95 protein-coding genes are annotated in these 102,301 nt (G+C 72.6%); 44 read left to right on the top strand and 51 right to left on the bottom strand.

Features of this window, described 5'->3' with window-relative positions; all coding sequences use genetic code 11:
* Positions 1–553: 553 nt before the first annotated feature.
* Positions 554–1,558: a stage II sporulation protein M gene (locus ACGFWJ_RS27975; protein WP_387644956.1), complete on the bottom strand. Its 1,005-nt coding sequence runs from the start codon at positions 1,556–1,558 to the stop codon at positions 554–556.
* Positions 1,559–1,797: 239 nt separating this feature from the next.
* Between ACGFWJ_RS27975 and ACGFWJ_RS27980 the strand changes: the two genes are divergently transcribed.
* Positions 1,798–2,898 (top strand): RDD family protein, encoded by a 1,101-nt coding sequence (locus ACGFWJ_RS27980; protein ID WP_392954580.1) that lies wholly within the window; start codon positions 1,798–1,800, stop codon positions 2,896–2,898.
* Between the two features lie 9 nt (positions 2,899–2,907).
* Here the strand turns inward: ACGFWJ_RS27980 and ACGFWJ_RS27985 are convergent, their stop codons facing one another.
* Positions 2,908–3,525, bottom strand: a complete 618-nt coding sequence (locus ACGFWJ_RS27985) for a hypothetical protein (RefSeq protein WP_392954582.1) — start codon at positions 3,523–3,525, stop codon at positions 2,908–2,910.
* 108 nt (positions 3,526–3,633) lie between these two features.
* Here ACGFWJ_RS27985 and ACGFWJ_RS27990 point away from each other — a divergent pair, with 108 nt between their 5' ends.
* Positions 3,634–4,146 carry a SigE family RNA polymerase sigma factor gene (locus ACGFWJ_RS27990; RefSeq protein WP_387867061.1) on the top strand — a complete coding sequence of 171 codons (513 nt, stop codon included), beginning with the start codon at positions 3,634–3,636 and terminating at the stop codon, positions 4,144–4,146.
* Positions 4,143–5,153, top strand: coding sequence for a hypothetical protein (locus ACGFWJ_RS27995; protein WP_392954584.1), 1,011 nt, complete (start codon positions 4,143–4,145; stop codon positions 5,151–5,153). Before ACGFWJ_RS27990 ends, ACGFWJ_RS27995 begins: the two co-directional genes overlap by 4 nt.
* Before the next feature lie 69 nt (positions 5,154–5,222).
* On the opposite strand, the gene ahcY is transcribed toward ACGFWJ_RS27995, so the two are convergent.
* The 6 genes from ahcY to ACGFWJ_RS28025 form a co-directional block, all read right to left on the bottom strand.
* Complete coding sequence (gene ahcY / locus ACGFWJ_RS28000) at positions 5,223–6,671, bottom strand: adenosylhomocysteinase (protein ID WP_387644945.1); 1,449 nt, start codon at positions 6,669–6,671, stop codon at positions 5,223–5,225.
* Positions 6,672–6,865: 194 nt separating this feature from the next.
* On the bottom strand, positions 6,866–7,840 hold the full coding sequence (locus tag ACGFWJ_RS28005) for a cation diffusion facilitator family transporter (protein WP_392954586.1): 975 nt from the start codon (positions 7,838–7,840) through the stop codon (positions 6,866–6,868).
* Between the two features lie 67 nt (positions 7,841–7,907).
* A complete protein-coding gene (locus ACGFWJ_RS28010) occupies positions 7,908–9,074 on the bottom strand; it encodes an SIS domain-containing protein (RefSeq protein ID WP_392954588.1) in 1,167 nt (388 codons plus the stop codon).
* Positions 9,075–9,107: 33 nt separating this feature from the next.
* Entirely contained in the window at positions 9,108–9,290 is a 183-nt protein-coding gene (locus tag ACGFWJ_RS28015; protein ID WP_100590227.1) for a Trm112 family protein, read from the bottom strand.
* Positions 9,291–9,414: 124 nt separating this feature from the next.
* Positions 9,415–10,803 carry a phosphomannomutase/phosphoglucomutase gene (locus tag ACGFWJ_RS28020; RefSeq protein ID WP_387645026.1) on the bottom strand — a complete coding sequence of 463 codons (1,389 nt, stop codon included), beginning with the start codon at positions 10,801–10,803 and terminating at the stop codon, positions 9,415–9,417.
* 119 nt (positions 10,804–10,922) lie between these two features.
* Positions 10,923–11,381: a DUF3499 domain-containing protein gene (locus ACGFWJ_RS28025; RefSeq protein WP_392954590.1), complete on the bottom strand. Its 459-nt coding sequence runs from the start codon at positions 11,379–11,381 to the stop codon at positions 10,923–10,925.
* A 34-nt stretch (positions 11,382–11,415) separates the two neighbouring features.
* On the opposite strand from ACGFWJ_RS28025, the gene ACGFWJ_RS28030 reads away from it, so the two are divergent.
* Positions 11,416–11,862: a metallopeptidase family protein gene (locus ACGFWJ_RS28030; protein WP_387644934.1), complete on the top strand. Its 447-nt coding sequence runs from the start codon at positions 11,416–11,418 to the stop codon at positions 11,860–11,862.
* Between the two features lie 35 nt (positions 11,863–11,897).
* Here the strand turns inward: ACGFWJ_RS28030 and ACGFWJ_RS28035 are convergent, their stop codons facing one another.
* The 3 genes from ACGFWJ_RS28035 to ACGFWJ_RS28045 form a co-directional block, all read right to left on the bottom strand.
* Entirely contained in the window at positions 11,898–13,553 is a 1,656-nt protein-coding gene (locus ACGFWJ_RS28035; protein WP_392954592.1) for a DUF5719 family protein, read from the bottom strand.
* A gap of 6 nt (positions 13,554–13,559) precedes the next feature.
* Complete coding sequence (locus ACGFWJ_RS28040; RefSeq protein ID WP_392954594.1) at positions 13,560–17,399, bottom strand: glycosyltransferase; 3,840 nt, start codon at positions 17,397–17,399, stop codon at positions 13,560–13,562.
* Between the two features lie 195 nt (positions 17,400–17,594).
* Positions 17,595–17,867 (bottom strand): WhiB family transcriptional regulator, encoded by a 273-nt coding sequence (locus ACGFWJ_RS28045; protein WP_014136066.1) that lies wholly within the window; start codon positions 17,865–17,867, stop codon positions 17,595–17,597.
* Positions 17,868–18,495: 628 nt separating this feature from the next.
* On the opposite strand from ACGFWJ_RS28045, the gene ACGFWJ_RS28050 reads away from it, so the two are divergent.
* From ACGFWJ_RS28050 to ACGFWJ_RS28060, 3 genes are read left to right on the top strand one after another with little or no spacing between them, the layout of a single operon-like run.
* Positions 18,496–19,074: a cysteine dioxygenase gene (locus ACGFWJ_RS28050; RefSeq protein ID WP_392954753.1), complete on the top strand. Its 579-nt coding sequence runs from the start codon at positions 18,496–18,498 to the stop codon at positions 19,072–19,074.
* Between the two features lie 20 nt (positions 19,075–19,094).
* Entirely contained in the window at positions 19,095–20,066 is a 972-nt protein-coding gene (gene cofD / locus ACGFWJ_RS28055; RefSeq protein ID WP_392954596.1) for a 2-phospho-L-lactate transferase, read from the top strand.
* Positions 20,063–21,364, top strand: coding sequence for a coenzyme F420-0:L-glutamate ligase (locus ACGFWJ_RS28060; protein WP_392954598.1), 1,302 nt, complete (start codon positions 20,063–20,065; stop codon positions 21,362–21,364). Before cofD ends, ACGFWJ_RS28060 begins: the two co-directional genes overlap by 4 nt.
* Positions 21,365–21,458: 94 nt before the next feature.
* On the opposite strand, the gene ACGFWJ_RS28065 is transcribed toward ACGFWJ_RS28060, so the two are convergent.
* Positions 21,459–22,373, bottom strand: coding sequence for a DNA-3-methyladenine glycosylase family protein (locus ACGFWJ_RS28065; protein WP_392954600.1), 915 nt, complete (start codon positions 22,371–22,373; stop codon positions 21,459–21,461).
* Positions 22,374–22,491: 118 nt separating this feature from the next.
* Here ACGFWJ_RS28065 and ACGFWJ_RS28070 point away from each other — a divergent pair, with 118 nt between their 5' ends.
* Together ACGFWJ_RS28070 and ACGFWJ_RS28075 are read left to right on the top strand one after the other, a co-directional pair.
* Entirely contained in the window at positions 22,492–23,280 is a 789-nt protein-coding gene (locus tag ACGFWJ_RS28070; RefSeq protein WP_387644920.1) for a TIGR03089 family protein, read from the top strand.
* A gap of 162 nt (positions 23,281–23,442) precedes the next feature.
* Positions 23,443–24,978, top strand: a complete 1,536-nt coding sequence (locus ACGFWJ_RS28075) for an LCP family protein (RefSeq protein ID WP_392954602.1) — start codon at positions 23,443–23,445, stop codon at positions 24,976–24,978.
* Positions 24,979–24,983: 5 nt separating this feature from the next.
* Here ACGFWJ_RS28075 and ACGFWJ_RS28080 read toward each other — a convergent pair whose 3' ends face one another.
* A complete protein-coding gene (locus tag ACGFWJ_RS28080; RefSeq protein ID WP_392954604.1) occupies positions 24,984–25,601 on the bottom strand; it encodes an acyltransferase in 618 nt (205 codons plus the stop codon).
* A gap of 65 nt (positions 25,602–25,666) precedes the next feature.
* Entirely contained in the window at positions 25,667–26,710 is a 1,044-nt protein-coding gene (locus ACGFWJ_RS28085) for a glycosyltransferase family 2 protein (RefSeq protein ID WP_392954606.1), read from the bottom strand.
* Between the two features lie 104 nt (positions 26,711–26,814).
* On the opposite strand from ACGFWJ_RS28085, the gene ACGFWJ_RS28090 reads away from it, so the two are divergent.
* A complete protein-coding gene (locus ACGFWJ_RS28090; protein ID WP_392954608.1) occupies positions 26,815–28,281 on the top strand; it encodes an LCP family protein in 1,467 nt (488 codons plus the stop codon).
* 7 nt (positions 28,282–28,288) lie between these two features.
* Here ACGFWJ_RS28090 and ACGFWJ_RS28095 read toward each other — a convergent pair whose 3' ends face one another.
* Entirely contained in the window at positions 28,289–30,208 is a 1,920-nt protein-coding gene (locus ACGFWJ_RS28095; RefSeq protein WP_392954609.1) for a hypothetical protein, read from the bottom strand.
* Between the two features lie 141 nt (positions 30,209–30,349).
* Between ACGFWJ_RS28095 and ACGFWJ_RS28100 the strand changes: the two genes are divergently transcribed.
* Complete coding sequence (locus ACGFWJ_RS28100; protein WP_392954611.1) at positions 30,350–30,643, top strand: hypothetical protein; 294 nt, start codon at positions 30,350–30,352, stop codon at positions 30,641–30,643.
* Positions 30,644–30,699: 56 nt separating this feature from the next.
* Here ACGFWJ_RS28100 and ACGFWJ_RS28105 read toward each other — a convergent pair whose 3' ends face one another.
* The 3 genes from ACGFWJ_RS28105 to ssuE form a co-directional block, all read right to left on the bottom strand.
* Positions 30,700–33,258, bottom strand: coding sequence for an ABC transporter permease (locus ACGFWJ_RS28105; RefSeq protein ID WP_392954613.1), 2,559 nt, complete (start codon positions 33,256–33,258; stop codon positions 30,700–30,702).
* A gap of 16 nt (positions 33,259–33,274) precedes the next feature.
* Positions 33,275–34,060, bottom strand: a complete 786-nt coding sequence (locus tag ACGFWJ_RS28110) for an ABC transporter ATP-binding protein (RefSeq protein WP_387867095.1) — start codon at positions 34,058–34,060, stop codon at positions 33,275–33,277.
* A gap of 184 nt (positions 34,061–34,244) precedes the next feature.
* A complete protein-coding gene (gene ssuE / locus ACGFWJ_RS28115; protein ID WP_392954615.1) occupies positions 34,245–34,799 on the bottom strand; it encodes an NADPH-dependent FMN reductase in 555 nt (184 codons plus the stop codon).
* 346 nt (positions 34,800–35,145) lie between these two features.
* On the opposite strand from ssuE, the gene ACGFWJ_RS28120 reads away from it, so the two are divergent.
* Positions 35,146–36,468 (top strand): LCP family protein, encoded by a 1,323-nt coding sequence (locus ACGFWJ_RS28120; RefSeq protein ID WP_392954617.1) that lies wholly within the window; start codon positions 35,146–35,148, stop codon positions 36,466–36,468.
* 89 nt (positions 36,469–36,557) lie between these two features.
* Positions 36,558–37,097, top strand: coding sequence for a serine O-acetyltransferase (locus tag ACGFWJ_RS28125; protein WP_392954619.1), 540 nt, complete (start codon positions 36,558–36,560; stop codon positions 37,095–37,097).
* Between the two features lie 130 nt (positions 37,098–37,227).
* On the opposite strand, the gene ACGFWJ_RS28130 is transcribed toward ACGFWJ_RS28125, so the two are convergent.
* Together ACGFWJ_RS28130 and ACGFWJ_RS28135 are read right to left on the bottom strand one after the other, a co-directional pair.
* Complete coding sequence (locus tag ACGFWJ_RS28130) at positions 37,228–38,391, bottom strand: acyl-CoA dehydrogenase family protein (protein WP_392954621.1); 1,164 nt, start codon at positions 38,389–38,391, stop codon at positions 37,228–37,230.
* 62 nt (positions 38,392–38,453) lie between these two features.
* Entirely contained in the window at positions 38,454–39,596 is a 1,143-nt protein-coding gene (locus ACGFWJ_RS28135; RefSeq protein WP_392954623.1) for an LCP family protein, read from the bottom strand.
* A 141-nt stretch (positions 39,597–39,737) separates the two neighbouring features.
* Here ACGFWJ_RS28135 and ACGFWJ_RS28140 point away from each other — a divergent pair, with 141 nt between their 5' ends.
* Together ACGFWJ_RS28140 and ACGFWJ_RS28145 are read left to right on the top strand one after the other, a co-directional pair.
* The gene (locus tag ACGFWJ_RS28140) at positions 39,738–41,081 is read left to right on the top strand and encodes a UDP-glucose dehydrogenase family protein (protein ID WP_392954625.1); all 1,344 of its coding nucleotides are present in this window, start codon (positions 39,738–39,740) and stop codon (positions 41,079–41,081) included.
* A gap of 28 nt (positions 41,082–41,109) precedes the next feature.
* Complete coding sequence (locus tag ACGFWJ_RS28145; protein WP_392954627.1) at positions 41,110–41,517, top strand: CoA-binding protein; 408 nt, start codon at positions 41,110–41,112, stop codon at positions 41,515–41,517.
* A gap of 7 nt (positions 41,518–41,524) precedes the next feature.
* Here the strand turns inward: ACGFWJ_RS28145 and ACGFWJ_RS28150 are convergent, their stop codons facing one another.
* Genes ACGFWJ_RS28150 through purE form a run of 3 tightly spaced genes read right to left on the bottom strand, consistent with a single transcriptional unit; the run spans position 41,525 to position 44,133 of the window.
* Positions 41,525–42,352, bottom strand: coding sequence for a MerR family transcriptional regulator (locus tag ACGFWJ_RS28150; RefSeq protein WP_392954629.1), 828 nt, complete (start codon positions 42,350–42,352; stop codon positions 41,525–41,527).
* A gap of 47 nt (positions 42,353–42,399) precedes the next feature.
* The gene (locus ACGFWJ_RS28155) at positions 42,400–43,593 is read right to left on the bottom strand and encodes a dipeptidase (RefSeq protein ID WP_387867110.1); all 1,194 of its coding nucleotides are present in this window, start codon (positions 43,591–43,593) and stop codon (positions 42,400–42,402) included.
* Positions 43,594–43,605: 12 nt separating this feature from the next.
* Entirely contained in the window at positions 43,606–44,133 is a 528-nt protein-coding gene (gene purE, locus ACGFWJ_RS28160; protein ID WP_392954631.1) for a 5-(carboxyamino)imidazole ribonucleotide mutase, read from the bottom strand.
* A gap of 88 nt (positions 44,134–44,221) precedes the next feature.
* Here purE and ACGFWJ_RS28165 point away from each other — a divergent pair, with 88 nt between their 5' ends.
* Positions 44,222–45,445, top strand: coding sequence for an RNA-guided endonuclease InsQ/TnpB family protein (locus tag ACGFWJ_RS28165; protein WP_392954633.1), 1,224 nt, complete (start codon positions 44,222–44,224; stop codon positions 45,443–45,445).
* 28 nt (positions 45,446–45,473) lie between these two features.
* Here ACGFWJ_RS28165 and ACGFWJ_RS28170 read toward each other — a convergent pair whose 3' ends face one another.
* The gene (locus ACGFWJ_RS28170; RefSeq protein ID WP_392954635.1) at positions 45,474–46,631 is read right to left on the bottom strand and encodes a 5-(carboxyamino)imidazole ribonucleotide synthase; all 1,158 of its coding nucleotides are present in this window, start codon (positions 46,629–46,631) and stop codon (positions 45,474–45,476) included.
* Between the two features lie 164 nt (positions 46,632–46,795).
* Between ACGFWJ_RS28170 and ACGFWJ_RS28175 the strand changes: the two genes are divergently transcribed.
* On the top strand, positions 46,796–47,320 hold the full coding sequence (locus ACGFWJ_RS28175; protein WP_392954637.1) for a GtrA family protein: 525 nt from the start codon (positions 46,796–46,798) through the stop codon (positions 47,318–47,320).
* Positions 47,321–47,327: 7 nt separating this feature from the next.
* Here the strand turns inward: ACGFWJ_RS28175 and ACGFWJ_RS28180 are convergent, their stop codons facing one another.
* Together ACGFWJ_RS28180 and ACGFWJ_RS28185 are read right to left on the bottom strand one after the other, a co-directional pair.
* Positions 47,328–48,566: an ATP-binding protein gene (locus ACGFWJ_RS28180; protein ID WP_392954639.1), complete on the bottom strand. Its 1,239-nt coding sequence runs from the start codon at positions 48,564–48,566 to the stop codon at positions 47,328–47,330.
* Positions 48,567–48,579: 13 nt separating this feature from the next.
* Positions 48,580–49,254 carry a response regulator transcription factor gene (locus ACGFWJ_RS28185; RefSeq protein WP_014136090.1) on the bottom strand — a complete coding sequence of 225 codons (675 nt, stop codon included), beginning with the start codon at positions 49,252–49,254 and terminating at the stop codon, positions 48,580–48,582.
* 317 nt (positions 49,255–49,571) lie between these two features.
* On the opposite strand from ACGFWJ_RS28185, the gene ACGFWJ_RS28190 reads away from it, so the two are divergent.
* Together ACGFWJ_RS28190 and ACGFWJ_RS28195 are read left to right on the top strand one after the other, a co-directional pair.
* Positions 49,572–51,080 carry a peptide MFS transporter gene (locus ACGFWJ_RS28190; protein WP_392954641.1) on the top strand — a complete coding sequence of 503 codons (1,509 nt, stop codon included), beginning with the start codon at positions 49,572–49,574 and terminating at the stop codon, positions 51,078–51,080.
* Positions 51,081–51,179: 99 nt separating this feature from the next.
* Positions 51,180–51,551 carry a hypothetical protein gene (locus ACGFWJ_RS28195; RefSeq protein WP_387644862.1) on the top strand — a complete coding sequence of 124 codons (372 nt, stop codon included), beginning with the start codon at positions 51,180–51,182 and terminating at the stop codon, positions 51,549–51,551.
* 48 nt (positions 51,552–51,599) lie between these two features.
* Here ACGFWJ_RS28195 and hutI read toward each other — a convergent pair whose 3' ends face one another.
* The 9 genes from hutI to hutH all read right to left on the bottom strand — a co-directional run bounded on the left by hutI (position 51,600) and on the right by hutH (position 61,403).
* Positions 51,600–52,766: an imidazolonepropionase gene (gene hutI, locus ACGFWJ_RS28200; RefSeq protein ID WP_392954644.1), complete on the bottom strand. Its 1,167-nt coding sequence runs from the start codon at positions 52,764–52,766 to the stop codon at positions 51,600–51,602.
* A 121-nt stretch (positions 52,767–52,887) separates the two neighbouring features.
* Complete coding sequence (locus tag ACGFWJ_RS28205; protein WP_392954646.1) at positions 52,888–54,240, bottom strand: formimidoylglutamate deiminase; 1,353 nt, start codon at positions 54,238–54,240, stop codon at positions 52,888–52,890.
* Positions 54,225–55,412, bottom strand: coding sequence for an allantoate amidohydrolase (locus tag ACGFWJ_RS28210; RefSeq protein WP_392954755.1), 1,188 nt, complete (start codon positions 55,410–55,412; stop codon positions 54,225–54,227). Before ACGFWJ_RS28210 ends, ACGFWJ_RS28205 begins: the two co-directional genes overlap by 16 nt.
* 17 nt (positions 55,413–55,429) lie before the next feature.
* Entirely contained in the window at positions 55,430–57,097 is a 1,668-nt protein-coding gene (gene hutU / locus ACGFWJ_RS28215; protein ID WP_392954648.1) for a urocanate hydratase, read from the bottom strand.
* Positions 57,098–57,202: 105 nt separating this feature from the next.
* Positions 57,203–57,547, bottom strand: a complete 345-nt coding sequence (locus ACGFWJ_RS28220; RefSeq protein WP_392954650.1) for an SHOCT domain-containing protein — start codon at positions 57,545–57,547, stop codon at positions 57,203–57,205.
* Between the two features lie 131 nt (positions 57,548–57,678).
* A complete protein-coding gene (locus ACGFWJ_RS28225) occupies positions 57,679–58,260 on the bottom strand; it encodes a hypothetical protein (RefSeq protein ID WP_392954652.1) in 582 nt (193 codons plus the stop codon).
* Between the two features lie 55 nt (positions 58,261–58,315).
* The gene (locus tag ACGFWJ_RS28230) at positions 58,316–58,660 is read right to left on the bottom strand and encodes a hypothetical protein (protein ID WP_392954654.1); all 345 of its coding nucleotides are present in this window, start codon (positions 58,658–58,660) and stop codon (positions 58,316–58,318) included.
* Positions 58,661–58,796: 136 nt separating this feature from the next.
* Positions 58,797–59,669: a MurR/RpiR family transcriptional regulator gene (locus tag ACGFWJ_RS28235; RefSeq protein ID WP_387644843.1), complete on the bottom strand. Its 873-nt coding sequence runs from the start codon at positions 59,667–59,669 to the stop codon at positions 58,797–58,799.
* Between the two features lie 171 nt (positions 59,670–59,840).
* Positions 59,841–61,403 carry a histidine ammonia-lyase gene (gene hutH / locus ACGFWJ_RS28240; protein WP_387645017.1) on the bottom strand — a complete coding sequence of 521 codons (1,563 nt, stop codon included), beginning with the start codon at positions 61,401–61,403 and terminating at the stop codon, positions 59,841–59,843.
* Between the two features lie 96 nt (positions 61,404–61,499).
* On the opposite strand from hutH, the gene fdhD reads away from it, so the two are divergent.
* Entirely contained in the window at positions 61,500–62,318 is an 819-nt protein-coding gene (gene fdhD, locus ACGFWJ_RS28245) for a formate dehydrogenase accessory sulfurtransferase FdhD (protein ID WP_392954656.1), read from the top strand.
* A gap of 21 nt (positions 62,319–62,339) precedes the next feature.
* Here the strand turns inward: fdhD and ACGFWJ_RS28250 are convergent, their stop codons facing one another.
* Complete coding sequence (locus tag ACGFWJ_RS28250) at positions 62,340–62,540, bottom strand: acyl-CoA carboxylase subunit epsilon (RefSeq protein WP_392954658.1); 201 nt, start codon at positions 62,538–62,540, stop codon at positions 62,340–62,342.
* Positions 62,541–62,561: 21 nt separating this feature from the next.
* On the bottom strand, positions 62,562–64,151 hold the full coding sequence (locus tag ACGFWJ_RS28255) for an acyl-CoA carboxylase subunit beta (RefSeq protein ID WP_387644835.1): 1,590 nt from the start codon (positions 64,149–64,151) through the stop codon (positions 62,562–62,564).
* 202 nt (positions 64,152–64,353) lie between these two features.
* Between ACGFWJ_RS28255 and ACGFWJ_RS28260 the strand changes: the two genes are divergently transcribed.
* From ACGFWJ_RS28260 to ACGFWJ_RS28270, 3 genes are all read left to right on the top strand, one after another.
* The gene (locus ACGFWJ_RS28260; protein WP_392954660.1) at positions 64,354–65,250 is read left to right on the top strand and encodes a biotin--[acetyl-CoA-carboxylase] ligase; all 897 of its coding nucleotides are present in this window, start codon (positions 64,354–64,356) and stop codon (positions 65,248–65,250) included.
* Between the two features lie 195 nt (positions 65,251–65,445).
* Positions 65,446–66,537 carry an adenylate/guanylate cyclase domain-containing protein gene (locus ACGFWJ_RS28265; RefSeq protein WP_392954662.1) on the top strand — a complete coding sequence of 364 codons (1,092 nt, stop codon included), beginning with the start codon at positions 65,446–65,448 and terminating at the stop codon, positions 66,535–66,537.
* Between the two features lie 203 nt (positions 66,538–66,740).
* Positions 66,741–68,498 carry a diguanylate cyclase domain-containing protein gene (locus ACGFWJ_RS28270; protein ID WP_392954664.1) on the top strand — a complete coding sequence of 586 codons (1,758 nt, stop codon included), beginning with the start codon at positions 66,741–66,743 and terminating at the stop codon, positions 68,496–68,498.
* Between the two features lie 208 nt (positions 68,499–68,706).
* Here ACGFWJ_RS28270 and ACGFWJ_RS28275 read toward each other — a convergent pair whose 3' ends face one another.
* The gene (locus ACGFWJ_RS28275) at positions 68,707–69,126 is read right to left on the bottom strand and encodes a DoxX family protein (protein ID WP_392954666.1); all 420 of its coding nucleotides are present in this window, start codon (positions 69,124–69,126) and stop codon (positions 68,707–68,709) included.
* A 246-nt stretch (positions 69,127–69,372) separates the two neighbouring features.
* Here ACGFWJ_RS28275 and mmpB point away from each other — a divergent pair, with 246 nt between their 5' ends.
* Positions 69,373–69,507: a morphogenic membrane protein MmpB gene (mmpB, locus tag ACGFWJ_RS28280; protein WP_387644821.1), complete on the top strand. Its 135-nt coding sequence runs from the start codon at positions 69,373–69,375 to the stop codon at positions 69,505–69,507.
* A gap of 9 nt (positions 69,508–69,516) precedes the next feature.
* Positions 69,517–70,128, top strand: coding sequence for a Maf family protein (locus ACGFWJ_RS28285; protein WP_392954669.1), 612 nt, complete (start codon positions 69,517–69,519; stop codon positions 70,126–70,128).
* A 10-nt stretch (positions 70,129–70,138) separates the two neighbouring features.
* On the opposite strand, the gene ACGFWJ_RS28290 is transcribed toward ACGFWJ_RS28285, so the two are convergent.
* Positions 70,139–70,891 (bottom strand): alpha/beta hydrolase family protein, encoded by a 753-nt coding sequence (locus ACGFWJ_RS28290; RefSeq protein ID WP_392954671.1) that lies wholly within the window; start codon positions 70,889–70,891, stop codon positions 70,139–70,141.
* A 248-nt stretch (positions 70,892–71,139) separates the two neighbouring features.
* Between ACGFWJ_RS28290 and ACGFWJ_RS28295 the strand changes: the two genes are divergently transcribed.
* The gene (locus tag ACGFWJ_RS28295) at positions 71,140–71,892 is read left to right on the top strand and encodes a hypothetical protein (protein ID WP_392954673.1); all 753 of its coding nucleotides are present in this window, start codon (positions 71,140–71,142) and stop codon (positions 71,890–71,892) included.
* Positions 71,893–72,099: 207 nt separating this feature from the next.
* Positions 72,100–73,875, top strand: coding sequence for an acetyl/propionyl/methylcrotonyl-CoA carboxylase subunit alpha (locus ACGFWJ_RS28300; RefSeq protein WP_392954675.1), 1,776 nt, complete (start codon positions 72,100–72,102; stop codon positions 73,873–73,875).
* 50 nt (positions 73,876–73,925) lie between these two features.
* Here ACGFWJ_RS28300 and ACGFWJ_RS28305 read toward each other — a convergent pair whose 3' ends face one another.
* The 3 genes from ACGFWJ_RS28305 to ACGFWJ_RS28315 all read right to left on the bottom strand — a co-directional run bounded on the left by ACGFWJ_RS28305 (position 73,926) and on the right by ACGFWJ_RS28315 (position 77,893).
* Positions 73,926–75,278, bottom strand: a complete 1,353-nt coding sequence (locus tag ACGFWJ_RS28305; RefSeq protein ID WP_392954677.1) for a condensation domain-containing protein — start codon at positions 75,276–75,278, stop codon at positions 73,926–73,928.
* Positions 75,279–75,325: 47 nt separating this feature from the next.
* A complete protein-coding gene (locus tag ACGFWJ_RS28310) occupies positions 75,326–76,240 on the bottom strand; it encodes a DeoR/GlpR family DNA-binding transcription regulator (protein ID WP_392954757.1) in 915 nt (304 codons plus the stop codon).
* 198 nt (positions 76,241–76,438) lie between these two features.
* Positions 76,439–77,893, bottom strand: coding sequence for an NAD(P)H-quinone dehydrogenase (locus ACGFWJ_RS28315; RefSeq protein WP_392954679.1), 1,455 nt, complete (start codon positions 77,891–77,893; stop codon positions 76,439–76,441).
* A 121-nt stretch (positions 77,894–78,014) separates the two neighbouring features.
* Here ACGFWJ_RS28315 and ACGFWJ_RS28320 point away from each other — a divergent pair, with 121 nt between their 5' ends.
* The 3 genes from ACGFWJ_RS28320 to ACGFWJ_RS28330 all read left to right on the top strand — a co-directional run bounded on the left by ACGFWJ_RS28320 (position 78,015) and on the right by ACGFWJ_RS28330 (position 81,312).
* Complete coding sequence (locus ACGFWJ_RS28320; RefSeq protein WP_387644804.1) at positions 78,015–78,452, top strand: gamma-glutamylcyclotransferase; 438 nt, start codon at positions 78,015–78,017, stop codon at positions 78,450–78,452.
* Positions 78,453–78,629: 177 nt separating this feature from the next.
* Positions 78,630–79,460: a purine-nucleoside phosphorylase gene (locus ACGFWJ_RS28325; protein ID WP_387644801.1), complete on the top strand. Its 831-nt coding sequence runs from the start codon at positions 78,630–78,632 to the stop codon at positions 79,458–79,460.
* 154 nt (positions 79,461–79,614) lie between these two features.
* The gene (locus ACGFWJ_RS28330; RefSeq protein WP_392954681.1) at positions 79,615–81,312 is read left to right on the top strand and encodes a phospho-sugar mutase; all 1,698 of its coding nucleotides are present in this window, start codon (positions 79,615–79,617) and stop codon (positions 81,310–81,312) included.
* 73 nt (positions 81,313–81,385) lie between these two features.
* On the opposite strand, the gene ACGFWJ_RS28335 is transcribed toward ACGFWJ_RS28330, so the two are convergent.
* The 3 genes from ACGFWJ_RS28335 to ACGFWJ_RS28345 form a co-directional block, all read right to left on the bottom strand.
* The gene (locus ACGFWJ_RS28335; RefSeq protein ID WP_392954683.1) at positions 81,386–82,048 is read right to left on the bottom strand and encodes a PH domain-containing protein; all 663 of its coding nucleotides are present in this window, start codon (positions 82,046–82,048) and stop codon (positions 81,386–81,388) included.
* Positions 82,049–82,154: 106 nt separating this feature from the next.
* Positions 82,155–82,898 carry an ABC transporter permease gene (locus ACGFWJ_RS28340; RefSeq protein WP_387644793.1) on the bottom strand — a complete coding sequence of 248 codons (744 nt, stop codon included), beginning with the start codon at positions 82,896–82,898 and terminating at the stop codon, positions 82,155–82,157.
* Positions 82,895–83,644, bottom strand: coding sequence for an ABC transporter ATP-binding protein (locus ACGFWJ_RS28345; RefSeq protein ID WP_392954685.1), 750 nt, complete (start codon positions 83,642–83,644; stop codon positions 82,895–82,897). The genes ACGFWJ_RS28340 and ACGFWJ_RS28345 overlap by 4 nt, the downstream gene beginning before the upstream one ends.
* A 141-nt stretch (positions 83,645–83,785) precedes the next feature.
* Between ACGFWJ_RS28345 and ACGFWJ_RS28350 the strand changes: the two genes are divergently transcribed.
* The 4 genes from ACGFWJ_RS28350 to metG all read left to right on the top strand — a co-directional run bounded on the left by ACGFWJ_RS28350 (position 83,786) and on the right by metG (position 87,782).
* A complete protein-coding gene (locus ACGFWJ_RS28350) occupies positions 83,786–84,283 on the top strand; it encodes a SigE family RNA polymerase sigma factor (RefSeq protein WP_387644789.1) in 498 nt (165 codons plus the stop codon).
* Complete coding sequence (locus tag ACGFWJ_RS28355; protein ID WP_392954687.1) at positions 84,280–84,648, top strand: hypothetical protein; 369 nt, start codon at positions 84,280–84,282, stop codon at positions 84,646–84,648. The genes ACGFWJ_RS28350 and ACGFWJ_RS28355 overlap by 4 nt, the downstream gene beginning before the upstream one ends.
* Positions 84,649–84,671: 23 nt before the next feature.
* On the top strand, positions 84,672–85,877 hold the full coding sequence (locus ACGFWJ_RS28360; RefSeq protein ID WP_392954689.1) for a mannosyltransferase family protein: 1,206 nt from the start codon (positions 84,672–84,674) through the stop codon (positions 85,875–85,877).
* A 195-nt stretch (positions 85,878–86,072) separates the two neighbouring features.
* Complete coding sequence (gene metG, locus ACGFWJ_RS28365; protein ID WP_392954691.1) at positions 86,073–87,782, top strand: methionine--tRNA ligase; 1,710 nt, start codon at positions 86,073–86,075, stop codon at positions 87,780–87,782.
* Positions 87,783–87,789: 7 nt separating this feature from the next.
* On the opposite strand, the gene ACGFWJ_RS28370 is transcribed toward metG, so the two are convergent.
* Complete coding sequence (locus ACGFWJ_RS28370; RefSeq protein WP_392954693.1) at positions 87,790–88,395, bottom strand: TetR family transcriptional regulator; 606 nt, start codon at positions 88,393–88,395, stop codon at positions 87,790–87,792.
* 230 nt (positions 88,396–88,625) lie between these two features.
* Between ACGFWJ_RS28370 and deoC the strand changes: the two genes are divergently transcribed.
* The 5 genes from deoC to pth all read left to right on the top strand — a co-directional run bounded on the left by deoC (position 88,626) and on the right by pth (position 93,414).
* The gene (deoC, locus tag ACGFWJ_RS28375; RefSeq protein WP_387867212.1) at positions 88,626–89,612 is read left to right on the top strand and encodes a deoxyribose-phosphate aldolase; all 987 of its coding nucleotides are present in this window, start codon (positions 88,626–88,628) and stop codon (positions 89,610–89,612) included.
* Between the two features lie 2 nt (positions 89,613–89,614).
* The gene (locus tag ACGFWJ_RS28380) at positions 89,615–91,105 is read left to right on the top strand and encodes an aldehyde dehydrogenase family protein (protein ID WP_392954695.1); all 1,491 of its coding nucleotides are present in this window, start codon (positions 89,615–89,617) and stop codon (positions 91,103–91,105) included.
* Positions 91,098–92,000, top strand: a complete 903-nt coding sequence (locus ACGFWJ_RS28385) for an aldehyde dehydrogenase family protein (protein ID WP_387644776.1) — start codon at positions 91,098–91,100, stop codon at positions 91,998–92,000. The genes ACGFWJ_RS28380 and ACGFWJ_RS28385 overlap by 8 nt, the downstream gene beginning before the upstream one ends.
* Before the next feature lie 191 nt (positions 92,001–92,191).
* Positions 92,192–92,827 (top strand): ATP-binding protein, encoded by a 636-nt coding sequence (locus ACGFWJ_RS28390; RefSeq protein WP_387644774.1) that lies wholly within the window; start codon positions 92,192–92,194, stop codon positions 92,825–92,827.
* A gap of 11 nt (positions 92,828–92,838) precedes the next feature.
* Positions 92,839–93,414 carry an aminoacyl-tRNA hydrolase gene (pth, locus tag ACGFWJ_RS28395; RefSeq protein ID WP_392954697.1) on the top strand — a complete coding sequence of 192 codons (576 nt, stop codon included), beginning with the start codon at positions 92,839–92,841 and terminating at the stop codon, positions 93,412–93,414.
* A 7-nt stretch (positions 93,415–93,421) separates the two neighbouring features.
* On the opposite strand, the gene ACGFWJ_RS28400 is transcribed toward pth, so the two are convergent.
* Both ACGFWJ_RS28400 and ACGFWJ_RS28405 read right to left on the bottom strand, forming a co-directional pair.
* Positions 93,422–93,895, bottom strand: coding sequence for a DUF6328 family protein (locus tag ACGFWJ_RS28400; protein WP_392954699.1), 474 nt, complete (start codon positions 93,893–93,895; stop codon positions 93,422–93,424).
* Positions 93,896–94,079: 184 nt separating this feature from the next.
* The gene (locus ACGFWJ_RS28405) at positions 94,080–94,886 is read right to left on the bottom strand and encodes a SigE family RNA polymerase sigma factor (RefSeq protein ID WP_392954759.1); all 807 of its coding nucleotides are present in this window, start codon (positions 94,884–94,886) and stop codon (positions 94,080–94,082) included.
* 284 nt (positions 94,887–95,170) lie between these two features.
* Between ACGFWJ_RS28405 and ACGFWJ_RS28410 the strand changes: the two genes are divergently transcribed.
* The 4 genes from ACGFWJ_RS28410 to ACGFWJ_RS28425 all read left to right on the top strand — a co-directional run bounded on the left by ACGFWJ_RS28410 (position 95,171) and on the right by ACGFWJ_RS28425 (position 98,357).
* The gene (locus ACGFWJ_RS28410; RefSeq protein WP_380487084.1) at positions 95,171–95,848 is read left to right on the top strand and encodes a response regulator; all 678 of its coding nucleotides are present in this window, start codon (positions 95,171–95,173) and stop codon (positions 95,846–95,848) included.
* A gap of 28 nt (positions 95,849–95,876) precedes the next feature.
* Positions 95,877–97,400, top strand: coding sequence for an ATP-binding protein (locus ACGFWJ_RS28415; protein ID WP_392954701.1), 1,524 nt, complete (start codon positions 95,877–95,879; stop codon positions 97,398–97,400).
* A complete protein-coding gene (locus ACGFWJ_RS28420) occupies positions 97,397–97,729 on the top strand; it encodes a hypothetical protein (protein WP_387644763.1) in 333 nt (110 codons plus the stop codon). The genes ACGFWJ_RS28415 and ACGFWJ_RS28420 overlap by 4 nt, the downstream gene beginning before the upstream one ends.
* Positions 97,730–97,847: 118 nt before the next feature.
* Positions 97,848–98,357, top strand: coding sequence for a VanZ family protein (locus tag ACGFWJ_RS28425; protein ID WP_392954703.1), 510 nt, complete (start codon positions 97,848–97,850; stop codon positions 98,355–98,357).
* Between the two features lie 57 nt (positions 98,358–98,414).
* Here ACGFWJ_RS28425 and ACGFWJ_RS28430 read toward each other — a convergent pair whose 3' ends face one another.
* Entirely contained in the window at positions 98,415–99,203 is a 789-nt protein-coding gene (locus tag ACGFWJ_RS28430) for a hypothetical protein (protein WP_392954705.1), read from the bottom strand.
* A 282-nt stretch (positions 99,204–99,485) separates the two neighbouring features.
* Here ACGFWJ_RS28430 and ACGFWJ_RS28435 point away from each other — a divergent pair, with 282 nt between their 5' ends.
* Positions 99,486–99,668, top strand: a complete 183-nt coding sequence (locus tag ACGFWJ_RS28435; protein ID WP_392954707.1) for a PspC domain-containing protein — start codon at positions 99,486–99,488, stop codon at positions 99,666–99,668.
* A gap of 76 nt (positions 99,669–99,744) precedes the next feature.
* On the opposite strand, the gene ACGFWJ_RS28440 is transcribed toward ACGFWJ_RS28435, so the two are convergent.
* The gene (locus ACGFWJ_RS28440) at positions 99,745–100,230 is read right to left on the bottom strand and encodes a hypothetical protein (protein WP_392954709.1); all 486 of its coding nucleotides are present in this window, start codon (positions 100,228–100,230) and stop codon (positions 99,745–99,747) included.
* A gap of 184 nt (positions 100,231–100,414) precedes the next feature.
* Positions 100,415–101,560 carry an adenosine deaminase gene (locus ACGFWJ_RS28445; RefSeq protein WP_392954711.1) on the bottom strand — a complete coding sequence of 382 codons (1,146 nt, stop codon included), beginning with the start codon at positions 101,558–101,560 and terminating at the stop codon, positions 100,415–100,417.
* Between the last annotated feature and the right edge of the window lie 741 nt (positions 101,561–102,301).

The raw sequence follows: 102,301 nt of genomic DNA on the forward strand, positions 1-102,301 counted from the left end.
GCGGCACAGCAACCACCGGAATAGGGCGGTCCTGCGCACTGCGTCCTCGCTAGTGTTACTTCATAAAGGAATCTCCAACCGATCCAGTAGGACCGACCGGGGATGTCAACATATCTGGCGTTGACTTTTGGCACGCTGTTGAGTTCTCAAGGAACGGACACTTCCTTCGGTCTGCCTTCCGGCAGGCCCTCCGGGCGCTTCGTTCTTTCGTGTTCTCAGCTTATCAGATGTTTTCCGCTCCGTTTTCCGGAGTTTCATTCGATCCGATTTTCGATTCCCGCTGAAGTGGGAATTCCTTCGACTTCGCTACAGACCTTATCAAAGGTTCTGCGTTGCTCTGCTTCGGGGTTTTTCGCCGGAACCGGTTCTGCACCCTCTCGGGCGCCCACCTTGTTCCTGCGATGTCGTAGACCCTACGCCCGGGCGGACCGTAAGTCCAATCGCGCCCAACCGTTCAAACCTACTGACACGAAAAGATCAAGTCAATGATCCCTCGGGGTGATCAACAGGCTACCAGGTTTAAAACCGCGCCCCTGACCAGGCACGCCGTGGCTCAGGCGGCCATCGGCTGGTGGTCGGTGCGGTCGGCGGCCTCGACGTCGCCGAGCTCGCCGGCGGCGGCGGCGCGCTTGCCGAGGACGAGGGCGTAGACGAGGAAGAGGGCTTCGACGGTGAGGCCCATGCCGACCCGGAGCCAGGTGGGGAGGGCGGAGCCGCTGACAAAGCCTTCGATGATTCCGGTGACCAGGAGGACGGCGGTGAGGCCGATGACCGAGCCGATGACGGCGCGGCCTTCCTCGGCGAGGGCCACGGTGCGGGTGCGGGGGCCGGGGTCGATGACGGTCCAGCCGAGGCGGAGGCTGAGGCCGGCGGCGACGAAGACGGCGGTGAGTTCGAGCAGGCCGTGCGGGATGAGCAGGCCGAGGAAGAGCGGGAGGCGGCCGGCGGAGGCCATCAGTCCCAGGCCGGCGGCGAGGTTGATCATGTTGGTGAGCAGGATGAGGATGACCGGGATGCCGAGCACGACCGCGCAGATGAGGCAGTAGGCGGTGACCCAGGCGTTGTTGGTCCACACCTTGGCGGCGAAGTTCGCCGAGGGGTGGTCGGTGTAGTAGGCCTCGTACTCGCCGCCGGGCTTGGTGAGCTCGTTCAGCTGGTCCGGCGGGATCAGGGAGTTGCGGACCTCGGGGCTGGTACCGATCCACCAGGCGAGCAGGGCGCTGAGCAGGAAGAAGACCAGGCCGATGGTCAGCCACCAGCGGCGGGAGCGGTACAGCGCGGCGGGGAAGCTGACGGTGAAGTAGCGGGCCGCGTCGCGCCAGGAGGAGCTGCGGGCGCCGGCGACGGCGTTGCGGCCGCGGACGACGAGTGTGGTGAGACGGCCCTCCAGGCCGGGGTGCGGGGCGGCGGCCTGGACCTGGGCGAGGTGGCTGGTGGCGCGCTGGTACAGGGTGATCAGCTCGTCGGACTCCTCGCCGGTGAGTCGGCGGCGGCCGCTGAGTATCTCCAGCCGGTGCCATTCCGCCTGGTGGGCGGCGACGAAGACGTCCAGGTCCATTGCGGCTCTCTCCGGGTGCGCGGCGGGGCAGGACGGCGGGCACTGGTTGGTGTGCGGCCGGGGCGGTGCGGGGCTCAGCATGCCAGAGGCGGCGCGTGGCGCGTCGGGGGATATCGGATGCGGCTCCCGGGGTTACCGGGCAGGGGTGGGCAGCCGTATGTTTGCCGCTGTTGATCGAGGGGGGCGGGTCGCGCGACGTGGGTCGTCCGGCGCGCCCGGGAGCGGAACAGGTGGGTGGCGTGAGCGAGCTGGTGACCGGTGAGGCGGTCGTCCTGGGGCTGCGGGCGGCGAGGTTGCCGTCACGGGCCCTGGCCCGGCTGCTGGACGCAGTGGTCTACATGATGGGGTACTTCCTCTGCGGGATCGCGATGCTCTTCGGGCTGTCCGCGATGGAGGGGGCGGCGGGGGACGCCTTCGTGATCGCGCTGATGGTGTTCTTCACGGTGCTGCTGCCGGTGATGGTGGAGACGCTGTCACACGGACGGTCGGTGGGGAAGGCGGCGCTGGGGCTGCGGGTGGTGCGGACGGACGGTGGTCCGATCCGCTTCCGGCACGCGCTGGTGCGCGGGCTGGTGGGGGTCATCGACTTCGGTCTGATGGGGATGCCGGCCGTGGTGGTGTCGCTGTTCTCGGAGCAGGGGCGCCGGCTGGGCGACATCTTCGCGGGGACGCTGGTGATCCGGGAGCGGTTGCCGCAGAGCGCCAGCGGCCACGGGATGGTGCCGCCGGTGCCGCCGCAGGTGATGCACATGCTGGGGGCCGATCTGGTGGCGCTGGACCTGTCCGGCGTGCCGGACAGCCTGTGGCTTTCGATCCGCCAACTGCTCAGCCGGATGCGCGAGTTGGACCAGCCGGTGGCGACCGGCCTGGCGGACCGGCTGGCCGCCGATCTGGCCGGACGGATCGGCTGGTCGGTACCGCAGGGCCTGCCGCCGATGGCGTACCTGGGCGCGGTGACGATGGAACGCCAGCGCCGCGAGTGGGAGAAGGCGGCCCCGGCGGCGTACGGCGCACCGATGTACGGGGCACCGATGTACGGGGCGCCGGTTCCCATGCCGGTTCCGACGGCCATGCCGGTGCCGGCGCAGGCCGGTCCGGCCCCGGTGGGCCCGCCGCAGCAGCCGAACGGGAAGCCGGTGCGGATACTCGGCGTTCCGCAGCAGGCGCAGCCCGCGGAGGCCGCTCCCCCGGCCCCCGCGGCTCCCCCGGTCCCCACCGAGCAGCCCGTCCCCACCGAGCAGCCCGTCCCCCTCGCGAAGGCCGCAGCACCTGCGGCGCCCCCGCTGCCCTCCCAGCCGCCCGCCGGCGAAGGCGGCGGCGGGTTCGCGCCGCCGGCGTGAACGGAGCGGTCAGCGGCGGGGGTTGGGGGGGCTGTCGAGTTCTTCGAGGTCGATGCCGGGGGCGGCGAGCAGCACGTCCCCGGTGAGGTGGACGTCGCGGAGTTCGCCGGTTTCGAGGTCGGTGACCCGGTAGTGCTCGACGGGGAGCGGTCCGGTGTCGGTGGGGTGGTCCTCGACGGTGAGCAGCTGCCAGCTCTGGTCGAGGGTGCGGGGGGCGAGGGCCTGGCCGGTGAAGGAGACCAGGCGGATCCGGGCGCTGCTGCCGGGGTCGAGGTCGAGCAGCCGCGCGGTGGCGATCAGGAACGCGGGCGAGTCGCCGGTGAAGGCGTGGGCCCGGTCCTCGCCCTCGACGGCGTCGGAGGTGGCGGGGTCGGCGGCGGCCCGGACCCAGTGCACGCCGTCGAGTGCGCCGCCGCGCACCTGCCAGCCGCCGCTGCGGAGTTCGACGCGGATCGGGCGGTGGCGGGCGTCCAGGGTGAGGTCGGTGGTGCCGAGGACGGTGCCGTCGGGACGGTAGCTCTTGGAGACGTAGCGCCAGCCGGCCGGGCCGGGGGCGCACTGGAAGCGTTCCTCGCCGAGCGGGGTTCCGTCGTGCGGGTCGTGGAGGGTGTAGCGGCCGTTCGGCATGGGGGGAAGCCTACGTAATCCGGCGTGCAACCTTTGCGGGGGCGGGCCGCATCAGGGGGTCGGCGGCGCGGTTGTGCCGTCGGTCCACTGGGAGGAGGGGCTCCGGAGATGGCGGAGCTGGCGCGGGACGAGGAGTTCACCGCGTTCGTGACCTCCAGGGCGGTCTGGTTGCGGAGTGTCGCGTATCTGTTGTGCGCGGACTGGCATCGTGCGGACGACCTGGTGCAGGAGTCGATCACCAAGCTGTATCTGCACTGGGGGCGGGTGAGCCGGGCGGAGAATCCGGACGGCTATGCCCGGGCGGTGCTGGTGAACGCGTTCCTGGCGGAGCAGCGCACCGCGTGGTGGCGGCGGACCAGGCCGGCGGCGCGGCCGCCGGAGGGGCCGGCGCCGGTGGAGGCGGATCTGGCGGTGTCGCTGGACCTGCGGGAGGCGTTGGCGGCGTTGCCGCCGCGCCAGCGGGCCACCGTGGTGCTCCGCTACTACTGCGATCTGACGGTCGAGCAGACGGCGGAGGAGCTGGGGTGTTCGAGCGGCAATGTGAAGAGCCAGAGTTCGCGGGCGTTGCGGGCGCTGCGGCGTTCGGTGCGGCTTCGTCCGGCGGGGAGGTCGGAGGCATGACCGGGGACGGGGAAGAGCTGTCCGTGCGGATGGCGCGCTTCGTGGCCGCGGAGGAGGTGTCGGCCCCGCCGTCGCGGGTGGATCCGGCGCTGGCGGTGCGGCGGGGCCGGGCGGTGCTGCGGCGGCGGTCCTGGTCGGTGGTGGCGGCGGCTGCCGCTGCGGCGGTGCTGGCGGCGGGGTCGTTCACACTGCTGGGCGGGAACGGGGACGGGTGGGATCCGTCCGCCCGGCCGACGGATCGGGGTGCCGGGTGGCCGGCGCCGGTACCCGGCCACACGGTGTTGACGGTGCCGGCCCGGTTCGGCTGGCTGCCGGCCGAGGTGACGGAGGTGGAGTTCCGTTCGAGCTCGGCCGGGGTGGAGGTGGTGGCCACGGGCGCCGGTCCGCACTTCACGCTGACCGCGTTCCCGGCGGGGGTGACCCCGCTGGTGGACCCGCTGCTGGGCCCGGGCGACGGGGTGCGGGTGGACGCGCCGCCGGTGAACGGGCAGGAGGCGTACTGGATGACGTCGAGCGACCCGGGGTTCGCGAGGACGCTGAACCTGTTGCGGTTCCGCGGCCCGGACGGGCGCTGGTTCCAGCTGGACAGCACGGGTCTGGCGGAGGCGGACCGGCAGCAGCTGCCGCTGCGGGTCGCGACGGGGGTGGTGATGGGGAAGTACACGCCGCCGATGCCGGTCGCGTTCTCCTCGCTGCCGGCGGAGGCGGTGGTGACCCAGGCGTCGTTGCGGCGCACGGTGGGCGGTTCGGACCTGTGGACGGCCCGGGTGGGCCTGCAGGAGCGGGGCGGCCACGCCGTCACGGTGTCGGCGGTGCCGGAGGGCCCCGGGGAGGCCACGCTGCCGCTGCGGGACACCGGGCTCTGCACGTCCGGCAAGGGCATGCGCTGGTGCGTGGACGAGTTGCACCCGGCGTCGGACGAGCAGAGCAAGCTGCAGGTCTGGCTGACCCGGGTGGTGCCGCGCGGCGCGGACGACCGCGAGTGGTCGGTGGACGTGCTGCCCTAGTCCCGCGAACGCGCCGGTGCCCGGCACCCCCGCGGTGGGGGTGCCGGGCACCGGCGTGACGGCGGGACGTCAGTAGCGGTACTGCTCCGCCTTGTAGGGGCCCTCGACCGGGACGCCGATGTAGTCGGCCTGCTCCTGGGTGAGGGTGGTGAGCTTGACGCCGAGGGCGTCGAGGTGGAGGCGGGCGACCTTCTCGTCCAGGTGCTTCGGCAGGACGTAGACGCCGACCGGGTACTGCTCGGTCTTGGCGAACAGCTCGATCTGCGCGATGGTCTGGTTCGCGAAGGAGTTGGACATCACGAAGGACGGGTGACCGGTCGCGTTGCCGAGGTTCAGCAGGCGGCCCTCGGAGAGGACGATGATGGTCTTGCCGTCCTCCTTGCGCCACTCGTGGACCTGCGGCTTGATCTCGGTCTTCACCACGCCGGGGAGCTTGGCGAGGCCGGCCATGTCGATCTCGTTGTCGAAGTGGCCGATGTTGCCGACGATGGCCTGGTGCTTCATCCGGGCCATGTGCGAGGCCATGATGATGTCCTTGTTGCCGGTCGTGGTGACGAAGATGTCGGCGATCTCGACGACGTCCTCGAGCGTGGCGACCTGGTAGCCGTCCATCGCGGCCTGCAGGGCGCAGATCGGGTCGATCTCGGTGACGATGACGCGCGCGCCCTGGCCGCGGAGCGACTCGGCGCAGCCCTTGCCGACGTCGCCGTAGCCGCAGACGACCGCGACCTTGCCGCCGATCAGCACGTCGGTGGCGCGGTTGATGCCGTCGATGAGCGAGTGGCGGCAGCCGTACTTGTTGTCGAACTTCGACTTGGTGACCGAGTCGTTGACGTTGATGGCCGGGAACAGCAGCTTGCCGTCGCGGTGCATCTCGTACAGGCGGTGGACGCCGGTGGTGGTCTCCTCGGTGACGCCCTTGATGGTGGCGGCGACCTCGGTCCACTTCTGCGGGGTCTCGACCAGGGTGCGGTTGAGCAGCTCCAGGATGATCCGGAACTCGTCGTTGTCCGCGGTGTCGGGCGACGGCGCGGCGCCGGCCTTCTCGAACTCGACGCCCTTGTGGATCAGCAGGGTGGCGTCACCGCCGTCGTCCAGGATCATGTTCGGGGTCTGGCCGTTCGGCCAGGTCAGCGCCTGCTCGGTGCACCACCAGTACTCCTCCAGGGTCTCGCCCTTCCAGGCGAAGACCGGGACGCCCTGCGGGTCCTCGGGGGTGCCGTTCGGGCCGACCGCGATGGCGGCGGCGGCGTGGTCCTGGGTGGAGAAGATGTTGCAGGAGCACCAGCGGACCTCGGCGCCCAGGGCGGTGAGGGTCTCGATCAGCACGGCGGTCTGCACGGTCATGTGCAGCGAGCCGGTGATCCGGGCGCCGGCCAGCGGCTGGGACTCGGCGTACTCGGCGCGGATCGACATCAGGCCGGGCATCTCGTGCTCGGCGAGCTGGATCTCCTTGCGACCGAACGAAGCCAGGGAGAGATCGGCGACCTTGTAGTCGCCGGTGGGCTGGGTGGACATGCGAACTCCTCGCTGGATGAGCTGGATGGGCCTGGTTACGGGTGTGCTGAGCGGCAGAGGGGCGCGGTGGCATCCCTCTGCTGCGGCACAATCCGTCGGAGGACCTCTCTCCTTCGACCGGAGCGGAGCTCCGCTCGACCGCCATCAGCAGCGACGTTTGGCACTCCGACGAATCTACACCGATTGGACGCGGCTCAGTGGGCGTTCGGGCCGGGACCACCCGGCGTCGCCTCGGCGTCCGGTCCGGCCAGCGCCTTCTCCTCGGACCAGATGTCGGGCTCCAGGTAGATGGCGCGGGCGATCGGCACCGCCTTGCGGACCCGGACCTCGGCCCGGTCGATGGCCTCGGCGACCACGGCGGCGCTGTCCTCCGCGTTGACGGCGATCTTCGCGGCGACCAGCAGTTCCTCGGGGCCGACGTGCAGCGTGCGCATGTGGATCACGCCGGTGACGGTGTCGTGGTCGACCAGCGCCTCGCGGATCTGCGCCACCACCTCGGCCTCGGCGGACTCGCCGATCAGCAGCGACTTGGTCTCCAGCGCCAGCACCAGCGCGATGGCCACCAGCAGCAGGCCGATGCACAGGGTGCCGATGCCGTCCCACACCGCGTCCCCGGTGATGACGGTCAGGCCGACGCCGAGCAGCGCCAGCAGCAGGCCGACCAGCGCGCCGCTGTCCTCCAGCAGCACCACGGGCAGCTCGGGGGCCTTGGCGCGGCGGATGTAGGACGCCCAGCCGTGCTTGCCCTTGGCCTTGGACGCCTCGCGGAACGCGGTGAGGAAGGACCAGCCCTCCAGCAGGATGGCGAACACCAGCACGCCGACCGGCCAGTACCAGTTCTCCAGCTCGTGCGGGTGGGCGATCTTCTCGTAGCCCTCGTAGATGGCGAACATGCCGCCGAGGCTGAACAGCACGATGGAGACCAGGAACCCGTAGACGTACCGCTCGCGGCCGTACCCGAAGGGGTGTTCCTCGGTGGCGGCCCGCTTGGAGCGCTTGCCGCCGACCAGCAGCAGCACCTGGTTGCCGGAGTCGGCCAGCGAGTGCACGCCCTCGGCGAGCATCGAGGAGGAGCCGGAGAATGCGAACGCCACGAACTTGCTGACCGCGATTCCGATGTTCGCGGACAGTGCCGCGACCAGTGCCTTGGTGCCGCCTTCGGTACTCAACCCGGTACTTCCCTCCGCAAGGGCCCGAACTTTGCCGGGCCTTGGTTGACGAAGGGACGATACCGTGTCAGTTCCGGGTGGCCAGGCCCAGGTACACGGCTGCGAAATCGGTCAGGCCGATCAGCTCGGCCAGTGCCTGCAGCGGGTCCTCCAGGCTGGAGGTGTGCTCGGTGATCCGCACCTCGTGGGCGGCCGCCAGTCGGCGGGCGCGGGCCACCGGCCAGGCCGGCTCCTCGAGCTCGGCGACGCCCGGGGTGTGGCGGAGCATCAGCACCTGGAGCTGGAGCGGCACCGGCTCGTCGACCCGGTCGCGGAAGAAGTCGTCGGGGTCCGCGCCGGCTCCGAGGCGGCCGTTGAACATGCCGCGGTGCGCGGTCAGCGCCTGCGGGAGGCGGGCGGTCAGCGCGGGCAGGCCGGCCCGGTCGGCGAGGGCGGCGGCGAACCGCTCCCCCGCGGCGGCGGCCGGGGCCCCGTCGGACCACAGCAGCGGGACGGTCTCGGCGAGTTGACCGGCCAGCGTCTTGGCCGGGTTGTCGTACGCCTGGGCGTCGGGGCGGCAGCGCACCGCCACCTCGTCCAGCCGGTCGGCGGCGGCCTCCAGCGAGCCGGGGACGAGCGGGGCGACGCCGATCCGGTCGGCGAGGGTGAGCAGCGGGGCGAGCACCGCCCACAGCGCGGCCGGGTCCTCGGCGGGCAGGTCGGGTTCGGCGTCGGCGCCGTCGGGTTCCACCGCGCTCGGTTCGAACGGCAGCGGCAGGCCGCGCACCTGGAGGGCCGCCTCGGCGAGCTCCGAGCCGTCGGGGGCGATCACCGCGATCGCGCAGCCGCGGGTGTACGCCTGCTCGGCGAGGTTGATCATGCCGCCTTCGCGGCCGCCGGCGCTGGCCAGCACCACCAGATCCAACGGGCCTGCCCAGCCAGGCAGTTGCCAGGACTCGCCGTCGGTGAAGGCGGGCCCGGCGGGGCGGGCGTCGGCGGGCGGCAGCGGCCAGACCTGGCAGCTGGGCACCGCCAGCGCGGCCAGCACCGCGGCGGCGGTCAGCACCCCGCCGTGCCCGGCGACCAGCACCGCGCGCGGGCGGCCCTCGGGGTTCAGCCCGTTCACGCCGGCCGCGTCGGCGCGGCGCAGCGCGACCCGGATCCGGGCACCCGCCCCGGCCAGGGACAGCAGTTCACGTCGGCGGTCGGCACGCTGCAGGGCGGCCGGGTCGTCCAGCAGGGAGTCGTCGAACATGGCGGCTGGCCTCCAGCGACTGGCGGGGCAGGGTCAGGACGGGCGGCGGGCCTCGTCCACCAGCAGGACCGGGATGCCGTCGCGGACCGGGTACACCAGGCCGCAGGCCTCACCGGTGCAGCGCAGCTCGTGGGTCTCGCCCTCGGTCTCCTCGGCGAGCGGCGCGCGGCACTCCGGGCAGACCAGGATCTCCAGCAGGAAGGACGGCAGGCTCATGGTGGTCGGGCTCCGGATCTGTGGGTGTCGCGGTACGGATGGCCGGTGACACAGCAGTACCCCGGCCGGTGGCAACCCTACCGGCCGGGGCACCCGAAAAGTCAGCGGCTGGCTGACCGTGCGGTCAGGCCCGCACGATGGCCAGCACGCCGTCCCGCAGCTCTTCCATCTTCGCCGGGTCCTTGGCCTCGGCGTTCAGGCGCAGCAGCGGCTCGGTGTTGGAGGCGCGCAGGTTGAACCACCAGTCCGGGCCGGCCACGGTGAGGCCGTCCAGCTCGTCGACGGTGACGCCGTCCTGGCCGGCGTAGGCGGCGCGGACCTGCTCGGTGGCGGCCGCCTGGTCGGCGACGGTGGAGTTGATCTCGCCGGAGGCCGCGTACCGGTTGTACCGCGCGGTCAGCGCGGACAGCGGCGCCTGCTGCCCGCCGAGGGCGGCCAGCACGTGCAGCGCGGCCAGCATGCCGGTGTCGGCACGCCAGAAGTCGCGGAAGTAGTAGTGCGCGGAGTGCTCGCCGCCGAACACCGCGTCGGTGACGGCCATCTCCTGCTTGATGAAGGAGTGGCCGACCCGGGTGCGGACCGGGACGCCGCCGAGGTCGCGGACCACCTCGGGGACGGTCCAGGAGGTGATCAGGTTGTGGATGATCGTCGGGTTCGCCTCGCCGGCGGCCTGGGCGCGGGCGATCTCGCGCTCGGCGACCAGGGCGGTGATCGCGGACGGGGAGACCGGGTCGCCGTTCTCGTCGATCACGAAGCAGCGGTCGGCGTCGCCGTCGAAGGCCAGGCCGATGTCGGCGCCGACCTCGCGGACCTTGGCCTGCAGGTCGACCAGGTTGGCCGGGTCCAGCGGGTTGGCCTCGTGGTTGGGGAAGGTGCCGTCCAGCTCGAAGTACATCGGGACGACGTCCAGCGGCAGGCCGTCGAACACGGTGGGCACGGTGTGGCCGCCCATGCCGTTGCCGGCGTCGACGGCGACCTTCAGCGGGCGGATCGCGGTCAGGTCGACCAGCTTGAGCAGGTGCGCGGCGTAGCCGTCCAGGGTCTCCTTGGCCGACAGCGTGCCGGTGACGGCGTCGGAGGCCGGGACGTGCACCTTGCCGTCCTCGTCGAGCCAGGACTCGACCAGCTCGCGGATGTCGGCCAGGCCGGTGTCCTGGCCGACCGGGGCGGCGCCGGCCCGGCACAGCTTGATGCCGTTGTACTGGGCGGGGTTGTGCGAGGCGGTGAACATCGCGCCGGGCAGGTCCAGGCTGCCGCTGGCGTAGTACAGCTGGTCGGTCGAGCACAGGCCGATCTCGACCACGTCGGCGCCGCGCGAGGCAGCGCCCTCGGCGAACGCGCGGGACAGCGACGGCGAGGACGGGCGCATGTCGTGGCCGACCACGACGGCGTTGCCGCCGATCACCTCGACGAAGGCCGCACCGAACGCGTACGCCAGCGACTCGTCCCACTGGTCCGGCACGACGCCCCGGACGTCGTACGCCTTCACAAGCTGCTTGAGGTCCCGCACCAGAATGCTCCCGTGTGTGTGCTGCGATGTGCTGCGCGCATACCGGACGCGCCGTCCGAGCCGCAGATGGGCAGCGTACCCGGCTCCGGGGAACCTCAGGTGTCAGGCCGGTGCGGGGCCGGTCAGTTGTCCGGGGAACGCAGCACCCGCAGGTGGCCGCGGCGGCCGGACTCGCCGTCCGGCGGCGGGCTCTGACGGGACGTCCGCTCCTGCGGGCGGGCGGCCTCGCGCACCGCGTTGGCCAGCGCTTCCAGGTCGTCGCTGCTGCGCCGCAGCGGGTTGGTCTCGGCGGCCAGCCTCACGACCTCCCAGCCGCGCGGGGCGGTCAGGCGCTCGGCGTGTTCGGCGCACAGGTCGTAGCAGTGGGGTTCGGCGTACGTCGCGAGCGGGCCGAGCACCGCGGTGGAGTCCGCGTAGACGTACGTCAGCGTCGCCACGGCCGGACGGCCGCACGCGGTCCGCGAACAACGACGTACAGAGCTCACGAGGGTGGACGGTACCGCAAGTGGGACCGGGCCGCGAAGACCCGCCCCCGGCTCGCGTGTCCCGGTGCCGTCACGCGCCGTGCTCGAGTGGTCCACTTCCGGGCATCCAGGGACTACCCTCGACACTGCTATGGACAGCTCAACACCCCCGTCCCCGCCCGGTTCCGGTCGCCGCAGGCACCGCGACCGGCACGGCCGTGGCCTGCGCGGGCCACTGGCCCCGCCGCAGGTGCCCATTTCGCTGACCCGCTCCGAGCTCTTCGACGACTACGTCCGGGAGTCGATGGAGCGCCTGCTGCGGCGCTGGCCGCAGTTGGAGGACGTGGAGTTCGCCGTCCTGGAGGTGCCGCTGCCCGTCAAGGGCGAGCCGGAGCCGGACATGGTGCCGCTCGGCCGGGTGATTCCCGGGCGGGCGGGGCGGCGCAGCCGGATCCTGGTCTACCGGCGGCCGGTGGAGATCCGCGCCAAGTCGAAGGAGGACCGGGCCGCGCTGGTCCACGAGATCCTGATCGAGCAGGTCGCGGAGCTGCTGGGCCTGTCGCCGGACGCGATCGACCCGCGGTACGGCGAGGAGTAGCCGGCCGGGGGCCCGCTGCTCCTCGCCGCGGCGCGCTACTTGAGCACCACGCCGGGGTCGCCCGCGACCTGCGGCACCTGGACGGTGGCGTGGTCGTCGCGCAGCTGCTGGGTGGTGAAGGTGGGGATGTCCTTGACGTTGGTGGCCAGCTGACGGGCCGCCATCACCGGGCCGCCGCTCAGGGTCTCCACGGTGATCGCGAAGGGCCCGTTCAGGCCGGCCGGTTCGATGCCGTCCACGGCGACGGTGGTGCCCGCCGGAACCGACACCTCCTTGGTCACGGGGGTGCCGCCGCTGGCGCCGGCCGAGGAGGAGACCCGGACCTTCGCGTCGGAGTCGACGGCGGTCAGCATCAGGGTGGTCTGCCCGCCGCGGTTGTCGGCGATCGAGGCCCGGGGGCCGACGGGGGCGCCGCCGGCCAGCCAGGTGGCCTCGGTCTTGCCCTTGTTCTCCCGGTCGACCCGCAGTCCGGCCACCACGGGGGCGGTGGCGCGCTTGGGGTCGGACGGGGTGAGCCGGAGCGCGCTGACGCCGTCCCGGGTCTCCTGGGTGAACTGGAAGTCCAGGACGGCGGTCATACCGGCCTTGACGTGGATGCTCTCCTTGTTGACGGGCGTGTACCAGCCGTTCTTGCCGGACAGCTGGACCTTCAGGTCGGCGTCGTCCGAGGAGTCGGTGGCCACCACCAGGTGGGCGGTGGTGACGTCCGCGGGGATGCCGGGGATGGTGACGCTGGTCGCGGGGTCGGCGGACGGCTCCAGCCAGTCGGCGCCCTTGTTGCCGTCGCGGGCGTGCAGGCCCGCGCCGATCCGGCCGCTGCGGGCGACCACGTGCACGGCGAGGTCGGTGACCGCGCCCTTGGTGTACCCGTTGAGCGCGAGCGACTGCGAGGTGCCGGGGGCGACCGCGATGCCGGTGGCCAGCTCGTTGTCGATCAGGCCCTTGTCGCCGTACATGCGCAGGTCGACCACGGCGGGCAGGCTGTCGGCGTTGACCAGGGTGATGTAGTCGTACCGGTCCGAGACGGTGCTGGCGCCCGAGAACCAGAAGCTGGTGCCGGAGGGCGCGCAGCGGACGCCGGACAGCGCGGTGGCGCCCTGCTCGGAGGTGGTGGTCTGGCTGACGGTGAAGCCGGGGGCGAGGTTGCCGGTGGCGATCGCGAAAGCGCCGGGGGCGTTGTCGTTGTTGGCGGCCGGACCGCTGACCGGGACGCCGGGCTTGGCGAGCGTCACCCGGGCGTCGAACGCCGCCCCGGCCTGCTTGGCGGGGCCGCCGGACGGCGCGTCGGACGGCTGGCCCGAGGGCTGGCCGGACGGGTCGCCGGAGGGGCCGGCGGCGGGCCGGACGGGGTTCTGCGCGGCCAGCACGTTCTCGGGCCTGACATCGCCGAGCACGCCGGTGCCCGCGCTGCCGGTGCCGCCCTCGGGGCTGAACAGGGTCAGGCTGGTCGAGCCGACCGCGCCCTGCATCGGCATCGGGCACACCAGCGAGGTGCGTTCGACCTGCGCGGTGGTGCGCTGGCCGGCCGCGCCGGTGGACTGGGCGACGGGGGCGCGCAGTTCGGCGATGCCGAACACCAGGCCGAGCACGGCGACCCCGGCCAGCAGTGACTGGCCGGTGCGGCTGCCGCCCTTGACCGCGCTCAGGTCGGGCGCCTTCAGCTTGGGGGCCTTCAGGGTGGGCTTCTTCATCGCGGGTCAGCTCCCCGTCCCGGGCTGCTGCGGGTGGTGGCCGCCGCCGTAGGGGTCGTTGGGGTCGTAGTAGGTGGTGGGCTGCTGCTGTTCGGGCAGCCAGGTCTGCTGCTGCCCGTCCTCCTGTGGGTACCCGGCGGCGTACGGGTCGGTCCAGCCCTGGGCGGGCGGGGTGTCGTAACCGTAGCCGGGCTGCTGCTGGCCGAACTGGTCGTACGTCTCCGGCTGGTAGGGCGCGCCGACCGGCTGCTGCTGGGTGTAGTCGTAGCCGTAGCCGTCGGACTGGTAGCCCTGCTGCTGGTACGGGTCCGCCTGGTAGGGGTCGGCCTGGTACGGGTCGGCGAACGGCTCGGGCTCGGCCTGGTAGGCCGGGGCGGGCTCGGGTTCGCCGGCCTGCTGGGGCGGGATGCCGGGGGCGTAGACGCCGGGTTCGGCCTGCTGGTCCTCGCCCTCGCCGCGTTCGGCGAGCCGGCGGGCCCGGCGGCTGCCGGGGGCGGGGGCCTGGGCCTGGGCGGCGGCGGCCAGGGTCTGGGCGGCCACCACCTCCTCCGGCAGGTCGTCGTCGTTGTGGTTGCGGCGGCCGGGCAGTGCCAGCACCAGCACGACCACGCCGAGCGCGAGCTGCGCCCAGACCCAGCCGGTGCGGAGCAGGCTGCCGCTGCGGGTGACCTCCAGTCGGCCGCCCTGGGTGGGCAGCTCGAAGCCCTGCGCCCAGTCGTCCACGGTGACGGCCGTGAGCGGCTTGCCGTCCAGGGTGGCCTGCCAGGCGGGGTCGGCCTGTTCGGCGAGCCGCAGCTGACGGCCGGCCGGGCCGGCCGGGATGGTGGTCCAGATGTCGTGGGCGCCCGCCGGGACGACCACCGGGACGGTGCCCGGGCTGACGATCTGGGCCCGGGTGCCGGGGACGGCGGTGACCTGCCAGAGGCCGACGCCGTTGTCCAGGCTGAGCCGGATCACGCCCGGGGTGGTGTCGAGGACGTCCCGGACCTTGCCGATCACCGGGTCCTTGACCTGGATGTAGCTGACGCCGTACCCGGCCAGCGTGCGGGCCAGGTCGCCGCCGGAGCCGGCCAGCAGCTTGGCCGTGATCTTGCCGATCTGCTGGTCGGCGGCCTCGTCCACGGTGCCCTCGGCCTGACCGGTGGTCAGGCCGGCGCCGCGGACCAGCGCGTAACGGATCGCGGAGCCCTCGGCGTCGCCGCTGACCATCAGGGTGCGGGAGCGGTCGGAGGTGTCGCCGGCCTCCGCGATGAACGCCGGGACCTGCGCGGCGACGTCGCGCCGAAGCGGGCCGTCGGCGCCTACGATCGCCCACCAGGCGGCGGTGCCGACCGGGGCCAGCACGGCGAAGGCCAGCACCAGCGCGGCGACCGGCTGGCGCCAGCCGAACGCGATGCCGGAGACCCGGGCGTTGGCGCCGTCGGCGCCGATCGCGGCGGCGGCCAGCAGCGCGACGCCGGCCAGCAGGGTGGCGGGGCCGGCCCAGGCGGCGACGTCGGGACCGCCGGAGGCGGGGGTGACGGTGGTACCGGCCACCACCACCGAGAAGATCAGTCCGGCGGCGGCCGCACCCCAGGCGGCGAGCACCGCGCGGCGGCGGTCGGCGCGCAGCAGCGCGGCGAGCGCGGACAGCACCACGCCGGCCGACAGCCACACCGGAGGAACACCGGCGCCACCGGGGTTGACCAGCACCAGGCCGAGCGGGTCGGCGGCCGGGCCGCTGAAGCCGGGGACGCCGGCCTCCAGCAGCAGCCGGGACGGGTGCATGAGGACCTGGACCGACCAGGGGGCGAGCACCAGCACGGGCACGCCGAGGATCACCAGGACGCGCAGGCCGAGCAGCCGCACCGCCTGCACGCCGGAGCCGAACGCCCCGCCGCGGATCACCGCGTGGACCAGCGCGGCCACGCACAGCGGCACCGCTATGGCCCAGGTGAGCGGGACGAAGGCGGTGCTGACGGTGAGCAGCAGCACGGTCATCCAGGCGGAGCGCCAGCCGGGGCGGGCGCCCTTGGCGGCGGTCTCCTTGCGGATGCCGAGGCCGGCGGTGATCGCGGCGGCGCGGGCCAGCGGGGGCAGCAGCACGGCGAGCACCGCGGTGCCGATCCGGCCCTGCGCCAGCGCGCCGGTGGCGGCGGGCAGCAGCGCGTAGGTGGCGCTCGCCCAGGCGCGGACCAGCTTGGACCCGATCAGCGGCCGGGAGACCAGGTAGGCGCCGACCGCCGAGAGCGGCACGGACAGCACCACGATCAGGGTGATCGCCAGGTCGGCGTGGTCGAACAGCGCCCAGGAGAGGATGGACAGCACGCCGAGGTAGGGCGGGGTGGCGGCGGTGGAGCCGGTGCCGACGGGGTGCCAGGGGTCGGCGAACATGTTCCACAGCCCGGCCGCGCCGTCACTGGCGGGCAGCAGCGCGCCGCCCTGCAGGAAGCCGGAGCCGATCAGGTTGCGGCAGGCGACCAGGGAGAACAGCAGCAGCGCGGCGAACAGCACCGGGGCGGGCCGCCGCATCAGCTTCTTGATCAGCGCGAACTGTTCGACCACCAGGTCGTCGGTCTCGTCCTCGCCGGGCCCGGACTCGACGGAGCCGTGCCGGCCGGCGCCGGCGTCGTCGGCGCCGCCGATGCCCAGCGAGCCGACCACGTTCTCGACGGCGAGCCGGGCGGTGGCGCCGGGCGCGGGGAAGAGTGTGCGGTCGTCCAGCGAGTCGACCGAGCGGGTCTTGCGGCGGCGCGCGCGGGCGGCCATCAGCCGCGGCAGGCGCAGCAGTTCGTGGCCGAGACCGGCGATCTCGTCGTACGCCTTCCGCGGGTCCTTGCCGACCAGGTTGACGATCACCCCCAGCAGGGTGCCGATGATCAGCCGGAGCAGGACGTACGGGAACAGCGCGCCCTTGGAGTTGGCGAGCAGGGTGTAGACGGCGCCGGACTTGTCGACCCGGTGCGGGTGGGCGGGGCCGCAGTCGATGGCGCGGCGTTCGCGGCTGGCGGCCTCGGCGTGCCGGAGCACCGCGTCGGGGGCGACCACCACCCGGTGGCCGGCCGCGTTGACCCGCCAGCAGAAGTCGGTGTCGTCGCGCATCAGCGGCAACGCCTGGTCGAATCCGCCGAGTTCCTCGAACACGTCGCGGCGCACCAGCATGCCGGCGGTGGAGACGGCGAGCACCGGGCGGACCTGGTCGTGCTGGCCCTGGTCCTGCTCGCGGCGGTCGAGTCCGGTCCAACGGCGGCCGGAGCGGGCGATGGTGACGCCGACTTCGAGCAGCTGCCTGCGGTCGTACCAGGAGCGGAGCTTGGGGCCGACCACGGCGGCGGTCGGGGTGGAGTCGGCGACCTGGAGCAGGCGGCGCAGGGCGTCGGTCTGCGGTTCGCAGTCGTCGTGCAGCAGCCAGAGCCATTCGACCGGCTTGGTCTCGCGCGGTCCGCCGCGGCCGAGGTCGTCCTCGTGGGCGAGCGGGTCGCCGAAGTCGTCCCAGCCGCCGGTGACCGGGTCGTAGCCGGACGGGTCGAGGCTGTACGTGAGGTCTTCGGGGCGCAGCGGCGGGCTGTTGAAGACGGCTTCGCCGACGGCGCGGCCGAAGCCGACCCGGCGGCCGAGGACCTGCGGGCCGCTGTCGGGGAGCCAGTCGCCGAGGGTGTCGGCGAGCAGCTGTGGGGAGTTGTCGGTGGAGCCGGTGTCGACCGCGAGGATGCGCTGGACCTGCCGGTCCTGGCCGAGCAGCCCGGCGAGCGCCTGGGGCAGCCAGCGGGCGCCGTCGTGCGAGACGATCACCGCCGTGACCAGATGGCGCGGGTAGGCGGGAGGCCTGGCAGCGGAGAAGCCGCTCTGGTGGCTGTAGACAGTCATCGGGTGCGCGGACCACCGGTTCGGGTTTGACGGCAGATGACGCACCACACTAACGGCTCCGGGCGATCCGGTTGTCCCGGGTGGTGTGAAGAGACGGTGCAACGGGTATCGGCGCCGCCGGCCCGGATGTTGTGGGAATGCGAAAGCGCCCCACCTGGTGGTGAGGCGCCGACACGGGTGAGGTCTGCGGGGAGGTCAGACCGCACTCTTCTTCAGACGGCGGCGTTCGCGCTCGGAGAGACCGCCCCAGATGCCGAACCGCTCGTCGTTGGCGAGGGCGTACTCCAGGCACTCGGCGCGGACCTCGCACGCCAGGCAGACCTTCTTGGCCTCCCGGGTGGATCCGCCCTTCTCGGGGAAGAACGACTCGGGGTCGGTCTGGGCGCACAACGCGCGCTCCTGCCAGCCGAGTTCCTCTTCGTCTTCCTCGATGCCCTCACCGATCAACAGCTCAAAGAGCTCGCTCATTCTGGCGCGCCTCCTCTGCCCCTCTTGGCGTCCCCGTGGTGTTGCCGTTGCCGGTGCGGCGGAACGACACGAGAGAAATTACAGTTGCGTCACTCTGGCCCAGTCAAGCCGAGCTCTGGTATTGGGCCAAGGATTCACTCCCCGGAACCAAGCCACTACGAATAGTGTACATATCCGGACAACCTGGACATCCCACCTGGTTCCTGACCTGACGTCAGCCCGCCCGATCGTGCCCGACCTGCCGGTTCGAGGCGATCTCACGCCGTCCTTTCCCCGTGATCTTCCCATCCAAACCCGATTGGGCGTTTATCACCCCATCCGGCGGTTCCAGGACGATGTGACCCGAATGTCCGACCTGGCTCCTTGACACTGGAGGGTCGGTTGCGGTCTGCTTGGCGGCATGTCAGAGTTCCCGGCCCTTTCCGCCGACCGGCGCCGCCAGGCGCTCCTCGGTGCTGCCGCGAACTCCTCGTGTTGTTGCCGCTGTCTCCGCTGTATCTAGGCGCCCGCGTCCCACCGCGCGCCGCCCCGGAACAGAGGCCGACCGCGCGACAGTCCCCCCTGAACGCTCTCGCGGATCCGGCTGATCCATGCCCGCAGCCGAACCCGAGGACGTCACACCGTGCGAATGCCCCGCCTCCGCAAGCGCAACCGCGACCGCAAGCCCCTGCCCCTGCCCGTGGCCGCCCCTCGCTGGACGGACGGTCTGAGCGACGTGTCCATCGCGGGCGACCCGACGGCCTTCCCGCACCTGGCCCGCACCGACCTGCCCGCGCACCCCACCACCGTTGCCGGCTACGCCCGGCTGGTCCGGGAGATCGCCGCTGACCGCGCCCGCTGGGAGCCGCTGGTCCGCTACGACGCGCTGACCCGCTGGTACTCCCGGCTGGAGACCGGCCCCGGCTACGAGGTGTGGCTGCTCAGCTGGCTGCCCGGCCAGTCCAGCGGCTTCCACGACCACGGCCGCTCGGCCGGCGTGATGACGGTCCTTCAGGGTGAGCTCACCGAACGCTCGTTGACGGCGGGCGGCGAGGGCACGCGCGCCCTGACCCCCGGCGGCCTTCGGGTGCTCTCCACCGGCCACCTGCACGAGATGGTCAACGCCTCGCTGGAGCCCGCGGTCTCCGTCCACCTGTACACGCCCGGCCTGGTCGAGATGAACCAGTACCCCGCGGCGACCCAGCAGCTCCGTCACCGGGTGCACTGACCCGCTGGCAGGATGAAGTCATGCGAATCACTGCACTGGCGGGCGGCATCGGCGGGGCCAGGTTCCTGCGCGGACTCCGGGCGGCGGTCTCGCCCACCGACGAGATCACGGTCATCGGGAACACCGGCGACGACATCCACCTGTACGGGCTGAAGGTCTGCCCCGACCTGGACACCGTGATGTACACCCTCGGCGAGGGCATCCACGAGGAGCAGGGCTGGGGCCGCCGCGACGAGACCTGGTCGATCAAGGAGGAGATGAAGGCCTACGGCGTCGGCCCCGAATGGTTCGGGCTCGGCGACCGGGACTTCGCCACCCACATCGTCCGGACCCAGATGCTCGGCGCCGGCTACCCCCTGTCCGCCGTCACCGAGGCGCTGTGCGACCGCTGGCAGCCCGGCGTGCGACTGCTGCCGATGAGCGACGACCGGGTGGAGACGCACGTCCGGATCACCGACGCGGACGGGCCGCGGGTGGTGCACTTCCAGGAGTACTGGGTGCGGCTGCACGCCGCCGTCGAGGCCGAGGCGATCATTCCGGTCGGCGCGGACACCGCGAAGCCCGCGCCCGGCGTGCTCGAAGCCATCGCCGGGGCCGACCTGGTGGTGCTCCCGCCGTCGAACCCGGTGGTGTCGATCGGCACCATCCTCGCCGTCCCCGGCATCCGGCAGGCGGTGGCCGGTGCGAACGCCCCCGTGGTGGGCCTGTCCCCCATCATCGGCGGCGCGCCCGTGCGCGGCATGGCCGACAAGGTGCTCGCCGCTGTCGGCGTGGAGACCTCGGCCGCCGCTGTTGCCCGGCACTACGGCTCTCGTGGCAACGGCGGGCTGCTGGACGGCTGGCTGGTGGACAGCTCGGACGCCGCCGCCGTCGCCGAGGTGGAGGCCGCCGGCATCGCCTGCCGGGCCGTGCCGCTGCTGATGACCGACGTCGACGCCACCGCCGAGATGGCCCGCGCCGCACTGCAGTTGGCCGCCGAGGTCGCCAAGTGACCACCGACGGACTGCGGTTGCTGCCGGTCACCGGACTGCCGGAGATCGCCGAGGGCGACGACATCGCCGAACTGATCGCCAAGGCGGGCGAGTTCGAGGACGGCGACATCCTGGTGATAACGTCCAAGATCGTCTCCAAGGCCGAGGGCCGGCTGCTGCACGCGGACGACCGCGAAGCCGCGATCGACGCCGAGACCGTCCGGGTGGTCGCCCGGCGCGGCCCCGTCCGGATCGTCGAGAACCGCAACGGCCTGGTGATGGCCGCCGCGGGCGTCGACGCGTCCAACACCGCCCCCGGCACCGTCCTGCTGCTGCCGCTCGACCCGGACGAATCCGCGCGCCGACTGCGCGCCCGGCTCCAGCAGTTGACGGGCCGACGGCTCGCCGTGATCGTCACCGACACCTTCGGGCGGCCCTGGCGCAACGGGCTCACGGACGTGGCCATCGGGGCGGCGGGGCTCCGCGTGCTGGAGGACCACCGGGGGCGGACCGACAGCCACGGCAACGAGTTGCGGCTGACCGTCACCGCCACCGCCGACGAACTGGCCGCCGCCGCCGACCTGGTGAAGGGCAAGGCCACTGGCACGCCCGTCGCGATCGTGCGAGGCCTGGCCGGCCTGGTCACCGCGGAGGACGGGGACGGGGTCCGGGCGATCATCCGCTCCGCGAAGGACGACATGTTCCGGCTGGGGACGTCGGAGGCGATCCGGGAGGCCGTCACGCTGCGACGGACCGTGCGTTCCTTCACGGATGAGCCGGTGGACGGGGGCGCGGTGCGACGGGCGGTCGCCGCTGCCGTCACCGCGCCCGCGCCGCACCACACCACTCCGTGGCGGTTCGTGCTGCTCGAATCCGCGGAGAGCCGAACGCGGCTGCTGGACGCGATGCTGGGCGCTTGGCAGCGGGACCTGCGGGAGCTCGACGGGTGGTCCGAGGAGCGGATCGCGCAGCGTACTGCGCGTGGCGAAGTGCTGCGCGGGGCGCCGTACTTGGTGATTCCGTGCCTGGTGATGGAGGGGTCGCACGATTACCCCGACGGGCGGCGGGCCGGGGCCGAGCGGGAGATGTTCACGGTCGCGATCGGGGCTGCGGTGCAGAACCTGCTGGTCACCCTCACCGGCGAGGGGTACGGGTCCGCGTGGGTGTCGTCGACGATGTTCTGCCGGGAGACCGTGCGGGACGTTCTGGACCTGCCCGCCGGGTGGGATCCCATGGGGGCGATTGCTGTGGGGCGGCCGGCGGAGGGGCCGAGAGAGCGTCAACCACGTTCGGCGGACGACTTTCTGACGGTGAGGTAGCGGTACAGACGGGGACCGGAAACGGCGGGACGCACAGTGCCCTGTTGGTCATCCGCAGACTTGGCCCCGCCGTTCCCCGGGCCCCTGAAGGGACTCACCTGCCCCTGTGGTCGTTCGGGGTGAGGCGCGGCCCGTACTTGGGTGGGCGCGCGCCTGTGAGGGGGAGGATGCGGCAGAGGCGGTAGCGGTGGGGGCGGTAGGGCTCGAGGAGGGTGAGCATTTGGGCGTCGTCGCTGCGGGGGCGGCCGGCGAGGGCCCAGCCGACGATGTTGGGGAGGTGGAAGTCGCCGACCGAGACGGCGTCGGGGTCGCCGTTGCTGCGCTGGAGGGTTTCGGCAGCGGTCCAGATACCGATGCCGGGGACGGCGGTGAGGCGGGCGAAGGCGTCGGCGGAGGGCATGGTGGAGGCGGCTTCGAGCTTCGCGGCGAGGCGGACGGCGCGTTGGACGGTGGCGGAGCGTTTGGGGTCGACGCCGGCGCGGTGCCAGGCCCAGCTGGGGATCAGGGACCAGTCGCGGGCGGTGGGGGTGACGCGCAGGCCGAGGTCGGCGGCGGGGCCGGGGGCGGGGGTGCCGTAGTCGCGGAGCAGGGTGCGCCAGGCGCGGTAGGCCTCGCCGGTGGTGACTTTCTGTTCCAGGATGGCGGGGACGAGGGATTCCATCACCAGGCCGGTGCGGGTCAACCGGAGTCCGGGGCAGGTGCGTTGGGCCTCGCGGAGCGGGCCGGGGGGCAGGACGAGCCCGGCGGGGTCGTCCTCGGCGCCGAGCAGGGCGGGGAGTTGTTCGAGCAGCCAGCCTGCGCCGGGGCCCCAGGCGGTGGCGGATATCTCGTCGTGGTGGGGCCGGATGCGCAGGGTGCCGGGGCCGTCGGGGGTGCGGGAGGCGCGCCAGACGGTGCCGTCGGGGGTGCGGTGGAAGGCGGGGTCGCCGGTGCCGCGTTGCAGCGGGTAGAGGGTGCGGCCGAGGTCGAGGGGGTAGCCGGGCCGCCACTGTCGGGTCAGCTCTGGCATCGGGTTCCTCGGGGTGTGCGGGTTCGCGGGGGCGTCTGCGAGGGTAACGCGGAGAGGCGGGTGGACGGGCGGGCACCCTCCCGTCCGGGCGTGCGCAGGACGTAGGCTGGGGCGCACCATGACTGCGCCTTTCGCTGCCGACGCCCGCACCCCCGCCGAGCTGCTGCAGGCCTACCTGCGCGCCGGGGCCGGTGCCGATCCGTCCCGCCCTCTGGTGACCTTTTACGACGACTCGACCGGGGAACGGGTGGAGTTGTCGGCGAAAACCTTCGACAACTGGGTGGCGAAGACGGCCAACCTGTTGCAGGACGAGCTGAACGCCTCGCCGGACGACCGGGCGGCGCTGCTGCTGCCGGCGCACTGGCAGACCGCCGTGTGGCTGCTGGCGTGCTGGTCGGTGGGCGTGGTCGCGGTGCCGGGCGGTGAGCCGAAGGACGCGGACCTGGTGGTGTCGGGTCCGGAGGGTCTGGAGGCGGCGCAGGAGTGCCCCGGGGAGCGGGTGGCGCTGGCGCTGCGTCCGCTGGGCGGCCGGTTCCCGCAGCGGCCGGACGGGTTCCTGGACTACGCGGCGGAGGTGCCCGGGCAGGGCGACCGGTTCGCCCCGTACTCGCCGGTGGATCCGCAGGCGGCGGCGCTGGAGTCGTCGGTGGACGGCCTGGCGCTGAAGCTGACGGGCGAGCAGGCCGTGGCGCTGGCCCGGGAGGGCGCGGCCCGGCTGGGTCTGGACAGCGGCAGCCGGGTTCTGTCGACGCTGTCGTTCGACGACTGGACGGGGTTGGAGGCGGGCCTGCTGGCGCCGCTGGCGGCCGGGGCCTCGGTCGTTCTGTGCCGGAACTCCGAACAGTTGACGGATGGTCAGTGGCAGCAGCGGATCGAATCCGAACGGGTGACGCTGCGTCTCGGCTGACCGGCCCGGCCCGCGTGGCCGAACAGTTCTGCGGCAACGGCGCGCACTGCCCGGTGAGGTGATTCGGGCGGGGCGCGCCGTTGCCGTTTCCCGCCGCTCCGACGAGTGACGGCGGCCCGGAGCCGGGGAGTTCGCCGGGCGGGCTCCTCTAGGGTGGCCCGGATGAACAGCGGACACCCGAACCGGGGTGACTCGGACAACTCGGGCCGGCAGCACTCAAGTCGGCGGGCGCGGCCGTCCAGGCCCGCGGGTGCCAGTGCGGCGCCGGGCGGACGGGCGGCGCGGCGGCGCGGCCGGGTGGTGCGCGGGCGGCGGGTGCTGACCTGGGTGGCGGGCTCGCTGAGCCTGGTGCTGGCGGCGGGCTGCGGCGGGGCGTTCTACGTGTACCGGCACTTCAATCGGAACATCTCCTCGGTGAAGGTCCAGGTCGGCGACGAGTCGGAGCGCCCGCAGGCGACCAACGACGCGCTGAACCTGCTGGTGATCGGCACCGACAGCCGGGTTGGCCTGGGCCGCGAGTACGGCGACGAGGGATCCACCGGGCACGCGGACACCACGCTGCTGTTCCACATCTCCAAGGACCGCAGCAACGCCACGGTGCTGTCGATCCCGCGCGACCTGATGGTGGCCGTCCCGGAGTGCCGCAGTGGCGAGAAGCGGATCCCGGGCGAGGCGCGGGCGATGTTCAACAGCAGTCTGGGGCAGGACGGGCGGGACCCGGGCTGCACCTGGAAGACCGTGGAGAAGCTGACCGGCGTCCGGATCAACCACTTCATGATGGTCAACTTCGAGGCGGTGAAGTCACTCTCCACGGCGGTCGGCGGCGTCGAGGTGTGCGCGGCCACCGCCATCGACGACCCGTACTCGCACCTGAAGATGTCCGCCGGGCGGCACGTGGTGCAGGGCGAGGAGGCGCTGGCGTTCGTCCGGACCCGCCACGCGGTGGGACTGGGCGGTGATCTGACGCGCATTCCGCTCCAGCAGCAGTTCATCAGCTCGATGATCCGCAAGATGAAGAGCAGCGACACCCTGACCAGCCCGGCCAAGCTGTGGAGCCTGGCGGACGCCGCCACCAAGGCGCTGACCGTGGACAGCGCCATCAACGACGTCAACCGGCTGAAGGACCTGGCGCTGGACATCTCCCGGGTGAACACCGGGAACATCACCTTCACCACGGTGCCGGTGCTGGACGACCCGACGGACAGCAACCGGCTGGTCCTCAAGCCGGGTGACGCGCAGCAGCTGTTCGCGATGATCGCCGCCGACCGTTCGCTGACCGAGGTCGCGCGGCAGCAGGCGTCACCTTCCCCCGCTCCGACCCCGTCCCAGCTGGACGCCGACGACGTGAAGGTGACGGTCCGCAACGGCACCGGGACGCCCGGGCAGGCCGGGCGGGCGGTCTCGGTACTGAGGGCGAAGGGATTCGCGCTGGCCGCCTTCGCCAGCAACGCGGAGGTCCGGCAGGCCAGTTCGGTGTCCTACCCGGCGGGCCAGGAGGACCGGGCGCGGGCGGTGGCCGCCGCGCTCGGGCTGCCCGCGACGGCCGTGCGGGCGGGTGGCCGGGACGGCGTGACGGTGCTGCTGGGCGCCGATTTCGTCGGGGCGGGCTCGCCGTCGGCGGTGCCGACCGAGGCGCCGAAGGATCTCCAGCGGGTCCGGGCGGACGACACCAACGTCTGCGCGTCGAAGTTCAAGTAGGAAGGTCAGGAGGGGAGTTCGGCGTCCGGCACGAGCGTGTCGGGGGCGGTCTCGGTGTACTGCTCGCCGGTGCGCGGGCAGCGCCAGTGGCCTTCGCCGGCGGGCTCCAGCGGTTCGCCGGCCCGGCCGACCCACTTGATCCGGCGGGCGGGCACCCCGGCGACCAGCGCGAAGTCGGGGACGTCCCGGTGCACCACCGCGCCGGCCGCGATCAGCGCCCACCGGCCGACGGTGACACCGGCCACCAGCACGGCCCGGCCGCCGATCGAGCAGCCCTGCCGGAGCGTGACGCCGCGGGCGTGCCAGTCGTCACCGCGCTTGAGCCGGCCGTCCGGGTCGACGGAGCGCGGGTACAGGTCGTTGGTGAGGACGGCGGCGGGGCCGACGAAGACGCCGTCCTCCAGCACCGCGGGCTCGTACACCAGGGCGTGGTTCTGCAGCTTGACCCGGTCGCCGAGCTTCACGCCCGGGCCGACGTAGGCGCCGCGCCCGATGATGCACTCGGCGCCGATCTCGGCGTGCTCGCGGACCTGGGCGAGGTGCCAGACGGTGCTGCCCGGGCCGAGGGTGGCGCGCGGGTCGACGTCGGCGGTGGCCTCGATCCTGGGAGCGCTGCTCGTCATGGCGCGACCCTAGCGCGGGTGGACGGCCCCCGTCCGGGCTTCCGGGGACCGTCCTGGACCGTCGGTCAGGCTCCGGCGGTGGTGGCCGGGTCGATCGGTGCGGGCGGGGTGGAGGCGATCACCTTGCGGGCCAGCTTGCGCGGCGAGGTGAGGAAGCCGAAGCCCCAGCTCAGGTGCATGGTGGCGAGGGCCAGCGGGACCTGCACCCGGGCCTTGGCGGACAGGCCGCGGCCCTCCGCCAGGCCGCCGGCGATGATCGCCGCGAAGTAGCCGCCCGGCAGCACCAGGAACACCGGGTGCAGCGCGGCACCCAGCACCAGGCCGCCGACCACGCCGAGCAGGGCGAACGGCGGGGCCAGGTAGCGCAGGTTGACCGAGCCGCGGTGGTAGCGGGTGACGACGCGGCGCCAGCGGCCGTAGTCCTTGTACTGCTTGGCGAGCGCGCGCGGGGTCGGCCGGGGCCGGTAGGTGACCTTCAGCTGCGGGGTGAACCAGACCAGTCCGCCGGCCTGCCGGATCCGGTAGTTCAGCTCCCAGTCCTGGGCGCGGATGAACTCCTCGTTGTAGCCGCCCTGCTGCTCCAGCACCTCGCGGCGGAACACCCCGAGGTACACGGTGTCGGCCTTGCCGGCCAGGCCGCCGGTGTGGAAGGCGGCGTTGCCGACACCTATCTTCGAGGTCATCGCGGTGGCGACGGCCCGCTCCCACTCGGTCTCGCCCTCGGCGTGCATGATGCCGCCGACGTTGGCGGCGTCCATCTCGTCCAGCAGCCGGACGGCGGTGGCGATGTAACCGGGCGTCAGCAGCCCGTGGCCGTCCACCCTGACCACCACGGGGTGCCGGCTGGCCCGGATCGCGGCGTTCAGGCCGGCGGGGGTGCGGCCGGTCGGGTTGGGGACGGTGCGCACCCGCGGGTCCTCGGCGACCAGGGCGGCGGCGATCTCGTCGGTCCGGTCGGTGGACGGGCCGAGTGCGATCACCACCTCCAGTTCGCCGCCGTACTCCTGTTCCAGGATCCGGTGGACGGCAGTGCGCAGGTGACGTTCCTCGTCGAGCACCGGCATGATCACGGAGACCGCCGGCAGCTCCTCAGCAGCCTTGGTGTTCATCGTGCCCGAGCGTACCGGCGCGGACCGGCCGGTGTCGGCCCGGGTCGGTTCCGGTCCGGCGCGCCGTCGGGGCCGGGCGGGCCGCAGCGCTTAGCATCCGGAGAATGCCTGTTCAGCGCCAGCTCGTTCGCCTGTCCAAATCCAGTCGGACGCGCCGCAGGCGCTGGGGGCTGTGGACGGCGGGGGCGCTCTCCTTCTCGGTGCTGGCCGCCTCCTGCGGCGGCTGGGCGGTGCTGAACGGCGTCGGCTCCTCGCTGGGCCGGGTGGACGCGATCGGCGGCGGCCCTGACCGGCCCGCGGACGACGGGGCGTCGACGTTCCTGGTGGTCGGCACCGACGAGCGGGACGGCATCCCGGAAGCCACCCTGAAGAACGTCCTGCACGCGGGCGGCGAGTCCTGCCACTGCACCGACACCATGATGGTCGTCCAGCTGTCCGCGGACCGCGGCCGGGCCACCGTGGTGTCCGTGCCGCGCGACTCGTACGTGGACATCCCCGCGCACCAGGACCGGATCTCCGGCAAGCAGGTGGCCGCCTCCAAGGGCAAGATCAACGCCGCGTACGGGATGGGCGGGGCGCCGCTCGCGGTGCGCACCGTGGAGCAGAACACCGGGCTGCGGATCGACCACTACATCGAGGTGAACTTCCTCGGCTTCGTCTCCACCGTGGACGCCCTCGGCGGCGTCCAGGTGTGCTCGCCCAAGCCGCTGAAGGACGACTACTCGGGCCTCGACCTGCCGGCCGGCACCAGCAGGCTGGACGGCGCGGGCGCGCTACGCTACGTCCGGGCCCGGCACGTGGACGGCTCCTCGGACCTGGGGCGGATGCACCGCCAGCAGAAGTTCCTGGCGCAGCTGCTGCACCAGGCGTCCTCCGGCGGCACCCTGCTCAACCCGGCGAAGCTGACCGGGGTGATGGACACCGTGCTGCGTTCGGTGAAGGTGGACAAGGGCCTGGGCAACGCCGAACTGCTGGATTTCGCGACCCGATTGAAGGACGTGTCGGCGTCGAACGCGGACTTCGCGACGGTGCCGCTGTCCTCGGTGGACCACCCGGTGCAGGGCTGGGGCTCGACCGTGCTGTGGGACGAGAAGGGCGCGAAGGCGCTGTTCGAGGCGGTCCGCGCCGGGCGACCGCTGACCGGTCCGGCGCCGACGGCGACGGTCCCCACGACGGCGCCGGCTGCCGGAACGGTTCCTCCCGAGCAGATCCGGGTGCAGGTGCTGAACGGCGCGGGCGTGCAGGGCCTGGGCACCCGGGTGGACGAGGACCTGCGCAAGGCCGGGTTCGCCACCACCGGTACCCCGTCCAACGCCCCCGGCAACGGACCGGCCGCCACCCGCACCGTGATCCGCTACGACCCGCACTGGGACGAGTCGGTGAAGGCGCTGGCCGCCGCGCTGCCGGACGCCGAGCTGGTCAAGGTCCCGAACCTCGGCGCGACCCTCCAGGTGGTGGCGGGCAGCGAGTACAAGGGCCCGGCCGCCGCCACCGCGCCCGAACCGGCCGCCGCGGGCAGCGGCCCGGTGGCCGGGGCGGAGAGCGGCAGCGAGATCAGCTGCCCGGCCTGACGGGCGGTCAGCGCAGCAGGTACTGGGCCACCGCCCACGCCATGTACCCGGCGAGCACCAGGCGGTTCAGCCACAGCATCGAGCCGACCGTGCCCGCGGGCAGCGCCGTCAGCGGGCGGCGCTCCGGGCGCTGGGCGAGCGCGGTGACGATGCGGGCGACCTGCTGCGGATCGAACTCGCCGCCGAAGTGACGGTGCAGCAGGCGGGCCGGGCCTGCGCTGAAGCCGAACAGCGGCCGGCTGCGGTATCGCACCGTGACGCGGCCACTGTGCAGCGCCGCCGCCGTCACCTGCTGCCAGCTCGCCCGGCGCACCCGCAGCACGCCGCTGAGGACGACGCCGTCGCGGTCCACCGCGAGCTGCCAGCCGAACCCGCCCATCACGCCGAGCAGCAGCCCGCTTCCCATCACCAGCGGGCGGAGCAGGTTGTCCACCAGGCTGTCCTGATCGGCGAGGAAGTTCATCACCGCGCCGATCAGCACGGCGGCGACCGGGGCCGCCGCACAGCGCAGCGCGGTGGGCAGGCCGAACACCCGGGCCGGTTCCGGGCTGCCGCCGGGGTCTTCGGCGCGGTCGTCCGCCAGGCTGCGGGCGACCTGGGCCTTCAGCTGCGCCTCCTCGTCGCGCGCTTCGCCGTCGCGGTCCCGCTTGGACGGGGCCGCCAGGACGACGGCGCGGGCGGCCGTCCACTTGTGCGGCGTCTCCGAGGAGCGGAGCACCACCAGCCGGTTGCGGCCGCCGCCCCAGTGGTAGAGCAGCGCTTCGACGGGGGCGTCGGCCTTGCCGAGGGCGACCGGCGTGTCCTCGTCGCCCTCGCCCTCGCCCTCGTCGTCGTCCTCGTCGTCCTCGGGGTCGGGTATCCACGCGGCCGGGCCGTCGAGGTCGGCGGGCGCGTACTGGGCGGCTTCGTCGCCGAACGGCATCACTCGCCACAGGCCGGCCTCGCGGTCGCCGCCGTCCACCGGCAGTACTTCCAGGACGCCGCTCACCGTCCGCCGGGCCCGGACCCGCAGGGCGGGGGCGCTGTCGCCGATGGTTCGGCGCGCCACTGTGGTGCGGCGTGCGGAGAGGAGCAGCAGGACGGCGAAGGTGCCGGCCGCGCCGACGCCGAGCCACCACGCGGCGGAGTCCTGCCACTCGTCGGCGGCCCGGTACCAGCCGGTGCCGTCGACCAGCAGCGGGACCTGGTCGCCGACCGTGCGGTCGCCGTCCACCTCGGCGGTGAGCGTCCGGTACTCGTGCGGCAGCCGGTACTCGACGGTGGCGCTGTCGCCGCCGTCGTGGATGCTGCGGACGGTGCCCCACGTCCGGTCGGCGCGGGCGGCCCGGGCGAGGTCGTCCTCGGTCTGCCACACACCGACCGCCAACAGCACCACCGCGGCCGCCCCGAACAGGGCGGCCAGGATGTGCCGCACCCGGGGCCGGGACGGCGGGTCGATCGGGGAGTCGGCGCCCCGCAGCGTCCACGGGTAGGGCATCGGCGGGCCCATCAGCGTGGCCAGTTGGGCCTCGGCGCGGCGCAGGCCGGCGTCCTCCCGGTACAGCGCGGCGGCGGCCAGCAGGTGCGCGGCGCAGGCGGCGGTGGGCAGCCAGGGGCCGGGAAGCGCGTTCGGCAGGAACCAGAGCAGCAGGCCGGCCGCGGCGGGCACCACGAAGCTGGTGCGGCGGCGCAGCAGCAGCGCCAGGAATTCCACCAGCAGCACGGCGGGTGCGGCGCTCTCGGCGTACGGCACGGTGCAGGCCCGCAGCGAGTCGCACCGGTCCGGCGTCCGGTCGAACGCGATCGCCAGCACCACCGTCACCGCCGGCAGCAGCGCCAGCCAACGGCTGTTCAGCCGCTGCCACACCCGGGCGGCCCGCCACTGGTCGGCGGCGGCCAGCGTCAGCGCGGGCGCGGCGGGCAACGGGGGCGCGGGGTATTCCGACATGCGCGCGATTCTGGCAGGCGCCTTCCGGGGCGCTCGCACCGGAGGTAAAGGAAGCTTCAATTCCCGTTGTCCGAACCGCTGCTGACGCTCAGCCGTGGAGCTACGTTGAAGAGGAGAGCGATCCGACGGGGGGTGTCCGCGATGGCGGTGCTGGTGGTCGAGGTGCGTCCGCACTGGTTCACGGCCTGGTTCCACCGGATGGCGACGGAGCCGGTGGTGGACGTGGACGGGGTTCAGTCGCGGGCCCGCTGGGGCGTCAACCGGGTGCCGGTGACGGAAGGGCGGCACGTGGTGTCGGTGTGGTTCCGGTACCGGGGTCAGCGGGCGGCGCGGCTGGGCGCCGGTGGGTGCGAGCTGACGGTGGCGGACGGGGCGCAGGTGCCGGTCTCGGCGCGGCTCGGGGTGCGCAACGGCAGTCACTTCACCGTGGCCTGAGACGGCGGCAGGCCCGCCCGGGGATTCCGGGCGGGCCTGCTGGTCGGGACAGGCGGTCAGTCGGTGGCGATGGCGGCCAGGACGTTCATCCTCGCGGCGCGGAAGGCCGGAACGAGGGCGGCGACCAGGCCGACCACGATGGAGCCGATCAGCACGGTGACGACTGTGCCGGTGGGGATGGTCAGCACCGTCAGGCCCTGTTCGGCGAGGACGGCGCGGGCGGTGACGCCCCAGCTGAGGCCGAGCACGGTGCCGAGGACGGCGCCGAACAGGGCGATCACCACGGACTCCAGGCGGACGGTGCGGCGCAGCTGACGGCGGGACAGGCCGATGGCGCGCAGCAGGCCGATCTCCCGGGTGCGTTCGACCACGGACAGCGCCAGCGTGTTGACCACGCCGAGGACCGCGACCACGATCGTCAGGCCGAGCAGGCCGTAGACCATGGCGAGCAGCTGGTCGAACTGGGACTTGACCATCTCCTTGTAGCCGGCCTGGTCCTTGACCACCAGCTGCGGGTAGTCGGCCAGCGACTTCTGCAGGTCCGCGAGAACCGCGCCCTTGTCGGCGCCGGCCGACGCGGCGCCGAGCAGTAGGCCGACGGGCGGCAGTTGACCGTTCATCGCCTTGGCGACGGTGTCGGTGCCGGTGAAGAAGCGCTGGTCGAACAGCTGGTTGCCGGTCTTGATGACGGCGGCGACCTTGAGGGTCTGGCCGCGGCCCTCGCCGTAGTTGACGTTGAGCTGGTCGCCGACCTTGAGGTGGTGCTCGTCGGCGAAGTCCTGGCCGACCGAGATGCCGCCGTCGGCGAACACCGCCTCGGCGTTGCCGGAGGCGATCGGGAGCCGGAAGTCCTTCAGCAGGCTGGCGCCGGAGACGGCGAGCCGGGTGCGCAGGGTGCCGCCGTCGGGCAGCGTGATCTCGGCGGGGACGTTCCGCTGCTCGGTCAGGTGGTCGAGGCCGTTGGTGCGCCGGGCGGCGTCGACCATGGCGGGGGTGAGGGCGCCGTGGCCGCCGTCCACCACGTAGTCGGCGCCGACGGACTTGTCGATCTGCGAGGTCATCGAGCCGACCATCGAGGAGGTGACCACCGAGGCGCCGATCACCACGGCCAGTCCGATCATCAGCGCGGCGGCGGTGGAGCCGGTGCGCCGCGGGTTGCGGACCACGTTGCGCTGGGCGAGCCGCCCGGCCGGGCCGAACAGTGCGGGCAGCAGGCCGCCGAACAGCCGGACCAGCATGGAGACCAGCAGCGGGCCGAGCACCACCGAACCGGCCAGGGTGGCCAGCAGGCCGAGGCCGAGCAGCATCCCGCCGGTGGAGCCGGGCGAGCCCGCGGCGAGCACCAGCGCGGCGACGCCGGCACCGGTGATCAGCAGGCCGACCGCGGCCCGGATCCGGTTGGCGCGGGGTTCGGCCGGGGCGGAGTGGTCGAGCAGCGCGGCCATCGGGGTGATCCGGGCGGCGCGGCGGGCCGGGAAGAACGCGGCGAGCAGGGTGACCGGCAGGCCGACGGCGTAGCCGACCACCGGGACGGCCCAGGTGATCTGGAGCGAGGAGGCGTCCAGGTTCATCCCGGTCGCCTTCATCAGCTGGATCATGCCGGCGGCCAGGCCGAGGCCGGCGCCGATGCCGATGGTGGAACCGATCAGGCCGAGGATCAGGCCCTCGACCAGCACCGAGCGGTTGACCTGCGACCGGCTGCCGCCGATGGCGCGCAGCAGGCCGATCTCCCGGGTGCGCTGGGTGACCAGCATGGAGAAGGTGTTGACGATCAGGAAGATGCCGACGGCGGCCGACAGGAAGGCGAAGCCGAGCATCGCCCACTTCATGAACTTCAGGAACGAGCCGACGCCCGCCGAGTTCTCCTTCTGCTGCTCGGCGGCGGTCTTCGCCTCGAAGCCGTTGCCGAGGTCGGCCAGCGCGGCGGTCTTCAGCTCGTCGTTGCCGCGGCTGCCGTCGCCGAACAGCTCGACGGAGGTGTACGCCTCGGTGCCGAGCAGCACCCGCTGCGCGGTCGGGGTGTCCAGGAAGGCCAGCGCCGCACCGGGGTTGGTGGTCCGGAAGGTGACGATGCCGGAGATGGTGAAGTCGTAGTTACCGGTCTCGGTGATCACCCGGAGCTTGCCGCCCAGGCCGAGGCCGGACTTCTTGGCGGTGTCGGCGTCCAGCATCAACTGGTCGGCGCCCTGCGGCTGGTGACCGGAGGTGATGTCGACCGAGGTGCGCGGCGAGTCCGTCCAGTTGCCGGTCAGGGTGGGGGCGCCGGAGGTCGGGCCGACCAGCTTGTTGGTGGCCGGGTCGACCAGGGTCGCGGTGGAGGCGAAGACGTTGCCGACGGCGGCCTTGACGCCCGGTTCGGCGGCGAGCTTCTTCTGGACGTCGACCGGGACGGTCGGGGCCCGGCCGGGGCCGTCGGCGGTCAGTTCGTCCTGTGCCTTGCGCACCGACAGGTCGGAGGCGGTGGCGGCGAACAGCCGGTCGAAGGTGGTGGTGGCGGTGTTGTAGAAGACCAGGGTGCCGGCCACGAAGGCGACCGAGAGCACCACGGCCAGCAGGGAGAGCACCAGGCGCCACTTGTGCGCGAGGAAGCTCCGCAGCGAAGTCTTGAGCAGCATCGTTCCCGGTCCCGTCTCAGCTGGTGCGCTTGCCGTCGAAACGGCGCATGCGGGTCAGGACGGAGTCGGCGGTCGGGTTGTGCATCTCGTCGACGATCACGCCGTCGGCGAGGAACAGCACCCGGTCCGCGTGGCCGGCGGCCACCGGGTCGTGGGTCACCATGACGATGGTCTGGCCGAGTTCGTCGACCGAGCGGCGCAGGAAGCCGAGCACCTCCGCGCCGGAGCGGGAGTCCAGGTTGCCGGTGGGCTCGTCGCCGAAGATGATCTCGGGCCGGGCGGCCAGCGCCCGGGCCACCGCGACGCGCTGCTGCTGGCCGCCGGAGAGCTGCCCGGGCCGGTGCTTGAGCCGGCCGGACAGGCCGACGGTCTCGATCACCTGCTCCAGCCACGCCCGGTCGGGCTTGCGGCCGGCGATGTCCATCGGCAGCGTGATGTTCTCCAGCGCGTTCAGCGTCGGCAGCAGGTTGAACGCCTGGAAGATGAAGCCGATCTTGTCGCGGCGCAGCCGGGTCAGCTGCTTGTCCTTCAGGCCGGTGACCTCGGTGTCGCCGATCCAGATCCGCCCCTCGGAGACGCTGTCCAGGCCGGCCAGGCAGTGCATCAGGGTCGACTTGCCGGAGCCCGACGGACCCATGATCGCGGTGAACCGGCCGCGCTCGATGTCCACGTCGACCGCGTTCAGCGCCGTCACCCGGGTCTCGCCCGTCCCGTACGCCTTGGTCACCTGCCGGGCCCGGGCGGCGACGTCGTTCTGCTCGGCTACGGGTGTGAGGTGCGCGGCGCTCGCTGCCGTGGTCACTGCTTGCTCCTTGAGGTGGGGTGGGGTCCGCCCGATGTCCTCAAGCCTCCCGTCTTGACCGCGCCCTTACGTCCTCCACCGGGACGAACGCCACCACCGGGAAACGCTCCGGGGTCGGGGCCCTCTCCCCTAGGGGTCCGCGCCCCGCGGGGTAAGGGTCCCGAGCCCGGCGGTTGACGAACTGTCAGACCGTGACGGCCAGTTCGGCCCGCGGCTGGAGCGCGGCGGAGAACGCGTCCACCACCGGGGTCAGCAGCACCTCGGTCTCCCGCTCCAGTTCGGTGCCGCCGTCCTCGCGCACCACGATGTGCCGGTCCAGCACGAACCAGCCCTGGGTGATGTGCGCGGCGCCCATCGAGTTCAGCACCGGCCGCAGCGCGTAGTCCACCGCCAGCACGTGCGCGGTGGAGCCGCCGGTGGCCAGCGGCAGAACGGTCTTGCCGCGCAGCGCGTACTGCGGCAGCAGGTCGAGCAGCGCCTTCAGCAGCCCCGAGTAGGCGGCCTTGTACACCGGCGTGCCGATCACCACCGCGTCCGCCCGCTCGAACAGCTCGACGGCGCGGGCTATCGCCGGATCGGCCGTATCGGCGGCCAGCAGCGCCCTGGCGGGCAGCGAGCGGGCGTCCAGCGCCTCCACCCGGTGGCCGTGCGAGACCAGCCGGCGGTCGACGTGGCGCAGCAGCTTCGTGGTCCGGGAGGTCGCGGACGGGGAGCCGGAGACGGAAAGGATCACGGCCATGGAGTCACCTCGGTGCGTACGGCCGCGGGCACGGCGGCCGGAAACGGAAGAAACGGGAACGCGAGGGCGAGGGCGCGGGCTCGCCCGGGGGTGAATGCGCGGCGAGGACTCAGCCGCGACACAGCGAGCAGGACACCCGACCGTGGTCGACGTGCCGCCGACGGGTGAGGACCTTCCGCTGCTCCATGCGGCCATGCAAACACGTGCGGTTTTACCGGGTCAAGGCCGTGTCCGGCCGGTGAACACCGCACCGAACGGTCCGGGCCCTGCATCAAAACGGCCACAAGGAGCCCCCTCCGAGCCGGACGATCACCACGCGGCCCGAGGTTCGGGCATCCTTCCCCTCATGAACACGTGGCAGGAGCGCCCGGGGGGCGGCGCATACGGGCAGGGCGACGCGGCACGCGGCCGGGGCGGGGCGGGCGCGGAGCCGCCGCTGCCTCCGTCGTTGAATCCGCGCGGCACGGGCGTCCCGCTCTCCCGCCCCGACCAGCCCCCGTACGGCGGGCCCAGCAACCCGGGCGGGCCTGGTGCCCCTAGTGGCCCTGGCGGCTCGGGCGGCCCTGGCGGCCCTGGCGGACAGCCTCCGTACGGTGGCCAACCGCCGTACGGGCAGCCCCCGTACGAGCCGGAGCCGAATCCGCGGGGCGGCGGCGCCCCGCAGCCGGCCCGGCCGCGCCGCTCGCGCAAGAAGATCATCGGATACTCGGCGCTCGGCCTGGTCCTGGCGCTGCTCACCACCGGGATCGGCACCTACTTCTGGGCCGACGGCAAGCTCCGGCACGAGAACGTGCTCGCCGACTACCCGGGCCGCCCGGCGGCCGGCAAGGGAACGAACTGGCTGATCGTGGGCTCGGACAGCCGCGAGGGCCTCACCGACGCCCAGGAGGACAACCTCCACACCGGCTCCGCCGAGGGCAAGCGCAGCGACTCGATGATGATCCTGCACATCGGCGACCACGGAAACACCCTGATGTCGATCCCGCGCGACTCCTGGGTGCAGATACCCGCCCACCAGGACACCTCCGGCAGCGGAAAGTCCATAGCCGCCAGCACCCACAAGATCAACGCCTCCTTCGCGAACGGCGGCGGCCGGCTCCTGGTGCAGACCGTCGAGACCAACACCGGCCTGCGGATCGACCACTACGCGGAGATCGGCTTCGCCGGATTCGTCGGCCTGGTCGACGCCGTCGGCGGCGTCGAGATGACCATCGACCAGCCGATCAAGGACAAGGACTCCGGCCTCGACCTCCAGGCCGGCACCCAGACCCTGACCGGCAAGCAGGCCCTCGCCTTCGTCCGCCAGCGGCACCAGATGGCCGACCAGGACCTCGGCCGGATGCGGAACCAGCAGAAGTTCCTCGGCGCCCTCGCCAAGCAGGCCGCCTCCCCCGGCACCCTGCTCAACCCCTTCACGTTCTACCCGCTGGCCTCCGCCGGCCTCGACACCCTGATCGTCGACAACGACGCCGGCCTCACCGACCTCGGCTCGATGTTCCTCGCCATGAAGGGCGTCACCGGCGGCGCCGGCCAGACCATCACCGTCCCGATCGGCAACCCCGACTTCCGCACCCCCACCGGCGAATCCGCCGTCAAGTGGGACCCGACGAAGTCCAAGGCCGTCTTCGACGCGATGAAGAACGACACCGCGGTTCCCGACACGAAGTGACCACCACCGGAGGGCGGGAGGTTTCGAACTCCCGCCCTCCGGCGCGTCGTTGACACTTCATCAGACAGCTCGCCGGAACAATGTCCGCCATGTCCCTGGTGACCTCCCTCATCTACCGCCGCCGAAGCCGGCTGTTCGGCCGCCTGGTCCAGGAAGCCCTGGCCCTCTACGGCGTGGAGGTCCCCGCCGCCGCCGAGATCGGCCCCGGCCTGCTCGTCTACCACCGCGGCTTCGGCACCGTCCTGCACCCCTTCACCACCCTCGGCGCGAACGTCACCCTCTACAACGGCGTCACCATCGGCCGCGCCGACCCGTGGGTCCCGCAGGAGGAATCCGCGATGCGGCGGGTCGTCCTGGAGGACGGGGTGGTGGTATGCGCCGGCGCGAAGATCGTCTGCAAGTCGGGCGTCCTCACGGTCGGCGCCGGGACCGTCATCGGCGCGAACGCGGTGCTCACGCGTTCCACTGGGCCCAACGAAATTTGGGCCGGTGCCCCGGCCCGGCGGTTGGGGGTGAGGGCGCCAAACCAGGGAGAGCGTGACCAGGGAGAGCACAACCGGGGGCGCTGGGGGTCCCCCCAGCGAAGCGAGGGGGCGGAACTGCGCGGGCAAGGAGCGCACGCCAGCTAGGTCGCGATCAAGTGCAAGTCATTGCCCTACGTCGCGATCTTGCCGACGGGCACCTTCCGCTTCGCGCAGTTCCCCGCGCCCCCGGTTTCGCACCCTCGCAGCTCCCAACGCCCCTGGTGGTTCTCGCCTGCTACGGCAGGTTACGGGCCATGACGATGCGCTGGACCTGGTTGGTGCCCTCGTAGATCTGGGTGATCTTCGCGTCGCGCATCATCCGCTCCACCGGGTAGTCCCGCGTGTACCCGTACCCGCCCAGCAGCTGCACCGCGTCCGTGGTGACCTCCATCGCCACGTCGGAGGCGAAGCACTTCGCCGACGCCCCGAAGAACGTCAGATCGCCGTCACCGCGCTGCGACTTCGCCGCCGCCGCGTACGTCAGCTGCCGCGCCGCCTCCAGCTTCATCGCCATGTCGGCCAGCATGAACTGGACGCCCTGGAACTCCGCGATCGCCTTCCCGAACTGCTTGCGCTCCTTCACGTAGCCCTTCGCGTAGTCCAGCGCGCCCTGCGCGATGCCCAGCGCCTGCGCGGCGATCGTCACCCGGGTGTGGTCCAGCGTCCGCATCGCCGTCGCGAAACCCGTGCCCTCCGCGCCGATCATCCGGTCCGCCGGGATCCGCACGTTGTCGAAGTACACCTCACGCGTCGGCGAACCCTTGATGCCGAGCTTCTTCTCCGGCGCGCCGAACGACACGCCCTCGTCGCCCTTCTCCACCACGAACGCCGAGATGCCCTTCGACCGCAGCGAGGGGTCGGTCACGGCCATCACCGTGTAGAACTCCGACACACCCGCGTTGGTGATCCACCGCTTCACACCGTTGAGCACCCAGAAGTCACCGTCCCGCACCGCCCGGGTCTTCATGCCGGCCGCGTCCGAACCCGCCTCCGGCTCCGACAGGCAGTACGAGAACATGCCCTCACCGCGGGCCAGCGCCCCCAGGTACTTGGCCTTCAGCTCCTCCGAACCGGACAGCTGCACCGGCAGCGAACCCAGCTTGTTCACCGCCGGGATCAGCGACGAGGAGGCGCACACCCGCGCCACCTCCTCGATCACGAGCACCGTCGCCAGCGCGTCCGCACCCGCGCCGCCGTACTCCTCCGGCACGTGCACCGCGTGCAGATCGTTCGCCTGCAGCGCCTCGAGGGCCTCCGAAGGGAACCGCCCCTCCTCGTCCACCGCCGCCGCGAACGGGGCGATCTTCGCCTCCGCCAGCGAACGCACCGCCTCGCGGAGCATGTCGTGCTCCTCGCTCAGCCGGTAGAGGTCGAAGTCCGCTCCGGAGTTACCCGCCATCTGCTCTGCCCCTTGCGATAGTTACCGTCGAGTAATGCCCATCGTAGGCGCGCACGCCGACGTCAGTCGACCTTGTCGCCGAGGGTGTCGCCGCTGGTGCGGTGCTCGGTGAGGTACTCGTCCATCCGGTCGCCGCGCATCGCGTCCCAGAGCAGGCCGGCGGCGCCGTCGTCCATCAGGACGACGGACTGGCCGTCGATGGAGTCGAAGCCGCCGAAGGGGGCGTTCATGAAGTGGACGCCGTCGGGGCGGACCGCGCGCAGGCTCCAGGCGAGGTCGTAGAGGTCGCTGTTGCTGAGCCGGTCGTCGACGGATACCACGTCGCCGACGGTGCCGAGCAGGCCGGTGAGTTTGCCGGGGCTGGAGAGGGTGCCGGAGTTCATGGTGCGGAGCATCAGCGAACGCAGGAAGTTCTGCTGGCGCTTGGTGCGGTCGAGGTCGCCGTTCGGCAGGCCGTGGCGTTCGCGGACGTAGAGCAGGGCCTCGGCGCCGTCCATGTGGTGGGTGCCGGCCAGCCATTCGCGGGCGTCGCCCTTGGCCTCGATGGTGCGCGGGATGGTGATGTCGACGCCGCCGACGGCGTCGGTGAGGGCCCGGAAGCCGTTCCAGTCGATCACCGCGATGTGGTCGATCCGGATGTGGGTGAGGTCCTGGACGGTCTGCACCATCAGCGCGGGGCCGCCCCAGGAGTACGCGGCGTTGATCTTCGCCTTGCCGTGGCCGGGGACGGGCACCCAGGTGTCGCGCGGGATGGACACCACGGAGACGGACTTCCGGTCGGCGGAGATGTGCATCAGCATCATGGTGTCGCTGCGCTGGGCGCCCAGCTGCCAGGCGGGGGCCTTGGCGTCCTTGCCGGTGGTGGGCTGGTCGGAGCGGGCGTCCAGGCCGACCAGCAGGAAGGTCTGGCCGGTGTGCGGGACGGCGGTGGGCTGCGCGGCGGTGCCGGTCGGGAAGGCGTTCGGGATCCGGGCCACCGAGGACGCGTAGTGGTCGGCGGTCCACACCAGGGCGCCGAAGCCGGTGCCGAACAGCACCAGCAGCACGACGAGGGTCCACAGCAGCAGCCGGCGGCCCCGGCGGCGGCGCGGCGCCTTCCCGCCCTCGCTCTCCTCACTCGAAGGGTCCCGCTCGTCGTCGCGGTCGAAGATGCTGAGTAACCCCTGGTCCTCGTCGGCCCCGTCGGGCCGCTCTTCGGCAGTCATGCGCGCATTGTGAACCTTCCGTACAGACTTTCGGGGGGAAACCGTGAAATCGGCGGATCCCGCAGGTGGTAGCGGTACCGATACCATCTGTGCGTGCGGCCGTCGCACTGCCTGGAACGGCCCGAACGGAAGGGAACGCCCGTGGCTCCGCGCATCACGGTGATCGGTACCGGCTACCTGGGCGCCACGCATGCCGCGTGCATGGCCGAGCTCGGTTTCGAGGTCCTCGGGCTGGACATCGACCGGGAGAAGCTGGCGTCGCTGGCCGCGGGCCGGGTGCCGATGTTCGAGCCCGGGCTGTCGGAACTGCTGCTGAAGCACGTGGAGGGCCACGAGGGCTCGACCGGGCGGCTGCGGTTCACCGACTCCTGGGAAGAGGTCGCGGCCTTCGGCGACGTGCACTTCATCTGCGTCAACACGCCGCAGCGCAAGGGCGAGTTCGCGGCCGACATGAGCTACGTGAACGCCGCGGTCGACTCGCTCGCCCCGCACCTGGACCGGCCGGCCCTGGTGGTCGGCAAGTCCACCGTGCCGGTGGGCTCGGCGAACCGGCTGGCGGAGCGGCTGGCCGCACTGGCCCCGGCCGGCGAGCAGGTCGAGCTGGCCTGGAACCCGGAGTTCCTGCGCGAGGGCTACGCCGTCGGCGACACCCTGCACCCGGACCGCCTGGTGGTGGGCGTGCGCGGCGAGCGCGCCGAGCAGCTGCTGCGCGAGGTGTACGCGGGCCCGATCGCGGACGGCGTGCCGTTCGTGGTGACCGACTTCGCGACCGCGGAGCTGGTGAAGGCCGCCGCGAACTCCTTCCTGGCCACCAAGATCTCGTTCATAAACGCGATGGCCGAGGTCTGCGAGAGCGCCGGCGCCGACGTGGTGCAGCTGTCCAAGGCGCTCTCCTACGACGCGCGGATCGGCGGCAAGTTCCTGAACGCCGGGCTGGGCTTCGGCGGCGGCTGCCTGCCCAAGGACATCCGGGCGTTCATGGCCCGGGCCGGGGAGCTGGGCGCCGACCAGGCGCTGACCTTCCTGCGCGAGGTCGACTCGATCAACATGCGGCGCCGCTCCCGGATGGTGGAGCTGGCCCGCGAGCAGTGCGGCGGCGGCTTCCTGGGCCGCCGGGTGGCGGTGCTGGGCGCGGCGTTCAAGCCGAACTCGGACGACATCCGGGACTCGCCGGCCCTGAACGTGGCCGGCCAGATCCAGCTCCAGGGCGCCCAGGTGACGGTCTACGACCCGAAGGCCATGGACAACGCCCGCAAGATGTTCCCCAGCCTGTCGTACGCGGCGTCCGCGCTGGAGGCCGTCCAGGGTGCGCACGTGGTGCTGCACCTCACCGAGTGGCAGGAGTTCCGCGAGCTGGACCCGGCCGAGGTCGGCGCCCTGGTCGCCGAGCGCCGCCTGCTGGACGGCCGCAACGTGCTGGACGGCGACGCCTGGCGGGCCGCCGGCTGGACGTACCGGGCGATGGGCCGGCCGTTCGCGGAATGACCGCGCGGGGCGGCGGGTTCTCACCGGCATGAGCTACGGAGACGACGCCACCGTCCGGAAGATCCTCACCTCCAGCGGCGACACCTGGGCCGTGGTCGGCCTGTCCACCAACACCGCGCGCGCCGCGTACGGGGTGGCGCAGGTACTGCGGCGGGTCGGCAAGCGGGTCGTGCCGGTGCACCCGAAGGCCGAGACGGTGCTCGGCGAGCAGGGCTACGCCTCGCTCGCCGAGATCCCGTTCCCGGTCGACGTGGTGGACGTGTTCGTCAACTCCGAGCTGGCCGGCGAGGTCGCCGACCAGGCGGTGACGAAGGGCGCCAAGGCCGTCTGGTTCCAGCTCGGGGTGGTCGACGAGGCCGCCTACGGCCGTACCCGGGCCGCCGGGCTGGACATGGTGATGAACCGCTGCCCGGCGATCGAGCTGCCCCGGCTGTGACGCCGGGTCAGACCGCCCGGACGGGGAAGGCGATGTCGCAGACCGGCTCGTCCGGGGCGGCGGCCATGAAGTCGGCGAAGTAGACCTCCCGGCCCGGCCCGGTCCGCTCGGTGTCCGCCGACTCGATCCACCCGCACACCGCGTCGTAGGCGGTGAGGATCTGCGGGAAGTCCACCTGCGCCTTGGTGATCCGGGTGTACGCCTCACGGTGCGCGGGCTCGACCCGGTGCGGGACGGTGACCTCGCCGGCCCGGGCCGGGTCGATCGGCACGCAGACCTCGACCGGGCCGTCGGCGTCCTCGTTGACCTCCCCGTGGTAGATCACGAACGGAGCGGCGACCGTGCCGCCGAGCCCCTCGGCCGTCTTCGTCAGCCTGCTGGTGGCGCCGCCGATGAACTCGTCCAGCTCCTCCGGCCTGGCCCGGCGCTGCTCGGTGAGCACCAGCTGGTCCGGCACCTCGCGCTGTTCGATCCGGTACATCTCGTCGATTCCTTCCAGTCCGCTGAGTTGGATGCGGAGGTGTTCGGCCAGCGCCCGCTGCGAAGCGGTGCGCCGTTCGACGGCCGCCCAGTACGCGGCGACCCGCCCGGCCGCCTCGGCGCTCGGCAGGGCGAGCACCTCGGCGACCGTGGCGAGCGGCATGTCCAGGCCGCGCAGCCGGACGATCAGCCGCGCGGTGCGCAGCCGGCCGGCCCGGTAGTACCGGTAGCCGGTGACCGGGTCGACCACGTCCGGCGGGAGCAGGCCCTGCCGGTCGTACAGCCGCAGCGCCTTCGGCGACAGCAGGCCCCGGCGGGCGAACTCACCCGTGCTGAGCAGCCGTTCTTCCTCCACGCCGGTCAGCGTCGGGCCTGCCCCAGGGGCAGGGTCAAGCCGGTCGTTCATGCGCCGTCCAGCTGCTCCCGGGTGGCGATCGACGGCCCGCGCTCGGACCGCAGGCGGCGGGCCACCGTCTCGGCCTCGCGCAGCGTCCGGACGGCGTTGTGCCAGGTGAGCTTGGCGAGGTCGGCCTCGGACCAGCTGCGGCGCAGGAGTTCGGCGATCAGCACCGGGTAGCCGGCCACGTCGTCCAGGCCGGACGGCAGGAACGGGGTGCCGTCGAAGTCGCCGCCGATGCCGATGTGGTCGATGCCCGCCACCTCGCGCATGTGGTCGAGGTGGTCGGCCACGTCGGCGGCGGTGGCGATCGGGCGCGGGCGCTCGGCCGCGAAGGCCTGCTGCACGGCCATCGCCTCCGGGGAGTTGTCGAACGGGCTGAACCCGTTCGCGGTCATGTTGGCGTCGGCGGCGTACGTCCACTCGATGGCGTCGGCCAGCACGAACATCGGCACGAAGGTGGCCATCGCGACGCCGCCGTTGCCGGGCAGCGCGGCGAGCACGTCGTCGGGGATGTTGCGCGGGTGGTCGCAGACCGCGCGGGAGGATGAGTGCGAGAAGACCACCGGGGCCTCGGAGACCCGCAGCGCGTCGCGCATGGTGTCGGCGGAGACGTGCGAGAGGTCGACCAGCATGCCGAGCCGGTTCATCTCCCGGACGACCTCCTCGCCGAACTTGGTGAGGCCGCCGTGCACCGGCTCGTCGGTGGCGGAGTCCGCCCACGGCACGTTGGAGTTGTGGGTGAGCGTCAGGTACCGCACACCGAGCTCGTACAGCGCCCGCAGGGTGGCCAGCGAGGAGTTGACGGAGTGTCCGCCCTCGGCGCCCATCAGCGAGGCGATCAGGCCCGCCTCGCGGGCGCTCTCCAGGTCGTCGGCGGTCAGCGCGAGCCGCAGGTGCTCGGGGTACCGCTCGGTCATCGTCCGGACGAAGTCGATCTGCTCCAGCGTCGCGCTGACCGCGCTGTCGCCGGACAGCTCGGCGGGCACGAACACCGACCAGAACTGGGCACCGACCCCGCCCGCCCGCAGGCGGCCGAAGTCGGTGTGCAGACGGTGGCTCTGATCGGCCGTCAGGTCGATGGCGTCGAGGTCGTAGCCGACCTGGGCGCGCATCGCCCACGGCAGGTCGTTGTGGCCGTCCACCACGGGGGTGGTGCGGAGGACGGCCCTTGCACGGTCGATCAGTTCGGGAGTCATTCCCCCGTTCTACTACTTGCCGAAGCCGAAGGACTCGTTCCCCGCGACCTTGGCCCGAAGCTTGCGCCCCTTCTCGGTCGCCTGGCTGTTCAGCTCGGCCTGGAACTCGACCATCTTCTCCGCCAGTTCGGCGTCGAACGCGGCCAGCATCCGCACCGCGAGCAGGCCCGCGTTGCGCGCCCCCGCCACCGAGACCGTCGCCACCGGCACGCCGGCCGGCATCTGCACGATCGACAGCAGGCTGTCCATCCCGTCCAGGTACCGCAGCGGCACCGGCACCCCGATCACCGGCAGCGGCGTCACCGACGCCAGCATCCCCGGCAGGTGCGCCGCGCCGCCGGCCCCGGCGATGATCGCCTTCAGCCCGCGCCCGTGCGCCTGCTCCCCGTACGCGACCATCTCGCGCGGCATCCGGTGCGCGGACACCACGTCCACCTCGTACGGCACCTCGAACTCGTCGAGCGCCTGCGCGGCGGCCTCCATCACGGGCCAGTCGGAGTCGGAGCCCATCACGATGCCGACAAGGGGGGACTGAGTCATGACAATCCTTTCATGGATGCCCCGGTTTCGGCCGGGAGCAAAGTCGCCATCCGACGCAGTGTCAGTGGCAGGTTCTAGCGTGTGGGCTGTGAGTGCCGTTCACGTCAAGCGGGCCTTCAGGTTCCGCTTCCGCCCGACCGATGCGCAGGCGGCCGAGCTGTTGCGCACGTTCGGATGCGTGCGCCTCGTCTACAACCGGGCGCTGGCGGCCCGTTCCGAGGCCTGGACGGCACGCGGCGAGCGGGTGGGCTACGGCGCGACGTCGGCGATGCTGACGGCGTGGAAACGGACCGAGGAGCTGTCGTTCCTCGCCGAGGTCTCCTCCGTGCCCTTGCAGCAGGCCCTGCGGCACTTGCAGACAGCGTTCACCAACTTCTGGCAGAGGCGGGCGAAACACCCCCGATTCAAATCGAAGAAGCGATCCCGTGACAGCGCCGAGTACACCCGCTCCGCATTCCGCTACCGGGACGGACGGCTGACGCTGGCAAAGATGCCCGAACCGCTCGACATCGTCTGGTCGCGGCCACTGCCCGGGGGCGCCACCCCGTCCACGGTGACCGTCTCGCGGGACGCGGCGGGACGGTGGTTCGTGTCGATGCTGTGCGACGACCCGGGCATCCGGCCACTGCCCGTGCTGGACTCGGCTGTGGGGCTCGATGTCGGCGTCACTTCCCTGGTGACGCTCTCCACCGGCGAGAAGATCCCCAACCCGAAGCACGAACGTGCCGACCGGGAACGCCTGGCCAGGGCCCAGCGAGCCCTCGCGCGCAAAGCTCAGGGATCGGCGAACTGGGAGAAGGCCCGGCGCAAGGTCGCCCGCGTCCACGCGCGAATCGCCGACCGGCGCCGGGACCACCTGCACAAGCTCACCACTCGGCTCGTCCGCGAGAACCAAGCGGTCGTGATCGAGGACCTGACGGTCCGCAGTCTGCTCAGGAACCGGAAGCTGTCCCGCGCTGTCGCGGACTGTTCCTGGAGCGAGTTGCGGGCCATATTGACGTACAAGTGTGTCTGGTACGGCCGTGAGCTGATCACCGTCGACCGGTGGTTCCCCAGCTCCAAGCTGTGCGGCGCGTGCGGAACCATCCGCGACACCATGCCCCTGACCGTCCGCGACTGGGAGTGCGGCTGCGGCGCGGTCCACGACCGGGACATCAACGCGGCACGCAACATCCTGGCCGCCGGGCTGGCGGCAGCAGCCTGTGGAGACGGCGTAAGACCTCAACGGAGCACTCCGGGCGGGCAGTCGTCGATGAAGCAGGAAGTCGTCCCACCGCCGCGCTCACGCGCGGCGGCTCGGTCGCGAGGCTGAGGGACCCCCTCCGAGGAGGAGGGGAAGGTCAATCGGTGATCGTTCCTCGCAGGTAGGCGGCCGCGTGGCGGGCGCGCTCGCGGACGTCTTCGAGGTCGTCCCCGAAGACGTTGACGTGGCCGACCTTGCGGCCGGGCTTCACGTCCTTTCCGTACATGTGGATCTTGAGGCCGGGGTCGCGGGCCATGCAGTGCAGGAAGGCGTGGTACATGTCGGGGTAGTCGCCGCCGAGGACGTTGACCATGACGGTCCACTTGGCGCGGGGGCGGGGGTCTCCGAGGGGGAGGTCGAGGACGGCCCGGAGGTGGTTCTCGAACTGGGAGGTGACGGCGCCGTCCTGGGTCCAGTGGCCGGAGTTGTGCGGGCGCATGGCGAGTTCGTTGACCAGGATGCGGCCGTCGCGGGTCTGGAAGAGTTCGACCGCGAGGTGGCCGGTGATGTCGAGTTCGCCGGCGATCCGGAGGGCGAGCTGCTGGGCCTCGTCGGAGAGCGCCGGGTCCAGGTCGGGTGCGGGGGCGGTGACTTCGGCGCAGATGCCGTTCTCCTGCACCGACTCGACCACCGGGTAGGCGACGGCCTGGCCGCTGGGCGAGCGCACCACGTTGGCGGCGAGTTCGCGGACGAAGTCGACCTTCTCCTCGGCGAGCACGGGCACGCCGGCCAGGAACGGGGCCGCGGCCTCGGCCTCGTCCTTGACGACCCAGACGCCCTTGCCGTCGTAGCCGCCGCGCACGGTCTTCAGGACGACGGGGTAGCCGTCGCCTTCGAGCGCGAAGGCCGTGACGTCGGCCGGGTCGGCGACGATCCGGTGCCGGGGGCAGGGGACGCCAATGGAGTCGAGCTTGGCCCGCATGACGCCCTTGTCCTGGGCGTTGACCAGCGCGTCCGGCCCGGGGCGGACGGCGACGCCCTCGGCCTGCAGGGCGCGCAGGTGCTCGGTGGGCACGTGCTCGTGGTCGAAGGTGATGACGTCGCAGTCGGCGGCGAAGGCCCGCAGCACGTCGAGGTCGCGGTAGTCGCCGAGCACGGTGGTGCCGACCACCTGCGCGGCCGACTCCTGGGGGGTGTCGGCGAGGAGTTTGAAGCGGATGCCCAGCGGTATACCCGCCTGGTGCATCATGCGGGCGAGCTGCCCGCCGCCGATGACTCCGACCACTGGAAAGTTCGCATTGCCCGCTACAGTCACGCGCTCCAGGATATCTGGGCCGGTCAAAGCCCCAACACCGGCGTGCGGGTGGGGCGTACGCACCGGGCGTGGTACGGAGCACTCGGAAGGGGCGGGTAGCCTGGTGGGCCGGATCGACGACACCACTACTTATCCGATCATGTGAAGCATACGGAGCCGCCCGGATGACGAGCACCACAGAATCGCGTCCTTCGTTGTCCCAGCGACTGCGCGGTCTGTCGCTGGAGGCGGTCGGCTTCGCCGTGATCGGCGGCGTCGGTTTCCTGGTGAACCTGGTGGTCTTCACCGCCTGTCTCCAGGCCAGCGGCCTGATCTACTCGGCGGCCGGTGTGATCTCCGGCGCGGTGGCGATCGGCACCAACTATCTGGGCTACCGCTTCTGGCTCTACAAGGACCGCGACGCCGCCTCCCGCAAGCGGGAGATCACGCTGTTCCTGCTGTTCAGCGGCATCGGCCTGCTGATCGAGAACGGCATCCTGGCATTCTCGGTGCACGTGCTCGGCTTCCAGTCGCACTTCAGCCAGGTGATCGCGAAGAACGTGCTCGGCCTGGCCGCGGGCACCGTGTTCCGCTTCGTCTCCTACCGCACCTGGGTGTTCAAGGCGATGCCGGAGCTGGAGGACCCCGAGGTGGTGCAGGAGGCCGAGCTGCTGCTGGCCGCCGAGGACAGCCGCTCGCTGGCCAACTGACCTCGTGTCACTCGCCCGCGTAGGCGAGGAACAGTGCGAACACCGGCGGCCGCAGCGACAGCAGTTCGAGGCGGCCGCCGTCGGCTTCCGCGAGGTCGCGGGCGACGGCCAGTCCGATCCCGGTGGAGTTGCGGCCGCTGACGGCCCGTTCGAAGACCCGGTTGCCGAGTTCCCTGGGGACGCCCGGACCCTCGTCCTGCACCTCGGCGACCACCGAGCTGCCGGAGCGGCGGGCCCGCAGGGTGATGGTGCCGGCGCCGTGCATCAGCGAGTTCTCGATCAGGGTGGCCAGCACCTGGGAGACGGTGCCGGGGGTGCCGATCACCTCGACGTCGCGCAGGCCCTCGACGACCAGCCGGCGTCCGCTGTCGCGCAGCGTCGGGGCCCACTCCTCGACCTGCTGCTTGATGACCTCGTCCAGGCCGAAGCTCACCGCGGTGGGGCTGTTGGGGTCGCGCTGGTTGGTGAGCAGCCGCTGCACCACGTCGGTGAGCCGTTCGACCTGCTGGAGGCCGATGGTGGCCTCCTCGCGGACGGTGTCCGGGTCCTCGGCGAGCGCGGTGATCTCCTCCAGCCGCATGGAGAGCGCGGTGAGCGGGGTGCGCAGCTGGTGGGAGGCGTCGGCGGCGAGCCGGCGTTCGGCGGTGAGCATCCGCGCGATGCGTTCCGCGCTGGTGTCCAGCACCTCGGCGATCCGGTCGAGTTCGGGCACGCCGTAGCGGCGGCCCTGCGGCCGGGGGTCGCCGGAGCCGAGCCGTTCGGCGGTCTCGGCGAGGTCGGTGAGCGGGCGGGCCAGCCGCTTGGCCTGCCAGACGGCGAGTGCCACGGCGGCCTGCACGGCCAGCAGCGCGACCACGCCGAGCAGCAGCAGCATGTTGCCGATCTCGTGGTCGAGCGCGGCGCGGGACTGCGCGACGGTGACGGTCTCACCGCTGGCCCCGGACTCGGTGGCGGTCAGCGCCGGCCCCTCGACCGGGCGGCCGAGGACGATCTGCGGCTGTCCGGGGATGTCCACGGTGACGTAGAAGTTCTCGGTCACCACGGCGGCGAACTTCTCACCGGTGACCGGCTCGTTGGCGACGAGCCGGCTCTCCACCAGACCGAGCACCCGGACCGACACCGCGTCCACCCGGTCGTTGGCGGCGTTGGTGATGGACTGCTTCTCGATCAGGGCCAGCGGCACGCAGAACACCGCGACCACCACCAGGACGACGCCCAGCAGTGAGTTGATCATCCTGCGCTTCACGCCGGGTGGACCTTCAGTTCTTCTCGAAACGGAAGCCGACGCCGCGCACGGTGGCGATGTAGCGCGGGTTGGCGGCGTCGTCGCCGAGCTTCTTGCGCAGCCAGGAGATGTGCATGTCCAGGGTCTTGGTGGAGGTCCACCAGGTGGTGTCCCAGACCTGGCGCATGATCTCCTCGCGGGTGACCACTCGTCCGGCGTCCCGCACCAGCACCCGCAGCAGCTCGAACTCCTTGGCGGAGAGGGTGAGTTCCTCCTCGCCGAGCCAGGCGCGGTGCGACTCGATGTCGATCTTCACGCCGTGCGCGCCGGTGGTGAGCTGGTCGACATTGCCGCGCCGGAGCAGGGCGCGGACCCGGGCGAGCAGCTCGGCCAGCCGGAACGGCTTGGTGACGTAGTCGTCGGCGCCGGCGTCCAGGCCGACGACGGTGTCCACCTCGTCCGCGCGGGCGGTGAGCACCAGGACCGGGAAGCTCTTGCCGTCGGCACGCAGCCGTCGGCACACCTCCAGGCCGTCCATCTCGGGAAGCCCGAGGTCCAGCACGATCAGGTCGACGTCCTCGCTGAGGCCGGCGCCCAGGGCGGCCGGTCCGTCCTCGCGGACGAGCACCTCGTAGCCCTCGCGGCGCAGGGCGCGGGCCAGCGGTTCGGAGATTGCCGGGTCGTCCTCGGCCAGCAGCACACAGGTCATAGGGGCGATGGTAGACCGCTCGGGCACGCCTGATCAGGGGGTCTTCGGGGGTTGTGACGCGCCCTACTTGACCGCTGTGAACACTGTCACAGGGCGTGATCGATTTGCGTTTGCGGGCATCTTCCGCAACAACTGCGCTTACATGGACATTCTTCGCACGAGCCTTGTCATCGCAGGCAATTCTCCTGCCTGAGCATCGAAAGGTGCAGTGCAATGACACTCCGCTTTACCTTCTGAATACCATTCACGCTCCGCAGTCAACCGAACTCGCGACTTACAGTGGTGGAGAACCCGAGCAAGACAGGCAAGGAAACAGCATGGCTTCGAGCACCCTGGAGTCAGAGGTAGGGACCTCCCCCGGTAACGGACGGACCTTCCTCGGCCACCCCCGCGGCCTCGCCACCCTCTTCATGACGGAGACGTGGGAGCGCTTCAGCTTCTACGGCATGCGCGCTCTGCTGGTGGTCTACATGTCCGCCAAGGCGGCCGACGGCGGCCTGGAGATGCAGGTCGCCACCGCCACCGCGGTCTACTCCGTGTACAACGCGATGGTCTACCTGCTCGCGCTGCCCGGCGGCTGGATCGCCGACCGGCTGCTCGGCGCCAGGCGCACCGTCGCCCTCGGCGGCGCGATCATCATGGTCGGCCACTTCCTGCTCGCCGTGCCCGCCTCGGCGTCGTTCTTCGCCGGCCTGGTCTTCATCGCGGTCGGCTCCGGCCTGCTGAAGGCCAACATCTCGACCATGGTCGGCCACCTCTACGACGGGCCCAACGACCCGCGCCGGGACGGCGGCTTCACGATCTTCTACATGGGCATCAACCTCGGTGCCTTCCTCGCGCCGCTGGCCATCGGCACCGTCGGCCAGAAGATCGACTGGCACCTGGGCTTCGCGATGGCCGGCGTCGGCATGGCCCTCGGCCTGATCCAGTACCTGCTGGGCACCCGCCACCTCAGCCCGCGCTCCAACGTGGTCAGCGCCCCGATCACCCCCGACGAGCGCCGCAACGTGCTGCGCAAGGCCGGCCTGTGGCTGGCCGCCGCCGCGGTGTTCTACGGCGTGGTCGTCGGCACCGGCAACTTCAGCGTCGCCTGGGCGATCTGGCCGCTCTCGCTGGCCGGCATCGCCGTCCCCGTCCTGGTCTTCAGCCGGATCCGCCGCGACCCCGACCTGACCGGCCAGGAGCGCTCGCGGATGAGCGGCTACCTGTGGTTCTTCGCCGCCGCCGCGGTGTTCTGGATGATCTACGACCAGTCCGGTTCGACGCTCAGCGTGTTCGCCGACCGCAACACCGCCGGCAGCCTGTTCGGCTTCTCGTTCCCGTCCAGCTGGTTCCAGTCGCTGAACCCGCTGTACATCATGGCGCTCGCCCCGGTGTTCGCCTGGCTGTGGAACGCCGCCGCCCGCCGCAACCGCAACCCCTCCACCACCTCCAAGTTCGCCTTCGGCCTGCTGATGATCGGCGTGTCGTTCCTGGTGATGATGCTGGCGATGGCGGCGGCCGGCGGCGGCGCCAAGGTCACCCCGCTGTGGCTGGCCATGGTCTACCTGATCCAGACCACCGGCGAGCTCACCCTCTCCCCCGTCGGCCTGTCCGTCACCACCAAGCTGGCGCCCGCCAAGTACGCCAGCCAGATGATGGGCATCTGGTTCCTCGCGGTCACCGCCGGCGACTGCGTGGCCGCCCTGGCCCAGCTGGCGCTGGGCGACAGCGTGGTCGGCTCCACCTGGTACTTCGCCGTCCAGGGCCTGCTGGCCATCGCCGCCGGCGTCGGCCTGTTCGCCGCCCGCGGCCGGGTCGGCAAGCTGATGGGCGACGTTCGCTAGGCCCGTCCGGCCGATCCCCGTCGGATCGCCCCCCAGCCCTTGGGAGCTGGGGGGCGATTCGGTGTTCCGCCCCCGGCGGCGGAACCCTACGATGCGCAGATGTGCTTCCGTCGAATCAGTTCGAGCCGGCACTTCGTCTGCCTGGCCTGCCGGGCCTCCTGCAAGAAGAGGTCGGAGCCGCGGCGAGTGCACCACTGCCCGCGGTGCCGGGGCGAGCTGATCGACGCAGGTCACGACCTCGCCGTGCCGGCCCGCCGCGACACCGCCGGCTGGCGCGCGCTCACCGCGCTGCTGAACGCCGGAGTCACCTTCCACTCCTCCTGCTGCGACGGCCCCGGCTGGCGGCCCCGTACCCCTCGCGAGGTCAGGACGCGGCTGGCGGCCTCGGCCGGCACCGGGATCCCCGCGTCCACGGCACTCACCACCCTGGACCTGGACGAGCCGGCGGCGAAGAAGCGTCCCCGCCGCTGACGCCCGGCGACCCGCCTCGCGTCGGCCACCGCCCTTGGAGCCCGCCGGCTAGACCTTCCGGACCCCGCCCTGCCAGACGGCGGCGGTCAACGGGACGCCCGGACGGTACGCCAGGTGCACGTGCGACGGCGCGTCCAGCAGCAGCAGGTCCGCCCGGGCACCCGGGGAGACCCGGCCCACGTCGGTGCGGCGCAGCGCCAGCGCCCCGCCCGTGGTGGCGGCGTGCACCGCCTCGTCGGGGGTCATGCCCATCTCGCGCACCGCGACGGCCAGGCAGAACGGCATCGAGCTGGTGAAGCTGGAGCCCGGGTTGCAGTCCGTGGACAGCGCGACCCGCACCCCGGCGTCCAGGAGCCGCCGGGCGTCCGGGTAGGGCGCCCGGGTGGAGAACTCCGCGCCCGGCAGCAGGGTGGCCACCGTGTCGCCGTCGGCCAGCGCCGCCACGTCCTGGTCGGTCAGGTGCGTGCAGTGGTCGGCGGACGCCGCGCCCAGCTCCACCGCGAGCTGCACGCCCGGGCCGAAGCTCAGCTGGTTGGCGTGGATCCGCGGCCGCAGCCCCTTCGCCATCCCCGCCGTCAGCACCGCCCGCGCCTGGTCGCCGTCGAACGCCCCGCGCTCGCAGAACACGTCCACCCACCGCGCGAACGGGGCGCACGCCTCCAGCATCTCCCCCGTCACCAGCTCGACGTACCCCGCCGGGTCCTCCGCGAACTCGGGGCCCACCACGTGCGCCCCGAGGTACGTCGTCTCCTGCGTGTGCCCCGCCGCGATCCGGAGCGACCGCGCCTCGTCGACGGTGCTCAGCCCGTACCCCGACTTCACCTCCACCGTCGTGGTGCCCTGCCGCAACATCTCCGACAGGTAGCGGGTCAGGTTCGCGTTCAGCTCGGCGTCGGACGCGGCCCTGGTCGCCGCCACCGTGGTCCGGATCCCCCCGGCCGAGTACGGACGGCCCGACATCCGCGCGTTGAACTCCGCGGTCCGGTCCCCGGCGAACACCAGGTGCGAGTGACTGTCCACGAACCCGGGCAGCAACGCCCGCCCGGCGGCGTCGAAGCTCTCGTCCGCGGCGGGGGCATCGCCGGTCCGACCCACCCACACCACCCGATCGCCCTCCACGACCACGGCGGCGTCGGCCAGCAGCCCGAGCGGCCCGTCCCCGAGCTCCGGGTCGTTGGTCACCAGTGAACCGATGTTGTTGATCAGCAGACTCATGAAGGTCGTTGTCCTCAAGTGGTGTTCCGGCCCCACTCAACCCCCGCGCCCCGTCGGGGGCGCGGGGAACTGCGCGAGGCGGAAGGTGAACGTCGGTGAGGTCGCGCCTCAGGGGGTTTCGTTACCGCAGTGCGTCCACAGCGTCGGCCAGCTGCCCGGCAACGTCCGGCACAAGCTGGTGCACCCCGTCCTTGACGATGTGCCGCCCGCCCACCACCAGGTGCCGCACGTCCGCCGCACTCGCCGCGAACACCGCGATCTCCGCACCCAGTTCCGGGGGCGCGCCCGCCGTCCGCACACTGTCCAGCGCGACCACGCAGAAGTCGGCCAGCGCGCCCGCCTCCAGCCGCCCGGCCTCGGACCAGCCCAGCGAGGCGTGCCCGTCCGCCGTGCCGGCCCGGAGCAGCGCGTTCGCCGTCCAGTGACCACGGGTCCGGGTGCGCAGCCGTTCGTCGAGTTCCAGCGCGCGGGCCTCTTCGAACGGGTCGATGACGGCGTGGCTGTCGGAGCCGAGGCTGATCGGGCAGCCCGCGGCGGCCAGCCGCTTGGCGGGGCCGATGCCGTCGGCGAGGTCCCGTTCGGTGGTGGGGCACATGCAGATGGTGGTGGTGCTGTCGGAGAGGAGGCGGATGTCCTCGTCGGTCAGGTGCGTCGCGTGGACGGCCGAGGTGCGCGGTCCGAGGACGCCGTGGTCGGCGAGCAGCCGGGTGGGGGTGACGCCGTGCGCGGCGAGGCAGGCGTCGTTCTCGGCGGTCTGTTCGGAGAGGTGGACGTGCAGCGGGGCCTTTCGCATCGCGGAGAAGTGCGCGACGGTGCCGAGCTGTTCGGCGGGGACGGCCCGCACGGAGTGCACCGCGGCGCCGATCCGGGCGTGTTCCGCGCCGGTCAGCGACGAGACCCGGGAAGCCCAGGATTCGGCGTCGCCGTCGGAGAAGCGGAGTTGGGTCTCGGTGGGTTCGGCGCCGAAACCGGAGGACAGGTAGCAGGTGTCGAGCAGGGTGATCCGGATGCCGGCCCGTTGCGCGGCCTCGATCAGCGCCTCGCCCATCGCGTTCGGGTTGTCGTACCGGACGCCGCCGGGCGCGTGGTGCAGGTAGTGGAACTCGCCGACGGCGGTGATGCCGGCCAGCGCCATCTCGGCGTAGGTGGCGGTGGCGAGCGCCAGGTAGGTGTCGGGGTCGAGCGCGGAGGCGACCCGGTACATCGTGTCGCGCCAGGTCCAGAACGTCCCCGATCCGACCTGCACGCTGGACCGCAGTGCCCGGTGGAAGGCGTGCGAGTGCGCGTTCGCCTGCCCGGGCAGGGCGAGTCCGGCCAGCCGGACCGCCCCGGCGGGGCAGGGCCCGCTCTCGGGGGTGACCTTGGCGATCCGCCCGCCGGGGCCGACGGCGATCAGTACGTCGCGTCGGACCGCGTGGCCGTCGGCGTGCGGCAGCCAGGCGTGTTCGGCCCAGTACGTCACGACGGGCGGCATGCGAGGTCCTCCAGTACGTCGGCGAGGGCGGCGACGCCCGCGTGGCAGTCGGCCTGCTCGGCGTGTTCGGCCGGGGAGTGCGAGACGCCGGTGGGGTTCCGTACGAACAGCATGGCGGTCGGGACGGTGGACGCCAGGATTCCGGCGTCGTGTCCCGCTCCGGTGGGCAGCACGGGGGCGTGCAGCAGCCCGGCCAGGTGGTCGCGGAGCGGGCCGTCGAAGTCGACGACGGGGGTGAAGGATTCGCGGGTGAGGGTGACCCGGACGCCGTCGCGTTCGCCGCGTTCGACCGCCAACTTCTCGATGGCGTCGACGAGTTCACCGAGCGTCGCCTCGTCGGCTGCCCGCGAGTCGAGCCAGCCGCGGACGAGTGAGGCGATGGCGTTGGTGCCGTTGGGTTCGACGGCGACCTTGCCGAAGGTGGCGAGCGCCCCGGCGAGGCGGGCCTTCTTGCGGGCGCCGAGGACGGTGGTGGCGTAGGTGAGCATCGGGTCGCGGCGGTCGGCGAGCCGGGTGGTGCCGGCGTGGTTTGCCTCGCCATGGAAGTCGAACCGCCAACGGCCGTGCGGCCAGATCGCGCTGGCCACGCCGACCGGCTGTTCGTCCGTCAGCCACCGGCCCTGTTCGATGTGGAGTTCGACGAACGCGCCGATCCGGCCGAGCAGTTCGGGGTCGGGGCCGATCTGCGCCGGGTCGTGGCCGGCCTTGAGCATCGCGTCGGGCAGCCACACTCCGTCGGCGTCGCGCAGCCGGTAGGCGGCGTCCCGGTCGAGGACGCCGGTGGCGAGCCGGCTGCCCACGCAGGCGACGCCGAACCGGGCGCCCTCCTCGTCGCCGAAGTTCGTGATCGCCAGCGGGCGGGTCAACTCGGTGCCGCGCGAACGGAGTTCGTCGAGTGCGGCGAACGAGGAGATCACGCCGAGCGGGCCATCGTAGGCGCCGCCGTCGGGAACGGAGTCCAGGTGCGAGCCGGTGACGACGGCGTTCCCGGCGGTCGGGTCGCCGAGCCAGGCCCACTGGTTGCCGTTGCGGTCCATCTCGTAGTGCAGGCCGCGGGCGCGGGCCTGCTCCTCGAACCAGGACCGGCATTCGGCGTCGGCGGAGTTCCAGGCGTACCGGCGGTAGCCGCCGGAGGAGGCGGAGCGGCCCACGGGGAGCAGCTCCGCCCACATCGCGTCGAAGCCCTCGGTCACAGCTCGGCCATCGGGACGCGGACGCCCCGCTCCTGAGCAACTTCCGAGGCCCGGTCGTAGCCGGCGTCCACGTGCCGGATGACGCCCATGCCGGGGTCGTTGGTGAGGACGCGGCGGATCTTCTCGCCGGCCAGCGCGGTGCCGTCGGCGACGGTGACCTGACCGGCGTGGATGGAGCGGCCGATGCCGACGCCGCCGCCGTGGTGGATGGACACCCAGGACGCGCCGGAGGCGACGTTGACCATGGCGTTGAGCAGCGGCCAGTCGGCGATCGCGTCGGAGCCGTCGAGCATCGCCTCGGTCTCCCGGTAGGGGGAGGCGACGGAGCCGCAGTCGAGGTGGTCGCGGCCGATCACGATCGGGGCGGACAGCTCGCCGGACGCCACCATGTCGTTGAACCGCTCGCCGGCCTTGTCGCGTTCGCCGTAGCCGAGCCAGCAGATCCGCGCGGGCAGGCCCTGGAAGTGCACCTTCTCCTGGGCCATCTTGATCCAGCGGTGCAGCGACTCGTTCTCCGGGAACAGGTCGAGGACGGCCTTGTCGGTCTTGTGGATGTCCTTCGGGTCGCCGGACAGCGCGGCCCAGCGGAACGGGCCCTTGCCCTCGCAGAACAGCGGCCGGATGTACGCGGGGACGAAGCCGGGGAACGCGAACGCCCGGTCGTAACCGGCGAGCTGGGCTTCGCCGCGGATCGAGTTGCCGTAGTCGAAGACCTCCGCGCCGCGGTCCTGGAAGCCGACCATGGCCTCCACGTGCCGGGCCATCGACTCGCGGGCACGCTGGGTGAACTCGGCGGGCTTCTCGGCCGCGTAGGTCGCCATGTCCTCGAAGTCGACGCCGGTCGGCAGGTAGGCCAGCGGGTCGTGGGCGCTGGTCTGGTCGGTGACGATGTCGATCGGGGCGTCCATCGCGAGCAGCTGCGGCAGCAGGTCGGCGGCGTTGCCGAGCAGGCCGATGGAGAGCGGCTGCCGCTTGTCGCGGGCCTCGGTGGCGAGCTGCAGCGCGTGGTCGAGGCTCGATGCCTCGACGTCGAGGTAGCGGTGCTCGATCCGGCGGGCGATCCGGGACGGGTCGCAGTCGATGCAGATCGCCACGCCGCCGTTCATGGTGACGGCGAGCGGCTGGGCGCCGCCCATGCCGCCGAGGCCGGCGGTGAGGGTGATGGTGCCTTCCAGCGTGCCTCCGAAGCGCTTGTTGGCGACGGCCGCGAAGGTCTCGTAGGTGCCCTGGAGGATGCCCTGGGTGCCGATGTAGATCCACGAACCGGCGGTCATCTGGCCGTACATGGTGAGGCCGAGCGACTCCAGGCGGCGGAACTCCTCCCAGTTCGCCCAGTCGCCGACCAGGTTGGAGTTGGCGATCAGCACCCGGGGCGCCCACTCGTGGGTCTGCATGACGCCGACCGGCCGACCGGACTGGACCAGCATGGTCTCGTCCTGCTTGAGGCCCTGCAGGGTCTTCACCATGGCGTCGAAGGAACGCCAGTCGCGGGCGGCCTTTCCGGTGCCGCCGTAGACCACCAGCTTGGACGGGTGCTCGGCAACCTCCGGGTCGAGGTTGTTCATCAGCATCCGCAGGGCGGCTTCCTGCTGCCAGCCCTGCGTGCTCAGCCCGGTGCCCCGCGCCGCGCGAACCTCGCGCGGGCCGCTCGCCTGCTCTGCCATGGACCAGCCTCCTTGCGGATGGATTCATTCACGATCAAGCAGAGTGAATATATCCAAACAGCATCGGGCTGACCAGAGTTTCGAGCGCCCGCGTCGGCACCCGTTTCAGCTCTTCCCCTGATCCCCCGGCTGATCCCCCGGCCCACTCGGCGGGCTGTTCTCGCCCCGCAGGGCCGCCAGCCGGTGCCGGTACTCCTCCACCTCGATCTCGCCCCTGGCCAGCCGTTCGGCCAACAGCCGCTCCGCCTCCGGGACCTGGCTCTGCGGCGGGCTCTGCGGCGGGCTCCCCCACTGCGGCCCGTCCGACCGCCCGCCCGTCCGCCGCGTCGAGGACGCCCGCCACAGCGCGGCCAGCACGACGATCACCAGCAGCCCGAACAGCATGAACGTGATCCCGGGCAGCACCCACGACCAACCGCCGTGGTGGTAGTACCCGTGGTGCCAATACATGACCATCACCCGCCACCGCACCCGAACGGTGCGCCGCTTCCAGTCTGCGCCTCACCCGGCGGGGACGGCGCCCGGCGGGCATCAGGCCGGGCGGGCATCAGGCCGGGGCGGGCATCAGGCCGCGGTGGCCGTCAGGCCGGGGTGCCGGAGAGCAGCGCGGGTGCGCCGCCGGAGACGTCGTAGACCAGGACGCCGGTGTCGGTGGTGATCACGATGCGGTCGGGCCCGTCCCAGCCCGCGGCCTTGAACACGCCCTCGCCGGCCCACTTCCCGATCTGGCCGTACACCTGCCACCGCCGGGCCGACCAGCCGGAACCGTCCTCCAGCTCGACGAACCAGCCCTGGGACTCCGCCTCCATGCCGAAGTCGCCCTGGCGCAGCACCCGCAGCGCCCGGTCCGCGCCGCCGGGCGCGGCCTCGTGGTGCGCCACGGTGCGGCCGGATCCGCCGTGGAACAGCGCCGGGGCGCAGGCCAGCGCCCCCAGCATCCCGACCCACAGGAGCGTAACCGGCCACCGGCCGCCGCTCCGGCCCAGCACCGCCACGGCCGCCAGGAACAGCGCCACGGCCGTCAGGCACAGCGTGACCGGCCGGCCGAGCAGCTCGGCCACCGCCATCCGGCCGCCGGACCGGCCCTCCCAGGTGCCCCACCACGCGGCGGCCACCGCCAGCACACCACCGGCCGCGAACAGCCCGCCCAACCAACTGCGCATCGGTCTCCCCTCCCTGGCAGGTCACCCTAGCCGGGCGGGGTCGCCTGACCGGTCGTCAGGCCGCTTCGTCGCCGCCCCAGTCGATGCCGATCTCGGCGAGCCAGCGGCGGTCCTCCGCGTCCGGCTGGGGCGTCGGCTCGTCGGGGCGGGTCTCGTCGTTCTCGCCGGGGCGGGACGGTGGGCGCGGGATGTACTGGACCGGGCCGACGCCGTAGCGGGCGGCGGCCTCGTCGGCGGCCGGGTCGCCGGGTTCGAGGACGCCGATGTGGATGGCTTCCTCGTCGCCCGGGTCGAGCACGGTGAGTTCGGGGTGCGGCGGGCGGCGCAGCGCGATGCGGCGGCCGCACTGCGGGCAGGACCATTCGTCGGCGCCGGAGCCGAGCCGTCCGGTGAGTCTCATCTGGTGGATCGGTGGTGGCATTGGACTTCCCCCGTCCAAAGCTGTCTTCGTCCCTGTCGAGTCCCTACCGGGAAGATGCCCGTTCACGGCCGGTCGTCAACCCGGTGCGGGGGTGTCATTGGGGGAACAGGCGGTGTCATTCCAGGAACAGTTGACGGGCCGTCGCCGACTGTTCGATGGCTTCCAGTCGGGCCTCCGCGCCGGGGATCTCGTCGCACATCGCCTGGAGCAGGACCCGGCCGAGCATCATCGGGGCGCAGGCGGTGTCGAAGACCAGGCCGGTGCCGACGGCGGCGGGCAGCATCACGTCGGAGAGTTTGGCGACGGGGGCGAACGCGGAGTCGGCGACGGTCAGGACGGTCAGTCCGCACTCGCGGGCGACGGTGAGGGCGTCCATCAGTTCGCGCGGGTAGCGGGGCAGCGCGAAGCAGAGCAGGGCGGTGGCTCCGGCGGCGACGGCCTGTTCGAGGCGGTCGGCGAGCATCGAGCCGCCCTCGTCGATCAGCCGGATGTCGGGGTGGACCTTGGCGGCGAAGTAGGAGAAGCCGCCGGCCTGGGCGGAGGCGGCGCGCAGGCCGAGCACCGGCAGTGGGCGGGAGGCGGCCAGGATCCGGGCGGCGCGGACGATCGGCGCGGGGTCGGCGAGCAACTCGGCCAGGTTCCGCAGGTGTTCGATCTCGGCGAGCACGGCCTGCTGGTGCTCGTTGCGGACCACGTCGTGGTGGCTCTCGGGGGCGGCGGCCTCGCCGACGCCGAGTTCGCGCAGCTGCTTGCGCAGCGCCGGGTAGCCGTCGTAGCCGAGCGCGACGGCGAACCGGGTGACGGACGGCTGGCTGACGCCGGCGAGTTCGGCGACCTCGACGCTGGACAGGAACGGCGCCTCGGTGGCGTGCCGGACCAGTGAGTGGGCGATCCGCCGCTGAGTGGGGGTCAGCCGGTGGCCCTCGAAGAGCTGGAGCAGCCGGGCGGAGGGCCCGGTGGTCGTTCCGGTCTCGTCAAGGGCGGGCATGTTCGGGTACCTCCACATTCGGTTGGACGTTCGCCGGTGGCTTCGGCGGTGGGACGACTGTGACGCAGTCCCGGCAGGTGGGCAATGGCGTTTCGCCAAGCGGGACGGGCGCGTTCGGACAGTAGTCCGGCGCGCCCGTCCTGTGTCGTGCCCTTAGGGCCGGACAGGCCCTTAGGCGAGCGGGCCGGTCACCTGCTCCACGGCCCCGATCAGTGTGCCGGAGGCGACCAGCTCGGCGGCGGCCTCCAGGTCCGGGGAGAGGAAGCGGTCCCGGCCGGGCCCGCCGACGCCGGCCGCGCGGGCGGCGGCGACCGCGGCGGCGGTCGCCGGGGCGAGCACCCCGGTCTCCTCGGCGGCCTGTTCCCGTATCTCCAACGCCCGTGCGGAGGCGACGAGTTCGACGGCCAGCACGCGGCCGAGGTTGGCCACCGCCTGGCGCAGCTTGCGGGCCGCGGACCAGCCCATCGAGACGTGGTCCTCCTGCATCGCCGAGGACGGGATGGAGTCCACCGAGGCGGGCACCGCGAGCCGCTTGTTCTCGCTGACCAGGGCGGCCTGGGTGTACTGGGCGATCATCAGACCGGAGTCCACGCCCGGGTCGTCGGCGAGGAACGCGGGCAGGCCGTGCGAGCGGGCCTTGTCGAGCAGCCGGTCGGTGCGGCGCTCGGAGATCGAGGCGAGGTCGGCGGCGGCGATCGCCAGGAAGTCCAGCACGTAGGCGACGGGCGCGCCGTGGAAGTTGCCGTTGGACTCGACCCGGCCGTCGGGCAGCACCACCGGGTTGTCGACGGACGCGGCGAGTTCGCGGTCGGCGACCAGCGCGGCGTGCGCCAGGGTGTCGCGGCCGGCGCCGGCCACCTGCGGGGCGCAGCGGATCGAGTAGGCGTCCTGGACCCGCGGCGCGTCGTCCTGGTGGTGGCCGGTGAGGCCGGAACCGCGCAGCACGGCCAGCATGTTGGCGGCGGCGGCGGCCTGGCCGGGGTGCGGACGGATCGGGGCGTGCAGTTCGGGGGCGAGCACCTTGTCGGTGCCGAGCAGCGCCTCGAGCGTCATCGCGGCGGTGATGTCGGCGGTGGTGTACAGGCGCTGGAGGTCGGCGAGGGCCATCACCAGCATGCCGAGCATGCCGTCGGTGCCGTTGATGAGGGCCAGGCCCTCCTTCTCCAGCAGTTCGACGGGTTCGATGCCGGCGGCGGCGAGCAGTTCGGCGGCGTCCTTCTCGACGCCGTCGGGGCCGAACGCGGTGCCCTCGCCCATCAGGACGAGCGCGCAGTGCGAGAGCGGGGCGAGGTCGCCGGAGCAGCCGAGCGAGCCGAACTCCCGTACCGCGGGGGTGATTCCGGCGTTCAGCAGGGCGGCCATGGTCTGGGCGACCAGCGGGCGGACGCCGGTGCGGCCGGAGGCCAGCGTCTTCATCCGCAGGAACATCAGCGCCCGAACCACCTCGGTCTCCACCAGCGGGCCCATGCCGGCGGCGTGCGAGCGCACCAGCGAGCGCTGGAGCTGGGCCCGCAGTTCGGGGCTGATGTGGCGCACCGCCAGCGCGCCGAAGCCGGTGGAGACCCCGTACACCGGGCGGGGTTCGGCGGCGAGGGCGTCGATCCGGGCCCGCGCGGCGGCCATCTCGGCGAGCGCGTCCGGCCCGATCTCCACCCTGGCCCCGCCCCGGGCGACGGCGAGGACATCCTGGGCGCTGACGTCGGCCTTGCCGACCTGGACGACGACACTGTGCATATCCATATGCACATTCTCATCAGGTGAATGCGGATATGACAAGCAACCGGCGCCGCGTCCCCGGATGGTTGACTGGCCCGCGGAGGTGCGACACGGATGGCGCGGGCAACGGTACGGCGGCGAGTGGTGCGGCTGGACGGCGGGGAGCGCGGGGCGCGACCCGACAGTCTGGCGGCGGAGGAGCCGCTGGAGATCCGGATCGGCGGCGAGGCGCTGACCGTCACCATGCGCACCCCCGGCCACGACTTCGACCTGGTGGCGGGCTTCCTGGTCGGCGAGGGCCTGGTCGGCGCCACCGGGGAGCTCGCCGCGCTGCGCTACTGCGCGGGCACCGACGAGGACGGCGCCAACACCTACAACGTGGTCGACGCGGCCGTCCGCGGCGCCCGCCCCGCACTGTCCGCGCACCGCAACCTGCTCACCACCAGCGCCTGCGGCCTGTGCGGACGCGACACCGTGGACGCCGTGCGCACCCGCAGCCGCTGGGACGTCTCCGCGGACCCGCTGCGGCTCGACCCTGAGGTGCTCTACGCCCTGCCGGAGCGGCTGCGCGCCGCCCAGCGCACCTTCGACTCCACCGGCGGCCTGCACGCCGCCGCGCTGTTCGCCGCCGACGGCACCCTGCTGTGCGCGCGCGAGGACGTCGGCCGGCACAACGCGGTGGACAAGGTGGTCGGCTGGGCGCTGCGCGAGGGCCTGCTCCCGCTGCGCGGGCACGTCCTGCTGGTCTCCGGCCGGGCCTCCTTCGAACTGACCCAGAAGGCCGCGCTGGCCGGCCTGCCGCTGCTGGCGGCGGTCTCCGCGCCGTCCTCGCTCGCCGTCGACCTGGCCGAGGAGCTCGGCCTCACCCTGGTCGGCTTCCTGCGCGGCCGCACCGCGAACGTCTACACCCGCGCGGACCGGATCGCCGACTGAGCGTCGGCGATCCGGCCATGATCAGCGCGGCCAGAAGCTGGTGCGCCAGGCGTGCGGCCCGTGCGCGGGGACGGGGCGGGGAGTGCGGCTGGTCCACGCGGTGGCCGGGCCGCTCGCGGAGGCCGACGCGGCCCCGGCGGCGGCCCGGGCTTGGACCACCGCCAGGACGGTGGCCAGCTCCTCGGGGGTCGGCTGCCCGTGCAGCACCTGAATGGGAGTCATGTCGCGGGGTGAACCCTTCTGCTACAGCGGGATGTTGCCGTGCTTCTTCGGCGGCAGCGCCTCCCGCTTGCCGCGCAGCGCCCGCAGCCCGCGGACGATGTGCTTGCGGGTCTCGCTGGGCGCGATGACCGCGTCGACGTAGCCGCGCTCGGCGGCCAGGTACGGGTTGAGCAGGGTGTCCTCGTACGAGGCGAGCAGCTCGGCCCGGCGCTCCTCGCCCCGGCCCTCCGCCTCGGCGGCGGCGATCTCCCGCCGGTGCAGGATGTTGACCGCGCCCTGCGCGCCCATCACGGCGATCTGCGCGGTCGGCCAGGCCAGGTTGAGGTCGGCGCCCAGGTGCTTGGAGCCCATCACGTCGTACGCGCCGCCGAACGCCTTGCGGGTGATCACGGTGATCAGCGGGACGGTGGCCTCCGCGTAGGCGAAGATCAGCTTCGCGCCGCGGCGGATGATGCCGTCCCACTCCTGGCCTGTGCCGGGCAGGAAGCCGGGCACGTCGACGAAGGTCAGCACCGGGATGTTGAACGCGTCGCAGGTGCGCACGAAGCGGGCGGCCTTCTCGCTGGCGGCGATGTCCAGGCAGCCGGCCAGGTCCATCGGCTGGTTGCCGACCACGCCCACCGGGTGGCCCTCGACCCGGCCGAAGCCGACCACGATGTTGCCCGCGTACAGCGGCTGGACCTCCAGGAAGTCCCCGTCGTCCAGCACCCGCTCGATCACGTGCCGGATGTCGTACGGCTGGTTCGCCGAGTCCGGGACGATGGTGTCGAGTTCGAGGTCCTGCTCGGTGATCGTGAGGTCGGCCTGCTCGGGGTAGGCCGGCGGGTCGCTCAGGTTGTTGGACGGCAGGTACGACAGGAGGCTCTTGACGTACTCGATGGCCTCCTTCTCGTCGGCGGCCAGGTAGTGCGCGTTGCCGGACTTGGTGTTGTGGGTGCGGGCGCCGCCCAGCTCCTCCATGTCCACGGTCTCGCCGGTGACGGTCTTGATCACGTCGGGGCCGGTGATGAACATGTGCGAGGTCTTGTCGGCCATCACCACGAAGTCGGTGACCGCCGGCGAGTACACCGCGCCGCCCGCGCACGGGCCCATGATCAGCGAGATCTGCGGGATCACACCCGAGGCGTGCACGTTGCGGCGGAAGATCTCGCCGTACAGGCCGAGCGAGACCACGCCCTCCTGGATCCGGGCGCCGCCGGAGTCGTTGATGCCGATCATCGGGCAGCCGGTCTTCAGCGCGAAGTCCATCACCTTGACGATCTTCTCCCCGAACACCTCGCCCAGCGAGCCGCCGAACACCGTGAAGTCCTGGGCGAACACCGCGATCTGGCGCCCGTCCACGGTGCCGTAGCCGGTGACCACGCCGTCGCCGTACGGCCGGTTCTTCTCCTGGCCGAAGTTGGTCGAGCGGTGCCGGGCGAACTCGTCGAACTCCACGAACGAGTCCTCGTCCAGCAGTTCCAGGATCCGCTCGCGGGCCGTCAGCTTGCCCTTGGCGTGCTGCTTCTCGACCGCCGCGGCGGAACCGGAGTGCACCGCCTCGTCGATCCGCCGGCGCAGGTCGGCGAGCTTTCCGGCGGTGGTGTGCGGGTCGTGCGGTGCCTCGGCCATTGCGGTGGCTCTCCCTGCGTCCTCGGCCGCCGGCCCGGGGCGTGGAGGGTTACGGGCAGGGCGGCGCTGCGGTCTACCGTTGCGTAGCGTAGCCAGCGCGGGGGCGTCCGCGGCTATGGCCATCGACACATCGTGCCACTGCCCGGTTTGCGGGACGATGATGCGGCGTGCGGCTGTTGGCCGTACCTCTAGGGTGGCTGGGGTGAGCACTCCCGAGAGCCCCCGGCCCCGTCGTTCCGGACTGCGCGGCTTCGGCCACGGCGGCCCGTCCCCGTGGACCGACCTGGACCGTCCCCCGCTCGACGAGGCGGCGCTGCGGCTCGACCTGCTGCGCCCCGGCGCGCTGTGGACCTCACTCGATGTGGTGAGCGAGACCGGCTCCACCAACTCCGACCTGGCCGCCCGCGCCAAGGACGGCGCGCCCGAGGGCGCGATCCTGGTCGCCGAATCGCAGAGCGCCGCCCGCGGCCGGCTCGACCGCCGCTGGACGGCGCCGCCCCGCTCCGGGCTGTTCCTGTCGGTGCTGCTGCGCCCGCAGGGCGTGCCGATGGAACGCTACGGCTGGCTGCCGATCCTGATCGGCACCGCCGTCTCCGCCACCCTCGACCGGATCGCCGACGTCCGCACCGGCCTGAAGTGGCCCAACGACCTGCAGGCCGAGGTCGACGGCCAGGAACGCAAGCTCGGCGGCATCCTCACCGAACTCTCCGGCGGCGCCGTCGTCGCCGGCCTCGGCCTCAACGTCTCGCTGCGGCAGGCCGAACTGCCCGTCCCCACCGCCACCTCGCTCGCCCTCGCGGGCGCCGGGACCACCGACCGGGCGACCCTGCTGCGCGCCCTGCTGCGCGAGTTCGCCGAACTGTACGGCGAGTGGACGGCCGCCGCCGGCGACCCGCACGCCAGCGGACTGCTGCCCGCGTACACCGCCCGCTGCACCACTCTCAACCGGCCGGTGAAGGTCCAACTCCCCGGCGAGCGCGAGCTGCTGGGCGACGCGGTGGCCGTCGACGGCGACGGCCGACTGGTGGTCCGCACCGCCGACGGCACCCGGCACGCCGTCGCCGCGGGCGACGTGGTGCACGTCCGCCCGCAGAACTGACCGGCCCCCACCGGCCCGGTCTCACCCAGCGGGACCCTCGGGTCCGCTGCCGGGCGGATGCCCCGGATTACGCGATTCCGTGCGAACATTCCACCTGGCAGCGGTGTGAGGCTCGCCACTACCCCCTGCGGTGGTCGCGTAGCCGAACCCCGAGGACGGCAAGACACAAGTGCGCGAACGCACGGGGACGGACCGGTGACAGACAACGGCGGCGCCACCACGGGCTCCGGCAACGGCGGCACTCCCGCCGACGCGTACGACGGGACGGACGAGACCACCGTCGCGACCGACCTCGAGCGGCTGATCCTCGACGCGCCGCGCAAGTACACCCCGTACCAGGCCGCGCGCGTCGCCGAAGTCCCGATGGACCTCGCCACCCGCTTCTGGCGCGCCATGGGCTTCCCCGACATCGGCCAGTCCCGCGCCCTCAACGACAACGACGTGATCGCGCTGCGCCGCCTGGCCGGCCTGATCGAGTCCGGGCTGCTCAGCGAACCGATGGCGATCCAGGTCGCCCGCTCCACCGGCCAGACCACCGCGCGACTCGCCGGCTGGCAGATGGACACCTTCCTCGACAACCTCACCCAGCCCGTCGAACCCGGCCTCACCCGCTCCGACGTCGCCTACCCCCTGGTCGAACTGCTCCTCCCCGAGCTCGAACAGTTCCTGGTGTACGTCTGGCGCCGCCAACTCGCCGCCGTCACCGGCCGCGTCGTCCAGGCCGCCGAGGACACCGAGACCACCTCCGGCCGCCTCGCCGTCGCCTTCGCCGACCTGGTCGGCTTCACCCGGCTCTCCCGCCGCCTGGAGGAAGAGGAACTCGGCGAACTCGTCGAAGGCTTCGAGAACACCTGCTCCGACCTGATCGCCGGCCAGGGCGGCCGCGTCGTCAAGACCCTCGGCGACGAGATCCTCTTCGTCTCCGAGGACCCCGCCACCGTCGCCGAGATCGCCCTCTCCCTGGTCGAGACCCTCGCCAAGGAGGACAACATGCCCGCCCTCCGCGTCGGCATGGCCTTCGGCACCGTCACCTCCCGCATGGGCGACGTCTTCGGCACCACCGTCAACCTGGCCTCCCGCCTCACCTCCATCGCCCCCAAGGACGCCGTCCTGGTCGACGGCGAACTCGCCACGGCGCTGGAACACAACGGCTCCGCGACACTCCCGGAGGGCACCCCTGCCCCCGGCCACCGCTTCCACCTCCAGCCCATGTGGCGCCGCCCGGTCCGCGGCCTCGGCCTCGTCGAGCCCTGGCTGCTGACCCGCACCCCGGCCCCGGGGGCTTGAGTTTCTGATCGGGTCGCCACGAACGTCAGGTCATTGCCCGTCCCGCGATCTTTCCGACGTTCGCCTTCCGCCTCGCGCAGTTCCGCCCCCTCGCTTCGCTGGGGGTACCCCCAGCGCCCCCGGTTTCGCTCTCACCTGCCCAGAAATCCACCCATACCGCCATAGGCTGGACGAAACGGCCCGTGGGAGGGAATGTGGCGGCGATGAGCGATCAGGTTGCGCCGGACTCGCGGTTGCAGGCGGTGGTGGAGCTCGCGCAGGCGATGGCGGGGGCGATGACGCCGCTGGAAGCGGTGAACGCGGCGGCGGCCCGGGCGACGTCCGCGTTGGGGGCGACGATGGCGGCGGTCTCGGTGTGGGACCGCGAGTCGGGCCGGTTGCGGGTGCTGGTCAACCACGGGGAGCTCGCGCCGGGCGAGGAGGAGCTGCCCGAGGACGAGTCGTATCCGGTCGCGGACTTCCCGGAGATCGTGACGTACCTGGAGGAGCACTGGACCACCGGCCGACTCCCCCGCGCCTGGGTGCAGACGGCGGAGGATCTCGGTCCGCACGCCGGGCACCCGCTCCCGGCCTCCGGCGCGTTCTGCCGCTCGCGCGCCGCAGGCCTGCGACGGCGGGGCCGGGGCAGCTGCCTGGTCGCGCCGATCGTGCTGCACGGCCAGGCATGGGGCGAGCTGTACCTGGCGCGCGGGATCGGGATGCCGGTGTTCACCGATGCCGACGCCGAGTACGCGACCCTGCTGGCCGCGCAGATCGCGGCGGGCCTCGCGCAGACCGAACGGGTCGCCGACCTGCGCCGACTGGCGTTCACGGACGCGCTGACCGGCCTGGCCAACCGTCGCGCGGTGGATGCCCGGCTGGAGGAGGCGTTGAAGGCGCACGCCCGGGACGGCGCGGTGGTGTCGCTGGTCGTGTGCGACGTGAACGGGCTGAAGCGGGTCAACGACCAGTTGGGCCACGAGATGGGCGACCGGCTGCTGGAGCGGTTCGCGCACCAGCTGTCGCTGTCGGCGGCGAAGCTGCCCGGCAGCCTCGCGGCGCGACTCGGCGGGGACGAGTTCTGCCTGCTCACGGAGGGCCAGTCCGCGGACGAGGTGGTCGCGGTCGCGGAGGAACTGTGCACCCGCGCACTGGAGTTGACGGACGGCGAGGGCGTCGCCTGCGGGATCGCCTCGACCGGGGACTCGATCGGCCCGGTGACCACGGCGGACCGCCTGTTCCGGCTGGCCGACGCCGCCCAGTACCGGGCGAAGGCCGCCCGGGCGGCGCACCCGGTGGTGGCCGGCCGGGCCCAGGGACCGGGGTTCACCCCGGACCCGGTGGTACAGCTCGCGGACAGCCGCCGCGCGCCGACCGGACGGCCCAACGGCGAACGGCGACGGTTCCGCGGCTCGGCACACAGCGCGGACCCGGGACAGCTCCTGGCGGCAGCACTCGCGGCGCTGGACCAGGGCGGCGTACAGGGCGCGGTGACGCATCCGGCCGACACGCTGGGGCGTCTGTCGGTGGTCGCGGAAACCGCGTCACGACTGCTCAACGCCGTCGGCTGGTGGGTGTCGTACGTACCACCGGGCTCACCACTGATGCGCACCGCCCGGCACGCCGTGTACCGGATGACGGGCGGCCCCGCATCGGCCCGGGCCCGCACCCAGCGGGCCCAGATCGAAGCCCCGGACGCGGTGTTCGACCTGCGGCACTACCCACTGACCGGCCGCGCCGTCACCGGCGGATCGTTCGCCCTGCGGGTCGGCGCACCGGGCAACGACCCCTCCGAGGAGGCCGTGATGGTGGTCTCCGGCTACCGAGCGATGGTCGCCGCGGGCGGCGCCAACCCTGCGGGCGGCTGGCTGCTCGAACTGTTCGCCGACGAGAGCACGCTCCCACTCGGCCAGGTCGCCCCGGCCCTCCGCGCGCTGGTGGCGGTGGCCCTCTCGGGGCCGTGCTCCCCACCGCCGTCCTGACCGGGTGCGAAACCGGGGGCGCGAGCGGGTGCGAAGCCGGGGGCGCGGGGAACTGCGCGAAGCGGAAGGCACCCAACCGCAAGATCGCGACGCAGGACAATGACCTGCACTTGATCGCGACCTTGCGGACGTGACTTGCGCTTGTCGCGCAGTTCCGCCCCCTCGGCTTCGCCTGGGGGTACCCCCAGCGCCCCTGGTTGTGCTCTCCCTAGCGCGCGAACCGCCGACCGAGCGCGAAGCTGCCCGGGCCAACGGCAGCAATGAGCAGGAACGCCCAACAGAACAGCACGGCCGGCTCGCCGCCGTTCTGCAGCGGGAACAGCGCGTTCTCCTGGTGCACGGTGAAGTACGCGTACGCCATCGAGCCGGAGGCAATGAGCGCGGCGGCCCGGGTGCCGATGCCGAGCAGGACGAGCGCGCCGCAGGCGAGCTGGATGACGGCGGCGTACCAGCCTGGCCAGGTGCCGGCGGGGATGGTGCCGCCGCCGTGTGCCCCGCCGAGGACGCCGAACAGTGAGGCGGCGCCGTGGCAGGCGAACAGCAGGGCGGTGACGACCCGGTAGAGCGCGACGAAGTGCGGGCGGGCCGCGTCGGTGGCGGCTCTTGCGGTGGTGACGAGGTCGGACATGGGACTCCTCAGCCTGAACCAGTGGGGTGGTCTGCTGTGCGTGCCCTGACCTGGAGCCGACCTGCTGCCGGTTCGTGGGGGGAGTTCGGCGCCCCGCACGGCGCCGATCATGAACCGGACAAGTCAGCTGCTCCATTGCAGGGGTCGCGGAGCTCCGCGTCAAGCATGCGTCCGAACCATCACCCGTCCCAGGACTGAGTACGGATACTCAGGCGCCGCGCCGCACGCACGTTGCAGGCTGATCGAATGCTCTGGAAAGACCCCCGCGACGAGCCGTCGCCCGAGGCCCGCGAGGTGCAGCGCAGGCTGCGCCGCACGGCGGTGGTGCTGGCGGCGCTGGCCGTGATCGCGGCGGCGCTGGTGCTGGCCCGGCACGGTTAGGCTGAAGGCATGACCGCTCGCCGCCCGCTCGTTCTCGCGTCCGCCTCCCCCGCCCGGCTGGGCCTGCTGCGGCAGGCGGGCCTGGATCCGCAGGTGCGGGTGAGCGGGGTGGACGAGGACGCGCTGTCCGCGCCGACGCCCGGCGAGCTCGCGTTGGTGCTGGCGGTGGCGAAGGCCGGGAAGATCGCCGGTGAGCTGGCCGCCGAGCCGGGTGAGCCGCCGATCGTGATCGGCTGCGACTCGGTGCTGGAGCTGGACGGCCAGGCGCTCGGCAAGCCCGGCGACGCCGCCGAGGCGATCGAGCGCTGGCGCTCGATGCGCGGTCGCGCGGGCGTGCTGCGCACCGGCCACTGCGTGATCGACACCGCCACCGGCCGGCAGGCGCAGGCGACGGCGTCCACCACCGTCCGGTTCGGCACCCCGGACGACGCCGAGGTCGCCGCCTACGTCGCCTCCGGCGAACCGCTGCACGTGGCCGGGGCGTTCACCCTGGACGGCCGCTCCGCACCGTTCGTGGAGGGGATCGACGGCGACCCCGGCAATGTGATCGGCCTGTCGCTGCCGCTGCTGCGCCGCCTGCTCGCCGAGCTGGACGTCCGGATCACCGACCTCTGGGTCTGAACAGAACCGCTCAGCCCGCCGCGGGCGCGTGCTTGGCCAGGTAGGCCTGGACGTCGGGCAGTGCGCCGTCCTTGAGCAGCGGGGCGCCGTGGTTGCCGCCGGGGTAGAGCTTCAGCTGCTTGTCCTCGGCCACCGAGGCCTCGTACAGCGCCTTGGCGTTGGCGTTGAAGGGGACGTCGAGTTCCTCGGCGGCGAAGTAGGTCGGGATCTTCACCGACTTGACCGCGAGCGCCGCGTTGAACTGGCTGTACACGTCGGGCGAGCTGAGCGAGACCACGGCCTTGATCGGCAGCGGGCTGTCCAGTTTGGCGGCGACCAGGGAGGCTGCGGCGCCCTTGGAGGCGCCGATCAGGGCGATGCTGGTGACGCCCTTCTCCTTGAGGCGGTTGGCGGCGGCCTTGATGCCCTCGGTGACGTCGCCCTCGCTGGTGAAGGCCGTCACGGCATACCCGGCCTTGGTGAACTCGCCGAAAACCGGCGCCCATTCGCACAGCGATCCGCTCAGCTGGTGGGAGAGGATCAGCGCGGTCTTCGCCCCGCCGGCGTCCGAGTCCTGGTAGTAGGCGTCCAGCTCGGTGCCGCCCGCGGTGCCCGCGTCGAGGGCGAAGGAACCCTTTGCCGCCTGCGCCTTCGTCAGGCACCCGTAGGTCGCGGCGGTGGGCTCCGGGGTGGCCGCGGCCTTGGTCGAACTGCCGCTGCTGGAACAGGCGGTGAGCGCCAGGGCGGTCGCGGCGAGTGCGACGGGCAGCATGGAGCGCTTCACGATTCCCCCGTGAATTATTCGGATATGTGATGGTGGCTGCGACGCTAGGGACGGCCCCCGAACCCGGTCAATGGTCTGAACCATTCTGTTATGTCGGCCCGCGAAGAGAGTGACCGGATTCCGGTTCGCAAGGTGCGGAATCGGACAGAACCGGGGGCGTACATCTGTTGCACAGTTCCACCCCCGGGGCCGGTGGGCCGCCGTTAGGCTGGCGAGCCGGACCGGAAAGGGGCGTTGAGGAGCGGAACATGACCGATGGGGTGCTCAACGTCGTGCTGGGACTGGTCGCTTCGGCGATCAGCGCCGGCCTGGGCTGGCTGGCGCAGACGGTGCGCCGGCGCCGCCGGTTGGAGCGGGAGCGCGCGTTCTTCGGGCTGCAGTCCGGCGGCGAGGCGCTGCTGGTCGCCAATCGGCAGGTCTCCTCGTCCGATCCGCACAGCGTGGCCCGTGACGACGTGTACGCGCTGATGGAAGTGGCCGCGCTGGTCCGCGAGTGCGGGGCCCGGTCCGTGCTGACCTCGCACGACGAGGTGCGTCAGGGGCTGGGCGACAAGACCGAGTTCTGCGTGGGCGGTCCGGAGAGCAACACGCGGACCGGTGCGCACCTGGCGTCCTGGCTGCCCGGCGCGGTGTTCATCGCCCCGCCGGACGGTGCCGGGCATCCGGTGCGCACACTGCTGATCGGGGAGCGGGAGTTCGCCTTCCGGACGCCCGCCGAGCAGCCGGGCGGGACGGCGTACGTACTGCTGGCCCGAATACACCTGCGGCCGGGCAGCCGGCCGGTGTTCCTGATCGCCGGTCAGACCGCTGTCTCCAACCACGCGGCGGTGCGCTACCTGGCCGCCCACCACCGCTCGCTGGCCCGCCGGCACGGCCCGGACGGGGCGTTCGCGGTGGTGCTGCGGGTGGTCAACGCCCGGGCGTACGGCCCGGACGTGGTCGAGTTCGAGGCGGACGTGACCGCCGAGGCGACCGCCCCGCCGCAGCCGGCGGCCGCTTGAACCATGCTCCGGCGTGGCTGAGGCCACCCGGTCCACCGTGTTTCCCGAGCGACCCGCGCGCCCCGCGACCTGCGGTGCGTCGCCAATCGCCGTCGTCCGTACGGAAGTCGGGAAACCCGAGCGTGTGAGCACGCTCACCACCAGGGACTACTCGCCGGTAGCGCCCTTCAATCCATAGACTCGACGAGGTTCGAGAAGGGAGCCACAGTGCGCAAGGTGCTCATCGCCAATCGCGGCGAAATCGCTGTCCGCGTCGCCCGGGCGTGCCGGGATGCCGGTATCGCGAGTGTCGCCGTCTACGCCGAGCCGGACCGGGACGCGCTGCACGTGCGGGCGGCCGACGAGGCGTACGCGCTGGGCGGCGACACCCCCGCGAGCAGTTACCTGGACATCGCGAAGGTCCTGAAGGCGGCCGCCGATTCGGGCGCGGACGCGATCCACCCCGGCTACGGCTTCCTGTCCGAGAACGCCGACTTCGCCCAGGCCGTCCTCGACGCCGGCCTGACCTGGATCGGCCCTCCCCCGCAGGCGATCCGCGACCTGGGTGACAAGGTCACCGCCCGGCACGTGGCGCAGCGCGCTGGTGCCCCGTTGGTGGCTGGTACCGCCGACCCGGTGTCGGGTGCCGAGGAGGTGGTCGCGTTCGCGTCTGAGCATGGTCTGCCGGTTGCGATCAAGGCGGCGTTCGGTGGTGGTGGTCGTGGTCTGAAGGTGGCCCGTACGCTGGAGGAGATTCCGGAGCTGTACGAGTCGGCGGTGCGTGAGGCGGTGGCCGCGTTCGGCCGCGGTGAGTGCTTCGTCGAGCAGTATCTGGACAAGCCGCGGCATGTCGAGACGCAGTGTCTGGCCGACCGGCATGGCAATGTGGTGGTGGTCTCCACTCGTGACTGCTCGTTGCAGCGTCGCCACCAGAAGCTGGTCGAGGAGGCGCCCGCGCCGTTCCTGACGGCGGAGCAGAACGCCGAGTTGTACCGGGCGTCGAAGGCGATCCTGCGTGAGGCGGGTTACGTCGGCGCCGGCACCTGCGAGTTCCTGGTCTCCCAGGACGGTCTGATCTCCTTCCTGGAGGTCAACACCCGGCTCCAGGTCGAGCACCCGGTGTCCGAGGAGGTCACCGGTCTGGACCTGGTCCGTGAGATGTTCCGGATCGCCGACGGCGAGGAGCTCGGCTACGACGACCCGGAGGTCCGCGGTCACTCCTTCGAGTTCCGGATCAACGGCGAGGACCCGGGGCGCAACTTCCTGCCCGCGCCCGGCACCGTCACGCTGTTCGCCCCGCCGTCCGGCCCGGGCGTGCGCCTGGACGCCGGCGTCGAGTCCGGCTCGGTCATCGGCCCGGCCTGGGACTCGCTGCTGGCCAAGCTGATCGTCACCGGCACCGACCGCAAGCAGGCCCTTCAGCGCGCCAAGCGCGCCCTGGAGGAGTTCAAGGTGGAGGGCATGGCCACCGCCATCCCGTTCCACCAGGCCGTGGTCACCGACCCCGCCTTCGCCCCCGAGGTGCACGGCTCCGAGGGCCCGTTCACGGTCTTCACCCGCTGGATCGAGACCGAGTTCGACAACACCATCCCGGCGTTCGCGGGCGCCGGCGGCGACGGCGAGGAGCCCGAGGGCCGCGAGACCGTGGTGGTCGAGGTCGGCGGCAAGCGCATCGAGGTGTCGCTGCCGTCCTCGCTGGGCGTCGCCTCGGCCCCGGCCGCGGGTGCCGCGGCGGGCAAGGCGAAGCGCCGGGTGGGCGCCAAGAAGGCCGCCTCCGCGGTCTCCGGCGACACCCTGGCCTCGCCGATGCAGGGCACCATCGTCAAGGTCGCCGTCGAGGAGGGCCAGGTCGTCGCCGAGGGCGAGCTGATCGTGGTCCTGGAGGCGATGAAGATGGAGCAGCCGCTGAACGCCCACAAGGCCGGCACCGTGGTCGGCCTGAAGGCCGAGGTCGGCCAGTCGGTCTCCAGTGGCGCCGCGCTCTGCGAGATCAAGGACGTCTGATCCGTCCAGGAAGGGCGGCGGGAGTTCACCAACTCCCGCCGCCCATCCGGCTATTCGGCCGCCTCCAGCACCAACTGCTCGACGCCGCACAGGAACTGCGCCATCTGCGCGCGCTCCAGCAGCGCGCTGTCGGCGACCATCAGCAGCTCGATCGCGCCGGGCGCGGCGACCACGTCCACCGCGACGGACACCCCGGGGCGGGCCGGGAACGTGTCCGGGAAGCTCAACTCCCGTTCCACCAGAGGGACTTCGCCGACCCCGCCGGGCATCAGGGCGGCCAGTGGGTCCCGGGTGTCGTTCCAGATCACCGAGTGGTCGGCCAACTCCGCATCAGCCGAACGCAGTTCCTCCAGGTCGGCGTCCAACTGCGGCTTGTGGTACCCGGAGTGGCGGTAGGCGCTGAGCGCCGGGCCCTGGCAGCGGCGGACCGTCTCGTCGAACTCCCCGGCCAGCTCCGGGAGATGGAACAGGCCCTCCTGGGCGAGCGTCGTGACGGCCTCGGCGGACTGCGCGGTGAACCGGTTGCCGACCACCACCTGGAACAGCACCTCACGCTGCCCGCCCAGCCGCCCCAGTTCGGTCGCGGCGGCGGCCAGCAGCACCGTGGCGTCGCTGGTCCGCAGCCGGGCCGCGGCCCGCGGCAGCGCGGAAGCCAGCTCCGGGGAGCGCAGCACCGCGAACGGGAACCGCCGTTCCGGGTCCGGTTCGCCGTCCGGGCGCGGGAGTTGGGTGCGCGGGCCGGAGCTCAGCTTGTCCCGCCAGTACCGGCGGGCGGCGGCGTCCCGGCGGCGGCCGCGCGGCGAGTCCTGCTCGGCCGCCTCTTCCAGCGGCTGCGTGAAGTCCCGTTCGGTGCGCAGCTCGTCGGCGCTCCGCCCGGCGGCCAGCAGCGTCAGGTCGCGGACGGCGCGGCGCATCCCCCAGCCGTCCGAGGCGGTGTGCGACAGCACCAGCACCGTCTGCCGGACCAGGCCGTCCACCAGCACCAGGCCGAGCCGCACCGGCCACTCGCGCGGCAGGTCGAACGGCCGGTCGGCGAACTCCGCGAGCAGCTCCGCCGCCGCCCCGGCGGCCCGCTCGGCGCTGGAGCGGTGCAGCACGGCGACCGGCAGCGCCCCGTCCGCGTCCACCTCCTGCACCAGCTCGCCGTCCCGCTCGACCAGCCGGGTGCGCAGCGCGTCGTGCAGGTGCAGCAGCTCGGTGAAGGCGCGCAGCGCCGTCTCCAGCGGCAGGCCGGGCTCGACGGGCGCCGACAGCCGCAGGTTGTAGCGCGGCGCGTCGGGGCCCAGCTTGACCAGCGCGGTGTGGATGGCCCGCTGGCCCCAGGTCGCGGGGCCTCGCCCGCCCCGCGCCGACCGGACCGTCAACTCCGCTGTGCGGTCGAGCCGTTCACTCGATGCGTCCATGAGGCCAGACGCTACAAGCGGGGCGGGCGGAGCGGAACGGGGTGCGGTCAGCGGATCCGCTCGGCGAGCCGCGGGGCGACCGGCAGCGTGCCGTGCGGGGCGGGACGGCGCTGGCCGGGCAGCGGGGAGCCGGGGGCCAGGCCGGCCGGCGGGACGGGGCGGCGCGGCACCGCCGAGGACGGCTGCGGGTGCACCGTCGAGGTCTCGGCGGACAGACCGAGCGCGGCGACCGAGATCTGCACGCCGCAGTCGGCGAGCGCGTCGAGTTCGCGGGCCGTCGGGTCCTCGGCGGCGGTGTGCTCGTCGGTGACCAGCCGGGTGATCCCGTCGGTGGCGACGGTCTGGAACATGCTGTCCGCGCCGAGCTTGGTGTGGTCGGCGAGGACGATCACCTCGTTGGCGGACTGCACCAGGGCCCGGTCGACGCTGGCCGAGAGCATGTTGGCGGTGGACAGGCCGCGTTCGGCGGTCAGTCCGCTGCCGGAGATGAAGGCCTTGGTGACCCGCAGCCCGGCCAGCGACTGTTCGGCGCCGCTGCCGACCAGCGCGTAGTTGGATCCGCGCAGGGTGCCGCCCGTCATCACCACCTCGACGCGGTTGGCGTGCGCCAGCGCCTGGGCGACCAGCAGCGAGTTGGTGACCACCGTCAGCCCCGGCACCCGGGCGAGCCGGCGGGCCAGCTCCTGGGTGGTGGTGCCGGCGCCGACCACGATGGCGTCGCCCTCCTCGACCAGGCCCGCGGCGAGATCGGCGATGGCGCTCTTCTCGGCGGCGGCGAGGTGGGTCTTCTGCGGATAGCCGGGCTCCCGGCTGAAGCCGCCGGGGAGCACCGCGCCGCCGTGGCGGCGGTCGAGCAGCCCTTCGGCCTCCAGCGCCCGGACGTCCCGGCGGACGGTGACTTCGGAGGTCTGGACGACGCGGGCCAGCTCTCGGAGCGACACGGCTCCGTTGGCGCGCACCATCTCGAGGATCAACTGGCGACGTTCTGCAGCAAACACAGAACCGACGGTAACCCGAGTGACCGTCTGCTTTCAGGCGTTTGCACCTGGTAACTGGATTTGCTCACCTGAGAGCGGCGCACGACCGTACAATGCGCGCTCCGCCGGGCGGGTGAGCCGGGCGGCGTGCGCCCGGCTCGGCCCGAACGAGCCGGTGGAACGTCAGGAAGCGGCGCCTTCGCGCTTGCGAATGTGCAGCTGACGCGCCGCCTCGGCGGTGGAGCCGGACAGCGACGGGTAGACGGTGAAGGTGTTGGCCACCTGCTCGACCGTCAGGTTGTTGTCCACGGCCAGCGAGATGGAGTGGATCAGCTCGGAGGCGCGCGGCGCGACCACCACACCGCCCACCACGATGCCGGTGCCGGGGCGGGCGAACAGCTTCACGAAGCCGTCCCGGATGCCCTGCATCTTGGCCCGCGGGTTGCCGCGCAGCGGGAGCTTGATCTCGACCGCGTCCATCTTTCCGCAGGACACGTCGGCGTGGGTGTAGCCGACGGTGGCGATCTCCGGGTCGGTGAACACGTTGGACGCCACGGTCTTCAGGTTCAGCGGCTGCACCGCGTCACCGAGCGCGTGGTACATGGCGATCCGGCCCTGCATGGCGGCCACCGAGGCCAGCATGAAGACGCCGGTGCAGTCGCCGGCCGCGTACACGCCGGGGGCGGAGGTGCGGGAGACCCGGTCCACCTTGATCTGGCCCCAGTCGTTGACCGCGACGCCGGCCTCCTCCAGGCCCAGGTCGGCGGTGTTGGGGATGGAGCCGACCGCCATCAGACAGTGCGTGCCGGTGATCACCTTGCCGTCGGCCAGCGTGACCTCGACCCGGTCGCCGATCCGCTTGACGCTCTCGGCACGCGAACGGCCCATCACGTTCATGCCGCGGCGGCGGAAGACGTCCTCCAGCACCTCGGCGGCGTCCGGGTCCTCGCCGGGCAGCACCCGGTCGCGCGAGGAGACCAGCGTGACGTTGGAGCCGAGCGCCTGGTAGGCACCGGCGAACTCGGCGCCGGTGACGCCGGAGCCGACCACGATCAGCTCGCGCGGCAGCTCCTCCAGGTCGTACACCTGCGTCCAGGCCAGGATCCGCTCGCCGTCCGGCTGGGCGTCGGGGAGTTCGCGCGGGCGCACGCCGGTGGCGATCAGCACCGCGTCGGCCCGCAGCGCCTCGACGCTGCCGTCGGCGTGGTCGACCAGCACCTCGCGGGAGCCGTCGATGGCCTGCCCGCCGCTGCCGAGCCGGCCGCGGCCGCGCAGCACGGTGACGCCGGCCCGGGTGACGGCCTGGGTGATGTCGTGCGACTGGGCGATCGCCAGCCGCTTCACCCGTCGGTTCACCTTGCCGAGGTCCACCCCGACCACCCGGGCCGGGTCGGCGGCGTCCGGCGTGCCGTCCGCGACCAGGATGCCGAGTTCCTCGTACGAGCTGTCGAAGGTAGTCATCACCTCGGCGGTGGCGATCAGCGTCTTGGACGGCACGCAGTCCGTCAGCACCGCCGATCCGCCCAGACCGTCGCGATCGACGACGGTCACCTCCGCGCCGAGCTGGGCTGCCACGAGGGCCGCCTCGTATCCGCCTGGTCCGCCACCGATGATCACGATCCGAGTCACGTGCTCCATTGTCCCGCACGCCGGAACGGATTCCACGCCGGGGCCGTTGCTGTTGACCCTTGCTCCCGAAGATGGGGCCGAGGCTGCGGACGGACCTGCGCGGGCGGGCCGCTCCCGTAGGCTGGCGGTCATGTCGCTCTATGCCGCCTACGCCACCAACCTCGACGCCCGGCAGATGAGCCGGCGCGCGCCGCACTCCCCGCTGCGCGGCTCCGGCTGGCTGCCCGGCTGGCGGCTGACCTTCGGCGGCGAGCAGCTGGGCTGGGAGGGCTCGCTGGCCACCGTGGTGGAGGACGAGAAGGAGCAGGTCTTCGTCACGCTCTACGACATCGCCCCGATGGACGAAGAAGGCCTGGACCGCTGGGAGGGCGTGCAGCTCGGCATCTACCGCAAGGTGAAGCTGCGCGCGCAGACCCTGGACGGTGAGGTCGCGGTGTGGACGTACGTGCTGAACGACTACGAGGGCGGCCTGCCCGCGGCCCGCTACCTCGGTCTGATCGCGGACGCCGCGGAGAGCGCCGGCGCCCCCGACGACTACGTGCTGGACCTCCGCCGCCGCCCCTGCTGACGAGGCCTCCGCGCTTGCTGACGACGTCTCCGCGCTTGCGCCGGACGGGAGTTCGGGCGTAGTCCGGCCGGGCCGGCGGGGACGAATGGCGGCGTTCCGTACATTCCGGGTAACGATCCGGCATGGCTCGGCCCAGTTGTCTACGCGCGTAGGCAGATTTGACCTATCCTCGACCTTGTGAACGCATCTCCTCAGACGGTCGTCTCCGCCGACCCCTACGCCGCCGCCCGGGAAGCCGCCGACCGGCTGCGCGAACTCACCGGCGCCGAACGCCACGACGTCGCCCTGGTGATGGGCTCCGGCTGGGTGCCGGCCGCCGACGCCCTCGGTGAGACGCTCTCCGAATTCCCGGTCACCGAGCTGCCCGGCTTCCCCGCCCCCGCGGTGGCCGGCCACGCGGGCACCGTCCGCTCGGTCCGGATGCCCGGCGAGGGCGACCGCCGCGCCCTGGTCTTCCTCGGCCGCAACCACTACTACGAGGGCCACGGCGTGGCCACCGTGGTGCACGGCGTGCGCACCGCCGCCGCGGCGGGCTGCAAGACCATCGTGCTGACCAACGGCTGCGGCGGCCTGCGCCACGGCTGGACGCCCGGCCAGCCGGTGCTGATCAGCGACCACATCAACCTGACCGCGGACTCCCCGATCGTCGGCGCCAACTTCGTCGACCTCACCGACCTGTACTCCAAGCGCCTGCGCGCCCTGTGCCTCGAGGTCGACCCGTCGCTGGACGAGGCCGTGTACGTGCAGTTCCGCGGCCCGCACTACGAGACCCCGGCCGAGGTCAACATGGCCCGGGTGCTCGGCGGCGAACTGGTCGGCATGTCCACCACCCTGGAGGCCATCGCCGCCCGCGAGGCCGGCGCCGAGGTGCTCGGCATCTCGCTGGTCACCAACCTGGCCGCGGGCATCACCGGCGAGCCGCTCAACCACGCCGAGGTGCTGGAGGCCGGCAAGGCCTCCGCCGAGCGGATGGGCGCCCTGCTGGCGAAGGTCCTGGAGCGCATCTGACACCCCGCCCGGGAGGCGACTCCCGGGCGGCGCAGCACCTCTGACCGAGAATCGGCGCAGGACGACGGCGGCCACCGACGGGTTCGGTGGCCGCCGTCGCTCAGTTCGCCGCAGCACTGACACTCCTTCCACCCACGTACAGGGAGCGGGCCGCATGCCGAAGGCACCCACCACCGACCTCCTCGACCGGGCCCGGGCCTGGCTGGCCGAGGACCCCGACCCGCAGACCCGTGAGGAGCTGGCCGCGCTGCTGGCCGCCGCCGAGGGCCCGGACGCCGAGTCCGAGGAGCGGATCGCCTGGTCGCGGCTGGCCGAACGGTTCGACGGGCGGCTCCAGTTCGGCACCGCCGGCCTGCGCGGCGAACTCGGTGCCGGCCCGATGCGGATGAACCGCGCCGTGGTCATCCGCGCCGCCGCCGGCCTCGCCGCGTACGTCCGCGCCAACCCCGCGCTCGGCGACCTGATCGTGATCGGCTACGACGCCCGCCACAAGTCGCACGACTTCGCCCTCGACACCGCCGCCGTCGTCGTCGGCGCCGGCCTGCGCGCCGCGGTGCTGCCCCGGCCGCTGCCCACCCCCGTCCTCGCGTACGCCATCCGGCACCTGGGCGCGGCGGCCGGCGTGGTCGTCACCGCCAGCCACAACCCGCCGCAGGACAACGGCTACAAGGTCTACCTGGGCGACGGCTCGCAGATCGTCCCGCCCGCCGACGCCGACATCGCCGCCGAGATCGACGCGCTCGGCGCCCTCGCCTCCGTGCCGCGCGCCACCGAAGGCTGGGAGGTCCTCGGCGAGGACGTCCTGGACGCCTACCTCGACCGCGCCGCCTCCGTCCTGGAGGCCGACGGCCCGCGCGAGCTCTCCACCGTCTACACCCCGCTGCACGGCGTCGGCCGCGACGTGCTGCTCGCCGCGTTCGAACGCGCCGGCTTCCCAGCGCCCACCGTGGTCGCCGAACAGGCCGAGCCCGACCCGGACTTCCCCACCGTCGCCTTCCCCAACCCGGAAGAGCCCGGCGCGATGGACCTGGCCTTCGCCACCGCCCGCGCCGCCCGCCCCGACCTGGTCATCGCCAACGACCCGGACGCCGACCGCTGCGCCGTCGCCGTCCCCACCCACGACGGCGACTGGCGGATGCTGCGCGGCGACGAGGTCGGCGCGCTGCTCGGCGCGGCCCTCGCCGCCAAGGGCGCGAGCGGCGTCTTCGCCACCACCATCGTCTCCTCCACCCTGCTCGGCAAGATCGCCTTCGCGGCCGGCCTCGGCTACGCAGAGACCCTCACCGGCTTCAAGTGGATCTCCCGCGCCGAGGGCATCCGCTACGGCTACGAGGAGGCCCTCGGCTACTGCGTCGACCCGGACGGCGTCCGCGACAAGGACGGCATCACCGCCGCCCTCCAGATCGCCGAACTCGCCGCCGGCCTGAAGCGCGACGGCCGCACCCTCACCGACCTGCTGGACGACCTGGCCCTCGCCCACGGCCTGCACGCCACCGACCAGCTCTCGGTCCGCGTCGACGACCTCACCGTCATCACCGACGCCATGCGCACCCTCCGCGACAAGCCCCCCGTCGAACTGGCCGGCCTCACCGTCACCCACGCCGACGACCTCACCGCCGGCACCCCCGAGCTCCCGCCCACCGACGGCCTCCGCTACTACCTCAGCGGCCCCACCGTCACCTCGGCCCGCATCGTGGTCCGCCCCTCCGGCACCGAGCCCAAGCTCAAGTGCTACCTGGAGGTCGTCCTCCCGGTCGCCACCCACGACGTCCTCCCGGCCACCCGCGAACAGGCCCACGCCCTGCTGACCACCATCAAGCAGGACCTGGCGCTCGCCGCCGGCCTCGTCTGACCGTCCGTCGACTTCGCAAAGCAACAGGGCCCCGGGGAGAACCCCGGGGCCCTGTTGCTGTCTGCCGGGCGGCTCAGGTCGCCGCGATGACGGAGATCAGGGCGACCAGGCCCGCGAGGGTGGGGGCGATGACCCACCAGCACCAGGTGGCCTGGACCTCGCCGGTGGCGGCGGGGTTGTTGGCGTGGCGGTCGGCCTGTTCCTGGAGGGAGGTGACGACGGCGTCGGACCAGGCGCGGGTGGGGTCGAGCTGGTCGTGGCGCTGCGACTTCTTGCCGGTGGCGGGCAGGTGCGGGTCGCCCGCGGCCACGGCCTTGGCGGCGCGGCGGTTGGCCTTCTTGCGCTGGCGCAGCGAGACGGGGACCGCCCAGATCTGGAACTTGCGTCCGCCGGCGAAGAGTTCGACCGAGTAGCCGGCCTTCAGGCCCTCCACGCTGGCCCACGGCGCGACGACGGTGCGCAGCGGGTTGCGGACCAGCAGTCGCTGGTCGTTCGCCTTCACGATGGGCCGCAGGGTGTAGGCGGCCACCGGGAAGCAGAAGACGGGCGCGGCGGCGAGTGCGACCCACGGGGTGGCGCCGGTGCCGGAGACGATCGCGTCGCCGATCAGCCAGGCGGCGACTCCGAGCAGCATGACGCCCGCGATGACGCCGGGAACGGAGCGGTAGACGCGGTCGGCGTACTTGGGCCCGTTGGCGGCGGACCCCTGGTCGGGTGTCCGGTCGGATTCGGTCATGGCGTCGATTCTGCCCCAGGGGCACGGCCGTCCCCAATGGTGGCGGGGGCACGGGACGGTTACGAATGATCCGTCCCGTGACCTGGGGCGTTCAGACCTGGGGCGTTCAGGCGGTGCGGCGGCGCAGGGTGGCCGCGCCGAGGGCGAGTGCGAGCAGTGCGCTGCCGGCGACGACCGCGAGGTCGGCGAGCACGGGGCCGTCGAGGCCGCCGCGGGTGGTGATCCGGCCCATCGCGTCGACCGCGTAGGAGAGCGGGAGTACGTCGGAGATCGCCCGCAGCGCGGGGGCCATGTCGTCGCGGGGGACGAACAGTCCGCAGAGCAGCAGTTGGGGCAGCAGGACGGCGGGCAGGAACTGGACGGCCTGGAACTCGGTGGCGGCGAACGCGGAGACCAGCAGGCCGAGGGCCATGCCGAGCAGTCCGTCGGCGAGGGCGACGGCGAACAGCAGCCAGGTCGGGCCGGCCACGTGCAGGCCGAGCAGGCCGATGGTGAGGGCGGAGGCGACGGCGGCCTGCACCAGGGCGACCAGGCCGAAGGCGAGGGCGTAGCCGAGCAGCAGGTCGAGCTTGCCGAGCGGCATGGTGAGCAGGCGTTCCAGGGTGCCGGTGGTGCGTTCCCGGAGCATGGCCACCGAGGTGACCAGGAACATCACCATCAGCGGGAAGACGCCGAGCAGTTCGGGTCCGATCCGGTCGAAGGTGCCGGGCTGCCGGTCGTACATGTACTTGAGCAGCACCAGCAGCAGGCAGGGGACGGCCAGCAGCATGGCGATGGTGCGCGGGTCGTGGCGCAGTTGGGCGAGGACGCGGCGGGCGGTGGCCAGGGTGCGGCGGGTGGCGGCGCTCATCGGACGGTCTCCTGCGGCTGCTGCACGAGGGTGAGGAAGGCGCTCTCCACGTCGGCCGCGCCGGTGGCGGCGAGCAGCGCGGCGGGGGTGTCGTGGGCGAGCAGGCGGCCGTCGCGCATCAGCAGCAGGCGGTCGCAGCGGGTGGCTTCGTCCATCACGTGGCTGGAGACCAGCAGGGTGGCGCCGCCTCGGGCGAGGGTGGCGAACAGTTGCCAGAGGTCGTGGCGCAGGACGGGGTCGAGGCCGACGGTGGGTTCGTCCAGCACGAGCAGTTCGGGGTGGCCGAGCAGTGCGGCGGCGAGCGAGACGCGGGCGCGCTGGCCGCCGGAGAGCCGGGCGACGGGGGTGCGGCGGTGGGCGTCCAGGCCGACCAGTTCGATGACCCGGTCGGGGTCGGTGCGCGGGGCGCCCAGAATGGCGGCGAAGTAGTCGAGGTTCTCGCCGACGGTCAGGTCGCCGTAGACGGACGGGGCCTGGGTGACGTAGCCGACCCGGTCGCGCAGGGCGGCGCTGCCGGCGGGGCGGCCGAGCACGGTGACGGTGCCGGCGTCCGTGCGCTGTACGCCGACGACGGCGCGCAGCAGGGTGGTCTTGCCGCAGCCGCTGGGTCCGAGCAGGCCGGTGACGGTGCCGCGGGGGACGTCGAGGTCGAGGCCGGGCAGCACGGTGGTGCCGCCGCGCCGGACGACGAGTCCGGTGATCCGGATCGCGGGGTCGTCGGCCGGCCCCGCCGCAGAATTCATCATGCGATGAATTCTGCGCGGCCACGCCAGGCCCGTCAAGGCCGCGGACACCCGCCGCAGTGAGCTGCGTCACCCACGTCAACCGGAGCGTCCCGCCGTTCGTAGCGACAGGTAAGCAACCGAAATCTGCCGAGGAGCCGACCGATGACCGAGGAGGAGTTCACCGAGTTCTACAGCCACTCGGTCCGCCGGCTCACCGGCCAGCTGTACGTCGTCACCGGCGACCTGCACGAGGCGCAGGACGTGGTCCAGGAGGCCTTCGTCCGCGCCTGGGGCCACCGCCGTACGCTTGACCGCGACCACGCCCCCGAAGCCTGGGTGCGCACCGTCGCGGGCCGCCTGGCGATCAGCCGCTGGCGGCGGACCCGCACCGCCGCCCGGGCCTGGCGGCGGCACGGCCGACCCGCCGACGTGGACGGCCCGGACCCGGCCTCCGTCGATCTGACCGCCGCGCTGCGACGCCTGTCCGAACGCCAGCGCCTGTGCGCCGCCCTCTACTACGTCTGCGACCTGCCGCTGGACCAGATCGCCGCCGAGACCGGCATGGCCCCGGGCACCGTCAAGGCCCACCTGTCCCGGGCCCGGGCCGCCCTCGCCCAGCACCTCGACACCCCCTCCGAGGCCGAGGAGAACCTCCGATGACGTCCATCGACGCGCGCCTGGCCGGCGCGCTGCGGACGGCCGCCGACGCCGCCTCCGCCCGCACCGCCGCCCCGCCCGCACCGCGGATCGCCGCCCTCGGCCGCCGGCGCCGCCGGGTCCGGGTCGGCGCGACCGTCACCGTCACCGCCTGCCTGGCGATCGCCGTGGGCGTCACGCTCACCCCCGGCCGCCCGTCCCGCACGGTCGGCCCGGCCGACGCCCCGTCGCTCACCACGCCGACCCCGTCCGCCGTCCCCGGCCCGAGCGCCTCCGCCACACTTGGCCCGTCCGGCCCGCAGGTGCCGACCGCCTCCCTGACCACCCCGCCGCCGCCCGTGCCCAGCAACACCCCGGCGCAGCCGTGAACCCCGACCGACCAGGACCCCCGATGCCCAGCACCCCGCTGACCGACCACCCGCCGATACCCGCCGTGCCGGGCCCGCGCCGGGCGGACGACCCGCCCCGCCCGGACCCGCTGGCCCGGCTGTGGCACACCGCCGGCCCGGCCGTCGCGGTGTACGCCGGCGCGCTGGCGCTGCACCTGACGCTGCTGGCCCTGATGATCACCCGGCCCGGCACCACGCTGACCGACCGGCTGACCTCCTGGGACGGGCGGCACTTCCTGGAGATAGCCACCGACGGCTACCCGGACAGCTACACGTACACCCCCAAGGGCGAGCTGACCGGCAACAACCTGGCGTTCTTCCCGCTGTTCCCGATGCTGGTCCGCATCGTGCACGCGGTGACCGGCCTGAGCTGGGCCGTCTCCGGCATCGTCGCCGCCCAGCTGGCGCTGCTCGCCGCCCTGGTGCTGATCCACCAGCTGATCAGCCGGCTGTACACCCGGCGCACCGCCACCGTCGTGCTGGTGCTGCTGGCGGCGGCGCAGCCGATGTCCCTGGTGTTCTTCATGTCGTACAGCGAGTCGCTGCTGCTGGCCACCGCCGCCGCCACGCTGCTCGCCGCGCACCGCCGGGCCTGGCTCACCGCCGGCGCGTTCGCCTTCCTCGCCGGGCTGACCCGCCCGGCCGGTATCGCCGTGATCGCCGCGCTCGGCGTCGCCGTCCTGCTGGAGATGTACCGCGAGCGCCGGGTGCTCGGCCGCCCGCTGGCCGCCACCGCGCTGGCCTGCACCAGTACCCCGTTGTACCTGTGGTGGGTCGCCGACCGGCTGGGCAGCGCCGACGCCTGGTTCACCGTCCAGCGGGCCGGCTGGAACACCCAGTGGGACTGGGGTTCCTCGCTGTGGGAGTTCCTGGTCCGCACCCTGCAGACCGGCGAGGGCTGGGTCCCGGTCTCGATAGCCGTCCTGGTGATCGCCCACCTGCTGGCCACCGCCCTGACCGTCCGCCGCACCACCTGGCCGCCGCTGCTGGTCTACGGCGCGACGGTGGTGGTGCTGACGCTGGCGCAGAGCAACTACTACCACTGCAAGCCCCGCCTGCTGGCCCCCGCGCTGATCTTCCTGCTGCCCGTCGCCGGCGCCCTCGCCCGGGCCCGCCGCTCCACCCAGGTGGCCGTCCTGGGCGGCGCCGCGCTGTTCGGCTGCTGGTACGGCGCCTACATGGTCACCGCCTGGCCGTACGCCATCTGACCGCCACTGACACCCCGTCAGACGATCCCGCCGCGGGGCTTGACAGCCCGCCGATAAGCGGTACGGCAGCAGCGGGCCGGTTCGGTACGATTGCGGCGGCCGGGCGGCTGCTGAGAACGCGTCGCGGAACCGGCCCTCGACACCCGCTCGCGGGCACCGCCACGTGCCCGCCGGAGAGCATCGGAGTTCCTCAGGATGACTCGGCAGTTGATCACCAGCGCGCTTCCCTACATCAACGGGATCAAGCACCTGGGCAACATGGTCGGGTCGATGCTCCCGGCGGACGTGTACTCCCGCTACCTGCGCCAGCGCGGCCACGAGGTGCTGTACATCTGCGCCACCGACGAGCACGGCACCCCGGCCGAACTGGCCGCCCAGGAGGCCGGGCTGCCGGTCGCCGAGTTCTGCGCCCGGGCGCACGACCAGCAGAAGGCCATCTACGACGGCTTCCAGCTGTCCTTCGACTGGTTCGGCCGCTCGTCCTCGCCGCAGAACCGGGAGATCACCCAGGAGATCGCCCGCGAGCTGCACGCCAACGGCTTCATCGAGGAGCGGGCGATCCGCCAGGTCTACTCGATCGCCGACGGCCGCTTCCTGCCCGACCGCTACATCGTCGGCACCTGCCCGCACTGCGGCTACGACAAGGCCCGCGGCGACCAGTGCGAGAACTGCACCCGCGTCCTCGACCCGACCGACCTGCTGAACCCCCGTTCGGCGATCAGCGGCAGCGCCGAGCTGGAGGTCCGGGAGACCAAGCACCTGTTCCTGCTCCAGTCCAAGCTGACCGACGAGGTCGAGGCCTGGATCGCCGAGCACGGCGACAGCTGGCCGGTGCTCGCCTCCTCGATCGCCCGCAAGTGGCTCACCGAGGGCCTCCAGGACCGCGCCATCACCCGTGACCTCGAATGGGGCGTCCCCGTCCCCGCCGACGTCTGGCCGGAGCTGGCCGCCGAGGGCAAGGTCTTCTACGTCTGGTTCGACGCCCCGATCGAGTACATCGGCGCCACCAAGGAGTGGGCCGACGCGACCGGCGGCGACTGGCGCTCCTGGTGGTACGAGGCCGACGACACCGTCCGCTACACCGAGTTCATGGCCAAGGACAACGTCCCGTTCCACACGGTGATGTTCCCCGCCACCATCCTCGGCTCGCGCCAGCCGTGGAAGAAGGTCGACTACGTCAAGGCCTTCAACTGGCTGACCTACTACGGCGGCAAGTTCTCCACCAGCCAGAAGCTCGGCATCTTCACCGACGTCGCGCTCGAACTGCTCCCCGCCGACTACTGGCGCTACTACCTGATGGCGAACGCCCCGGAGTCCGACGACTCCAGCTTCACCTGGGACCTGTTCGCCGCCACCGTCAACAAGGACCTCGCCGACACCCTCGGCAACTTCGTCAACCGCGTGCTGTCCTTCAGTCGCAAGCGCTTCGGCGACGAGGTCCCGGCCGGCGCGGAGAACAGCGAGACCGAGACGGCCCTCGGCGCGCAGATCGCCGACCTGCTCGCCGAGTACGAGACCCAGCTCGACGCGCTCAACTTCCGCAAGGCCGCGCAGGCGCTGCGCGCGCTCTGGTCGGCCGGCAACGCCTACCTCGACGTGACGGCCCCCTGGACGCAGATCAAGACCGACCCGGAGGCCGCGGCCCGCACCCTGCGCACCGCGATCAACCTGATCCACCTCTACTCGGTGGTCTCCGAGCCGTTCATCCCGACGGCGGCCAAGACGATCCGCGAGTCCTTCACGCTGGACGGCGACACCCGCACCTGGATCAGCGCCGACGAGGCCCGCTCGCTCTCGCTGGTCCCGGCCGGCACCGGCTTCACCGTCCCGCCGGTCCTGTTCGCCAAGATCACCGACGAGGACCTGGCCACCTGGACCGAGCGCTTCGGCGGCGGCGAGGCCTGACCTCCCCTCAGCCCGTCAGGTACCCCTGGACGGTGCGGCCCAGCAACGGGGCCAGCACCTCCGGGGGTGCCGAGGCCAGCGGCTCCACCCCGATCACGTACCGGGCCACCGCCAGCCCGACGATCTGCGACATCACCAGCTCCACCCGCAGCTCCGGCTGCTCGACGTCCAGTTGAGCCGCCACCCGGTCGACCAGCTCGGCCACCATGAAGGACCGCATCAGCGCCGCCACCTCCTCACTGGCCGCCGCCGTCCGCACCAGCGCGAGCAACCGGTCCCGCACCGCAGGCTGCTCCCACAACCCCAGCACGAACCCCGCCACCCGCTCCCCCACCGTCGCCGGATCCCCCCCGAACACTTCCGCGACCACCGCCTGCGGTTCGAACGGGAACTCCAGCGCGGCCATGAACAGCCGGTCCTTGCTCCCGAAATAGTGGTGCAGCAACGCCGCATCCACCCCCGCCGCCCGCGCGATCGCCCGCATGCTCGCCTTCTGGTACCCCCGCGCCGCGAATTCGGCCCGCGCCGCCACCAGCACGACCCCCCGAGTGTCCTCACCCCCGGGCCTCCGGCCCCTTGCCTTCGCTTCGCTCACCCCCAAATGGTGCACCACCAGGGGGCCCCGACAGGGGCTCGGGGAACGGCGAGGCCATGTCTGCGGATGATCAACAGGGCGCTGTGCGTTCCGGCGTTTCTGGTTCCCGTCTTAAGACCCGCCGCAGCCATGACCAGCCGCTGTCCCCGACCGCCGGCAACTCGGCCTCGCCGTTCCCCGAGCCCCTGGTTGATTCCCCGCCCCACCTACCGTCCCCCTACGCGCGTAGATATGCTGCTCTGGTGACTATGTCCACTCTTGCAGCCAACGCCCCCGGCGCCACGGGCGGCGGCCTCGCGGACGTCGCGGCGTCCGAGGCCACCTTGCGCCGTTTCCTGCACGGCCTGCCCGGGGTCGACCAGGTGGGCCTGGAGGCGCGCGCAGCGACTCTCGGCACCCGGTCGATCAAGACCACCGCCAAGGCCTTCGCCATCGATCTCGCCATCTCGATGATCGACCTGACCACGCTGGAGGGCGCGGACACGGTCGGCAAGGTCCGCTCGCTGTGCGCGAAGGGCCTGAGCCCGGACCCGACCGATCGCAGCACCCCGCAGGTCGCGGCGATCTGCGTGTATCCGGACATGGTCGAAACCGCGAAGTCCGCGCTGCGCGGCAGCGGCATCCAGGTGGCGTCGGTGGCCACCGCGTTCCCGTCCGGCCGGGCGGGGATGCCGGTGAAGCTGGCGGACACCGCGGAGGCGGTCGCCGCGGGCGCCGACGAGATCGACATGGTGATCGACCGGGGTGCCTTCCTCTCCGGCCGTTACCTGGAGGTCTTCGAGGAGATCCGCGCCGTCAAGGAGGCGTGCAAGCGTCCCGACGGCAGCTCCGCCCACCTGAAGGTGATCTTCGAGACCGGCGAGCTGCAGACGTACGACAACGTCCGCCGCGCGTCCTGGCTGGCGATGATCGCGGGTGCGGACTTCATCAAGACGTCCACCGGCAAGGTCGCGGTCAACGCGACTCCCCCGGTGACGCTGCTGATGCTGGAGGCGGTGCGGGACTTCCGCGCGGCCACCGGCACCCAGGTCGGTGTGAAGCCGGCCGGCGGCATCCGCACCACCAAGGACGCGATGAAGTACCTGGTGATGGTGAACGAGACGCTGGGCGACGACTGGCTGAGCCCGCACTGGTTCCGGTTCGGCGCGTCCAGCCTGCTGAACGACCTGCTGATGCAGCGCCAGAAGCTGCGCACCGGCCGGTACTCCGGTCCCGACTACGTGACGGTGGACTGACCATGGCGAAGACCGACAAGAAGACCGCGGAGAAGACCGCACAGCCCGTGAAGCCCTCCGGCCTGTTCGAGTACGCACCCGCGCCCGAATCCCCCGCCGCCGCGGGCGAGATCGCGACGTCCTACGGCCACTTCATCGGCGGCCGGTTCGTCGACTCCTCCGGCTCGGAGGCGCTGAAGACCGTCAACCCGGCGACCGAGCAGGTGCTGGCGGAGTTCGCGCAGGGCACCGAGGAGGACGTGGACCGCGCGGTGGCCGCCGCCCGCAAGGCGTTCGCCGACTGGTCGTCGCTGCCGGGCAGCGAGCGCGCCAAGTACCTGTTCCGGATCGCCCGGATCATCCAGGAGCGCAGCCGTGAGCTGGCCGTCCTGGAGTCGATCGACAACGGCAAGCCGATCCGCGAGACCCGCGACGTCGACCTCCCGCTGGTCGCCGCGCACTTCTTCTACTACGCGGGCTGGGCCGACAAGCTGGACTTCGCCGGCTTCGGCCAGAACCCGCGTCCGCTGGGTGTCGCCGGCCAGGTGATCCCGTGGAACTTCCCGCTGCTGATGCTGGCGTGGAAGGTCGCCCCGGCGCTGGCCACCGGCAACACCGTGGTGCTGAAGCCCGCCGAGACCACCCCGCTGACCGCCCTGCGGTTCGCCGAGATCTGCCGCCAGGCGGGTCTGCCGGACGGTGTGGTGAACATCGTCACCGGTGACGGCCGCACCGGCGCCGCGCTGACCGCGCACCCGGACGTCGACAAGGTCGCCTTCACCGGCTCCACCCCGGTCGGCCGGGCGATCGCCAAGCAGATCGCCGGCACCCGCAAGAAGCTCTCGCTGGAGCTCGGCGGCAAGGCCGCGAACATCGTGTTCGACGACGCGCCGCTGGACCAGGCCGTCGAGGGCATCGTCAACGGCATCTTCTTCAACCAGGGCCACGTGTGCTGCGCGGGCAGCCGCCTGCTGGTGCAGGAGTCGATCCAGGACGAGCTGCTGGACGCGCTGAAGCGCCGGATGGGCACCCTGCGGGTCGGCGACCCGCTGGACAAGAACACCGACATCGGCGCGATCAACTCGGCCGCGCAGCTGGCCCGGATCACCGAGCTGGCCGCCGCGGGCGAGCAGGAGGGCGCCGAGCGCTGGGCACCGGAGTGCGAACTCCCGGGCGCGGGCTACTGGTTCCGCCCCACCCTGTTCACCGGCGTCTCGCAGGCCCACCGGATCGCCCGCGAGGAGATCTTCGGCCCGGTGCTGTCGGTGCTGACCTTCCGCACTCCCGCCGAGGCGGTGGAGAAGGCCAACAACACCCCGTACGGGCTGTCCGCGGGCATCTGGACGGAGAAGGGCTCGCGCATCCTGTGGATGGCGAACCGGCTCCGGGCGGGCGTGGTGTGGGCGAACACCTTCAACAAGTTCGACCCGACCTCGCCGTTCGGCGGGTACAAGGAGTCCGGTTACGGCCGCGAGGGTGGCCGGCACGGTCTGGAGGCCTACCTCGATGTCTGAGACCACAGCGCGAATTGACGTCTTCAAGACCTACAAGCTGTACGTCGGCGGGAAGTTCCCGCGCTCGGAGAGCGGCCGGGTGTACGAAGTGACTGACGCAAAGGACCAGTGGCTGGCCAACGCCCCGCTGGGCACCCGCAAGGACACCCGGGACGCCGTGCTGGCCGCCCGCGCGGCCGTGAAGGGCTGGTCGGGCACCACCGCGTACAACCGCGGCCAGGTGCTGTACCGGGTCGCCGAGATGCTGCAGGGCCGCCGCGAGCAGTTCACCGCCGAGGTGGCCGCCGCCGAGGGGCTGGGCGCCAAGAAGGCGGCGGCGCTGGTGGACGCGGCGATCGACCGCTGGGTCTGGTACGCGGGCTGGACCGACAAGGTCGCGCAGATCGCGGGCAACGCCAACCCGGTGGCCGGGCCGTTCTTCAACCTGTCCACCCCGGAGCCGACCGGCGTGGTCGGCGTGGTCGCCCCGCGCACCGGTCACGGCTTCTCGCTGCTCGGCCTGGTGTCGGTGATCGCCCCGGCGATCGCCACCGGCAACACCGTGGTGGTGGCGGCCGCCGAACAGGCCCCGCTGCCCGCCCTGTCGCTGGGCGAGGTGCTCGCCACCTCCGACGTCCCGGGCGGCGTGGTCAACCTGATCTCCGGCCGGACCGCGGACATCGCCCCGACGCTGGCCTCCCACCAGGACGTCAACGCCCTCGACCTGGCCGGTGCGATCGACCAGGACGGCCCCGGCGCGGCGGCCGCCCTGGAGGCGTCGGCGGCCGATACATTGAAGCGAGTGGTCCGACCGGCCGCCGACCCGTCCGCCGTGGACTGGACGGTCAACCCCGGCACCGGGCGACTGCTCTCCTTCCTGGAGACGAAGACGGTCTGGCACCCGATGGGCATCTAGCCCGGCCCGACCGGCCAACTCCACACAGACCGGCCGCCCTCTGCGCCCCTACCCCCCCGGGGGCCCGGGCGGCCGCGACGGGCCCGCACTTCTCCCCCCCTGGTGCGGGCCCGTCCTCATGCCCTCCCACCCGAATCGGGGCCGAACGGCGGGTTACGACCAGCCCCTCGGATGCCCCAGACTGGTATCTCGTGAGTGACTCCCCGCTGAACCGCCGCCCGATATCCCGCGTCATCCTGCTGTCGGGCCCTTCGGGGTCGGGGAAGTCCTGCCTGGCCGAGCGCAGCGGGCTGCCGGTGCTGCAGCTCGACGACTTCTACAAGGACGGCGACGACCCGACGCTGCCGCAACTGCCGGACGGCGGTGGGCCGGACTGGGACTCGCCGGACTCCTGGCACCGCGAGCAGGCGCTGGACGCGATCCGCAGGCTGGCGTTCGAGGGGCAGGCCGACGTGCCGACGTACTCGATCCCGGCGAACGGCCGCTCCGGCCACCGCGTACTCGAACTGGACGGCGCCGCGGCATTCGTCGCCGAGGGCATCTTCGCGGCCGAACTGGTGCGCCGCTGCGAGGCGGAAGGCCTGCTCGGCGACGCCCTGTGCCTGCGCAACAAGCCCGCCACCACGGCCTGGCGGCGCTTCCGCCGGGACGTCCGGGAGGGCCGCAAGTCGATCCCCTACCTGCTGCGCCGCGGCCTGCGGCTGATGCGCTCCGAGCGCGGCATCGTCGCCCGCCAGGTCGAACTGGGCTCCTACGCCTGCTCGGGCGTCGAGGCGGGCCGCCGGATCGCGGCGGTGGCGCGGCAGTTGCCCGCCGAGCTGGTCTGAGGCGCGCGGGCATGGACGAGCGCTGGCTGGTGGCGGGGCTGGGCAATCCGACCCGCCGGTACGCGGGGACGCGGCACAACGCGGGCTTCCTGGTGGCCGACCGGCTGGCCGGGCGCCACGGCGCCCGCTGGCGCGGACTGACCACCCGCACCGCCTCGTTCGAACTCGACGGGCGCACCGTGCTGTTGGCCGAGCCGCAGTGGTCGATCAACCTGTCGGGGCGTCCGGTCGCGGCGCTGCTGCGTCGCCACCAGGTGCCGGTGGAGCGGCTGTTGGTGGTGCAGGACGACCTGGACTTCCCGTTCGGCACGGCCCGGCTGAAGCGCGGCGGCGGCCCGGGCGGCCACAACGGCGCCCGCTCGGTGCACCGGGCGCTGGGCACCGCCGACTACGCGCGGCTACGGGTGGGCGTGGGCCGGCCGCCGAAGGGCACCCGGGTCGACGAGTGGGTGGTGCAGCGGTTCTCCGACGCCGAGCAGGAGCGGATGCCGGAGCTGCTGGACCGCTGCGCGGACGCCGTGGCGGCGTTCGTGCTGCGCGGCCTGAACCGCGCCCAGGACGTGCTGCACACCACCGACGCGCGCTGACCGGGCCTCAGACCTCGTCGGGCAGGCCGCGGCGGACCAGCCAGGGCAGGAAGAACCAGAGGCCGGTGAAGACCAGCGCGATCACCGCGGTGATCGGGACGGCCGCCGGGAAGCCGAGGACCACGGCGAGGACCAGCAGGACGGCGCCGCTGAGTGCCATCGCCAGCAGGACCAGGCCGACCTGGGCGATCCGGGCGGAGACCTTGACGATCCGCCGCCGGTCGGGATGGTGGGCCAGGCCGCGGTGCAGGGCGACCGGCGTGGCGAGCACGGCGGCGGCGACCACCGACAGCAGCAGCACGACGACGTACAGGTCCTGCCGGACGTCGTCGAGTTCGGCGAACCGCGGGGTGAAGGCGACGCCGAGCAGGAACGCGAAGACGATCTGCACACCGGTCTGCAGCACCCGCAGTTCCTGGAGCATCTCGACCAGTCGCCGGTCGGCGCGGGCCTGCGGGGTCTCCGCGACAGGGTCGTCCATCCGCTCATTGTGGCGGCAGCCGGGCCGGGAGACGACGGAGGCGGGCCCCGGTGCGTTCTCCCCCGCACCGGGGCCCGCCTTCGTCTGTGGTGCCGGACGGCCCCCGACGGCCCGCTCCCCCGAGCGGTCCGCCGTCGTCCGGCACCTTCCCCCACCACCCCGTCCCCCACGGGAGTTCCTGTGGTCAGGCGACCAGCTCGCCGAAGGCGTGCACGGTGTCGCCCGAGCGGTTGAGCTGCTCGTCGTCGCGCATCCGGCGCAGCGCGCGCCAGATGGAGCTCTTCACGGTGCCGACGCTGATGTTGAGGATGTCGGCGATCTCCGGGTCGGTCCGGCCCTCGTAGTAGCGCAGCACCAGCATGGTGCGCTGGTTCTCGGGCAGCTTGGCGAGCGCCTGCCAGAGCACGGTGCGCAGTTCGGTGCCGCCCATGGCGTCGGTGTCGCCGGCGTGCTCGGGGAGTTCCTCGGTCGGGTACTCGTTGACCTTGCGGCGGCGCCAGGCGGAGATGTGCAGGTTGGTCATGGTGCGGCGGAGGTAGCCGCCGACCGCGGCCTTGTCGGTGATCCGGCCCCAGGCCCGGTAGGTCGAGAACAGCGCGGACTGCAGCAGGTCCTCGGCCTCGTAGCGGTCGCCGGTGAGGTGGTAGGCGGTGGCGTACAGGGAGGCGCGGCGCTCACGCACGTACGCGGTGAACTCGGCGATGTCGCGTGCCTCGTCCTTCGCGGCGGCCGGGTGCTCCCCCTGCGCGCCTCCCTGGTCGGCCTGCTCCCCACGGAAGGTCTGCGGCGCGAGCCGCAGCGTCCGTCCCGCGGCCGGGTTCCCTGCCCGGCCGTGGATGGTGTCCCCGCTCCTGGTCCCCACAACCGGGCGGCGGGTTCCGGCGCTGTGTGCGCATCCCCGTACGAGTACGGCGCCGGACTTCTCCTCCTCGTGACGCGGCCGGTTGGTGCCCAGCACGGCTGCACGCGGCCCGGCGTTTCGGGTCGTCAGCGTTGCGGTCATCGGGCACCCCCATGGTCGGTACGAGCGGTTCCTTGCTCGCCGCCGCACCGGGCCGGGCCTGGTGCGTTTGTTGCGGCGACAAGGAAAATCCTGCCGGTCGCTCGTCATGGAGGTGTCTGTCGACTGTCACAGGGCTGTCACAAGGGCGGCCGGTTCAAGGCATTCGCCGGCTCCGAGATGGCTGACGCCGGAGCGGGCCGGTCCGGTTCCCGGGTGCGCGAGGATCACCCGGGTGGGTGTTTCCTGGGTCAGGGTGGGACACAATGACCTCCGTGTCTTTCCTGCTTCTGATCGAGGACGACGACGCCATTCGCACCGGCCTCGAACTCGCCCTCACCCGCCAGGGTCACCGGGTCGCGACCGCCGCGTCCGGCGAGGACGGTCTGCGCCTGTTCAAGGAGCAGCGTCCGGATCTGATCGTGCTCGACGTGATGCTGCCGGGCATCGACGGTTTCGAGGTGTGCCGGCGGATCCGCCGTACCGACCAGCTGCCGATCATCCTGTTGACGGCGCGCTCCGACGACATCGACGTGGTGGTCGGGCTGGAGTCCGGCGCCGACGACTACGTGGTGAAGCCGGTGCAGCCGCGGGTGCTGGACGCCCGGATCCGCGCCGTGCTGCGGCGCGGTGAGCGGGAGAGCTCGGACTCGGCGGCGTACGGCGGCCTGGTGATCGACCGGTCGGCGATGACCGTCACCAAGGACGGCCAGGACCTCCAGCTGACCCCGACCGAGCTGCGGCTGCTGCTGGAGCTGAGCCGCCGCCCGGGGCAGGCGCTGTCCCGGCAGCAGCTGCTGCGGCTGGTGTGGGAGCACGACTACCTGGGCGACTCCCGTCTGGTGGACGCGTGCGTGCAGCGGCTGCGGGCGAAGGTCGAGGACGTGCCGTCCGCGCCGACGCTGATCCGTACCGTCCGCGGGGTCGGCTACCGTCTGGACCCGCCCGCGTGACCTCTTCCTTCTGCCTGGTGAGCTCTTCTTGACCGACGATCAGTCCGCGCCGCGCCGTGCCCGTCCGCTGTCCTGGCGGTGGTTCGGTTCGCTCCGGCTCAGTTCGCTGCGGGTCCGGCTGATCGCGGTGTTCGCCGCGGTCGCGCTGATCACCGCGGTGTCCGCGTCCGGCATCGCCTACTGGCTGAACCGCGACGCGGTGCTCCGGCGTGCCCAGAACGCCTCGCTGAACGACTTCCGGGGCTCGCTGACCCGCAACGTCTCCGACCTGCCGCTGCACCCGACCTGCCAGGACCTGGCCTCGCTGGCGGTGCAGGTGGCGAGTTCCGGCCTGGCGTACGACGTGGTGGTGGTCGACGACTCGCAGCCGGACTGCACCGCCTCGTCCGACCCGATCGCCTTCACCGTCAAGCAGGTGCCGGCGGCGCTGGTCACCGCCGTCAACAAGCCGCGCGAGATCGGCCCGAACAACCCGTACGAGTACCACCTGTACTGGCAGCGGGTGAACCTGGCCGGGCCGTACGTGGTCGGCGGGACGAAGGTGGCGCCGGGCGGGCCGACCGCCTACATGTTCAAGTCGCTGCAGAACGAGCGCGCCGACCTGAACACCCTGGGCTGGTCGCTGGCGTTCGCCACCCTGCTGGCGCTGGTCGGCTCCGCGCTGCTCGCGCAGGGCGCCTCGGCGACGGTGCTGCGGCCGGTGCGCCGGCTCGGCGACGCCGCCCGGCAGCTCGGCGAGGGCAAGTTGGACACCCGGCTCGACGTCGAGGGCAACGACGAACTCGCCGATCTGGCGCGGACGTTCAACCGCACCGCGGAGTCGCTGTCGGAGCAGGTCGCGGAGCTGAGCGCGCGCGAGGCGCAGTCCCGGCGGTTCGTCGCCGACATGTCGCACGAGCTGCGCACCCCGCTGACCGCGATGACCGCCGTCACCGACATCCTGGAGGACGAGGCCGACTCGCTCGACCCGATGATCGAGCCCGCGGTGCGGCTCGTGGTCTCCGAGACCCGGCGGCTGTCCGACCTGGTGGAGAACCTGATGGAGGTGACCCGGTTCGACGCGGGCACCGCCAAGCTGGTCGCCGACGAGGTCGACATGGCCGACCTGATCATGTCCTGCATCGACGGCCGGGCCTGGTACGACGCGGTCGAACTGGACGCCCCGCGCGGCATCCTGGCGGTGGTCGACCCGCGCCGTCTGGACGTGGTGTTCGCCAACCTGATCGGCAACGCGCTCAAGCACGGCGGCTCCCCGGTGAAGGTGAAGGTCCGGCAGGACGACGACACCCACACGGTGGTGGTGTCGGTCTCCGACGGCGGCCCCGGCATCCCCGAGGACGTGCTGCCGCACGTGTTCGACCGCTTCTACAAGGCCGACAAGGGCCGGGCCCGCTCCGAGGGCAGCGGCCTGGGCCTGTCCATCGCCGAGGCCAACGCCCGCATCCACGGCGGCACCATCACCGCCGCCAACCACCCGGAGGGCGGTGCCGTGTTCACCCTCACCCTGCCGCTCACCCAACCGCCCGCCCCCGGCCCGGAAGAGGCCCGATGACCACCCGCCGCCGCATCCGCGCCGTCGCCCTGCTGGCCGGCTCGACGGCCCTGCTCACCGGCTGCGGCATCCGCCCCACCGCGGTGCCGGTCGACGCCGGCGCGCCCGCCAGCCGCACCGCCTGCCCCACGCCGGTGCTGATGCCGGTCGCCCCGGCGGCGAGCCCGACCGCCACGCCTCCGGCCGCCCTGCCGACCGCGCCCGGCGCGTCCGGGAAGCCGCCCGCCAAGGCCGTGCCGACGCCGTCGGCCACGGCGTCGGCCCCGGCGTCACCGGCGGTGTCGGCGCCCGGGGTGTTCGGCGCGCCGTCAGCGAGCCACTGCCCCTGATCACTCGTCCGGCGGAACCACCTCCGGTACGGCGCGCGTCCCCCGGAATGTGCACACCAATGCGCGAACCGATCACACGACGGCGCCGTACCGGCAGCGGACGGCAGCCCGGCTGCTGTTGACCCTCCACCTGCTGGCACTCGGCTGGCTGGCCGTCCGCCCGATCACCGCACCCTGGACCGGCCCGTCCAACCTCACCCCGTTCGCCACCGTGCACCAGGCGCTCGCCGCCCACACCTTCCTCACCGCCCTCGCCTCCGGCACCCTCCCGCTGGCCCCCGTCGGCGTCCTCCTCCCGCTCGCCGTCGGCACCCCCCGGCGCGGCTGGCTGCTCTCCTTCCTGCGCACCACCGGCGCCGTCGCGCTCCTCGCCACCGGCCTGGAGATCCTGGCGGGCTGGGCCCCCGGCCACGTCCTCAACGTCGACAACATCCTGCTCGGCACCCTCGGCGCGGCCGCCGCCCACCTGCTCCTGATGCCCCCGATCCGCGCCCGCGCCCTGCGCCGCCCGACCGCGCCCCGCGCCGTGGCACCGCGGCAGGAAAGCCCGAAGGGCCGGACCCAGCCGCATCCGCGACCCGCCCCGGCCCTCCCGGTCCTCGGCTCCCCGGTGGCACCGCGCCGCTGAGCGCGCAGGTGCCCCCGGACGCGCCGGTGTCACTGCCCGGCGGCGCCTGCGGTCCGCTCAGCGGTTTCCGTCGAGGACGATCCGGTGGCCGCTCGCGTCGGCGGTCTCGTCGGCGGACGGCGGGGTGACCTCCACCGGCTCGCCAAAAGCGTCGAACCGGATCGCGGTGGCGCTGTCGCCGGTCTCGTTCGCCGACAGCAGGTACGGCCGGCCCTCGGCGGCGATCGCCACCGTGCCGGACGAGCCGTGCGGGCCGCCCTCGTCGGAGCGGAAGCCGAGGAACACCGCCCGGGTGCCGCTCACCTGCCGGACGCCGGTCTTGGTCCACTCCCCGACGGCCTTCAGCGGTCCGTCGCCGGTCGCCAGCCGGAACACCAGGTCGCAGTACCCGGCGTAGGACTTGCCGAGCTCGCCGGTGCCGGTCAGCCACTTGTCGGCCAGTGCGGGTCCGGCGTCCGGCAGCGCGGCCTGGAACATGGAGGCGGAAGGTTTCACCCACACCGTTCCGCCGTGCCGCCGCACCTCCGCCTCGACGCCGTCCTCGGACACCGTCCCGGTGCAGTCGCCGTCCCGGGTGACGGAGAGCGAGTACTCGAGCGTCCCGGCCTTCCGCCGCTGCCGGATCGTCCCGCGCAGCGAGGTCAGCTCCGCGCCCGCCTGCCGGGCCTTCTCCAGGACCTGCTCGGGCGTCAGGTCCTCCAGGCCGCCGCCCGCCCCCGCCACGGACGCCGCGTCGTCCCCGCCGGCGCGGTCCGGTTCGCAGGCCGCCACCGAGACCACCCCGGCCAGCCCCAGCACGACCAGCCCGACCAGTACCGCCGTGGTCGGCCACTGTTTCGCCCGCATCGCTCTCGCCCCTCGCTTCGTTCCCCGGTGATCCCGGTGCCGCGAGTCTTCCAGCCGCCCGGGGCCCGACACCACCGTTTCCGGAGGTTCGGACGGGGCGCGGCCCGCCTTGGTCTCGGGGTCCGTCCCGGAGTCGACCCCGAGGCCGGGATCACCCCGGGCGGGGAATGTCTCCGGGTCCGAATCCGCATCTCGGCGGACGGAAAACCGCAGGTCGCGGCGGGACGATGGAGTCAGCCCGGTCGGACCGCCCGACCCGGGAGCACTCCCTCGGAGGAGAAGATGAGCGTCCTCGCCCGTCCCCGTCACCACCGCATCCTCGGCGGCGTCTGCGCCGGCATCGCCCAGCGCTTCGGGCTCACCGCGTGGACGGTCCGGGTCATCTTCCTGGCGTCCTGCCTGCTGCCGGGCCCGCAGTTCCTGATCTACCTGGCGCTGTGGCTGCTGCTCCCCCAGGAGCCGTGACCCGCCCGCCACCGCCCATGACGAAGGGGCCGCCCCGCGGGGCGGCCCCTCGGCCGTGTCCGGATCCGGCGGTGGGTCAGCCACCCACGCCGGGCAGGGCCGGCAGGCCGGGGGCGCCGCCACCGGTCGGGGAGAGGCTGGTCAGCGTGCCGATGACGCCACCGACCGGGGTCTTGGCCAGGCCCTGGCCGCCGGGGACGGAGTCCAGGCCGCCGATCCGGTGGGCGGCCTCGGGCGCGGCGGCCTGCCGGCCGTCGACGCCGGCCGGGCCGACCTGCTCGGCGACCTGCCCGGTCTGTTCGGTCGCCTGGTCGGCGGCCTGGACCGGGGTACCGGCGGCCGGGTTGAGCGCGCCGGTGACGGTACCGAGCTGGTCGGCGCCGGGCAGCTTGCTCACGGCCCCGGTGGCGGCGCCGGTCACGGCCGGGTTGGTGAGCGCGCCGGTCGGCAGTCCGAGGCCGCCGGGGGCGACCGGCGCGGCCGAGGCGGTGCCCGCGGCAACGGCGGCGGCGACAACGCCGAGCACGGCGGTGCCGGCGGCCTTCAGAGTGGCCTGCTTCATGTGTGCGTCCTCAGTCCTGGTCGGGTCGGGGTCGCGGGCCCGGGGGATTCAGGGCGCGACCGTCACGCCGAGTCAGCAGTGACCGGCTCACCGTAGTGAGAGCGACGCGCCCGATTCAAAGCCGGCCACTCCCCCGAGTGATAAGTCCGACCATCTCCATGGACGTTGACCACGTGCCGGCTCGTCAGTCCCGCGGACCGAACAGCCACTCGGCCTTCAGCTCCGCGTACCCCGGCTTGATCACGTCACTGATCATCGCCAGCCGCTCGTCGAACGGCAGGAACGCCGACTTCATCGCGTTGACGGTGAACCACTCCAGGTCGCCCAGCGTGTAACCGAACGCGTCCACCAGGTGCTCGAACTCGCGGCTCATGCTGGTGCCGCTCATCAGCCGGTTGTCGGTGTTGACGGTGACCCGGAACTTCAGCCGCGCCAGCAGCCCGATCGGGTGCTCGGCGTACGACTCCGCCGCACCGGTCTGCAGGTTCGACGTCGGGCACATCTCCAGCGGCACCCGCCGGTCACGCACGTACGCCGCCAGCCGTCCGAGCTCCACCCGGCCGTCCTCGCCGACCGTGATGTCGTCCACGATCCGCACACCGTGACCGAGCCGGTCCGCGCCGCAGCACTGCACCGCCTCCCAGATCGACGGCAGCCCGAAAGCCTCGCCGGCGTGGATCGTGAAGTGGTTGTTCTCGCCCTTGAGGTAGTCGAACGCGGCCTGGTGCCGGGTCGGCGGGTGACCGGCCTCCGCACCCGCGATGTCGAACCCGACCACGCCACGGTCCCGGTGACGGTTCGCCAGCTCGGCGATCTCCAGCGAACGGGCCGCGTGCCGCATCGCGGTCAACAGCGTCCCGACCCGGATCCGGTGCCCGCGCGCCCGGGCATTCGCCTCACCCAACCGGAAGCCCTCGTTGACGGCCTCCACCACCTCGTCCAGCGTCAGCCCCGCCTCCAGGTGCTGCTCCGGCGCGTACCGCACCTCGGCGTACACCACGCCGTCCGCCGCCAGGTCCTCCGCACAGTCGGCGGCCACCCGGATCAGCGCCTCCCGGGTCTGCATCACCGCACAGGTGTGCGCGAACGTCTCCAGGTACCGCTCCAGCGACCCCGAATCCGCCGCCTCCCGGAACCACACCCCCAGCGCCTCCGGGTCCGTGGTCGGCAGCCCTTCGTACCCGCAATCGGCCGCCAACTCGACAACCGTCTCCGGCCGCAACCCCCCGTCCAGGTGGTCGTGCAACAGCACCTTCGGCGCCCGGACGATCTGCTCCGCCGTGGGAACACGCGGGACCGTGGTGCCCGCGAGAGTGATCTGCTTCTCCATTGCCGGAGCATAGCCCCTACGCGCGTAGATCGCCTACGCGACCCACGCCGCACTCGGGGCCTCCGCCAAGCCGCAGCACACCCCGGCCCGGCGGCGCGGCGACAGCACGAGGCGCCCCGGAGCGCCACAACCCGACGGTGTGAACGGGCGGTTCCCGCGCCGGACCACGCCGAGGGATCGGCGGGTGCGCAGGGCGGCGACTTCGAGCTCGACGACGCCCGGCCCCCTCGCCGGCCGCCCTTCCCCGCGAAGCGGACCCACCGCGAGGATGCTCCCCGACACGGCATCACGAAGTCCCGGAGCGCCACCGCCGGAGGCATGCGCGCCGGGCCCGGCCAGGGGCTCTCCCCCCACCTCCCCGCGAAGCGGAGCTCTCGCTCAGTCGTGCGCCAGAATGCTCCCCCGCCGCGACAGCACGAAGTCCCGGAACGCCGCCGCCGGCGGCGTGAGTGGGCGGGTCGCGTGCCAGGCGAGGCCGATGGCTCGGCGGGTGCGCAGGGCGGTGACTTCGAGCTCGACGGCGGCCGGCCCTTCCCCCGCCGCCCTTCCCCGCGAAGCGGACCCACCGCGAAGCGAACCCACCGCGAAGCGAACCCACCGCGAAGCGAACCCACCGCGAAGCGAACCCACCGCGAAGCGAACCCACCGCGAAGCGGACCCACCGCGAGGATGCTCCCCGACACGGCATCACGAAGTCCCGGAGCGCCACCGCCGGAGGCATGCGCGCCGGGCCCGGCCAGG

This window comes from Kitasatospora sp. NPDC048407, from assembly GCF_043200475.1.
GTDB lineage: Bacteria > Actinomycetota > Actinomycetes > Streptomycetales > Streptomycetaceae > Kitasatospora.

What these genes read in the sequence shown, in the direction of transcription:
- ACGFWJ_RS27975 (WP_387644956.1), bottom strand. Translation starts at nt 1,558, where the DNA reads ATGGACCTGGACGTCTTCGTCGCCGCCCACCAGGCGGAATGGCACCGG.
- ACGFWJ_RS27985 (WP_392954582.1), bottom strand. Translation starts at nt 3,525, where the DNA reads ATGCCGAACGGCCGCTACACCCTCCACGACCCGCACGACGGAACCCCG.
- ACGFWJ_RS27990 (WP_387867061.1), top strand. Translation starts at nt 3,634, where the DNA reads ATGGCGGAGCTGGCGCGGGACGAGGAGTTCACCGCGTTCGTGACCTCC.
- ACGFWJ_RS27995 (WP_392954584.1), top strand. Translation starts at nt 4,143, where the DNA reads ATGACCGGGGACGGGGAAGAGCTGTCCGTGCGGATGGCGCGCTTCGTG.
- ahcY (WP_387644945.1), bottom strand. Translation starts at nt 6,671, where the DNA reads ATGTCCACCCAGCCCACCGGCGACTACAAGGTCGCCGATCTCTCCCTG.
- ACGFWJ_RS28010 (WP_392954588.1), bottom strand. Translation starts at nt 9,074, where the DNA reads ATGTTCGACGACTCCCTGCTGGACGACCCGGCCGCCCTGCAGCGTGCC.
- ACGFWJ_RS28015 (WP_100590227.1), bottom strand. Translation starts at nt 9,290, where the DNA reads ATGAGCCTGCCGTCCTTCCTGCTGGAGATCCTGGTCTGCCCGGAGTGC.
- ACGFWJ_RS28030 (WP_387644934.1), top strand. Translation starts at nt 11,416, where the DNA reads ATGGACAGCTCAACACCCCCGTCCCCGCCCGGTTCCGGTCGCCGCAGG.
- ACGFWJ_RS28035 (WP_392954592.1), bottom strand. Translation starts at nt 13,553, where the DNA reads ATGAAGAAGCCCACCCTGAAGGCCCCCAAGCTGAAGGCGCCCGACCTG.
- ACGFWJ_RS28040 (WP_392954594.1), bottom strand. Translation starts at nt 17,399, where the DNA reads ATGACTGTCTACAGCCACCAGAGCGGCTTCTCCGCTGCCAGGCCTCCC.
- ACGFWJ_RS28045 (WP_014136066.1), bottom strand. Translation starts at nt 17,867, where the DNA reads ATGAGCGAGCTCTTTGAGCTGTTGATCGGTGAGGGCATCGAGGAAGAC.
- ACGFWJ_RS28050 (WP_392954753.1), top strand. Translation starts at nt 18,496, where the DNA reads ATGCCCCGCCTCCGCAAGCGCAACCGCGACCGCAAGCCCCTGCCCCTG.
- cofD (WP_392954596.1), top strand. Translation starts at nt 19,095, where the DNA reads ATGCGAATCACTGCACTGGCGGGCGGCATCGGCGGGGCCAGGTTCCTG.
- ACGFWJ_RS28065 (WP_392954600.1), bottom strand. Translation starts at nt 22,373, where the DNA reads ATGCCAGAGCTGACCCGACAGTGGCGGCCCGGCTACCCCCTCGACCTC.
- ACGFWJ_RS28070 (WP_387644920.1), top strand. Translation starts at nt 22,492, where the DNA reads ATGACTGCGCCTTTCGCTGCCGACGCCCGCACCCCCGCCGAGCTGCTG.
- ACGFWJ_RS28075 (WP_392954602.1), top strand. Translation starts at nt 23,443, where the DNA reads ATGAACAGCGGACACCCGAACCGGGGTGACTCGGACAACTCGGGCCGG.
- ACGFWJ_RS28080 (WP_392954604.1), bottom strand. Translation starts at nt 25,601, where the DNA reads ATGACGAGCAGCGCTCCCAGGATCGAGGCCACCGCCGACGTCGACCCG.
- ACGFWJ_RS28085 (WP_392954606.1), bottom strand. Translation starts at nt 26,710, where the DNA reads ATGAACACCAAGGCTGCTGAGGAGCTGCCGGCGGTCTCCGTGATCATG.
- ACGFWJ_RS28090 (WP_392954608.1), top strand. Translation starts at nt 26,815, where the DNA reads ATGCCTGTTCAGCGCCAGCTCGTTCGCCTGTCCAAATCCAGTCGGACG.
- ACGFWJ_RS28095 (WP_392954609.1), bottom strand. Translation starts at nt 30,208, where the DNA reads ATGTCGGAATACCCCGCGCCCCCGTTGCCCGCCGCGCCCGCGCTGACG.
- ACGFWJ_RS28100 (WP_392954611.1), top strand. Translation starts at nt 30,350, where the DNA reads ATGGCGGTGCTGGTGGTCGAGGTGCGTCCGCACTGGTTCACGGCCTGG.
- ACGFWJ_RS28105 (WP_392954613.1), bottom strand. Translation starts at nt 33,258, where the DNA reads ATGCTGCTCAAGACTTCGCTGCGGAGCTTCCTCGCGCACAAGTGGCGC.
- ssuE (WP_392954615.1), bottom strand. Translation starts at nt 34,799, where the DNA reads ATGGCCGTGATCCTTTCCGTCTCCGGCTCCCCGTCCGCGACCTCCCGG.
- ACGFWJ_RS28120 (WP_392954617.1), top strand. Translation starts at nt 35,146, where the DNA reads ATGAACACGTGGCAGGAGCGCCCGGGGGGCGGCGCATACGGGCAGGGC.
- ACGFWJ_RS28125 (WP_392954619.1), top strand. Translation starts at nt 36,558, where the DNA reads ATGTCCCTGGTGACCTCCCTCATCTACCGCCGCCGAAGCCGGCTGTTC.
- ACGFWJ_RS28130 (WP_392954621.1), bottom strand. Translation starts at nt 38,391, where the DNA reads ATGGCGGGTAACTCCGGAGCGGACTTCGACCTCTACCGGCTGAGCGAG.
- ACGFWJ_RS28135 (WP_392954623.1), bottom strand. Translation starts at nt 39,596, where the DNA reads ATGACTGCCGAAGAGCGGCCCGACGGGGCCGACGAGGACCAGGGGTTA.
- ACGFWJ_RS28145 (WP_392954627.1), top strand. Translation starts at nt 41,110, where the DNA reads ATGAGCTACGGAGACGACGCCACCGTCCGGAAGATCCTCACCTCCAGC.
- ACGFWJ_RS28155 (WP_387867110.1), bottom strand. Translation starts at nt 43,593, where the DNA reads ATGACTCCCGAACTGATCGACCGTGCAAGGGCCGTCCTCCGCACCACC.
- purE (WP_392954631.1), bottom strand. Translation starts at nt 44,133, where the DNA reads ATGACTCAGTCCCCCCTTGTCGGCATCGTGATGGGCTCCGACTCCGAC.
- ACGFWJ_RS28175 (WP_392954637.1), top strand. Translation starts at nt 46,796, where the DNA reads ATGACGAGCACCACAGAATCGCGTCCTTCGTTGTCCCAGCGACTGCGC.
- ACGFWJ_RS28185 (WP_014136090.1), bottom strand. Translation starts at nt 49,254, where the DNA reads ATGACCTGTGTGCTGCTGGCCGAGGACGACCCGGCAATCTCCGAACCG.
- ACGFWJ_RS28190 (WP_392954641.1), top strand. Translation starts at nt 49,572, where the DNA reads ATGGCTTCGAGCACCCTGGAGTCAGAGGTAGGGACCTCCCCCGGTAAC.
- ACGFWJ_RS28195 (WP_387644862.1), top strand. Translation starts at nt 51,180, where the DNA reads ATGTGCTTCCGTCGAATCAGTTCGAGCCGGCACTTCGTCTGCCTGGCC.
- hutI (WP_392954644.1), bottom strand. Translation starts at nt 52,766, where the DNA reads ATGAGTCTGCTGATCAACAACATCGGTTCACTGGTGACCAACGACCCG.
- ACGFWJ_RS28205 (WP_392954646.1), bottom strand. Translation starts at nt 54,240, where the DNA reads ATGCCGCCCGTCGTGACGTACTGGGCCGAACACGCCTGGCTGCCGCAC.
- ACGFWJ_RS28210 (WP_392954755.1), bottom strand. Translation starts at nt 55,412, where the DNA reads ATGTGGGCGGAGCTGCTCCCCGTGGGCCGCTCCGCCTCCTCCGGCGGC.
- hutU (WP_392954648.1), bottom strand. Translation starts at nt 57,097, where the DNA reads ATGGCAGAGCAGGCGAGCGGCCCGCGCGAGGTTCGCGCGGCGCGGGGC.
- ACGFWJ_RS28220 (WP_392954650.1), bottom strand. Translation starts at nt 57,547, where the DNA reads ATGTATTGGCACCACGGGTACTACCACCACGGCGGTTGGTCGTGGGTG.
- ACGFWJ_RS28225 (WP_392954652.1), bottom strand. Translation starts at nt 58,260, where the DNA reads ATGCGCAGTTGGTTGGGCGGGCTGTTCGCGGCCGGTGGTGTGCTGGCG.
- ACGFWJ_RS28230 (WP_392954654.1), bottom strand. Translation starts at nt 58,660, where the DNA reads ATGAGACTCACCGGACGGCTCGGCTCCGGCGCCGACGAATGGTCCTGC.
- ACGFWJ_RS28235 (WP_387644843.1), bottom strand. Translation starts at nt 59,669, where the DNA reads ATGCCCGCCCTTGACGAGACCGGAACGACCACCGGGCCCTCCGCCCGG.
- hutH (WP_387645017.1), bottom strand. Translation starts at nt 61,403, where the DNA reads ATGCACAGTGTCGTCGTCCAGGTCGGCAAGGCCGACGTCAGCGCCCAG.
- fdhD (WP_392954656.1), top strand. Translation starts at nt 61,500, where the DNA reads ATGGCGCGGGCAACGGTACGGCGGCGAGTGGTGCGGCTGGACGGCGGG.
- ACGFWJ_RS28250 (WP_392954658.1), bottom strand. Translation starts at nt 62,540, where the DNA reads ATGACTCCCATTCAGGTGCTGCACGGGCAGCCGACCCCCGAGGAGCTG.
- ACGFWJ_RS28255 (WP_387644835.1), bottom strand. Translation starts at nt 64,151, where the DNA reads ATGGCCGAGGCACCGCACGACCCGCACACCACCGCCGGAAAGCTCGCC.
- ACGFWJ_RS28270 (WP_392954664.1), top strand. Translation starts at nt 66,741, where the DNA reads ATGAGCGATCAGGTTGCGCCGGACTCGCGGTTGCAGGCGGTGGTGGAG.
- ACGFWJ_RS28275 (WP_392954666.1), bottom strand. Translation starts at nt 69,126, where the DNA reads ATGTCCGACCTCGTCACCACCGCAAGAGCCGCCACCGACGCGGCCCGC.
- mmpB (WP_387644821.1), top strand. Translation starts at nt 69,373, where the DNA reads ATGCTCTGGAAAGACCCCCGCGACGAGCCGTCGCCCGAGGCCCGCGAG.
- ACGFWJ_RS28285 (WP_392954669.1), top strand. Translation starts at nt 69,517, where the DNA reads ATGACCGCTCGCCGCCCGCTCGTTCTCGCGTCCGCCTCCCCCGCCCGG.
- ACGFWJ_RS28295 (WP_392954673.1), top strand. Translation starts at nt 71,140, where the DNA reads ATGACCGATGGGGTGCTCAACGTCGTGCTGGGACTGGTCGCTTCGGCG.
- ACGFWJ_RS28305 (WP_392954677.1), bottom strand. Translation starts at nt 75,278, where the DNA reads ATGGACGCATCGAGTGAACGGCTCGACCGCACAGCGGAGTTGACGGTC.
- ACGFWJ_RS28310 (WP_392954757.1), bottom strand. Translation starts at nt 76,240, where the DNA reads ATGGTGCGCGCCAACGGAGCCGTGTCGCTCCGAGAGCTGGCCCGCGTC.
- ACGFWJ_RS28315 (WP_392954679.1), bottom strand. Translation starts at nt 77,893, where the DNA reads ATGGAGCACGTGACTCGGATCGTGATCATCGGTGGCGGACCAGGCGGA.
- ACGFWJ_RS28320 (WP_387644804.1), top strand. Translation starts at nt 78,015, where the DNA reads ATGTCGCTCTATGCCGCCTACGCCACCAACCTCGACGCCCGGCAGATG.
- ACGFWJ_RS28330 (WP_392954681.1), top strand. Translation starts at nt 79,615, where the DNA reads ATGCCGAAGGCACCCACCACCGACCTCCTCGACCGGGCCCGGGCCTGG.
- ACGFWJ_RS28335 (WP_392954683.1), bottom strand. Translation starts at nt 82,048, where the DNA reads ATGACCGAATCCGACCGGACACCCGACCAGGGGTCCGCCGCCAACGGG.
- ACGFWJ_RS28340 (WP_387644793.1), bottom strand. Translation starts at nt 82,898, where the DNA reads ATGAGCGCCGCCACCCGCCGCACCCTGGCCACCGCCCGCCGCGTCCTC.
- ACGFWJ_RS28345 (WP_392954685.1), bottom strand. Translation starts at nt 83,644, where the DNA reads ATGATGAATTCTGCGGCGGGGCCGGCCGACGACCCCGCGATCCGGATC.
- ACGFWJ_RS28350 (WP_387644789.1), top strand. Translation starts at nt 83,786, where the DNA reads ATGACCGAGGAGGAGTTCACCGAGTTCTACAGCCACTCGGTCCGCCGG.
- ACGFWJ_RS28355 (WP_392954687.1), top strand. Translation starts at nt 84,280, where the DNA reads ATGACGTCCATCGACGCGCGCCTGGCCGGCGCGCTGCGGACGGCCGCC.
- ACGFWJ_RS28360 (WP_392954689.1), top strand. Translation starts at nt 84,672, where the DNA reads ATGCCCAGCACCCCGCTGACCGACCACCCGCCGATACCCGCCGTGCCG.
- metG (WP_392954691.1), top strand. Translation starts at nt 86,073, where the DNA reads ATGACTCGGCAGTTGATCACCAGCGCGCTTCCCTACATCAACGGGATC.
- deoC (WP_387867212.1), top strand. Translation starts at nt 88,626, where the DNA reads ATGTCCACTCTTGCAGCCAACGCCCCCGGCGCCACGGGCGGCGGCCTC.
- ACGFWJ_RS28380 (WP_392954695.1), top strand. Translation starts at nt 89,615, where the DNA reads ATGGCGAAGACCGACAAGAAGACCGCGGAGAAGACCGCACAGCCCGTG.
- ACGFWJ_RS28385 (WP_387644776.1), top strand. Translation starts at nt 91,098, where the DNA reads ATGTCTGAGACCACAGCGCGAATTGACGTCTTCAAGACCTACAAGCTG.
- pth (WP_392954697.1), top strand. Translation starts at nt 92,839, where the DNA reads ATGGACGAGCGCTGGCTGGTGGCGGGGCTGGGCAATCCGACCCGCCGG.
- ACGFWJ_RS28400 (WP_392954699.1), bottom strand. Translation starts at nt 93,895, where the DNA reads ATGGACGACCCTGTCGCGGAGACCCCGCAGGCCCGCGCCGACCGGCGA.
- ACGFWJ_RS28420 (WP_387644763.1), top strand. Translation starts at nt 97,397, where the DNA reads ATGACCACCCGCCGCCGCATCCGCGCCGTCGCCCTGCTGGCCGGCTCG.
- ACGFWJ_RS28430 (WP_392954705.1), bottom strand. Translation starts at nt 99,203, where the DNA reads ATGCGGGCGAAACAGTGGCCGACCACGGCGGTACTGGTCGGGCTGGTC.
- ACGFWJ_RS28435 (WP_392954707.1), top strand. Translation starts at nt 99,486, where the DNA reads ATGAGCGTCCTCGCCCGTCCCCGTCACCACCGCATCCTCGGCGGCGTC.
- ACGFWJ_RS28440 (WP_392954709.1), bottom strand. Translation starts at nt 100,230, where the DNA reads ATGAAGCAGGCCACTCTGAAGGCCGCCGGCACCGCCGTGCTCGGCGTT.
- ACGFWJ_RS28445 (WP_392954711.1), bottom strand. Translation starts at nt 101,560, where the DNA reads ATGGAGAAGCAGATCACTCTCGCGGGCACCACGGTCCCGCGTGTTCCC.